General features: G+C 52.4%; 99 protein-coding genes and 2 pseudogenes (1 of these 101 running past the window's edge). 64 read left to right on the top strand and 37 right to left on the bottom strand.

What is annotated here, in order from left to right; all coding sequences use genetic code 11:
* Positions 1 to 491: pseudogene (locus QKW35_RS11035) on the bottom strand (isocitrate lyase); the annotation flags it as partial.
* 199 nt (positions 492 to 690) lie between these two features.
* Between QKW35_RS11035 and QKW35_RS11040 the strand changes: the two are divergent.
* Positions 691 to 1,662: a LysR family transcriptional regulator gene (locus QKW35_RS11040; RefSeq protein WP_282353090.1), complete on the top strand. Its 972-nt coding sequence runs from the start codon at positions 691 to 693 to the stop codon at positions 1,660 to 1,662.
* A gap of 25 nt (positions 1,663 to 1,687) precedes the next feature.
* On the opposite strand, the gene QKW35_RS11045 is transcribed toward QKW35_RS11040, so the two are convergent.
* From QKW35_RS11045 to QKW35_RS11080, 8 genes are all read right to left on the bottom strand, one after another.
* On the bottom strand, positions 1,688 to 2,845 hold the full coding sequence (locus QKW35_RS11045; RefSeq protein ID WP_282353092.1) for a ribosomal protein uL16 3-hydroxylase: 1,158 nt from the start codon (positions 2,843 to 2,845) through the stop codon (positions 1,688 to 1,690).
* Positions 2,845 to 3,114, bottom strand: coding sequence for a hypothetical protein (locus QKW35_RS11050; RefSeq protein WP_282353093.1), 270 nt, complete (start codon positions 3,112 to 3,114; stop codon positions 2,845 to 2,847). The genes QKW35_RS11045 and QKW35_RS11050 overlap by 1 nt, the downstream gene beginning before the upstream one ends.
* 27 nt (positions 3,115 to 3,141) lie before the next feature.
* A complete protein-coding gene (gene trmJ / locus QKW35_RS11055) occupies positions 3,142 to 3,864 on the bottom strand; it encodes a tRNA (cytosine(32)/uridine(32)-2'-O)-methyltransferase TrmJ (protein WP_282353094.1) in 723 nt (240 codons plus the stop codon).
* Between the two features lie 7 nt (positions 3,865 to 3,871).
* Complete coding sequence (locus QKW35_RS11060) at positions 3,872 to 4,714, bottom strand: alpha/beta fold hydrolase (RefSeq protein WP_282353095.1); 843 nt, start codon at positions 4,712 to 4,714, stop codon at positions 3,872 to 3,874.
* An 87-nt stretch (positions 4,715 to 4,801) separates the two neighbouring features.
* Positions 4,802 to 6,166 (bottom strand): adenylosuccinate lyase, encoded by a 1,365-nt coding sequence (purB, locus tag QKW35_RS11065; protein ID WP_282353096.1) that lies wholly within the window; start codon positions 6,164 to 6,166, stop codon positions 4,802 to 4,804.
* Positions 6,167 to 6,244: 78 nt separating this feature from the next.
* Entirely contained in the window at positions 6,245 to 6,916 is a 672-nt protein-coding gene (gene hflD, locus QKW35_RS11070) for a high frequency lysogenization protein HflD (protein ID WP_282353097.1), read from the bottom strand.
* A complete protein-coding gene (mnmA, locus tag QKW35_RS11075; protein WP_282353099.1) occupies positions 6,916 to 8,037 on the bottom strand; it encodes a tRNA 2-thiouridine(34) synthase MnmA in 1,122 nt (373 codons plus the stop codon). The genes hflD and mnmA overlap by 1 nt, the downstream gene beginning before the upstream one ends.
* Positions 8,038 to 8,055: 18 nt before the next feature.
* Positions 8,056 to 8,505: an NUDIX hydrolase gene (locus tag QKW35_RS11080; RefSeq protein ID WP_282353100.1), complete on the bottom strand. Its 450-nt coding sequence runs from the start codon at positions 8,503 to 8,505 to the stop codon at positions 8,056 to 8,058.
* A gap of 122 nt (positions 8,506 to 8,627) precedes the next feature.
* On the opposite strand from QKW35_RS11080, the gene moaE reads away from it, so the two are divergent.
* On the top strand, positions 8,628 to 9,086 hold the full coding sequence (moaE, locus tag QKW35_RS11085) for a molybdopterin synthase catalytic subunit MoaE (protein WP_282353101.1): 459 nt from the start codon (positions 8,628 to 8,630) through the stop codon (positions 9,084 to 9,086).
* 12 nt (positions 9,087 to 9,098) lie between these two features.
* Here the strand turns inward: moaE and QKW35_RS11090 are convergent, their stop codons facing one another.
* The gene (locus QKW35_RS11090) at positions 9,099 to 9,728 is read right to left on the bottom strand and encodes a pseudouridine synthase (protein ID WP_282353103.1); all 630 of its coding nucleotides are present in this window, start codon (positions 9,726 to 9,728) and stop codon (positions 9,099 to 9,101) included.
* 153 nt (positions 9,729 to 9,881) lie between these two features.
* Between QKW35_RS11090 and icd the strand changes: the two genes are divergently transcribed.
* The gene (icd, locus tag QKW35_RS11095; RefSeq protein WP_282353105.1) at positions 9,882 to 11,135 is read left to right on the top strand and encodes an NADP-dependent isocitrate dehydrogenase; all 1,254 of its coding nucleotides are present in this window, start codon (positions 9,882 to 9,884) and stop codon (positions 11,133 to 11,135) included.
* A gap of 248 nt (positions 11,136 to 11,383) precedes the next feature.
* Here icd and QKW35_RS11100 read toward each other — a convergent pair whose 3' ends face one another.
* Positions 11,384 to 11,593 (bottom strand): cold-shock protein, encoded by a 210-nt coding sequence (locus tag QKW35_RS11100; protein ID WP_282353107.1) that lies wholly within the window; start codon positions 11,591 to 11,593, stop codon positions 11,384 to 11,386.
* A 243-nt stretch (positions 11,594 to 11,836) separates the two neighbouring features.
* Between QKW35_RS11100 and clpS the strand changes: the two genes are divergently transcribed.
* On the top strand, positions 11,837 to 12,199 hold the full coding sequence (clpS, locus tag QKW35_RS11105; RefSeq protein WP_282353109.1) for an ATP-dependent Clp protease adapter ClpS: 363 nt from the start codon (positions 11,837 to 11,839) through the stop codon (positions 12,197 to 12,199).
* Between the two features lie 9 nt (positions 12,200 to 12,208).
* Positions 12,209 to 14,464, top strand: coding sequence for an ATP-dependent Clp protease ATP-binding subunit ClpA (clpA, locus tag QKW35_RS11110; RefSeq protein WP_282353112.1), 2,256 nt, complete (start codon positions 12,209 to 12,211; stop codon positions 14,462 to 14,464).
* A 33-nt stretch (positions 14,465 to 14,497) separates the two neighbouring features.
* Here the strand turns inward: clpA and infA are convergent, their stop codons facing one another.
* From infA to trxB, 4 genes are all read right to left on the bottom strand, one after another.
* On the bottom strand, positions 14,498 to 14,716 hold the full coding sequence (gene infA / locus QKW35_RS11115) for a translation initiation factor IF-1 (RefSeq protein ID WP_027853708.1): 219 nt from the start codon (positions 14,714 to 14,716) through the stop codon (positions 14,498 to 14,500).
* 123 nt (positions 14,717 to 14,839) lie between these two features.
* A complete protein-coding gene (locus QKW35_RS11120) occupies positions 14,840 to 15,550 on the bottom strand; it encodes an arginyltransferase (RefSeq protein ID WP_282353117.1) in 711 nt (236 codons plus the stop codon).
* Positions 15,547 to 16,266: a leucyl/phenylalanyl-tRNA--protein transferase gene (aat, locus tag QKW35_RS11125; RefSeq protein ID WP_282353118.1), complete on the bottom strand. Its 720-nt coding sequence runs from the start codon at positions 16,264 to 16,266 to the stop codon at positions 15,547 to 15,549. The genes QKW35_RS11120 and aat overlap by 4 nt, the downstream gene beginning before the upstream one ends.
* A 39-nt stretch (positions 16,267 to 16,305) precedes the next feature.
* Positions 16,306 to 17,262: a thioredoxin-disulfide reductase gene (gene trxB / locus QKW35_RS11130; protein WP_282353120.1), complete on the bottom strand. Its 957-nt coding sequence runs from the start codon at positions 17,260 to 17,262 to the stop codon at positions 16,306 to 16,308.
* A gap of 293 nt (positions 17,263 to 17,555) precedes the next feature.
* Here trxB and QKW35_RS11135 point away from each other — a divergent pair, with 293 nt between their 5' ends.
* From QKW35_RS11135 to serS, 5 genes are read left to right on the top strand one after another with little or no spacing between them, the layout of a single operon-like run.
* Positions 17,556 to 20,282 carry a DNA translocase FtsK gene (locus QKW35_RS11135; protein ID WP_282353122.1) on the top strand — a complete coding sequence of 909 codons (2,727 nt, stop codon included), beginning with the start codon at positions 17,556 to 17,558 and terminating at the stop codon, positions 20,280 to 20,282.
* 14 nt (positions 20,283 to 20,296) lie between these two features.
* The gene (gene lolA / locus QKW35_RS11140) at positions 20,297 to 20,938 is read left to right on the top strand and encodes an outer membrane lipoprotein periplasmic chaperone LolA (protein ID WP_282353123.1); all 642 of its coding nucleotides are present in this window, start codon (positions 20,297 to 20,299) and stop codon (positions 20,936 to 20,938) included.
* Entirely contained in the window at positions 20,938 to 22,281 is a 1,344-nt protein-coding gene (locus QKW35_RS11145; protein WP_282353125.1) for a replication-associated recombination protein A, read from the top strand. Before lolA ends, QKW35_RS11145 begins: the two co-directional genes overlap by 1 nt.
* Before the next feature lie 18 nt (positions 22,282 to 22,299).
* Positions 22,300 to 22,671: a fluoride efflux transporter CrcB gene (gene crcB / locus QKW35_RS11150; RefSeq protein ID WP_282353127.1), complete on the top strand. Its 372-nt coding sequence runs from the start codon at positions 22,300 to 22,302 to the stop codon at positions 22,669 to 22,671.
* 21 nt (positions 22,672 to 22,692) lie between these two features.
* The gene (gene serS / locus QKW35_RS11155) at positions 22,693 to 23,967 is read left to right on the top strand and encodes a serine--tRNA ligase (RefSeq protein WP_282353129.1); all 1,275 of its coding nucleotides are present in this window, start codon (positions 22,693 to 22,695) and stop codon (positions 23,965 to 23,967) included.
* Positions 23,968 to 24,061: 94 nt separating this feature from the next.
* Here the strand turns inward: serS and QKW35_RS11160 are convergent, their stop codons facing one another.
* Positions 24,062 to 26,926 carry an insulinase family protein gene (locus QKW35_RS11160; RefSeq protein WP_282353132.1) on the bottom strand — a complete coding sequence of 955 codons (2,865 nt, stop codon included), beginning with the start codon at positions 26,924 to 26,926 and terminating at the stop codon, positions 24,062 to 24,064.
* A gap of 272 nt (positions 26,927 to 27,198) precedes the next feature.
* Here QKW35_RS11160 and QKW35_RS11165 point away from each other — a divergent pair, with 272 nt between their 5' ends.
* Complete coding sequence (locus QKW35_RS11165; protein WP_282353134.1) at positions 27,199 to 28,422, top strand: UbiH/UbiF/VisC/COQ6 family ubiquinone biosynthesis hydroxylase; 1,224 nt, start codon at positions 27,199 to 27,201, stop codon at positions 28,420 to 28,422.
* 127 nt (positions 28,423 to 28,549) lie between these two features.
* Here QKW35_RS11165 and QKW35_RS11170 read toward each other — a convergent pair whose 3' ends face one another.
* Positions 28,550 to 29,101, bottom strand: coding sequence for a phasin family protein (locus tag QKW35_RS11170; RefSeq protein ID WP_282353136.1), 552 nt, complete (start codon positions 29,099 to 29,101; stop codon positions 28,550 to 28,552).
* 413 nt (positions 29,102 to 29,514) lie between these two features.
* On the opposite strand from QKW35_RS11170, the gene QKW35_RS11175 reads away from it, so the two are divergent.
* The 5 genes from QKW35_RS11175 to QKW35_RS11195 all read left to right on the top strand — a co-directional run bounded on the left by QKW35_RS11175 (position 29,515) and on the right by QKW35_RS11195 (position 38,143).
* Complete coding sequence (locus QKW35_RS11175; protein ID WP_282353138.1) at positions 29,515 to 32,430, top strand: insulinase family protein; 2,916 nt, start codon at positions 29,515 to 29,517, stop codon at positions 32,428 to 32,430.
* A gap of 88 nt (positions 32,431 to 32,518) precedes the next feature.
* Positions 32,519 to 33,397, top strand: a complete 879-nt coding sequence (locus QKW35_RS11180) for a DMT family transporter (RefSeq protein WP_282353140.1) — start codon at positions 32,519 to 32,521, stop codon at positions 33,395 to 33,397.
* A gap of 244 nt (positions 33,398 to 33,641) precedes the next feature.
* The gene (locus QKW35_RS11185) at positions 33,642 to 34,832 is read left to right on the top strand and encodes an FIST signal transduction protein (RefSeq protein ID WP_282353142.1); all 1,191 of its coding nucleotides are present in this window, start codon (positions 33,642 to 33,644) and stop codon (positions 34,830 to 34,832) included.
* Positions 34,819 to 36,252 (top strand): sensor histidine kinase, encoded by a 1,434-nt coding sequence (locus QKW35_RS11190; protein ID WP_282353144.1) that lies wholly within the window; start codon positions 34,819 to 34,821, stop codon positions 36,250 to 36,252. Before QKW35_RS11185 ends, QKW35_RS11190 begins: the two co-directional genes overlap by 14 nt.
* 250 nt (positions 36,253 to 36,502) lie before the next feature.
* The gene (locus QKW35_RS11195) at positions 36,503 to 38,143 is read left to right on the top strand and encodes a methyl-accepting chemotaxis protein (protein ID WP_282353146.1); all 1,641 of its coding nucleotides are present in this window, start codon (positions 36,503 to 36,505) and stop codon (positions 38,141 to 38,143) included.
* A 59-nt stretch (positions 38,144 to 38,202) separates the two neighbouring features.
* Here the strand turns inward: QKW35_RS11195 and folE are convergent, their stop codons facing one another.
* Together folE and QKW35_RS11205 are read right to left on the bottom strand one after the other, a co-directional pair.
* Entirely contained in the window at positions 38,203 to 38,841 is a 639-nt protein-coding gene (gene folE / locus QKW35_RS11200) for a GTP cyclohydrolase I FolE (protein WP_282353148.1), read from the bottom strand.
* A gap of 387 nt (positions 38,842 to 39,228) precedes the next feature.
* Entirely contained in the window at positions 39,229 to 40,275 is a 1,047-nt protein-coding gene (locus QKW35_RS11205) for an NAD(P)/FAD-dependent oxidoreductase (RefSeq protein ID WP_282353150.1), read from the bottom strand.
* Positions 40,276 to 40,665: 390 nt separating this feature from the next.
* On the opposite strand from QKW35_RS11205, the gene QKW35_RS11210 reads away from it, so the two are divergent.
* The 5 genes from QKW35_RS11210 to QKW35_RS11230 all read left to right on the top strand — a co-directional run bounded on the left by QKW35_RS11210 (position 40,666) and on the right by QKW35_RS11230 (position 45,556).
* The gene (locus QKW35_RS11210) at positions 40,666 to 41,232 is read left to right on the top strand and encodes a response regulator (protein ID WP_282353153.1); all 567 of its coding nucleotides are present in this window, start codon (positions 40,666 to 40,668) and stop codon (positions 41,230 to 41,232) included.
* Between the two features lie 38 nt (positions 41,233 to 41,270).
* Positions 41,271 to 42,104 carry a phosphate/phosphite/phosphonate ABC transporter substrate-binding protein gene (locus QKW35_RS11215; RefSeq protein ID WP_282353155.1) on the top strand — a complete coding sequence of 278 codons (834 nt, stop codon included), beginning with the start codon at positions 41,271 to 41,273 and terminating at the stop codon, positions 42,102 to 42,104.
* Between the two features lie 36 nt (positions 42,105 to 42,140).
* Positions 42,141 to 43,763 carry a sensor histidine kinase gene (locus QKW35_RS11220; protein ID WP_282353157.1) on the top strand — a complete coding sequence of 541 codons (1,623 nt, stop codon included), beginning with the start codon at positions 42,141 to 42,143 and terminating at the stop codon, positions 43,761 to 43,763.
* Positions 43,764 to 43,793: 30 nt separating this feature from the next.
* On the top strand, positions 43,794 to 45,074 hold the full coding sequence (nosR, locus tag QKW35_RS11225; protein WP_282353159.1) for a response regulator c-di-GMP phosphodiesterase, NosR family: 1,281 nt from the start codon (positions 43,794 to 43,796) through the stop codon (positions 45,072 to 45,074).
* Between the two features lie 116 nt (positions 45,075 to 45,190).
* Positions 45,191 to 45,556, top strand: a complete 366-nt coding sequence (locus QKW35_RS11230; RefSeq protein ID WP_282353162.1) for an oxygen-binding di-iron domain-containing protein — start codon at positions 45,191 to 45,193, stop codon at positions 45,554 to 45,556.
* Positions 45,557 to 45,598: 42 nt separating this feature from the next.
* Here QKW35_RS11230 and QKW35_RS11235 read toward each other — a convergent pair whose 3' ends face one another.
* Positions 45,599 to 46,708, bottom strand: a complete 1,110-nt coding sequence (locus tag QKW35_RS11235) for an HDOD domain-containing protein (protein WP_282353164.1) — start codon at positions 46,706 to 46,708, stop codon at positions 45,599 to 45,601.
* Between the two features lie 3 nt (positions 46,709 to 46,711).
* The gene (locus QKW35_RS11240; protein ID WP_282353166.1) at positions 46,712 to 48,736 is read right to left on the bottom strand and encodes an EAL domain-containing response regulator; all 2,025 of its coding nucleotides are present in this window, start codon (positions 48,734 to 48,736) and stop codon (positions 46,712 to 46,714) included.
* 495 nt (positions 48,737 to 49,231) lie between these two features.
* On the opposite strand from QKW35_RS11240, the gene nosR (QKW35_RS11245) reads away from it, so the two are divergent.
* The 5 genes from nosR (QKW35_RS11245) to QKW35_RS11265 all read left to right on the top strand — a co-directional run bounded on the left by nosR (QKW35_RS11245) (position 49,232) and on the right by QKW35_RS11265 (position 55,276).
* Positions 49,232 to 50,602, top strand: coding sequence for a response regulator c-di-GMP phosphodiesterase, NosR family (gene nosR / locus QKW35_RS11245; RefSeq protein ID WP_282353167.1), 1,371 nt, complete (start codon positions 49,232 to 49,234; stop codon positions 50,600 to 50,602).
* Between the two features lie 10 nt (positions 50,603 to 50,612).
* On the top strand, positions 50,613 to 51,128 hold the full coding sequence (locus QKW35_RS11250; protein ID WP_282353168.1) for a response regulator: 516 nt from the start codon (positions 50,613 to 50,615) through the stop codon (positions 51,126 to 51,128).
* Between the two features lie 81 nt (positions 51,129 to 51,209).
* A complete protein-coding gene (locus tag QKW35_RS11255) occupies positions 51,210 to 51,755 on the top strand; it encodes a heme NO-binding domain-containing protein (RefSeq protein WP_282353169.1) in 546 nt (181 codons plus the stop codon).
* Positions 51,748 to 52,740 carry a sensor histidine kinase gene (locus tag QKW35_RS11260; RefSeq protein ID WP_282353170.1) on the top strand — a complete coding sequence of 331 codons (993 nt, stop codon included), beginning with the start codon at positions 51,748 to 51,750 and terminating at the stop codon, positions 52,738 to 52,740. The genes QKW35_RS11255 and QKW35_RS11260 overlap by 8 nt, the downstream gene beginning before the upstream one ends.
* 235 nt (positions 52,741 to 52,975) lie before the next feature.
* Positions 52,976 to 55,276: a putative bifunctional diguanylate cyclase/phosphodiesterase gene (locus tag QKW35_RS11265; RefSeq protein ID WP_282353171.1), complete on the top strand. Its 2,301-nt coding sequence runs from the start codon at positions 52,976 to 52,978 to the stop codon at positions 55,274 to 55,276.
* Positions 55,277 to 55,292: 16 nt separating this feature from the next.
* On the opposite strand, the gene QKW35_RS11270 is transcribed toward QKW35_RS11265, so the two are convergent.
* The 3 genes from QKW35_RS11270 to QKW35_RS11280 form a co-directional block, all read right to left on the bottom strand.
* Positions 55,293 to 56,693 (bottom strand): MATE family efflux transporter, encoded by a 1,401-nt coding sequence (locus QKW35_RS11270; RefSeq protein ID WP_282353173.1) that lies wholly within the window; start codon positions 56,691 to 56,693, stop codon positions 55,293 to 55,295.
* Complete coding sequence (locus tag QKW35_RS11275) at positions 56,653 to 57,411, bottom strand: ATP-binding protein (RefSeq protein WP_282353175.1); 759 nt, start codon at positions 57,409 to 57,411, stop codon at positions 56,653 to 56,655. The genes QKW35_RS11270 and QKW35_RS11275 overlap by 41 nt, the downstream gene beginning before the upstream one ends.
* Before the next feature lie 78 nt (positions 57,412 to 57,489).
* Positions 57,490 to 58,221, bottom strand: coding sequence for a hypothetical protein (locus QKW35_RS11280; RefSeq protein ID WP_282353177.1), 732 nt, complete (start codon positions 58,219 to 58,221; stop codon positions 57,490 to 57,492).
* A 161-nt stretch (positions 58,222 to 58,382) separates the two neighbouring features.
* Between QKW35_RS11280 and QKW35_RS11285 the strand changes: the two genes are divergently transcribed.
* Positions 58,383 to 60,689 (top strand): DUF6351 family protein, encoded by a 2,307-nt coding sequence (locus QKW35_RS11285; protein ID WP_282353179.1) that lies wholly within the window; start codon positions 58,383 to 58,385, stop codon positions 60,687 to 60,689.
* Between the two features lie 74 nt (positions 60,690 to 60,763).
* On the opposite strand, the gene QKW35_RS11290 is transcribed toward QKW35_RS11285, so the two are convergent.
* The 3 genes from QKW35_RS11290 to QKW35_RS11300 all read right to left on the bottom strand — a co-directional run bounded on the left by QKW35_RS11290 (position 60,764) and on the right by QKW35_RS11300 (position 64,700).
* Positions 60,764 to 62,506: a PHA/PHB synthase family protein gene (locus QKW35_RS11290; protein ID WP_282353181.1), complete on the bottom strand. Its 1,743-nt coding sequence runs from the start codon at positions 62,504 to 62,506 to the stop codon at positions 60,764 to 60,766.
* A 146-nt stretch (positions 62,507 to 62,652) separates the two neighbouring features.
* Entirely contained in the window at positions 62,653 to 64,164 is a 1,512-nt protein-coding gene (locus QKW35_RS11295) for a methyl-accepting chemotaxis protein (RefSeq protein WP_282353185.1), read from the bottom strand.
* A gap of 11 nt (positions 64,165 to 64,175) precedes the next feature.
* A complete protein-coding gene (locus QKW35_RS11300; RefSeq protein ID WP_282353187.1) occupies positions 64,176 to 64,700 on the bottom strand; it encodes a PAS domain-containing protein in 525 nt (174 codons plus the stop codon).
* A 339-nt stretch (positions 64,701 to 65,039) separates the two neighbouring features.
* On the opposite strand from QKW35_RS11300, the gene QKW35_RS11305 reads away from it, so the two are divergent.
* Positions 65,040 to 65,297: a glutaredoxin family protein gene (locus tag QKW35_RS11305; protein WP_282353189.1), complete on the top strand. Its 258-nt coding sequence runs from the start codon at positions 65,040 to 65,042 to the stop codon at positions 65,295 to 65,297.
* A 21-nt stretch (positions 65,298 to 65,318) separates the two neighbouring features.
* On the opposite strand, the gene QKW35_RS11310 is transcribed toward QKW35_RS11305, so the two are convergent.
* On the bottom strand, positions 65,319 to 66,110 hold the full coding sequence (locus QKW35_RS11310) for a TatD family hydrolase (protein ID WP_282353191.1): 792 nt from the start codon (positions 66,108 to 66,110) through the stop codon (positions 65,319 to 65,321).
* Positions 66,111 to 66,201: 91 nt separating this feature from the next.
* Positions 66,202 to 68,154 carry a transglycosylase SLT domain-containing protein gene (locus QKW35_RS11315; protein WP_282353193.1) on the bottom strand — a complete coding sequence of 651 codons (1,953 nt, stop codon included), beginning with the start codon at positions 68,152 to 68,154 and terminating at the stop codon, positions 66,202 to 66,204.
* Positions 68,155 to 68,428: 274 nt separating this feature from the next.
* Between QKW35_RS11315 and QKW35_RS11320 the strand changes: the two genes are divergently transcribed.
* Positions 68,429 to 70,327, top strand: coding sequence for an ATP-binding cassette domain-containing protein (locus QKW35_RS11320; RefSeq protein ID WP_282353195.1), 1,899 nt, complete (start codon positions 68,429 to 68,431; stop codon positions 70,325 to 70,327).
* Positions 70,328 to 70,381: 54 nt separating this feature from the next.
* Here QKW35_RS11320 and QKW35_RS11325 read toward each other — a convergent pair whose 3' ends face one another.
* Positions 70,382 to 70,822, bottom strand: coding sequence for a universal stress protein (locus tag QKW35_RS11325; RefSeq protein WP_282353197.1), 441 nt, complete (start codon positions 70,820 to 70,822; stop codon positions 70,382 to 70,384).
* Positions 70,823 to 70,918: 96 nt separating this feature from the next.
* On the opposite strand from QKW35_RS11325, the gene QKW35_RS11330 reads away from it, so the two are divergent.
* Both QKW35_RS11330 and QKW35_RS11335 read left to right on the top strand, forming a co-directional pair.
* Positions 70,919 to 71,425: a hypothetical protein gene (locus QKW35_RS11330; protein ID WP_282353199.1), complete on the top strand. Its 507-nt coding sequence runs from the start codon at positions 70,919 to 70,921 to the stop codon at positions 71,423 to 71,425.
* 49 nt (positions 71,426 to 71,474) lie between these two features.
* Positions 71,475 to 71,702, top strand: coding sequence for a DUF1653 domain-containing protein (locus QKW35_RS11335; RefSeq protein ID WP_282353201.1), 228 nt, complete (start codon positions 71,475 to 71,477; stop codon positions 71,700 to 71,702).
* A gap of 13 nt (positions 71,703 to 71,715) precedes the next feature.
* Here QKW35_RS11335 and QKW35_RS11340 read toward each other — a convergent pair whose 3' ends face one another.
* Positions 71,716 to 72,420, bottom strand: a complete 705-nt coding sequence (locus QKW35_RS11340) for a DNA topoisomerase I (RefSeq protein ID WP_282353203.1) — start codon at positions 72,418 to 72,420, stop codon at positions 71,716 to 71,718.
* Positions 72,421 to 72,617: 197 nt separating this feature from the next.
* On the opposite strand from QKW35_RS11340, the gene topA reads away from it, so the two are divergent.
* The 3 genes from topA to QKW35_RS11355 are packed head-to-tail and all read left to right on the top strand — an operon-like array spanning position 72,618 to position 76,099.
* Positions 72,618 to 75,278 (top strand): type I DNA topoisomerase, encoded by a 2,661-nt coding sequence (topA, locus tag QKW35_RS11345; RefSeq protein WP_282353205.1) that lies wholly within the window; start codon positions 72,618 to 72,620, stop codon positions 75,276 to 75,278.
* Positions 75,279 to 75,306: 28 nt separating this feature from the next.
* Positions 75,307 to 75,831, top strand: coding sequence for a DUF6586 family protein (locus QKW35_RS11350; protein WP_282353207.1), 525 nt, complete (start codon positions 75,307 to 75,309; stop codon positions 75,829 to 75,831).
* Positions 75,832 to 75,835: 4 nt separating this feature from the next.
* Positions 75,836 to 76,099, top strand: a complete 264-nt coding sequence (locus tag QKW35_RS11355; RefSeq protein ID WP_282353209.1) for a hypothetical protein — start codon at positions 75,836 to 75,838, stop codon at positions 76,097 to 76,099.
* A 220-nt stretch (positions 76,100 to 76,319) separates the two neighbouring features.
* Here QKW35_RS11355 and QKW35_RS11360 read toward each other — a convergent pair whose 3' ends face one another.
* Complete coding sequence (locus QKW35_RS11360) at positions 76,320 to 76,778, bottom strand: cell division inhibitor SulA (protein ID WP_282353211.1); 459 nt, start codon at positions 76,776 to 76,778, stop codon at positions 76,320 to 76,322.
* A complete protein-coding gene (gene lexA / locus QKW35_RS11365; protein ID WP_282353213.1) occupies positions 76,775 to 77,389 on the bottom strand; it encodes a transcriptional repressor LexA in 615 nt (204 codons plus the stop codon). The genes QKW35_RS11360 and lexA overlap by 4 nt, the downstream gene beginning before the upstream one ends.
* Before the next feature lie 124 nt (positions 77,390 to 77,513).
* Between lexA and dinG the strand changes: the two genes are divergently transcribed.
* The 8 genes and pseudogenes from dinG (at position 77,514) to QKW35_RS11405 (ending at position 86,256) form a co-directional block, all read left to right on the top strand.
* Positions 77,514 to 79,634 carry an ATP-dependent DNA helicase DinG gene (gene dinG, locus QKW35_RS11370; RefSeq protein ID WP_282353215.1) on the top strand — a complete coding sequence of 707 codons (2,121 nt, stop codon included), beginning with the start codon at positions 77,514 to 77,516 and terminating at the stop codon, positions 79,632 to 79,634.
* A 14-nt stretch (positions 79,635 to 79,648) separates the two neighbouring features.
* Positions 79,649 to 80,980: pseudogene (gene rhlB / locus QKW35_RS11375) on the top strand (ATP-dependent RNA helicase RhlB); the annotation flags it as partial.
* A 496-nt stretch (positions 80,981 to 81,476) separates the two neighbouring features.
* Entirely contained in the window at positions 81,477 to 81,698 is a 222-nt protein-coding gene (locus QKW35_RS11380; RefSeq protein WP_282353217.1) for a hypothetical protein, read from the top strand.
* A gap of 227 nt (positions 81,699 to 81,925) precedes the next feature.
* A complete protein-coding gene (locus tag QKW35_RS11385) occupies positions 81,926 to 82,954 on the top strand; it encodes an NAD(P)H-dependent glycerol-3-phosphate dehydrogenase (protein ID WP_282353218.1) in 1,029 nt (342 codons plus the stop codon).
* 11 nt (positions 82,955 to 82,965) lie between these two features.
* Positions 82,966 to 83,394, top strand: coding sequence for a SixA phosphatase family protein (locus QKW35_RS11390; protein ID WP_282353219.1), 429 nt, complete (start codon positions 82,966 to 82,968; stop codon positions 83,392 to 83,394).
* A gap of 97 nt (positions 83,395 to 83,491) precedes the next feature.
* Complete coding sequence (locus QKW35_RS11395; protein WP_282353220.1) at positions 83,492 to 84,346, top strand: alpha/beta hydrolase; 855 nt, start codon at positions 83,492 to 83,494, stop codon at positions 84,344 to 84,346.
* A 106-nt stretch (positions 84,347 to 84,452) separates the two neighbouring features.
* Positions 84,453 to 85,280: a DUF4892 domain-containing protein gene (locus QKW35_RS11400; protein ID WP_282353221.1), complete on the top strand. Its 828-nt coding sequence runs from the start codon at positions 84,453 to 84,455 to the stop codon at positions 85,278 to 85,280.
* Positions 85,281 to 85,290: 10 nt separating this feature from the next.
* Complete coding sequence (locus tag QKW35_RS11405) at positions 85,291 to 86,256, top strand: patatin-like phospholipase family protein (RefSeq protein WP_282353222.1); 966 nt, start codon at positions 85,291 to 85,293, stop codon at positions 86,254 to 86,256.
* A gap of 14 nt (positions 86,257 to 86,270) precedes the next feature.
* On the opposite strand, the gene QKW35_RS11410 is transcribed toward QKW35_RS11405, so the two are convergent.
* Complete coding sequence (locus QKW35_RS11410) at positions 86,271 to 86,834, bottom strand: Smr/MutS family protein (protein ID WP_282353223.1); 564 nt, start codon at positions 86,832 to 86,834, stop codon at positions 86,271 to 86,273.
* A 102-nt stretch (positions 86,835 to 86,936) separates the two neighbouring features.
* Here QKW35_RS11410 and prmB point away from each other — a divergent pair, with 102 nt between their 5' ends.
* The 6 genes from prmB to phaR all read left to right on the top strand — a co-directional run bounded on the left by prmB (position 86,937) and on the right by phaR (position 92,144).
* Complete coding sequence (gene prmB / locus QKW35_RS11415) at positions 86,937 to 87,851, top strand: 50S ribosomal protein L3 N(5)-glutamine methyltransferase (protein WP_282353224.1); 915 nt, start codon at positions 86,937 to 86,939, stop codon at positions 87,849 to 87,851.
* A 71-nt stretch (positions 87,852 to 87,922) separates the two neighbouring features.
* Positions 87,923 to 89,014: a chorismate synthase gene (aroC, locus tag QKW35_RS11420; RefSeq protein ID WP_282353225.1), complete on the top strand. Its 1,092-nt coding sequence runs from the start codon at positions 87,923 to 87,925 to the stop codon at positions 89,012 to 89,014.
* A 167-nt stretch (positions 89,015 to 89,181) separates the two neighbouring features.
* Positions 89,182 to 90,036, top strand: coding sequence for a polyamine aminopropyltransferase (speE, locus tag QKW35_RS11425; protein WP_282353226.1), 855 nt, complete (start codon positions 89,182 to 89,184; stop codon positions 90,034 to 90,036).
* An 83-nt stretch (positions 90,037 to 90,119) separates the two neighbouring features.
* Positions 90,120 to 91,277, top strand: coding sequence for an MFS transporter (locus QKW35_RS11430; protein WP_282353227.1), 1,158 nt, complete (start codon positions 90,120 to 90,122; stop codon positions 91,275 to 91,277).
* Positions 91,278 to 91,350: 73 nt separating this feature from the next.
* Positions 91,351 to 91,605, top strand: a complete 255-nt coding sequence (locus tag QKW35_RS11435; RefSeq protein ID WP_282353228.1) for a DUF6489 family protein — start codon at positions 91,351 to 91,353, stop codon at positions 91,603 to 91,605.
* 47 nt (positions 91,606 to 91,652) lie between these two features.
* Complete coding sequence (gene phaR / locus QKW35_RS11440; RefSeq protein WP_282353229.1) at positions 91,653 to 92,144, top strand: polyhydroxyalkanoate synthesis repressor PhaR; 492 nt, start codon at positions 91,653 to 91,655, stop codon at positions 92,142 to 92,144.
* Between the two features lie 196 nt (positions 92,145 to 92,340).
* Here phaR and phaC read toward each other — a convergent pair whose 3' ends face one another.
* The 3 genes from phaC to QKW35_RS11455 all read right to left on the bottom strand — a co-directional run bounded on the left by phaC (position 92,341) and on the right by QKW35_RS11455 (position 95,432).
* Positions 92,341 to 93,405, bottom strand: a complete 1,065-nt coding sequence (phaC, locus tag QKW35_RS11445) for a class III poly(R)-hydroxyalkanoic acid synthase subunit PhaC (protein ID WP_282353231.1) — start codon at positions 93,403 to 93,405, stop codon at positions 92,341 to 92,343.
* 3 nt (positions 93,406 to 93,408) lie between these two features.
* On the bottom strand, positions 93,409 to 94,401 hold the full coding sequence (locus QKW35_RS11450; protein ID WP_282353233.1) for a poly(R)-hydroxyalkanoic acid synthase subunit PhaE: 993 nt from the start codon (positions 94,399 to 94,401) through the stop codon (positions 93,409 to 93,411).
* Between the two features lie 161 nt (positions 94,402 to 94,562).
* Positions 94,563 to 95,432, bottom strand: a complete 870-nt coding sequence (locus QKW35_RS11455; RefSeq protein WP_282353235.1) for a LysR family transcriptional regulator — start codon at positions 95,430 to 95,432, stop codon at positions 94,563 to 94,565.
* A gap of 177 nt (positions 95,433 to 95,609) precedes the next feature.
* On the opposite strand from QKW35_RS11455, the gene leuC reads away from it, so the two are divergent.
* The 16 genes from leuC to purF form a co-directional block, all read left to right on the top strand.
* On the top strand, positions 95,610 to 97,031 hold the full coding sequence (gene leuC / locus QKW35_RS11460) for a 3-isopropylmalate dehydratase large subunit (RefSeq protein ID WP_282353236.1): 1,422 nt from the start codon (positions 95,610 to 95,612) through the stop codon (positions 97,029 to 97,031).
* Positions 97,032 to 97,047: 16 nt separating this feature from the next.
* Positions 97,048 to 97,695 carry a 3-isopropylmalate dehydratase small subunit gene (gene leuD, locus QKW35_RS11465; RefSeq protein WP_282353237.1) on the top strand — a complete coding sequence of 216 codons (648 nt, stop codon included), beginning with the start codon at positions 97,048 to 97,050 and terminating at the stop codon, positions 97,693 to 97,695.
* Positions 97,696 to 97,780: 85 nt separating this feature from the next.
* Positions 97,781 to 98,863, top strand: coding sequence for a 3-isopropylmalate dehydrogenase (gene leuB / locus QKW35_RS11470; RefSeq protein WP_282353238.1), 1,083 nt, complete (start codon positions 97,781 to 97,783; stop codon positions 98,861 to 98,863).
* Positions 98,864 to 99,015: 152 nt separating this feature from the next.
* Positions 99,016 to 100,131, top strand: coding sequence for an aspartate-semialdehyde dehydrogenase (gene asd / locus QKW35_RS11475; protein ID WP_282353240.1), 1,116 nt, complete (start codon positions 99,016 to 99,018; stop codon positions 100,129 to 100,131).
* Positions 100,132 to 100,240: 109 nt separating this feature from the next.
* A complete protein-coding gene (locus tag QKW35_RS11480) occupies positions 100,241 to 101,266 on the top strand; it encodes an aspartate-semialdehyde dehydrogenase (RefSeq protein WP_282353242.1) in 1,026 nt (341 codons plus the stop codon).
* Positions 101,267 to 101,436: 170 nt separating this feature from the next.
* The gene (locus tag QKW35_RS11485) at positions 101,437 to 103,158 is read left to right on the top strand and encodes a FimV/HubP family polar landmark protein (RefSeq protein ID WP_282353243.1); all 1,722 of its coding nucleotides are present in this window, start codon (positions 101,437 to 101,439) and stop codon (positions 103,156 to 103,158) included.
* Between the two features lie 243 nt (positions 103,159 to 103,401).
* Positions 103,402 to 107,535: a FimV/HubP family polar landmark protein gene (locus tag QKW35_RS11490; RefSeq protein WP_282353245.1), complete on the top strand. Its 4,134-nt coding sequence runs from the start codon at positions 103,402 to 103,404 to the stop codon at positions 107,533 to 107,535.
* 3 nt (positions 107,536 to 107,538) lie between these two features.
* The gene (truA, locus tag QKW35_RS11495) at positions 107,539 to 108,378 is read left to right on the top strand and encodes a tRNA pseudouridine(38-40) synthase TruA (RefSeq protein ID WP_282353246.1); all 840 of its coding nucleotides are present in this window, start codon (positions 107,539 to 107,541) and stop codon (positions 108,376 to 108,378) included.
* Positions 108,379 to 108,457: 79 nt separating this feature from the next.
* Positions 108,458 to 109,087 carry a phosphoribosylanthranilate isomerase gene (locus QKW35_RS11500; RefSeq protein ID WP_282353247.1) on the top strand — a complete coding sequence of 210 codons (630 nt, stop codon included), beginning with the start codon at positions 108,458 to 108,460 and terminating at the stop codon, positions 109,085 to 109,087.
* A gap of 19 nt (positions 109,088 to 109,106) precedes the next feature.
* On the top strand, positions 109,107 to 110,291 hold the full coding sequence (gene trpB / locus QKW35_RS11505) for a tryptophan synthase subunit beta (protein ID WP_282353305.1): 1,185 nt from the start codon (positions 109,107 to 109,109) through the stop codon (positions 110,289 to 110,291).
* Between the two features lie 28 nt (positions 110,292 to 110,319).
* Positions 110,320 to 111,126: a tryptophan synthase subunit alpha gene (trpA, locus tag QKW35_RS11510; protein ID WP_282353248.1), complete on the top strand. Its 807-nt coding sequence runs from the start codon at positions 110,320 to 110,322 to the stop codon at positions 111,124 to 111,126.
* A gap of 38 nt (positions 111,127 to 111,164) precedes the next feature.
* Positions 111,165 to 112,025 (top strand): acetyl-CoA carboxylase, carboxyltransferase subunit beta, encoded by an 861-nt coding sequence (gene accD, locus QKW35_RS11515; RefSeq protein WP_282353249.1) that lies wholly within the window; start codon positions 111,165 to 111,167, stop codon positions 112,023 to 112,025.
* A gap of 103 nt (positions 112,026 to 112,128) precedes the next feature.
* Positions 112,129 to 113,406 (top strand): bifunctional tetrahydrofolate synthase/dihydrofolate synthase, encoded by a 1,278-nt coding sequence (folC, locus tag QKW35_RS11520; RefSeq protein WP_282353250.1) that lies wholly within the window; start codon positions 112,129 to 112,131, stop codon positions 113,404 to 113,406.
* A gap of 2 nt (positions 113,407 to 113,408) precedes the next feature.
* Positions 113,409 to 113,960: an SPOR domain-containing protein gene (locus QKW35_RS11525; RefSeq protein ID WP_282353251.1), complete on the top strand. Its 552-nt coding sequence runs from the start codon at positions 113,409 to 113,411 to the stop codon at positions 113,958 to 113,960.
* Between the two features lie 52 nt (positions 113,961 to 114,012).
* The gene (locus tag QKW35_RS11530; protein WP_282353253.1) at positions 114,013 to 114,507 is read left to right on the top strand and encodes a CvpA family protein; all 495 of its coding nucleotides are present in this window, start codon (positions 114,013 to 114,015) and stop codon (positions 114,505 to 114,507) included.
* 45 nt (positions 114,508 to 114,552) lie between these two features.
* On the top strand, positions 114,553 to 115,343 hold the 5' portion of the coding sequence (gene purF, locus QKW35_RS11535; RefSeq protein ID WP_282353254.1) for an amidophosphoribosyltransferase. 736 nt of this gene lie beyond the right edge of the window; only the first 791 of its 1,527 coding nucleotides appear in the window; it begins with the start codon at positions 114,553 to 114,555; its stop codon lies off the right edge, out of view.

Here is a 115,343-nt window from a genome sequence, read left to right on the forward strand (position 1 = left end):
TCTTTCGCTGCATCGCCTGCTTCGCGTGCTTTATCCAGTTCGCGGAACAGACCGCCCAGTTCACGTGCATCCGCCTGACGCAGGAAGGTGTACAGTTCTTCAACCAGAGATGCTACGGCAGTTTTCTCGTGCATGGACTGGTCTGGCAGAGGACCGAAGTCGGAGCGCAGTGCCGCAACCATCCAACCGGACAGGTACAGGTAGCGACGTTCAGTAGAACCGAAGTGCTTCTTGATGGAGATCAGCTTCTGCTGACCAACAAAACCGTGCCAGCAGCCCAGCGACTGGGTGTACTTGGTTTTGTCTTTGTCGAATTCAGCCATGTCACGGCGCATGATGCCCGCAGTGTATCGAGCGATGTCCAGGCCAGTTTTGAATTTGTTCTGAGCACGCATGCGTGCAGCAGATTCTGGATTGATCGCATCCCAAGGGCTACCTGCTTCGGCCTTCAGCGCAGCGATACTTTCGATATCTTTGTTCAGTGTAGACATGGCAATTCCTTAATTATTATGTGGCGGCCTGTGTTGTGGCTGCTCAATTCGAGAACACGATCCATACTAGTGTGCGAGGCGGCATAAATGAAATAAATGCGCGTTATCTTGGGTATCATTCTTATGAATGTGGTACATTGGTGTAGTGTTTCCAGTTGGTTACGACTGGATGAATGGGTCGTTAAAAAGGGCGTGATGTATGAATCTTGAGCGGGTCGATCTTAATCTGTTGGTGTATCTGGATGTGTTGCTACGCGAGCGCAACGTAACCAAATCAGCCAGCATTCTGGGTATTACCCAGCCCGCAATGAGTAATGGCTTGCGCCGATTGCGCGAAACTTTTGATGATCCGCTGCTGGTGCGTACCAGTGAGGGAATGGTGCCTACGGAGCGTGCACAAGCGTTGCAGCCGATGATCCGTGAGGTCCTGGCGGTAATCGAGCAAGCGGTGGAGCCGAGTACGGAATTTGATGCCGCCTCCAGCGACCGTGTATTCCGTATCATGACGAGTGACTACGGGGAGGCGACTCTGCTGCCAAGACTGTTGGATCGCCTTCACATGGAAGCTCCGGACGTGGTGCTGGATATTCTCACACCCAGTGACATGAGCTTTCTGGAGGTAGAGCGCGGCCAGGTGGATCTGGTCATCAACCGCTTTGATTCCATGCCGCAGTCGTTTCATCAGGTCACCCTGTGGCGTGATAGCTTCTCCTGTCTGCTGAGTGCCGCCAATCCAATCGTTGATGACTTTACCCTGGATAGTTATCTGCAGGGCAATCATGTGTGGGTGAGTAAAACAGGCATGGGCGCGGGGTTGGGGCTTACGCCTAAAGATACCAAACGTCTCGGCTGGGTGGATGAGGCGTTGGCCCGAATCGGGCGTCAGCGGCATATCTCGGTGTTTACCCGCCACTATCAATCGGCGTGTCAGTTGGCCGAGTCAAAATCATTGATCGTGACGATCCCGAGCAAGGCTGCGCTGCAGGCGCAGGAGGGTAATGCGGGTGTTGTGTTGAAAGCACCTCCGTTCGATATACCGCCGTTTGAGCTGAAGATGGCCTGGAGTCCGTTGTTGCAGCGTAACAGTGCTCACAAGTGGCTTAGGAGGACGATTGCTGATGTGGCGAAGGCAGTCGAAGAGGAAGCTGCTGCCGGTGGTGCGAAGAGCTAACACCGGCAGCGCGAGCGAGGCTGGTTTACTCGCAGTAAACGGAACCCTGATTGAACAGGCTCACCAAAATCTGCAGTGCCTGATCTGACCAATCGCCCTGATTGATCACGATATTCACGTTTTGGCACAGGCTGGTAGCCAGTGTGCAGGTGGCGCCTTCACACTCGAAGCTTGTACCATCGGCAAACAGAATCACCTTGTCGTCGGCAAGCTGGTAGTAGGATAAGCGACTGCCTTCGTTACGGGTCAGCAGTAGATCGCCGTCTTCCAGTGCCCCTTGGATTTGCTCCAGCGATATCTCATCTTCAGGCTCCTGATCCAGATCCGGGTATTTTGGATCGGTCACGTACTGGCCCAGCCACGTTGCCAGCTGAGACTCGTCGTTCAGGTAGCGGTTAAAAATATCGCGTACCTGCTGCAGTGCTTCCGGTCCAATCTGCCCCGGATTGTCCTGCAGATCCATGCCCGGATCGGTGTAGCGAGACTCTGAAGTCAACTTCTCGCCCACAAAGTCAGTAAAGCTGCGCAGGATCTCCGCGTGTGACGGTGCACGGAAACCCACAGAGTAAGTCATGCAGTCGTCGCTTTCGCTGACGCCGTTGTGACCGACTTGTGGTGGGATATAGAGCATATCGCCCGGTTCCAGTATCCATGTGTTTTCCGGTTCCCAGTCTGGGATGATCATCACCGGCAGGTCTGGACGGCGTGGAGAGTTCTGATCAAAGAATCCACCCACTTCCCAGCGACGCTTGCCTTGTGTCTGAATCAGAAATACATCGTAGTTATCATAGTGGGGACCAACGCCTCCCCCCTGGCTGGCAAAGCTCACCATCAGATCGTCGTAACGCCAGTTCGGAATAAAACGGAACTGCTCTAAGATCTCATTGGCTTCCGGTACCCAGTGGTCCACCGCCTGCACCAACAGGGTCCAGTTGTTTTCTGGCAATTCGGCAAAAGTCTCTTCGCCGAATGGACCGTGTTTTAGCTCCCAGTTATCCTGGTTCTGAATCACCAGACGGGACTCGACATCTTGCTCGCAGGCCAACCCTGCCAGCTCATCAGGGCCTACAGGGGGTTCCAGATCAGGAAAGGCATTGCGAATAAGCAGTGGCTTCTTCTGCCAGTACTCCTTCAGGAAGGTTTCGACCGAAATGTCGCCAAAAGGGGAGGGTTGCTGTGTCATTAGCTAATAATTCCTGCGAGACGTTCTACGGAGTCTTCCAGTTCGCCCATCACTTTGCGCATGTCGCGTGCGGAGAGGGCGGCCATGCGATTGTTGCCAACCAGGCGAACACATTTCTGGATGCTAGCCATACACTCAGAGATGCTGGCGGCATCATATTCAAGACGACGAGACTGGTCGTGTGCTGCCTGGAGGCCTCCGCGCAGCTGGTCCATATGGGCGCGCAGTTCGTCGGTTTGTTTAAGCAGGGACGCGAGATCTTGATGCATAGCGATTTCCAATACTGTATGAGTCGGTTAAGACTTCTTGTTATCGAGTGTTTCCTCGATGGACGCGAGAATTCCGCGCAGCATATTCAATTCCGTTTTCTCCGGGCGGGAACGGTTGAAATACCGGTGTAGCTTGTCCAGTACTTTGCCCTGATGCTGCGGGATGATGAAATTGGTACGTCTCAGCACCCGTTCGAGGTGATCGTAGAATAACCCCATCTCTTTGTGGAGGGGATATTCCTGCTGCGGATACTGCGTGTCATCGCGTTCCGATTCCATCCATAATTCGTAGCACATCACCTGTGCGGCTTGAGAAATGTTCAGCACAGGATAGTCTGGGTTGGATGGAATAAACACGTGAAAGTTGCACTGTTGCAGTTCGTGATTATGCAGCCCCATCGTCTCGCGGCCAAACACGATGGCTACACTGCCTTGTTGGGCCTCGGCAACGGCTTTTTTCGCACAATGCCGTGCGTCCAGAACCGGCAGGTTAAAAGTGCGGTTGCGTGCGCTAGTGCCGATAACCAATTGGCAATCGCTAATCGCTTCTTCCAAGGAGCCAACGATGGTTGCGGCTTCAAGCACGTCTTGAGCACCCGCTGCGCGGGAGACTGCTTCTTCGCTTGGGTAATCATTGGGTTCTACCAGCCATAGGTCAGTCAGGCCCATGTTTTTCATGGCGCGGGCAACAGCCCCGATATTACCGGGATGGAAGGTGTTGATCAGAACAATTCGGATGTTATTGAGCATAGATGGATCAGGTTTCACTCAAGTGGGTTACAAACTGGCGCACATCATAAACAAATCGCTCCCGGTGCCATAGTTGTGGCGAGTGATCGGAATTTTCGTAGATGTGCAGTTCGGAGTCCTTGATCTGGGTCGCTACCCAGTCAGCCAGTTTTAGCGAGTAGAACTGGCTTTCGTCGCCGTATATAAGCAGGGCAGGGACGTCAATGTTTGGCAGTACATCGCGATAATCCTGTGCGCTCAGGGACTGCCAGCAGTTGGTTAGCATCGGGCCGGGCAATTGTTTCAGGTATTCACGCATCTTCTGGAAACCACGGGAGTTGCGTTCGTAGTTTTCGCGTGAGCGTTTGTTGTTGCCAAACGCGGCCAGCTCCAGAACGCCTTCGGCGAAGTTTTCTGACAGACGTTGTATCAGTTCCTGGTTCTTGTTGCTTGGAAAGTTGCTGTAGATCCCGTGCTGCCAGCTTTCGTCGGTCACCAGCTTAGGCGACTGGTCAACGATACAGACGCCGCTCAGGCGCTCGGTGCCGAACTGGCGAATATATTCCCAGGTTGTCAGCGCGCCCATGGAGTGGCCAATGAGTAAAGCGTCGCTCAGATCATATTTCTCGATAAGCAACTGCAGATCCTGCGCCATGGTCTGAATATGGGTATCGCAGTCTTCCGGATACTCGTGGTCACCATGACCGCGAGCATCCCAGCAGAATATCTGGAACTCATCCGCCAGTTCGGACGCAAAAGGCAGCCATTCGCGGGCGTTTGCGGTCCAGCCGTGCAGAAAGATAAGTGGGCGACCGTGCCCAAGGCTGATATAGCGTATCGGAAGTCCGTCCGCCGCGATCAGTTTTTCCATTATTGAGTCCTTCGCAGTTTCTTGCTCTGAGAGTCAGTCAGAAAAAACGGGGCACTAGGCCCCGTTTTTATTTGGCGTAAAAAGCGCTTAGATCGCTTTCGCCTGATCGATTGCGTTGCCGATGTAGCTCTGAGGTGTCAGGGCTTTCAGTTCGTCTTTCGCTTCCTGAGGCATTTCCAGTGTGTCGATGAACGCCTGGATAGTGGCTTTGTTCATGTCCTGACCACGGGTCAGTGCCTTCAGCTTCTCGTACGGCTCTTCGATGCCGTAGCGACGCATCACAGTCTGGATTGGTTCAGCCAGTACTTCCCAAGCGTTTTCCAGATCCGCGTCCAGAACAGCCGGGTTGATCTCCAGTTTGCTGATACCCTTCAAAGTGGACTGGTATGCGATCAGGCTGTAACCGAAGCCAACACCCATGTTACGCAGAACGGTGGAGTCGGTCAGGTCACGCTGCCAGCGGGAGATTGGCAGTTTAGCTGCCAGGTGCTGCATAACCGCGTTAGCGATGCCCAGGTTGCCTTCGGAGTTTTCGAAGTCGATTGGGTTAACCTTGTGCGGCATAGTGGAGGAGCCCACTTCACCCGCGATGGTTTTCTGTTTGAAGTATGCCTGAGAGATGTAACCCCAGATGTCACGGTCGAAGTCGATCAGGATGGTGTTGAAGCGGCAAACCGCATCGAACAGCTCTGCGATGTAATCGTGTGGCTCGATCTGAGTAGTGTATGGGTTGAAGGTCAGGCCCAGGCTCTCAACAAATTCCTGTGCATTAGCAGCCCAGTCAACGTCCGGATATGCAGACAGGTGAGCGTTGTAGTTACCAACCGCACCGTTGATCTTGCCCAGGATTTCGTTGTTTTTCAGCTGTTTGATCTGACGCTGCATACGGTATGCAACGTTCGCCATCTCTTTACCAACGGTAGTAGGAGACGCGGTCTGACCGTGGGTGCGGGACAGCATCGGCTCGGATGCGTGCTCGCGACCCAGTGCAGCGATCTCGTCGGTAACCTGCTGCATCAGAGGCAGAGCTACGTCCAGGCCTTCTTTCAGCATCAGTGCGTGAGACAGGTTGTTGATGTCTTCAGAAGTGCACGCGAAGTGAACGAATTCGCTCACTGCAGCCAGTTCAGCGTTGTCTGCAATGCGCTCTTTGATCAGGTACTCAACCGCTTTTACGTCGTGGTTGGTGGTGCGTTCGATCTCTTTGACACGTTCTGCTTCAGTCAGGCCGAAGTTGTCGACCAGGTTGTTCAGCAGGGCGTTCGCTTCGTCGCTCAGGGCAGGAACTTCGGTGATCTGCGGGTGAGCAGCCAATTTCTGCAGCCAGCGTACTTCAACAGTTACGCGTGCTTTGATCAGGCCAAATTCACTGAATACTGCGCGCAGGTCAGCTGTTTTGCTGCCGTAGCGACCGTCAACCGGGGATACGGCTGTGAGGGCGGAAAGCTCCATGTTAATCGATCTCTTCGTTCACTGGTGAAAATCAAGGGCGGCATTATAGCGAAAAAACCGCCCTTGCTGTTAGCGATGTTACAGGTTTGCCTGGATTTTTTTCAGGGAAGGGCGCATACGCGATTTGAAGAAGAACAGATGCCAGCGCTTGCCGCCTACCTGACGCCAGAGCATGGCTGCACGAATACCTGCCAGCAACAGGCTGCGGATCTTGGCGGCGTTCTCTGCATTTTGCAGGTGGCGCGGGTCACCGCCCACCTGAATGCGGAAGCTAAAGGTGCTGATTGTTTCCTGATACAAGCTGGCCAGATTAGCGATCACACTGGGATGGCAGAAGGTGGAGGGGTTTTCCATCGGGTCTTCGTTCTCTGGCGAAAAGTAGCGCGCCTGTTCGCGAATCTGTTCCAGGCGGCTACCGACCGACTGCATCATCTCTTTATTGCTGCTGAGTTTGCGTTCCAGGTACATCATGCTCAATGCGTAGCGCACAATATCCTTGTTATGTTCAGAGCGCTTTTTCTCTACCAGATCCTGCATATTGCGCAACCCTAGCTGAAGGTTGTAGGGCAGGTCATGTACGCCGCCGTAAATCTCTTCAGTATTGTGTGGGTTCATCACAAAGGTACTGTAAAGCGATGTTTCCAGACTGTTTTGCGGAACCATACCGCGGGTAGCGATCTGTTCCACGAGCGCTGCCGCCTGGAATAGACCGGCCAAGGCGATGGCTTGTTCGTCGTGCTGACGCGACATCAGGCCTGTTCCTCCGTTTTGTTATTTTTTCCTGTATTTTCTATAACTCCGCCACCCAGGCAAATATCACCATCGTAGAAGACCACGGACTGGCCTGGGGTAATGGCGCGTTGCGGCTCGTCGAAGGCCACGAAATACTCGCCTTTTTCATTGCGGGTTACGGTACAAGCCTGATCATCCTGACGGTAACGGATTTTAGCTTTGCCGGTAAACGGTAGCGTTGGTTCCTCGCCGCTGATCCAGAAGATTTCGGATGCGGTCAACCATTCGGTGAACAGCAGGTCGTTTTGTTTGCCCTGTACGGCGATCAGAACGTTGCGTTTCAGGTCTTTGTCGGCCACAAACCAAGGGGCTTCCGGGTGGTTTTTCAGGCCGCCAATGTGTAGACCCTGACGCTGTCCGATGGTGTAGTACATCAGGCCCGAGTGATCACCGATCACTTCGCCTTCCGGGGTCTCGATCTTGCCCGGCTGTGCTGGCAGGTACTGCTGCAGGAAATCTTTAAAACGACGCTCGCCGATAAAGCAGATGCCGGTACTGTCTTTTTTGTTGTGGGTGATCAGGTCGTGCTCTTCCGCCAGGCGGCGTACTTCCGGTTTCTCCAGTTCACCTACCGGGAATAGTGTCTGAGCCAGTTCATCGGTGCCGACCTGATGCAGGAAGTAGCTTTGGTCCTTGTTCGGGTCCAGGCCTTTTAGCAGTGCCGCCTTGCCATTCACTTCGCCACGGCGGGTGTAGTGACCGGTGGCGATCAAGTCTGCGCCCAATTCCTTAGCGTATTCCAGGAACGCTTTAAACTTGATCTCACGGTTGCACAGGATGTCTGGGTTAGGGGTGCGGCCTGCTTTGTACTCCTCGAGGAAGTGTTCGAATACGTTGTCCCAGTACTCTGCGGCAAAGTTGGCCTTGTGCAGATGGATACCCAACTTGTCACACACCGCTTGCGCATCGGCCAGGTCGTCTTTGGCCGTGCAGTATTCGGTACCGTCGTCTTCATCCCAGTTCTTCATAAACAGGCCTTCGACCTGATAACCCTGTTGCATCAGCAGCAGTGCGGATACGGAGGAATCAACGCCGCCGGACATGCCGACGATTACTTTGGTGTTTGCGGTGTTTGTCATTGAGGGATCGTTCTGTCTTTAATCCAGGTTTTCAAATACAAAATCCATTGGGTAGTTCTTACCCGCCAGATAGTCGTCGATACAGCGCAGTACGGTTGGGCTGCGCAGTCGATCTTTTTCTGCTTCCAGTTCTTCCCGGGTGAGCCACAAGGCGCGGATGATGCCGTCGTCCAGTGGATTGTCGGGATAGTGCTTTACAGCCTCGGCAGCAAAGCATAGTCGATGATACGTTACGTTGCTGTTGGGGGATTTATAGGCATACATTCCCACCAGGTATTTCAGTTCTACTACCCAGCCTGACTCTTCCATGGTCTCGCGCAGGGCCGCATCAGCAAACAGTTCGTTCTCTTCCAGATGACCTGCAGGCTGATTCAGTACAATACGCCCGCTGGATACCTCTTCGATCATCAGGAAACGACCGTCACGCTCAACCACTGTGGCAACGGTTGCATGTGGCGTCCAACACATAGTGCTTCCTTCTACATCTTACAAAGGCGCAAAAGATAACATTAATGGTATTATTTTTCTTGTATGCGGTTTAAGAAGTGAAAGCCGCTATCGTTTTTGTATGATCCAGCAGAGGTATACGGATGTCCGGTACGTTTATAAAGGTACAGACCGAAGATTTTGAGATTGGCCGTTTGTCTGAGCAGGTGCGTGCAGACGACGCGACCAGTGGCGCCATTGTGACCTTTACCGGGATCGTGCGTGAGATGGAAGAGGTGGATGATCACCTGAAGGCGCTTTATCTGGAGCACTACCCGGGTATGACCGAGAAGGCGTTGGAAAAAATCGCAGACCAGGCCCGAGAACGCTGGGATCTCGGGAATATTATCATCGTCCACCGTGTGGGAGAGCTGCCGCTGAACGCAAATATCGTGTTTGTGGGCGTAGGTAGTGCACACCGTGATAACGCGTTTCTTGCTGCGCGCTTCATTATGGATTACCTGAAGCGCGATGCTCCGTTCTGGAAAAAAGAGATTACCGGAGAAGGCGAGCAGTGGGTGGAGCAGAAGTCCACCGATATCAATGCTGCCAACGACTGGTAATTACTGATCTGATTAGCGGCGCGGCCCTGAGCGTCGCTGCTGTTGTGCTCGTTTTCCGGAGCGATTGGCTCCGGATCGGCTGGGGCGCTTGGGGGCAGGTAGATTGATCTGTGCCTTTTTGAATTCACCCTGGTTGATGCCGTCCAGTGTCCACTGGCCGATGGCATAGCGAATCAGACGCAGTGTCGGGAAGCCAACTGCGGCGGTCATACGCCGTACTTGGCGATTACGACCTTCTGAAATTTTGATCTCTACCCAGCTGGTCGATTGGTTTTTACGTTCCCGGATCGGTGGATTGCGGGGCCAGATCTCTGGCTCCGGCATGGCACGGGCCTTAGCCGGGCGAGTCATGCCATCCTTCAGTTCCACCCCCTTGCGAAGCATGTTTAAAGCTTCATCGCTAATCTCCCCTTCAACCTGTACCCAGTAGGTTTTCTCCATCTTGAATTTGGGATGGGCCAACTGGTGTTGCACATTGCCGTCATTGGTAAGCAGTAATAAACCTTCCGAGTCGTAATCCAGGCGTCCGGCTGCATAGACCCCTTTCTCTTTTACATAACTGGCCAGCGTGTCGCGACCTTCGCTATCGGTAAATTGGGATAGAACACGAAACGGTTTGTTGAAAAGAAGAACGTTGGCCATCAATCAGTCTTATGAGAAGTCGGGTGTGGTTGTTGCCAACGGGGTGCTGCTGGCTGTGCTATATATTACACGCTGCAAAGGATTATTCTAAGAACGTAATTGAGCTGTGTTGCAGGGTCTGTAACACAGTTCCGACCGGATACGGAGAAGGCTATGGGTTACCAGAATATTCAGGTTCCAGACGGACAGAAGATCACGGTGAACGAAGATTTCTCGCTAAATGTACCTTTCAATCCAATCATTCCTTACATCGAAGGAGATGGCATCGGAGTCGATGTATCGCCGGTGATGATCGATGTGGTGAATGCGGCTGTCGCTAAGGCATACAACGGTAAGCGCCAGATTGCATGGATGGAGGTCTATGCCGGTGAAAAGGCGACCGAAGTCTATGATCAGGATACCTGGCTGCCCGATGAAACGCTGGCGGCGTTTAAAGAATTTAAGGTGGGTATCAAAGGTCCGCTGACTACGCCGGTAGGTGGGGGGATTCGCTCCTTGAATGTAGCACTGCGCCAGGAGCTGGACCTGTACGTGTGTCAACGTCCGGTCCGTTGGTTCGAGGGTGTGCCAAGCCCCGTGGTAAATCCCGGCGATGTGGACATGGTGATCTACCGAGAAAACTCTGAAGACATTTATGCGGGTGTTGAGTGGAAGGCGGGTTCACCGGAAGCAGATAAGGTGATCAAGTTTCTCAAAGAGGAGATGGGCGTCACCAAGATTCGCTTTGATCGGATGTGTGGTATCGGTGTGAAGCCGGTATCTGAAGAAGGTACTAAACGCCTCGTGCGTCAGGCCTTGCAGTACTGTGTAGACAACGACCGCGAATCCCTTACTCTGGTGCATAAGGGTAACATTATGAAGTTTACCGAGGGGGCGTTTAAAGAGTGGGGCTATGAGTTGGCGCGCGATGAGTTTGGTGCCGAGCTGCTGGATGGTGGTCCCTGGATGAGTTTTCAGAATCCGAGAACGGGTCGCGATATAGTCGTTAAAGATGTAATTGCGGATGCGATGCTGCAGCAGATCTTGCTGCGTCCTGCTGAGTACGACGTGGTGGCTACTTTGAACCTCAATGGGGATTACCTCTCCGATGCGTTGGCCGCTGAGGTGGGCGGTATTGGTATCGCGCCAGGTGCAAACCTGTCGGATGATGTGGCGATCTTTGAGGCGACACACGGCACGGCGCCTAAATACGCCGGTCAGGATAAGGTGAATCCGGGCTCGGTGATTCTGTCAGCCGAGATGATGTTGCGGCATATCGGTTGGATCGAAGCGGCGGATCTGATTATCAAGGGTATGGACGGTGCGATCTCGGCGAAAACAGTGACCTATGACTTCGAGCGGTTGATGGATGGGGCGACCTTGCTGTCCTGTTCCGCGTTTGGTGATGCGATCATCGATAATATGTAGGAGTTGGTCGTTGGTCTGCGAGTGACTGACCCGAAACTAAAAAACCAGCCGGATGGCTGGTTTTTTGTGGTCGAATTGAGGTTCGACGAAGTGCTTGATGACTATGAATCCAGAATTTAACGCTTTCTATGTTCGTATGCCGTTGGTTTTGACCAGGTGTATTGGGTGTTGCCAAGTCGCTTCCAAACCACGATCTATTCTTTGCCTCACAGCATTTGTTGTTATTTGAATCGATACTACCTGAGAAATCAGGTGGTGAGCGGTCGAATGTTTACAGCGTGCAGGCCTTTAGGGCCAGGCTCTGTATCAAATTCCACGGTTTGCCCGGCCTTCAGGCTTTTGTAGCCCTCGGTTTGGATGGCCGAGTAATGCGCAAAGAGATCCTCGTTATGCTCTTCAGAGAGGATGAAGCCATAACCCTTAGCATTGTTGAACCACTTTACTTTCCCTGTCTGCATAGAAAGACTCCTAATATCCAGATCCAGTGATGAAGAAGAATGCGTAAGCAAACCTCAACTGCTGCCCTCGGTGCTGTTAAAATATAGTTTAAGAGGACTGCAAATTCCTTTACGTCTTCGCAGGGACACCAGATACTCATCACTCCTGCTGCGAACAATTATAGCATGCAGAATTCGGTCATGTGGATAGGCGTGCAATTAATGTTCAATTGTTTATTGATTTACCCTAAAAGACAGATTTTCATGGAAAACACAAACTTACTGAATACTATTCGCCTGTCGAATGAGCCTTCAGAGGGCGAAGGCTACCCGGATCATGGGGTAGTCACAGAGGAGACTAAGCCCGAATTAAAGCGGCCTTCGATGTACCGTGTTGTACTGATGAATGACGATTACACACCGATGGATTTTGTTGTGGAGGTGTTGATGGCGTTCTTTAACATGAACGAAGAAAAAGCCACCCAGGTGATGTTGGCTGTACATACACAAGGAAAAGGTGTCTGTGGCGTCTATACTCGTGATGTAGCCGAAACTAAAGCTGCGATGGTGAATCAATATGCAAGAGATAACAAACATCCCTTGCTGTGTGAAATTGAAAGTGTATAGGGGGCCGCTATGCTGAACCGAGAGCTTGAAGATACGCTCAGTGCAGCCTTCAAAGCCGCAAAGGAAAAACGGCATGAATTTATGACGGTCGAGCATTTGCTGTTGGCGTTGCTGGATAATCGTGCCGCCACTGATGTGTTAAATGCGTGTGGAGCTGATGTGGAGAAGCTTCGCCAGACCTTGGCTGATTTTATTGACGAAACAACACCCCTGTTACCTGACGATATTCCAAACATCGAAACGCAGCCTACACTCGGCTTCCAGCGTGTATTGCAGCGAGCGGTGTTTCACGTGCAGTCATCCGGCAAGAGCGAGGTGACCGGCGCAAACGTCCTGGTAGCAATTTTTAGTGAGCAGGAGAGTCAGGCAGTATTCGTACTTCAGCAGCAAGGTGTGGAGCGCATCGATGCTGTGAACTACATCTCACACGGCATATCTCGTGTGTCCGATCATCAACACGATGCCAGTGAAGCCAGTGTAGAGGGTGAGGCGAAGGAAGATGCCGAGAAGAGCCCGCTGGCGAAGTATGCGGTTAACCTTAATGTGGAAGCTTCACAGGGGCGTATCGATCCGTTAGTGGGACGTGACTCCGAGGTTGAGCGTGTTATCCAGATCTTGTCTCGTCGCCGCAAAAACAACCCGCTGTTGGTTGGTGAGGCAGGGGTAGGCAAAACGGCGATTGCTGAAGGTCTGGCTAAGCGGATTGTTGAACAGCAGGTACCGGAAATTATCTCCGAATCTGTCGTTTACTCTCTGGACCTAGGTGCGTTGCTGGCAGGCACTAAATACCGTGGTGACTTTGAGAAGCGATTAAAATCGCTGCTGAGTGAGATTCGTCGTCAGGATCATGCGATTCTGTTTATCGATGAAATTCATACCATCATTGGTGCCGGTGCGGCTTCCGGTGGTTCTATGGATGCTTCGAACCTGTTGAAGCCATTGCTGAGTTCCGGTGCGATCCGTTGTATCGGATCTACTACCTTCCAGGAATTCCGTGGCATCTTCGAAAAAGACCGTGCGCTGGCGCGTCGTTTCCAGAAAGTCGATATTCTGGAGCCGACCGTAGAAGATACCTACCAGATCCTGAAAGGTCTGAAAGGTCGCTTCGAAGAGCATCACGAGATCGAGTATGAGGATGAGGCACTGCGTGCTGCGTCCGAACTCGCAGACCGTTACATCAACGACAAGCATATGCCGGATAAAGCGATTGACGTGATCGACGAGGCGGGTGCCTACCAGCGCCTGTTGCCGCAAGAGCTACGCAAGAAAGTTATCGGTGTTGAGGATGTGGAAACGGTTGTCGCTAAGATTGCGCGTATTCCGCCGAAGAGTGTCTCTGCATCTGATAAGGATCTGCTGGCGAAGCTGGATAAGAACCTGAAAATGGTTGTGCTGGGGCAGGATGAGGCAATTGATACGCTGGCTGCGGCAATCAAGTTGTCCCGTGCGGGTCTGAAAGAGCCTAACAAGCCGGTTGGTAGCTTCCTCTTCTCTGGCCCAACTGGCGTGGGTAAGACCGAAGTAACTACCCAGTTGGCGCGCCTGATGGGTATCGAGCTGGTGCGGTTCGACATGTCCGAGTATATGGAGCGTCACACCGTATCACGCCTGATTGGTGCGCCTCCTGGCTATGTTGGCTACGATCAGGGCGGCCTGCTGACTGAAGCAATTACCAAGTCGCCACATTGTGTGTTGTTGCTCGATGAAATTGAGAAGGCGCATCCCGAAGTCTTCAACCTGCTGCTGCAGGTGATGGATAACGGTACCCTGACCGATAACAACGGGCGTAAGGCTGATTTCCGCAACGTGATTCTGGTGATGACTACGAATGCGGGGGCGGAACAGATGGCACGCAACTCCATCGGGTTCTCCAAGCAGGATCATACCACCGACGGCATGGAAGCAATTCGCAAGCTGTTTACACCGGAATTCCGCAACCGTCTGGATGGTATTATTCAGTTTAAAGCGCTGGATGCAGATATCATCAAGGGTGTGGTTGATAAGTTCCTCACCGAGCTGCAGGTTCAGCTGGATGATAAACGGGTTGTACTGCATATGGATGATGCGGCACGAAGCTGGTTTGCTGAAAATGGCTACGATCAGCAGATGGGGGCGCGACCAATGAAGCGTCTGATCCAGGAAAAACTGAAGAAGCCGCTGGCAGAGATGATTCTGTTTGGCGAACTTGCTGAGGAGGGCGGTGATGTTGCGATTACCGTCGGGCCAGACGGAGAGTTGAGTCTGGAGGTTATGGAGGCAGCCTGATGGCTGCCCCCATTAACTCGGTCGGGCGAAGGATTAACGTGCGCGGTAAACGATACGTCCTTTGCTCAGGTCGTAAGGGGTCAATTCAACCTTAACCTTGTCGCCAGTCAGGATGCGGATGTAGTTTTTACGCATCTTGCCGGAGATGTGCGCTGTAACAACGTGACCGTTTTCCAGCTCCACACGAAACATCGTGTTAGGAAGCGTATCGACCACGGTGCCTTCCATTTCAATGCTATCTTCTTTAGCCATTCAGTAGCTACCTCTTGAGGCTTTGCAGAGCCAAACCCGTTTTTTTAAAGCGCCGTATTGTGCCTGAAATCTTCAGGCATATCAAAGAGATTATAGAAAACGGGAAGGGGAATTTTGTTGCAGTTATGTGATGGAAACCCAGTGGCCATCCAATAACAGTTCAATTGGTCGGAACATGATCTTGTAGTTCATTTTCCGGCACTCACGTACCCAGTAACCCAGATAGACATATTGCAGGTGGCGGCGCTTGGTTTCAGTGATCTGCCAAAGTATGCAATAGGTACCCAGGCTCCGTTTTTCTTCATCGGGTTCGTAAAAAGTGTAGATAGGTGAGAGGCCTTGATCCAGTTCGTCGCAGACTGCGATGGCCATAAGTTTGTTGTCAGGATTGCGAAACTCGAAAAAGATTGTGTCCTGAGCGCCATCCACCAGGAACGAGGTGAACTGATCAATGCTCGGGGGGTACATATCACCGTCTTTGTGACGCAGTGTGATATACCGGGCATACAGATCGTAGTATTCCTGGGTGAACTGTGGTGTTACGGCGCGGAAAGTCAGGTCACGGTTTTTTGCCATAACGCGTTTCTGGCTTTTGCTCGGCGTAAATACGTCTGCTGGGATGCGGACAGAGATGCATGCCTGGCAGTCCTTACAATGTGGCCGGTAGATATGGCCACCGCTACGCCTGAAACCCAAGTCGGATAGCTGGCTGTATGTATCCTTGGTGATGACCGCATGGGGGTCAACAAACAGGGTCTTGGCCTGTCGGTCCTTCAGATAGCTGCAATCGTGCTCTGGTGTTGCGTAAAAGTGCAAGGTCTTCAGGTTTGTCATCTAATAGGAGCCTCCCCGAAGCTAAGTTCTTCCGGATTAAACACCCATTCGTGTCCGGGTGGCAGATCCAGATATTTGTTCAGGTAACGCTTAAACTCCGCCCTGGGAATCTCTTTTGCGCCAAGACTTTTCAGGTGGTTGTTGCTCACCTGGCAGTCGATTAAAGCATAGCCCCAGATTTGCAGTTGTTCGACCATGAGCGTAAACGCAATTTTTGACGCGTCGGTTTCACGGCTGAACATCGATTCGCCAAAAAACATTTTGCCCATGGCGAGGCCGTAGAGGCCACCGACCAGCTTGCCATCGATGCGTAGCTCAACAGAGTGGGCGACACCCTGGCGGAACAGTTCGCAGTAAGCGCCTTTCATGGCTCGGGTGATCCAGGTGCCGTCCCCGTTGGTGCGTGGTTCGGCGCAGGCGTCTACGACCGCTTCGAAATCTGTATCAAAGCTGACTTCATAGTCTCTTTTGCGCATGCGTTTACGCAAGCTGCGTGAAACATGAAGTTGTCCAGGGAATACAACGCAGCGGGGGTCCGGGCTCCACCAAAGAATGGGTTCACCCTGGTTGTACCATGGGAATATGCCCTGTCGGTACGCTTCTTTCAGCCGTGCAGGACTCAGGTCGCCTCCGGCTGCAAGCAGACCGTTAGGCTCCTTGAGTGCGGTATGAATAGCAGGGAAGCTATGTGTTCCGATGTCTAACCAAGCGATCATATTTCGCCAGAAAAGCGGGCGCCGTGCGCCCGCCGTTCCTTACTTCTCCAGACTATCCAGGAAGCGCTCTGCATCCAGAGCCGCCATGCAGCCGAAGCCTGCGGATGTGATCGCCTGACGGTAGATGTGGTCTGCCACGTCACCAGCAGCAAATACACCCTCAACAGACGTCTGGGTTGCGTTGCCTTCAGTACCGCTGTGGATCTTCAGGTAGCCGTCTTTCATGTCCAGCTGGCCTTCGAAGATGTCGGTGTTTGGCTTGTGGCCAATCGCTACGAAGATACCGGACAGTTCCAGCTCCTGAGTCGCATCGCTGTTGGCCTCTTTGATGCGCATGCCAGTAACACCCATCTCGTCACCCAGAACTTCGTCCAGTTGGTGGTTCCAGATGATGTTGATGTTGCCGTTCTCGGCGCGCTCGAACAGTTTGTCCTGCAAGATCTTCTCACAACGCAGGGAGTCGCGGCGGTGGATCAGGGTTACTTCAGCAGCGATGTTGGACAGGTACAACGCTTCTTCTACAGCGGTGTTGCCGCCGCCGATAACCGCAACTTTCTGGCCGCGGTAGAAGAAACCGTCACAGGTCGCACATGCGGATACGCCTTTCCCTTTAAACGCTTCCTCAGATTCCAGGCCCAAGTACTGGGCAGAAGCGCCGGTACAGATGATCAGCGCGTCACAGGTGTATTCACCCATGTCGCCTTTCAGGCGGAATGGGCGGTTGTTCAGGTCGGTTTCGCTGATGTGGTCGAACAGTACCTGGGTGTTGAAGCGTTCGGCGTGAGCCTGCATACGCTGCATCAGTTCAGGGCCCTGAACGCCGTCAACATCACCAGGCCAGTTGTCTACGTCAGTAGTTGTGGTCAGCTGGCCACCAGCCTGCATGCCGGTGATAACGACAGGGTTAAGGTTGGCACGTGCAGCGTATACAGCGGCAGTGTAACCGGCTGGACCGGAGCCCAGAATAATCAAACGGTGATGTTGTACTTCGCTCATGGTCATCCAAAAATCTGAGAGGTTGGGTTATCGCGAAAGGATAGGGGCGAAAAGTAAATTTTCAAGGCTGGACAGCAAATTTATTTCAGATCGATTTCTTTTGAGTTAATAGCCTTTTAAGGAATATGTAAATAATTTGTTCAGTGTTGTGTGTTTGGTGATCAAGGTTGGAAAAACCTTCCCCTTGAACCTACGGCGTAGACTCTTGTCCCACCTGATCGAATTCCCGTAACCGTGCTACTTTATGTTATGGTCTTGTGTTGTTGTAAGAGCTTGAAAGTGGAGTGTTTCTGTTGAATTTGACCGACAAGGATCAGCTGCTTGAATTTCCGTCGTTACTCGCACGTGTATTCAAGGAATCGGCACTGATCGTCATCATCGGTGTCTGCCTGTTTTTGATCCTGGCGTTGTTGGGGTATGACCCGCGTGATCCGGGCTGGTCCCATCTGGGCTATCAGCCCGAAGTCCGTAACTATACGGGCAAAGTGGGGGCGTGGTTGGCAGATCTGTCTTTGTCTGCGGTGGGTATTGCCGCCTATCTGATCCCTGTAGTGATCTGTGTGCCGGCCGTTCGGTTTTTGGTGCGTAAAAACGTCAGCCTGATGGATGCAGTCCCCTATTTTATTTTGCGCTCAGTAGGCGCGCTGCTGTTGCTTGCCTGTGCTGCGGCGATCGCCTCGACTCATTTCGATAATCGGGAGATGCAACTGCCATTCTCTGCAGGCGGATTATTGGGTGAGGCGCTCTCCGATCAGTTTGTCGATCTGTTCAGTGTTGTGGGCAGCTCGGTTCTGTTGTTTACCTTGTTTCTCTTTGGCTGCACGTTGTTTATCGAAGCGTCCTGGGGGCGTGTGCTGGAGTTTATCGGTAAAGGAGTCGTGAACGGCGTAGAGAAAGCACGGGAACGTTCCAGCGCCCTGGCTGCTCGACGAGGCGAAAATGCCGACTATGAAGCATACGAAGAATATGATGAGCACGATGAGGACTGCACCGACGATGTTCGGGCGGAAGCAGAGGTTCCTGTACATCAGCCTTCTGATTCACCTCCGGTAACCATGTCGGGTGCCGTTGCAGAAGATGACCCGTTACTAAGTGCTCATCGTTCAGCTGCCATTGAAAGGCAGGAATCTAAGCGTATCGAGCCGAGTTTTGGCGCGATGGATAAGGCGTCAGCGCCTAACGAAACACCTAAACATCAGGCTGCTCAGGTTCGTCAGCCGGTACGTGAAGCGGTCGCTGTAGTTGAAGACGACGTGCCGTTTGACCCGTCTCCAAACAGCCAGCCTGAATATATCCAACCTGTACAGGAGCGTGCACCTGTGCAGGAAGTGGCAACTGAAGCCGGGGTGGTTGACTCGCCGGTGTCTGATCCTGCTTCAGGCCTGATGAACAAGAACTCCCCGGATGGCCAGAAAAACCTGCGCATCGTGCCGTTGTCTGAAACCCACAAGCCGATGCAGGACAAAGATCTGGGGCTGGAGCCTGAGGCTCAGGGCAGCAGTCGACCTGCACGACCGAAAATGCGTATTCCATCGCTGGATCAGTTGGATCCACCCGCCTTGAACCAGAGTGCAGGCTACTCACCGGAACAGCTGGAGCACATGTCGCGGTTACTGGAAGCGAAGTTGAAAGACTTCAACGTGGTCGCGGAAGTGGTTGAGGTGAATCCGGGCCCGGTAATTACCCGTTTTGAGATCCAGCCTGCACCGGGTGTGAAGGCGAGCAAGATCACCAATCTGGCGAAAGACCTGGCGCGCTCCATGGCGGTGAGCAGCGTACGTGTTGTGGAGGTTATCGCCGGTAAGTCGGTGATGGGTATCGAGATCCCTAACGAAGAGCGCCAGACGGTAAGCCTCAGCGAGGTGCTTAACTCAAAGCCGTATCTGGAAGCGTCGTCGAAACTGACACTGGGTTTGGGTAACGACATTGCCGGTAACCCGGTGGTGGCTAACCTGGCGAAGATGCCTCACCTGTTGGTGGCCGGTACAACCGGCTCCGGTAAGTCGGTGGGTGTAAACGCGATGCTACTGAGTCTGCTGTTCAAGGCGACGCCCGACGAAGTACGCCTGATGATGGTCGATCCAAAGATGCTGGAGTTGTCCATCTATGACGGTATCCCGCACCTGCTGACGCCGGTAATTACCGATATGAAAGATGCCGCGGCAGGTTTGCGCTGGTGCGTGGGAGAGATGGAGGAGCGCTATCGCCTGATGGCGAAGATGGGGGTGCGTAATATTGCGGGCTTTAATGACAAGATCGAAAAAGCCCGTAAAGAGGGTAACCCTCTGACAGATCCGCTTTGGAACCCGGAAGAGTACGGTATGCCTGCCGACTCTCCGGCGCCGGAGCTGAAACCGTTGCCGTACATCGTGGTGGTGGTCGATGAGTTCGCCGACATGATGATGATCGTTGGTAAGAAGGTCGAAGAGTTGATTGCCCGTATCGCGCAGAAAGCACGTGCGGCGGGTATTCACCTGATTTTGGCAACGCAGCGACCATCGGTGGATGTGATCACCGGTCTGATCAAGGCCAACATCCCGACCCGAATTGCATTCCAGGTATCATCCAAAATCGATTCCCGTACCATCCTGGATCAGGCGGGTGCCGAGCACCTGTTGGGCTGGGGTGATATGCTCTACCTGCCTGCCGGTACCAGTATTCCAAACCGTGTTCACGGTGCCTTTGTATCTGATGACGAGGTTCATCGCGTGGTTGAGGCCTGGAAGAAGGTCGGACCGCCGAACTTTGTGGATGAAATTTTGAACGCGGACAGCGGTGACTCAGTCATAACCGGTTCAGGTGGACTGTTCGATGATGAGCAGGATCCACTTTATGATGAAGCGGTGGCGTTTGTGACTGAAACCCGTAAAGCTTCGATCTCCAGTGTGCAGCGTAAGCTGAAAATCGGATACAACCGATCTGCACGTATGATCGAAGCGATGGAAGCGGCAGGTGTGGTTAGCTCGGCGGGTAGCAACGGACAGCGAGAAGTATTGGCGCCACCTCCGGTTAGGGATTAATGATGATAACCTTTTTGAAAAAAGCATGTCTTACCGCCGCTCTGGTTGTGAGCGCGGCGGGTACGGCAACGTTCGCACAGGCGGAAACCGCCAGCGAGAAATTGAAAGCACTGCTGGACGGTTACAGTACCTTCAGTGCGGAGTTTTCACAGATTGCTTCGGCTGACCAAGGCGGTCGTGTGCAGGAGTCCACCGGAAGCCTGCAGGTCGCCAAGCCCAACAAGTTTCGTTGGACCAGCAATGAACCCTATCCGCAGATTATCGTGGGTGACGGGACCTATATATGGGTGCATGATCCGGATCTGGAGCAGGTGACGCGCAAACCGGCGCAGAACGGCACGACCAGCGCGCCAGCACTGATCCTGAACGGCCAGATAGAGGAGCTGGAGCAGCAGTTTAATATCGCCGGTGGTCAAGTGTCTGATCTGGGCGGTCAGTTATTTGAGCTGATACCGTTGACCGAACAGAACACCTTCAAACGCATCCGCCTGTTTTTCGCAGGTGAAAAGATCTCCGAACTGATGTTGGAAGATACGCTGGGGCAGCGCACTACCATCGTATTCCAGAACCAGCAGATCAATCCGGAGTTTTCGGCGAATCAATTTCAGTTTGTGCTGCCGGAAGGGGCTGACCTGATTCTGGATAGTGAAATCTGATGGACGATTTGTTCGGTGCCCCGCAGCAGGTTTATGAGCCACTGGCCGCACGCATGCGCCCGGTGAGCCTCGAAGACTATGCCGGGCAATCACATCTTTTGGCAAAGGGTAAGCCGCTGCGCACTGCGTTGGAGCAGGGCGCTGCACACTCGATGTTGTTCTGGGGGCCGCCAGGGGTGGGTAAAACCACGCTCGCAAAACTGATTGCCCACCACGTCGATGCGCACTTTATGACGCTGTCAGCGGTGCTGTCTGGGGTGAAAGATATCCGGGCCGCCGTAGAGCAGGCCAAGCAGGTACAGATGCAGTCCGGTCGTAAGACCATCCTGTTTGTGGATGAGGTGCATCGTTTTAACAAATCCCAACAGGACGCGTTCCTGCCCTACATTGAAGACGGTACGATTATCTTTGTGGGCGCCACCACGGAAAATCCCTCGTTTGAACTCAATAACGCACTGTTGTCCCGCGCCCGTGTTTACCTCCTGCGTAGTCTCGAAGTTGAGGATATCCGGGGTGTAATTGATCGGGCACTGGCGGATGAGCAGCATGGTCTGGGCGGTCGTGATCTGGTGATTGCCGATGGGCTGCTGGACAAACTTGCCGTTGCGGCGGATGGTGATGCTCGTCGGGCGCTCAATTTGCTTGAGATCGCTTCAGACCTGGCGCAATCCACGGAGCAGGGTGAGGTGGTTGACGATGTCGTGATGGAGGAAGTACTGCGCTCCACCGGTCGTCGTTACGACAAGCAGGGCGATCTCTATTACGACATGATCTCTGCCTTCCACAAATCAGTGCGGGGCTCGTCACCGGATGGTGCCCTGTACTGGTGTTGCCGCATGCTGGATGGCGGCTGTGATCCGCTCTACATTGCCCGCCGCCTGGTGGCGATCGCCTCTGAAGATATCGGTAATGCCGACCCGCGCGCAATGCAGGTGGTACTGTCTGCCTGGGACGCGTTTGAGCGGGTGGGACCGGCTGAAGGGGAGCGAGCGATTGCCCAGGCCGCCGTGTACTGTGCCTGTGCGCCGAAAAGTAATGCGCTCTATATGGCCTACAACCAGTGTCGTGCAGATGTGGCATCGCAACCGGGTTATGATGTGCCGGAACATCTGCGCAACGCGCCAACCTCCCTGATGAAAGATCTGGGGTATGGCGCTGAGTACCGTTATGCCCACAACGAACCGGGTGCGTACGCGGCCGGTGAAAACTACCTGCCTCCGGAACTGGCCGACCAGCGCTGGTACGTACCGGAAGAGCGTGGGTTAGAGATAAAGATCGCTGAAAAGCTGAAATACCTGCGCGGACTGGATGCGGAGAGTCCGCTGCAGCGTTATCAAAAATAGTGTGTAAGGATTGATGCTATGCAAACCCTAATCGCGGTAGCCGTCGGCGGTGCGTTCGGTGCACTGGCGCGTTATGGTATGAGCCTGATGCTCAATAACGTGGAGCACAAAATCCAGTTTGGAACGCTGACGTGTAACGTGATTGGTTCCTTCCTGATGGGTGTCCTGTTTGTGCTGATTCTGGAAAAAGAGCACTGGAATCCGGAGTTACGTCCCCTCTTGATGGTCGGATTTATGGGCGCTTTCACAACTTTTTCTACGTTTTCGCTGGAAACCGTCGCCATGCTTAGCGAAGGGCATGTTATGTGGGCGGCGATTTATATATTATTAAGCGTCATTTTATGTATCACCGCCCTGGCTGGCGGTTTGTGGTTTACACGCTTGTTTTAAAACTAAGGTGCATTGAGTCCCATGCTTGACCCAAAAATCGTACGTTCCAACCCGGAAGAAGTAGCAGAGCTGCTGAAGAAAAAGGGATATGAGTTCCCGGTAGAACAGTTTGTTGCGCTGGAAGATCAGCGTAAGGAACTTCAGGTTCAGACCGAGAACCTGCAGAGTGAACGTAACACCCGATCGAAAAGTATCGGTAAAGCCAAAGCTGCGGGTGAAGATATTCAGCCGCTGTTGGCAGAAGTTGCTGACCTGGGTAGCAAGCTGGACGCAGCTAAAGCTGGGCTGAACGAATGTCAGGCAAACTTGGAAGATCTGCTGGTCGGTGTGCCGAATATCCCAGACAGCTCTGTACCGCAAGGTGAAGACGAAGACGATAACGTCGAAGTACGTACCTGGGGTACACCGCGTGAGTTCGATTTTGAACCAAAAGATCACGTTGCGCTGGGTGAGCAGGATGGTCTGTTGGACTTCGAAACAGCTGCCAAGATTACCGGCTCCCGCTTCTCGCTGCTGAAGGGCAAGCTGGCGCGTCTGCACCGTGCGCTGACACAGATGATGCTGGACACCCAGACCGCAGAGCACGGTTACGAAGAAGTGTACGTGCCGTATATGGTAAACAGTGATTCCCTGCGTGGTACTGGTCAGTTGCCAAAGTTTGAAGAAGACCTGTTCAAGCTGCCGTTTGGTGATCGTCACTACTACCTGATCCCGACCGCTGAAGTGCCGGTAACCAATATTGTTCGCGACGAAATCGTGGATGCGGCGCAACTGCCGATGAAGTTTACCAGCCACACCCCGTGTTTCCGTTCAGAGGCGGGTTCTGCGGGACGCGACACGCGCGGTATGATCCGTCAGCACCAGTTCGAGAAAGTTGAGATGGTACAGATGGTTGAGCCGTCAAAGTCCTGGGATGCGCTGGAAGAGATGACCGGTCACGCTGAAGCAATCCTGCAGAAGCTGCATCTGCCTTACCGTGTCGTAGCGCTGTGTGGTGGCGACCTGGGCTTCAGCGCTGCTAAAACCTACGATCTGGAAGTGTGGCTGCCTGGCCAGCAGAAATACCGTGAGATCTCTTCTGTATCCAACATGACCGACTTCCAGGCGCGCCGTATGCAGGCACGCTGGCGTAACCCGGAAACCGGCAAACCAGAACTGCTGCACACGCTGAATGGTTCCGGTCTAGCGGTGGGACGTACCCTGCTGGCCGTGATGGAGAACTACCAGACTGCAGACGGCAAGATCCAGATTCCAGAAGCGCTGCAGCCTTACATGGGCGGTGTGACCGAGATCTGATCTGCTCGGCGTTAGGTAAAAGAAAAGGGTGTCAACATGACACCCTTTTTTGTGGCTGAAGGCGTTTCGAGGGTTTTCGTTGTTTGAGGGTGGGTCAGGCTTCTACAAAGTCCTGACGTTGTTTCAGCTTACGAATCTCCTTATCACAGCGCTTGTGAACTTCCGCGCTGTTTCCATTCTGTTCTTTGTGTTTCTGGCCAAAACTACGAACGACAAGCTGTCGTGCGGCTAGTCCTTCATAGCAATCTTTCAGGTCTTCCAGCGTAAGCGACGCTACAGCGTTGGCAAGTTCCGTATGGCTGTCGAAATCCAGTGCCTCTTCATCGATATCTTTCCAGAAGCGGTTGGAGCGGGCAGTAAGGTTTTTATCCTTTTTCATTACCTTGCTGATTACGCTGCGTTTCAGTTGTTGTAACTGATCCTCTGACATATTGTCGATATGGCCGCGCAGGTCACCAATAAATTGCTCGATGTGATTCTCCAGCAGCTGTGGTTCGGCCACCGGGCTTTGAACGACAAATGCAACCCCCGGGGTTTTAGCCATAACGACGGGGGTCTGGAATACGATGTATCCCAGCTGTTTTTCGGTGCGCAGTTCGTTGTAGAACGGCGAGGCCATGAGCTCACTGAGTAGCTTGAGCTTGGCGTGGGTTTCAACCTTGGTGTCTTTGCCTTGGTAGTAAACGCTGATTGCTGAATCGTTATGGCGGATGTCGAGCGTTTGTACCAGGGGTTTGCCATCTCCCAGGCGTACGACCGGTGCTGCTACTTCAGGTGTTGTCTGTTGCAGTGGTACGAATTCGCTTTCGACGATATGAGCCATCTCAATTGCATCATCGGTGGTGATGTTACCGTGGGTCATCATGCGGATGTTGCTCTCGGCAAACAGGCTTGGGATGAAACGCTCGACCTGTTCAAGAGTGATGTTATCCAAAGCGGCTACTTTCTCCTCCACGCTCCACTGGGGCATCAGCAAACGGAAAACTTCGCGCATGGTCTGGTTATACGGGCGGTCTTTGTTGCTGTTGAGCAGTTGGCTACGGTACTTGTCTTTCAGCATGCCAAAGCGCTGCTCGTCGAATTTGGCTTCTTTCAATGAGCGGCTGATGATCCCTAGCAACAAAGGCTGCTTATCGCTGAAACCGGAAACGCGGACACTGAAACCACGGATGTGGCTATAAATGCGGCTGGACAGACCGGCCAGCTCTGCGTCGTACAGGGTCTCATTTAAGCGATCAGTTACTAACTGGGTATACAGCGAAGTCATGATCGCCTGCTCGACACTCTGATTGGCGTGAGGCGTGGCGACTGAAAAGTAGGTATCGGCTTTCGGGGTATTAAAGTCTTTATCTTGTAGGTGCCAAAGAGTCATGCCGTTACGCTCGAAGACGACTTCCGGTGCCGTCAGATCGTAGTCACTGGGTATAGGTTTAATATCCAGGTTTTTGGCGATAAATGGGTTCTGGCTTCGTACATCCAGCTCGGCAATCGATCTTGGGCTGCGCCAACGCTCGAGTTCCTGGTCGCTTAATGAGTCGATACGGTAGCCGGTGTTGTACCAGGGGTCGAGGCGGTTGGTTTTGATTTTCGGAGACTGGGTGGTGATCAGCATGTTGTCGGGGGTTAGCTGATCGAGATAGGACTTAATCTTCTCTTTGTCGAAGTGCTCCATTACGAACGGGGCGTCGAACACGTGCTCAATCGGATAGCGCTGCATCATCGCGGCCAGGTGACTGACCTCTTTGATCGGGCTGGTTGCTGGTTGGAACTTGAATGCAACGTCGCGCAGACGTTTCTGTTCATCGTAGAGCGACTGCTGTATGCCCTCATCGCGAATTGTTTCAAGGTAGGCGAAGAATGACTCAATCACCTCGCTTTGATGTTTAAGTCCCTTATCGGTGAGTGTGACATTTACTTTGAAGGCCGCCTGGTCTTTCAGGTCGATGCCAAGGGAGGTGCTCAGTCCGGTGGCGTAACCTTGTTCTTTCAAGTGTGCCAGTAAGCTGCCATGTCCTTCATAACCTACCAGGTCAGAGATATAGGCCAGTGGTTTCTCCTGCCAGGCATCACGAACGCTGTTTACCGGGAACGTCAGGGTAATCGCGTTGTTGTCTTTGATGGTTTTGATGTGCAGATGAGCGGGCAGTGTACCGGCTTCGAACAACGGACGTTTTACACTCACCGGTTGGGTATGATGGTTAGGAATAGCGCTGAACTTCTCCGTTACCATTTTTTTAAGTTCGGCGATCGATTCTTTACCCTCCACAACCAATGTCATCAGGTTGGAAGAGTAGTATTCGTTGTAGAACTCGACAAGGTCGTCCCTCACATCACCGCTCAACGTTTTTAACGTACCCACGCTGAAGTTACTGTACTGGTGTGATGGGTTCATCACTGCTTTGGTGGCGGCGCTGGAACGGCGGTTGTCATCGCGCACCTTGGATTTGAACTCTGAGTGCACTGCGTAGCGTTCCCGCTCTACATATTTTTCATCGAGCAGCGGCGCAATGAAGAACTGCGCAAAGCGATCCAGCGCAGGCTCCAGACTGTCTGATGCGACATCAAAGTAGTAGTTGGTGTTTTCGTGGGCGGTGTAGGCATTGAGCTTACCGCCGTGGGACTGAATAAAGGCTTTGTATCCACCCGCATCCGGATACTTTTGTGTACCCAGAAACAACATGTGTTCCAGGAAATGGGCAAGGCCTTGGCGGCCTTCTGGATCAGCATTGGAGCCTACCGCAATATTTAATGCAGCAGCTGCTTTGTCTGCGTTGGGGTCGGAGATCAGCAGTACCGAGAGGTCATTCGTCAGCTTAAAACTTTGCAGTTCACGATGATCGTTGGGGTTCTTGTGTATGCCGGCATATGCGGCTTTACCCATGAACACAAGTGCGGTCATACCCAATGTATGAAGCACGGAGCTAACCAGCTTTTTTCGGGTCATACCTTTCGGGAACATAATAAACCCCTCGCGAATTCAGGTTAACCGAGAACCCGGATAGAGGCGTCGGGTCCTTGCGCGAGGTGCTATCGATAGGTTGTCGGTGCGGTACGTAGCAAAAAACAGATCATTTTTAAGCTTACTGAAGCTGGATTGATATGTCCAATAAATGATCAGTAGTCATCCTTTGTTGTTTTTGTGCGGTATGGGCGTCGATATCACTTGAACAGCCGCCCGCCGTATTGGGTATACTTGCGCAAAATTTTCGAAAAGAGTGATGGCGGAAGACCATGGACAAACGGTATGACGTTCTGATTGTGGGTGGAGGCATGGTTGGTGCAACCATCGCCTGTGCGCTGGGTGGTAGCGACTTGTCTGTTGGGGTACTGGAATATCAGTATCCAAAGGGTTTTGATCCGGAACAGCCTCATGATCTGCGTGTATCCGCGATCAGCGTTGCCTCGCAGAACGTCATCGACATGGTGGGGGCCTGGGAGGGCATTTTGTCCCGCCGTAGTTGTCCATACCGCCGAATGAAGGTGTGGGAATCGGATGAGCAACGTGCGGCAACCGAGTTTGTCGCTGACGATATCTCTGAACCTTACCTGGGCCATATTGTTGAGAACCGCATTATCCAGCTCGCACTGCTGGAACGGATGGCGGCGTTCGATAATGTGGATCTGGTCTGCCCGGCTAAAACCGTGTCGATCGATTACTCTCCGGGCGCTAGTGTGGTCACTCTAGAGGACGGTACCGAATTGATTGGCCGTTTGCTGGTGGCCGCAGACGGCGGTGAATCACGGGTACGTCAGGCAGCGGGTATTGGCGTGCGCAAATGGGACTATGAGCAGAGCGCACTGGTCGCGTCCGTAATTACCGATTACCCGCAACAGGATATTACATGGCAGCAGTTTACCGCGACGGGGCCGTTGGCCTTTCTGCCGCTGTCGGGGCCGCACGCGTCTCTGGTGTGGTATAACACGCCACAGAACGTCAAGCGCCTGATGTCGCTGCCGGTGAACCAGTTTATGACCGAGCTGACCGAGACGTTTCCTGAATCGCTCGGTAAGATCGATACGCTACTTGAACGTGGTTTCTTCCCGTTGCGCCGACAGCATGCACTGGAGTATGCGAAAGAGGGTGTGGTGCTGGCTGGTGACGCGGCGCATATGATCCACCCTCTGGCGGGTCAGGGCGTGAATATCGGCATGCTGGATGCTGCAGCGCTGGCGGAAACACTTTTGCTTGCGCAGCGCAGTGGTAAGGACATCACCTCACTGGCGGTGCTTAAAGCGTATGAAAGGCAGCGTCGCAACCACAACTTGGTGATGATGCAGACAATGGATCTGTTCTACCGGGTATTCAGCAATGACAACATGCCGCTGAAAGTGATGCGTAACATCGGTTTGGGATTGGCGGAGCGTGTGACGCCTGCGAAGAACAAAGTCATGCGTTTTGCAATGGGATTGGAAGGGCCTCTGCCTGCGCTGGCGAAGATGCAGGATATTCTCTGATTCGCGTATCCCCAAAGGAACGCATAAAAAATCCGGCCACGAAGGCCGGAAAAAGGGATAAAGGCTGTAGTAGCCAGAGTGGAACAAAAGCGGGGGCCAAGGCGGCCCCCAGAGAGCGCATTCGGTATTACTCTGCAGCTTCAGTAGCTTCAGTAGCTTCAGTAGCTTCTTTCTTCGCAGCAGTGCGGCGCGAAGTTTTTGCTGGTGCTTTCTTAGGCGCAGCAGCTTTAGCCGCCGGCTTAGCAGGAGCTGCAGCAACTACTGGCGTTTCAGCTACAGCTTCAGTCGCTTCTGCAACGTACTTGTTTACAGTCTCAGACGCTTCGTTCATGTACTTGGTCATCTCTGCAACGTAATCGTTGTCGCGCAGGTCAGCCAGGCTTTTCTCTACTACTTCGGTGATCTGATCTTTTGCTTCGTTCAGTGCGTCGTACTCTTTCTCAGCCACTTCCGCCAGCTTGGTTTCCAGCTGTTTGAAGTAAGTCATCTGCAGCTCTACAGCTTCAGACGGCTCTTTCACTTCGGTCAGTGCTTTCATCTGAGATACGCAGGAGTTTACGAAGTCGGTAACGTACTCGGACTGCAGTGCAAACAGTTTTTCTGCCGCTTTTTTGTTGATTTCAGCCACATCTACTGCAGGCTGCATTTTTTCCTTCACGTCGTTCATCAGGTCGTACATTGTTATCACCTTGGGTATAAGCTTGTTTGGGAGCTTTTGTGCGTTGCAGCAATTAAGGTCAATATAGTGGCTAAAAAATAACCTGTCAACCGTTAATTTGTGCGCTGCACAAAATCTGTTTTTTGGAATGATCACTACTTAAAAGTTCTTATGAAACAGTATGATGCGCTATCCAGCCTGCAGGGCCATAAAAGCTGTCACCATGTATAACGGTGTTTTGATGCGTTGCAGTGGTTTTCAAACTGCTCCGCATAGGCAGGCTAGAAGTCTTCTAGACTAGGACTTAATTGCAACAGTTTTTTGAAACCTGCAGTTGTACCTTTACAATCAGGCTAATAGTGGCAGTCTAAAGCCATGTCGCTCGCGTAAAGTTGAGCAGATTACTTTGATATCTATATAAGGCTTCAGTTTCTATGCAACAAGTACAGGATTGTTACGCCAGCTTCGTTTTCAACCGTGCCGAAACCATCGCTTCTCTTGGCGTGGAGGTGGCTGAGTACACCCACATCACGACGGGTGCTAAGCACTACCACATTGCAGCGGATAACGATGAAAACGTATTTCTGGTGGCGTTTCGCACTGTCCCAATGGATTCGACCGGTGTAGCGCATATTCTCGAGCACACCGCGTTGTGTGGCAGTGAGCAGTATCCGGTGCGTGATCCATTCTTTATGATGACGCGCCGTTCACTGAATACCTTCATGAATGCATTTACCAGCAGTGACTGGACGGCATACCCGTTTGCGAGTCAGAACGTTAAAGACTTCAATAACTTGCTGGATGTGTATCTGGATGCAGCGTTCTTTTCGCGCCTCGATCCTCTGGATTTTGCCCAGGAAGGTCACCGAATTGAGTTTTCAGAAGCGGGTAACAAGAACTCGCCTCTGGAGTACAAAGGTGTTGTGCTGAATGAGATGAAAGGTGCGATGAGTTCGCCGATCTCCACACTGTGGCAGACACTCAGCAAACATCTGTTCCCAACCACAACATACCACTACAACAGTGGCGGTGATCCGGAGTGCATTACCGATCTGAGCTACGACGAGCTGGTGGCGTTCTACAAAACGCACTACCACCCGAGCAACGCGGTCTTCATGACGTTTGGTAATATGCCTGTGCGAGAACTGCAGCAGCGTTTTGAAGAACGGGCACTGGCCAAGTTCGACAAGCTTGACGTGGAGATTTCCGTCAGCGAAGAGAAACCCTACCACGCACCGGTACGTGTGGAAGAGGCGTACGCATACGAGCAGGACGATATCAGCGGTAAGACCCACCATGTGATGGGCTGGCTGATGGGCCACTCTACCAATCTTGAAGAGCAGCTGAAAGCGCATCTGATCTCCCGTGTGCTGCTGGATAACAGTGCGTCGCCACTGCGTCATGCGCTGGAATCAACCGACCTGGGTACAGCGCCTTCGCCAATGTGTGGTCTGGAAGACTCCAACCGTCAGATGAGCTTTATGTGTGGTATCGAAGGCAGTGAACCGGAACATGCTGCTGCATTTGAGCAGATGGTGCTGGACGTACTGGAGAAAGTGGCGGAAGAGGGTGTGCCACAGGAGATGCTTGAAGCACAGCTGCACCAGCTTGAATTGATCCAGCGCGAAATCAGCGGTGATGGTCACCCGTATGGCCTGAACCTGATTCTGGCGGCGATGCCATCCGCAATTCATCGTGGTGATGCGATTGCGCTGCTGAACCTTGATCCGGTGCTGGAATCCCTGCATGAGCAGATCAAGGAGCCGGATTTTGTTCAGCGTCTGGTGAAAGAGTGGTTGCTCGACAATCCGCACCGTGTGCGCCTGACGTTGCGTCCCGATGCGGAGCTGGCTCAGCGTCGTGATCAGAAAGAAGCTGCAAACCTGGAAGTGATTCGTCAGAAGCTGAGTGATGAAGAAGCCGATGCGCTGATTCAGCAGGCAGCGGATCTGGAAGCACGCCAGATGCAGGAAGACGATGAGAGCATCCTGCCGAAAGTGACCATCGCGGATGTGCCGTCAGAGATGAATATCCCTGAACCGGATGCGTCCGACAGCCGGTTGTCGCTGACCCAGTACAATCAGGGCACGAACGGTTTGGTGTACCAGCAGATCATTATGGATCTGCCCGAGCTGAATGAAGACGAGCTTCAGCTGTTGCCGTTGTACAGTCATCTTCTGACCGAAATGGGTTGTGGTGACCGCGATTACATGGAGAACCAGCAATACCAGGCGCAGGTGACCGGCAGTGTGCACGCATACTCATCCGTGCGTGGTGCGATTGATGATGAGCAGGCGATCAAGGGTTACTTCACCCTGGCGGGTAAAGCACTGGTCTCCAAGCAGCAGGAGATGACAGCGCTGCTGCACGAAACGCTGTTCAAGGCGCGTTTTGATGAACTGGACCGAATTCGCGAGATTGTTGCCCAGCAGCGTACGCGTAAAGAGCAGAGCATTACCGGCAACGGTCACAGCCTGGCGATGATGGCGGCACTGTCCCAGATGAGCCCGGCCGCACAGCTGGCGCACAATTCCCGTGGACTGGCGAGCATCCGCTACCTGAAAGATCTGGATGACCGTCTGAATGATGCAGCCGAACTTCAGCTGCTGTCTGAGAAGCTGGTTGCGATTCACGAAAAGGTAAAAGTGGCGCCGCGTCAGTTCCTGCTGGTCGCAGAAAGCGAGCAGCAGTCCGAGTTGGCGGCAACGCTGGCAGAAACCTGGGGCGATGAAGTGTCCGCTGAAGGTAATCTCTTTACCGCACCGGCAGTGCGTGGTTCTGTCAAACAGCTCTGGACCACCAGCACGCAGGTGAACTTCTGCGCCAAGGCGTACCCGACTGTAACGGTTGAGCATGAAGACTCCGCGGCCCTGACGGTATTAGGCGATTTCCTGCGTAACGGTTACCTACACCGTGCGATTCGAGAGCAGGGTGGTGCTTACGGATCAGGTGCGGGCCAGGATTCCGCTGATGCGGCGTTCCGTTTCTTCTCCTATCGTGACCCACGCCTGACCGAAACATTGGACGATTTCGACAAGTCAGTGCAGTGGTTGCTGGACACCGAGCATGATCCGCAGAAGTTGGAAGAGGCGATTCTGGGGGTGGTGAGTTCCATCGACCGTCCTGGATCACCGGCTGGCGAAGCAAAACAGGCCTTCCACAGTTCACTGTTTGGCCGCACACCAGAACAGCGTAAGCGTTTTCGTGCGCGTATCCTGCAAGTAACCCTTGATGATCTGAAACGTGTTGCGCAGACCTATCTGGACCCGTCCAAAGCAAGCGTCGCTGTTGTAACCAGCGAGGCGGCGGCGAAAGAAACGGCTGGCGATTTCGAAGTGATCAGCGTATAAAGCCCACGTTCTGGTCTTATACCAGCCAGGAGTTCCCCTTTCCGTCGGGCGGGGGAGTCCCTGGCTTTATTGTTTCTGAAGGGATGCAATGGGCGTGTTTCAATCCTCACCTGTCTATCAGGGTGCTTTACTCATCGTACTGTCGGAGTTCTTTCTGGTCTGCTCCGGTATGGTTATCAAGCAATTGTCCGGCGAAGTGCCAACCGAGGTGATTGTATTTGCGCGCAATGCGTTTGGATTGATCCTGCTGCTGCCCTGGATTGCCAGGGCGGGCCTTGGCGCCGTCAAAACCGAAAAAATCCATCTGCACTTTCTGCGGGCAGGCGTAGGGGTGACCGCTATGACCTGTCTATTTTATTCTTGGGGTCACTTGCCGTTGGCGCAAGCTGCGCTCTTAAAACAGACAGGCCCATTCTTTATGCCGATCCTAGCCTTTTGGTGGCTGGGTGAGCGCATCTCCGCAATGGTGAAATGGGCAATTCTTGTGGGCTTTGTCGGCGTGATGCTGATTCTGAATCCAACTGAAGGCACGTTAAATGTTGCCGTCCTGATTGCGCTGTTTGGTGCGATGCTGGGTGGATTCGCCAAAATTGTAGTACGAAAGATGACCACAACGGAGCCCGCCAAACGGATCGTATTCTACTTTGCGCTCTTTGCCGCGATCATATCCTCTGTGCCTGCGGCGCTGGCCTGGGTCACACCAACACCTGTACAGATCGCCTGGTTATTCCTGATGGCCGGTACCTCAACACTTGCTCAGCTGTTGTTGAGTAAAGGATACAGTTATGCGCCTGCTGGCCAGTTAGGGCCATTTACATATTCCTCGGTTGCATTGGCGGCGTTGTTTGGTTGGTTGCTTTGGAGTGAGGCGATGTCGCTGATGACCTGGGCAGGTATTGTCGTAGTCACTTTAGCGGGGCTGATGTCTATGAAGGGCAAAGCAACCGTGGGAAGTTCATCGCAGTAACTTAATACCGATTAAGCTTACCAATTTCAATGCAATTTATTGTATTGGATTACCGGCTCTCAATATTCTCTTATCCGTAATTTGCGGTAAATGTGACATTTGTGACAAAGGATGTTTACATTGCCTGAGCGCGCCTTTAGATTGTCTGGGTATAGCGTAATTCGATAATCGCAACTAGCGCACCTTGCAGCTTGCATCGGTCTTGTGCCGTACCGTGGAGGAGGTGCTCTTCGGGAATAGGCTCATGCAGATCATCACGAAAAGTACACTCCAACCGGAGCCGGACAGGGCGGTGGATGAGTTATTGTCCGCTTTGCCTGAGGGGGCTGCACCCGGTCTGGCAATTCTCTCAGGAAACTACACCCAGTTTGACAAATACGCATTGGCAAAACTCTCTGATCGGTGCCCAACATTGTTGGCGGGTAGTTCCTGTCTCGGTGTTATGACGCAAACCGGAATGGCGCAAGGCGAAGAGAGAGGTCTCGGTCTGTTTGCGTTGTATGACGATGATGGTGCTTACGGAATAGGCTCTGCGCCAGTTGACGAAGACCCTCGTCAGGCGGGGTATGCCGCATTGGCATCCGCTCTTTCAGATGTTAATCGCGCTTGGGAAACACCTGATCTGGTCTGGTGCATTATGCCTCCCGGTAATGAAGAGGAGGTTGTTGCCGGGATGGTTGATCTTATAGGGGCTTCGGTACCCATCATTGGAGGGAGCGTAGCCGATAACCAGATTAGCGGTGACTGGGTACAATACATCGACGGTGAGCTGTACCAAGACCGCGTTGTCGTTGCTGCGTTGTTTCCGTCAGGCAGCATCGGATACAGCTTCTCCAGCGGCTATATGCCGGATGAACGAAGTGCGGTGGTAACCCGTGCAGAGGGGCGCCACCTTTTGGAGCTGGATGGAGAACCTGCAGCGGACGTATACAACCGTTGGACGCAGGGGGTGTTGGATGGTGTGGCGCCCGGCAGCAGTATTCTCATGTATAGCACTGTTAATCCATTGGGGCGTTTAGTGAATGTAGCGGGTGGATATTCCGAATATCTCCTTAGCCATCCCGCGGAGTTGAGCGCTACGCGGGGTCTTCAGCTTTTTACTGAGATTAAGAAAGGGGAGCGTCTTTACCTGATGCAAGGGAGTATGGATAGCCTGATCTCCCGAGCCGGGCGTGTTGCGGATACAGCGCGTCAACTACTAGAAGAGGGGCATCATCCGGTTGGTGCTTTGCTGGTGTATTGTGCCGGTTGTATGCTGACGGTGGCGGATCGGATGCCGGAAGTGGTGAAGAGCATTAATGAGGAATTCAGATATCCCTACCTTGGGTCATTTACCTTTGGGGAGCAGGGGTGTTTTCTCGACAGAACCAACCGTCATGGCAATCTGATGATTTCGGCGGTTGTATTTGGGGCAGACGAGTATGGAAACAATTGAGCAACTGCGTGAATCATTACAGGAAACAACCCGTCTTAAGGCGCAGGCTGAACGCTATCGTCTGGAGAGTGAGTTGTTGCTCGGGAGCATGGAGGCGGTTCTAAAGACCGATGCACCCGGCGATATGTTCGCTCAGATGTTTGATGTTTTTCGACAGCTGCTGCCGTGCAACGTTTGCTTTGTGCTGGAGCCGTCAAAGCCAGGTGAGATGCGCTGCACTGCATGCTCAGAAAGCATGTTTATCGGCAGCACCTGGAGTGTTGATGCGCTGTTCAAAAAAATATTGGAAGGAAATACCCTCTCTACTTTCCGTTTGGATAAGATCCCTGAATGGCAGCAGCAACCGGAGTCCTTGCGCAATATGGCAGCGTCAGCCCTCTATAGCCCGGTGGCTCTGGAAGATAATATGGCGATTCTGGTGCTAACCAGCGCCGATGTCGGTGGCTTTAGTAAAAGTGACGAGAAGCTTGTTGCGCGATTCTCTGCGCTGGTTGCGCAAACCATGGCCAATGTGGCCGCAAAACTACTTCAGTCGGAAAACCAGCAGTTACGTGTCGCTAAGGAGAAAGCTGAGGCAGACCTGATCCATGCGGAGAAAATGGCTTCGATAGGCCAGCTCGCGGCGGGTGTGGCGCATGAAATCAACAACCCCATGGGTTTTATTTTCAGTAACTCGTCAACGTTGCGTCAGTACGTCGACGATATCAGCGTACTGCTTTCAATGATGAGCCGTTGGGTCGATAGTGAAGAAGAACCAAGCGCGGATCAGCTGCGTGAATGCTTGTCCGAGTTCCGCCGCTTATGGCGGGAGTTGGATGTGGAGTTCTTGCGTGAAGATATGGCGAGTTTACTGCAGGACAATGAAGCAGGTCTGGAGAGAATCCGAGATATTGTTCTGGCTTTACGGTCTTTTTCACGACAGGATAAAGGTACTTGGGAGCCTGCCGATATAAACTCTGGACTAGAGCTCACCCTGAAAATGGTGATGAATGAACTGAAATACAAAGCCGAGATCGTAACGGATCTTCAGCCGTTACCTCAGATTCAATGCCAGGCGGGGCGTCTCAATCAGGTTTGGATGAATATGTTGGTGAACGCCGGTCAGGCGATAGACTCTTACGGCACGATTACGCTTAAAACCAAGTCCGTAGATGGAGGGATCGAGGTCTCCATTACAGATACCGGCTGCGGTATTTCGAAAGAGGACCTAGCGCGTATATTCGAGCCGTTTTATACCACCAAGGAAGTCGGTACAGGGACTGGGTTGGGACTGTCCATCTCCTATAGCATCATCGAACAGCATGGTGGTCGTATCGAGGTAGACAGCCAACTCAATCGCGGAACAAGCTTCCGTATCTTTTTACCGCAACGAATGCCGCAGGCATCAGGCAGGGAAGGGGAGGCTATAGCTGTTAGCTGAGCGCCCTGGCAGGTTAGGGACAGCGTGTCGCTGTTACAATTGTAGGCCGGGTAACCGGATAATCTCGACGTGGAACAGATGTGGCAGCTGTGCTGCTGCAAACACTTAAACTCTAAAAATAACTATATAGGCTCCGACGCAGGAAGCGCAGTCGCGACGGGCAGTAGCTTAGATACCTCTCGTATGTGATCCGTTACCGAGGTAACGGTGTAGGGATGCAGTGCCATAACTGAATCATTGGATATTCCCTATGTTGATCAGTAACCTCTCTATCCGCACTAAACTCCTCTTAACTTCTATTTTGCCTGTGCTTGGTGTGCTGGTGTTGCTAGTAATGGCCGTCACTCAGCTGAAGGTCGCGAACGATGGTATAAACCGAATCTACAATCAGCGCGTGGTTCCCCTAGAGAACTTAAAGATCATTGCCGATGACTATGCTGTATTGGTAATCGATGCCGTAAACAAAGCCAATGCTGGATTAGTGACCTCTACTGAGGCGCTGAACGGAATTCGTCAGGCACGACGTGAAATAGAACAAAAATGGCAGGACTACCGCGCTCTGGATCTTCAGGGGGAAGAGCTTAAGCTGGCAAGCGAAGCAGAAGCGTTGTTTGATAAAGCGAACGAGGGCATCGACCGGGTCGTTAAGAAGCTGGAGATGCTCAGTAAGATCAGCCCTAAGGTGACGTCGCGTCTGAGCGACTATGACGGCCCGCTGTACAAAGATATCGATCCGATCAGTGACAAGATAGCACAGCTGGTGAACCTGCAGTTGCGTATGGTGGAGCAGGAGCGCAACAGTCTGGCAGATGCTTACGAGAGAGAACTGTTGCTTCTGAGCGGAAACGCTCTAACGATTATCGTTATTCTCAGCTTGCTCAGTTTTGCGGTTTATAGCTCTGTACGCAAGCCGCTGGATAATCTGCGAGCGTCGATGGATCACATCGTCAAGAATGCCGATTTAACCACTGAAGTTAAGGTGGAGCGTGAAGATGAAATTGGCAGCATGGCAAAAAGCTTCAACATCACCGTCAAGTCCATGCGCGACCTGATTCACCAGTTGAGTAACGCAACGGCTACGTTGGCCGCTGCGGCAGATCAGCTCACTACCATTAGTACCCAAGCGACTCAAAGCATCAGTGCCCAGCGCCTCGAAATTGAGCAGGTCGCCAGTGCCATGAACGAGATGGTGTCCTCGGCACAGGAAGTCGCTACGCAGGCGGAGGGAGCCAATCGTGAAGCGCACAAGACCACGCAACAGGCGACCAGCGGTAACCAGGTCGTGGATGATGCGATGAATACCACTAACACGCTGGTGGATGAAGTGCGTCAGGTGTCGGAGCGTATCCGTACCCTGGATAGTGACAGTGAAAGTATCGGCTCGGTTGTTGATGTGATTACCGATATTGCCGAGCAAACCAACTTGCTGGCGTTGAACGCGGCGATCGAAGCGGCCCGTGCTGGCGAACAAGGACGCGGCTTTGCGGTGGTTGCTGATGAGGTGCGCACGCTGGCGCAGCGTACGCGTGCATCCACGGAAGAGATACGTGTGGCCATTGAGCATCTGCAAACAGGGTCTCGCCACGCCATGTCGGCCATGGAAGAGAGTACGGCCCAGGCCGAAAGTGCAGGTGAAAAAGCGTCGCAGGCCGGTGGTGTGTTGGTTGAGATTGCCGGTGCGGTCGAGCGTATCACCAGTATGAACCTGCAGATTGCATCCGCTTCCGAGGAGCAAACCAGCGTTGCTGAAGAGATCAATCGCTCCCTTGTTGCGATCAACGAAGTTTCTCAGGACACTGATAGTGGCGCGCAGCAGATTGCCCAGTCAAGTCGTGAGTTGGCGGAATTGTCCAACGAGCTACAGGCACTGCTCAGCAAATATAAAGTGTGAGGAATAGGGAATCAAAAAGGCCGCAATGTGCGGCCTTTTTTTCGCCTGAATGCCAGCTGTTATGCAAGAAACTCGGCGCGTGTGCGGTCGTTGGTCTTAAAAATGCCGCCCAGTGCGGTGGTGGAGGTGGATGAGTTCACGTCCATCACGCCGCGGGACTTCACGCAGTAGTGTGTAGCTTCGATGCTGACCGCAACGTTTTCAGTTTCAAGCAGCGTTTGCAGGGCAATCAGAATCTGCTGGGTCAGTCGTTCCTGAACCTGTGGGCGTTGCGCAAAGAAGCGCACCAGGCGATTGATCTTGGACAGACCAATGATCTTGTCACCCGGAATATAGGCTACTTTTGCGACGCCATCGATGGTTACGAAGTGGTGTTCGCAAGAACTGGTCAGACCGATGTCGCGGACCTTTACCATCTCCTCTACACGCATCTTGTTATCGATCAGGCACATAGCTGGAAAGTTTTCGTAATCCAGGCCGGAAAAGATCTCATGAACATACATCTTGGCGATGCGGTGTGGCGTTTCAGTCAGGCTGTCATCGCTGAGGTCCAGACCCAGAGTGCCAATTACTTCCGTCATCAGTCCTTTGATGCGATCGTATTTCTGTTCGCTGGTAAAACCTGTTTCGATAAGCGGTGTTTCCAGACCTTCTTCGATCAGTTTGTTGCGTACCGCTTCTGCTTCTGGAGAAATCATTTCTAATCCTGTCTTGCGATGTTTCCGGCTTCTACGTGTGCTATCGGGGATTGGATTCTCAATACTGAATGCGTCTGTATGTAAACGACAACTTATGTGCTGAGCCCATAGTACAGCCATGGGTTGACGGTGAATCTCCCTACACAGCGCCGGGCTTTCATGACCGTTTTATTTCCGATAGCGGAAACCGAGCATTATACCTATGTTTGATCCTGCGTATGCAAATGCTGCGGCATAAATTATTCATTTTTCGCCGTTCTTGGGGTGAGCTTCCGCCTTAACCGGATAGTAAGTAACGTTTTCGGCGCTTTTAGCGACCTATTGCCGTACTGTTTATAGGTAATTGGAGCGAGCTGGAGAGGCTGACAGGAGCGGTAGGGTTGCTCCTCAGGGGGCGCAACTCACGATGTTATTGGGTGAGAGCTGTCTGCAGTTCCCGCCAATGAGGTGATCAGCGAGTGCATTTGCGCTACGCCAAGCGCTTTCGCTGTCGGCGATAGTCAGCTCGCCTGTACCGTGCAGCCAGTCACCACATACACCAATACCGGTCATGTCACTCCATAAGTGGGTATTGTTGGTGTCCGACCGCTGGCGGGCATAGAGCCACCGGTGTATCCGGGTTTCGGCGACCTCAAGTGGTGTGTCCGTCAATGCCTGGAATGCACCTGTAAGTGTTTTGCTCACTGTACCGGGATCGCTGTCTATATTCAGTTCGCTCCATTCCGAATTTGCCTCGAGGGCCCAGACTTCGGCGCGCTGGCTAACATATCGAGCCGGTTTGGCGCTGTCTTTAATTGCGCGGGCAAGAACAGGGTGTTTACCTTGAAGCACATCCGCGGCCAGGCCGGATGGTTGGTTCAGCGTGATGATCAGTATCCAGGATGCCCGTGTCTGTACGGATGCAGCCTTGCGGGCGAAACTTGGATTGGCTTCCAGCAATGGTGCCGCTTGCGGAGCGGGTGTTGCGACAATCACTTTGCTAAAGTGGCCCATCACCTTGCCCTCTTCATCGCGCACAATAACTCCGTCAGCTTCAGGCCAAATGTCTTTAATCCGCGTTGAGGTGACCAGAGTAGCGCCGCGAAGAAGTGAGCGTGTCAGTGCGCTTTGGCTTGGTGTGGCGGTGTACAAGCGCAGGCTTTCTGCAGCTAGGCCGTCGAAGTCAGTGATTACGGCTTGCCAGTCAGTCAGTTCCGGTTGCGCACTAAGCCAGGCACGAAATTCAGGGGCTGCGGTATCAAAGTAGGGGGAGCCCAGGTCTGCGCTGTTGTTACCGATTCGACTGCTAGCGTGTCGACCTCCGGTACCACGGCTTTTATCGAAGACCGTCACGTTGTAACCGCTAGATAGCAAGCGGTGGGTAAACACGGCGCCTGCCAGACCAGCACCGATGACAGCGATATTTCGACCCCTGGTGTTATCCGTAGAATGCATTTGATCCTCAGTTTATTTCACGTTGTTACAACCTTCATAATCCATGTGGAGACGAAAGGTAACAGGGTTGTTTAACCTAATTTAAACGACCAGGCTCATTAACGTGGTTGTTCAGGTTTATCTAATGGGGCTGTTACGATAATTATTGAGTGACAGATCAATGATCTAAGTTATTGTATGAAAAACGGGGCAGCATCTAATATGGGGGTGGTTGTGGGTTAATGAACAGATACCGGTTGTTTCAATGATTCTGGTCTTCTCAGACGTTGAAGGCCGCTTAACATGGGTGGTGTGTTCACCGTTTATTAAAATTATGTCTTAAATGTCGCATATGTCGCTTGAGTGGTCTAAGATGATTCTTAATTAGTTCAGGCGATGCTGGGAAATACGATGAAAACACTAACAACCGGAGATATCGCGAAATATTGTGATGTGAATCAGCGCACGGTGATCCGCTGGTTGGATAAGGGGGCACTTAAGGGCTTCAAGCTGCCAGGGAGGGGAAATAACCGGGTTAAGTTGGATGATTTCATCTCTTTCCTCAAGAAGAACGGTATGCCTGTGCCAGAGGAGCTTGCCCGGGAGGGTATGCCAAAGGTTCTGGTGGTTGATGATGAGCTTCCGGTTGCCAATGCGATTCGTAGGACGCTGAAACCGCTGGAGTTAAGTGTTGAAATTGCCAATGGTGGTTTTGAAGCGGGCAGTCAGTTGATGATTCAGAAACCGGATCTAATGACGCTCGACCTCAGTATGCCGGGGATGAACGGTTTTGACGTTATCAAGTTTGTACGGAATACCCCGGAAATTGCACATACACGCATTCTGGTGATCTCAGCCCTGAACGAAGATGAACTGAATCGAGCCATTGAAATGGGAGCGAATGCAGCGCTTTCAAAACCCTTTGAGAACGAAGTGTTGCGCAGTGCAGTAGCCAAGCTTTTGGCGCTTCCTGCTTGACGATCGGACAATATACCACCTGACGACGGGATGAACTCATGAACTTCACACGCAAGATCTACCCAGTTGCTTTATGTGGCGCACTGGCACTGGTGTCTCTGCCTGCCCTTGCTGAGACGCTTTCTTTTGGCGTTGTGCCGCAACAGTCTGCGAAGAAACTGGCGAAGCTTTGGACACCAATCTTTAAGCATCTCAGTGAAAAGACTGGGACTAGCATTCGCTTTGCAACGGCGAACAATATACCAACGTTTGAAAAGCGTGTTCGAAGCGGTGAGTACGATATCGCCTACATGAATCCGTATCACTACACCGTGTTCAGTCAAAAGCCCGGTTATCAAGCGATAGCCCGTCAGAAAAATAAGCGTATCAAAGGCATTATCGTTGTTCAGAAAGACAGTGAGATAAAATCGCTGGAAGAGCTGGATAAACAAAAGCTTGCCTTTCCATCACCGGCGGCCTTTGCTGCCAGTGTTTTACCGCGTGCCAAGATGGAGCAGGACGGATTGCAGATTGAGCCGAAATACGTCAGCTCCCATGATTCAGTATATCTGAGTGTTTCAAAAGGCTTCTTTGTTGCCGGCGGCGGTGTGATGCGTACCTTTAACAACACCGCACCTGAAGTCCGGGACAAGCTGCGTGTTCTGTGGACGACACCGACCTACACGCCGCACGCGATAGCGGTGCATCCGCGCGTGAAGCCGGAAACGATTGCAAAACTTAAACAGGCTTTGTTGGAGATGAACTCTGACCCGGAAGGGCAGGAGTTGCTGAAGACTATTAACTTTAAGGGAATTGAGTTGGCACAGAACTCAGATTGGGATGATGTGCGTGGACTGAATATCCGTTTGTTAGACCATCTGATTGAACAGTAAACCGCCGCGAGGGATTCGCATAATGGGAGAAGCAACGTGTCATTGCGCCTGAAGACCATATTGGGGGTGGCCTTTATTGAGGCCATTCTGCTCGTGCTTTTGGTGTCGATGACGCTGGATTACCTGCGTAGCACCAACTACGAGGGTATGGTCAAGCGTGCCTCCACCACCGCTACCTTGTTTGCTACAACCACCAAAGATGCGGTGCTTTCCTATGACCTGGCGTCGTTGGATGCGTTTGTAAACGAAGTCATGCGTAATCCTGATCTTGTCTACGCTCGGGTGCTTGGTCCTGATCAGGAGCTTTTCGCCCAAGCGGGGGAAGAGGCGTTGCTCGCCCGTCCATTTATTGCCGATACGGATGTAAGCACTGTAACCGACGGCATCTTTGATACCTTTGCACTTATCGTTGAGGGAGGTGAGGAGTATGGACAGGTCCAGCTTGGTCTGGATATCAGCAGCTTGAATGCCAAAATTGAGGAAGCACAACGCTGGAGTGCTGCATTAGCGGCAATTGAGATGGGTCTTGTGGCTTTGTTCTCCTTTTTGCTAGGGGCATATCTGACCAAGCAGCTTGGCGTGTTGCAGGGCGCGGCGCGCGATATTGCTGATGGAAAGTTGGATATAGAGCTTCCTGTGCGGGGCAAAGACGAGATTGCTGAAGTGGCACTGGCATTCAACACCATGGTCCATAACCTGCGCGAGGCCGGGCGGCGTAGGGATGAGTATGAAGCTCAGCTCAACCAGTTGAACAAATCGTTGGAACAGCGAGTTGAGCAGCGAACACAGGATCTTGAACGCAAGAACCTGGATCTGGAACAGGCTAACCAGGCGATCAAAGAAACACAGGCCAAGCTGATGCACTCAGAAAAGATGGCCTCTGTGGGTGTGTTGGCGGCAGGTGTGGCGCATGAGATTAACAACCCGATTGGTTTCGTCCTGAGTAATGTGCGCACGCTTGATGAGTATGTGAAGATCTACCACACGTTACTATCCATGTACGAAGCGTTGCTTGATATTCAGGACCCGGTTTCTCGTGAAGCTAAACAAGCTGAACTTGAACAATATGCTAAAGAGCAGGATATCGATTTTGTCCGTGAGGATATCGAAGACTTGCTCAAAGATGCTATTGACGGAGCACAGCGCGTTGGTGACATCGTTCGTAACTTGAAGAGCTTCTCCCATGCCGAGCAAGAGACAGAGTTTAAACCCCATGACCTTAATGAGTGTATCCGTACAACGCTCAAAATGGCGGATAATCAGCTGAAGTATCATTGCAAGGTAATGACGGATCTTGGGGATCTCCCGGACACCTACTGCTCACCGGGCCAGATCAATCAGGTGTTGCTGAACCTGCTGGTTAATGCCGGGCAGGCAATTGAAGGCAGTGGTGCGATCAAAGTCACATCTCGATACGATGGGGAGAATATCGAGATTCGTGTCACAGATACCGGTAAAGGTATAGAACAAGAGGCGATCAAGAAGTTGTTTGATCCGTTCTATACGACTAAGCCAGTCGGTGAGGGAACGGGATTAGGGTTATCGATATCCTACGGAATTATTAAAGAGCATCAGGGAGAAATACTGGTGCAGAGTAAGGTCGGCGCAGGTACATCATTTACGTTGGTGTTGCCGCATCTGATCCATGCGCCAGCCTGACAACCAGCCGTAAGGCTGTATGGAGCTGATATGGACTATTCAGGCTTTACGGTGATGCTGGTGGATGACGAGGAAGCCGTCCTGAAATCTTTGGCCCGCGTTCTGCGGCCATTGCAATGTGATGTGGTTGCTTTTTCATCCCCTGTGTCAGCGATTGAATCGATGGACGGCAGTCAGGCCGATCTGGTAATCAGCGATATGCGGATGCCGGAGATGGGCGGTGAAGTTTTCCTGGAAACAGTAGCAGGTCGTTGGCCGGATACAGAACGGATTGTCATGACCGGATATGCTGACGTACAGGCCTCCATCGACGCGATCAACCGTGGTAAGGTTAGCCGTTTTCTAACTAAGCCCTGGGATGACGATGAGCTGCTTCAAGTGGTACGTAAGGGCTTCGAGTTGGCAAAACTGCGTCGCGAAAATGCCGAACTCCAGGTGCTCACTGAGCGCAAGAACCGTGAGCTAGAGCAGCTTAATGCGTCGCTTGAGCAAAAGGTTCGGGAACGCACCGTTCAGCTACGTGCCGCCAACGAAGGGCTAAAGTCCAGCTACCGCGCCATCGTTCGCATGTTTTCGACGCTTACCGCACGGCGCATGGGGGTGCGGGCGTCAGAACAAAACCAGATCCTGAATTTGCTTCTGCTGGGCGTCGCCAAGGCCTGCAAGGTTGAAGGCAATCAGCTAAAGCAACTCTACTATGCCTGGCAACTGCGTCACATCGGCAAACTAAGTCTCAGCGATGATCTCCTCAATCAACCCTATGTAGAACTGTCTGCTGAGCAGCAGCGCCAATTCCAAAACCATCCGCTTCTTGCGCAGGCTGCCACTCTGTTGGTTAAGCCACTGCATGGGGCTGGAAAGATTATCGTGCAGCATAAAGAGTATCTGGACGGTACCGGTTACCCGAGGGGGCTGAAGGGGGAAAGTATCCATCGCCTGGCGCGAATCCTATGTGTGGTCAATGACTATATCGAGCTGACTACCGGAACCTATCAAGAGCGTGCATTCAGCACCATAGAAGCGATCGACTACCTGAAAAACTACGCCACTGAAAGGTATGACGATGACGTGGTGGTCGCACTTGAAGGTGTTGTTAATTCACTCTCCAAATCCGATGGCTTGACTAAAGATAACTCGGTTGTCAGCCAGGAATTGAATGCAGGCATGAAACTGAGTCGTGACCTGATCAGTGGGCAGGGGATATTGCTGTTGAGTGCGGGTCAACAGTTAGATGACGCGACCATTGAGCGCGTTAGGGAGATTGAGTTTAACCTTGGTGAGACGTTTAGTATCTATGTGCAGAAGACGTAGAATCAGGCATGTCGGTTAAATCTGAATTACTACAAATTGGGAAAGCTTTATTCGCCACTTCGGCATGCAGAACATCAACTGCAACGCGAGACTGGATGAAGGTGGTCGCCTCGTGATTGATTGATGTAACGCTGGAATTTGTACCAGCACACTATCTGCACTCGTCCGGCAACTTTAATGTATTTGATCCGCAGACGGGTATCCTGATGTCGGGTGGTATCGGCGCGGCGATGGACGTAGATGATGTGCCGAAGTTTGTCGATGATTTTGAGTCTCACATTCCGCGTATGAAGCTATTTCATCAGCGCTGGATGCCTTCAAATGAAGCCAAGCGAGATTGGGTCGAGCGTGTACGGAAACTGAATGTGAAAATGATCTGTCCACAGCGCGGGCGTATTTTCAAGGATGATAACGTCGAGCGTTTCCTGAATTGGTGTGATGCTCTGGAGGTGGGTCTCACGGGGCAGAAGCTGCGCGCCTAATCTGCCCCTTCCCTTGATAGGAATGGTCCGAGAACGAACCGGTTAGGCGAGTTGTGGATTCAGAAGCGCTTCTATTGCAGGCAGTATCCCCGTCTCTGTCAGTAGTTTCTTATCCAGGCCGGAGTCCTCGGCCAATGGATCTTTTCCTGAGTGGTGGCAGCGATACAGGGTGGTTGCCGCATGCAGGCGCAGCATCAGTGGCGTAATCTGAGGGCTGCGTTTGGGGTTGGCGTAATGCAGGACGGCCCGCACGGTTTCTGAATCAAAGCCCCATAGCTTCAACAGATAGCCGCTGATCAATGCATTACGGGAATACTCTCCCAGCTCACCTGAAATAAGGCCTCCAACGTTGTGGAGCATGCCAATGATAAAGTGGATGTCCGCCTCTGGCGGCGGCAGGCGCATAATATTGGCCAGCGCAACCATGATACCGCACACCTCCTCAGCTTGAGCACAGAGGGCGCTATGCAGGCTCTCATTGGCCTCTTCTTTAAAAATACCTGCGACCAGTACAAGATTCTTGATCATAGTGTGACCGAGGCGAACCACTGCGTCCGTAGCGCTGGAGGCGGGTGATGCAAAGCCGAAGTAAGCCGAATTCGACATCTGCAGGATTTTGCTCAGGATGGCCATGTCGTGGCTGATTATCTGTGCAATACGACTGTTTTCTGGTTCCCGCGTACTGTCCAGATACTGAACCAGTTCGGTATACACAGAGGGCAATACCGGCAAGCTGGAGATGCAGCCGATCTCCTCGCGTACTTCAAATGGGACCGGCAGTTCGTGCAGGCTGCGCGCTGCTTGCAATGCACTGATCAGGTCGTCCATATTGAATGGCTTCGGTAGCATGAGATGTGCTACGCCAAATGCCGGTAATGAGTCTGACGTAATGGTTTCGCCGCTGATCATCACGCGCACTGCAAGTGGTGCCTGTTGGCGCACCCGAGTTAGCAGCTCCACTCCATCCATGCCTGGCATGCGTTTGTCGCTGATCACAATCCAGGGCTGTTTTGTCTTCAGCTGTTTTAATGCAGATTCTGCTGACTCTTCGAGTATCAATTCCCAGTCGCGGAAGTGTCTGCGCAGCCCGCGGTGCAGCGAACGTAACACGCTAGCTTCGTCATCGACAATGAGCGCAATTGGTTGTGTCATGAATCAGGATTCCATAGTCTCTGGTGCGAGTGTTACAAAGTCTGTGCCGATCAGTGGCTGGTTTTCCAACAGTTCCCTGAATTTGTCGGCTGGTACGGGTGGGCTGATGTAGTATCCCTGTACCTCATCACATTGGATCTGGGCCAACAGGTCGAACTGTGCCTTGGTTTCTACACCCTCTGCCACTACTTCCATTCCCAGATCATGGGACATACGAATGACATTCCGTACCAGATTTAGTCTCTCCTGGCTGTTTTCCAAGTCTGTCACGAAAGATCGGTCGATTTTCAGGGTGTCGACGGGCAAGCGGCTCAGGTAGTTGAGTGACGAGTAGCCAGTGCCAAAATCATCCAGAGCCAGTCGAATACCCAGTGACTTCAATTCTTTAAGGAGCTGCAAGCTATGTTCTATGTCCTGCATCATAAAGGTTTCGGTTACTTCCAGTTCAAGCTGGTCTGGATCCATGCCGGTGTTGGTCAGAATCTTTTTAACTGCATCTAACAAGCCTTCTTCCTGAAGCTGGCGTCCGGATAGGTTTACCGCCAAACGAAATGGAGGTAGGCCGTCCATTTGCCAGATTTTGCTTTGGGTTGCGGAAGTGGCAAGAACCCATTCGCCAATCGTCTCTATTAATCCGTTATCCTCGGCTAGTGGGATGAAGGTGGCTGGGGATATGAAACCTAATGTGTCGTGTTTCCAGCGTAACAGACTCTCTGCGCCCAGTATGCGCCCTGTTTTTAGTGAAACTTTTGGTTGGTACACAACTGAGAACTGATTTTTTTCCAGTGCGCGATAGAGATCGCTCTGGATGGTCAGCAGTTCGTCTGTATGCTCGTTCATCGCAGACTTGTATCGCGGATGGGCAAATCGGCTGCGCCGCTTGGAATACGCAACTGCCGATTTTGCGTTGCGCAGAATCTCTTCCGGACAGCCTCCATCTTCGGGAGCCAGGGCGTAGGCCGCGCTAAACGAGACATGTACATTGTGTTCTGCACATGTAATGGGGGTTTCAAATGGCTTCAGCAATCTGTTAATAATTTCGCGAGTTTCTTCGTCGCTCTGTACCGTGGGCAAAATGAAGACAAATTCATCACCGGTCATGCGGCCAACCATGGCATTAGCTGGCTTGTTTGCGATTAATATGCCGGCAATCTCTGCCAGGAGTCGATCGGCTTCCTGATAGCCAAGGCTGTCGTTAAATGTCTGGAAGCGGTTTACGTCCATATAGATGACACTTGCACGCGGTGTCACGTCAGAGTCATCATTTTGTTTTGGAGACATCAAGTCTTCCAGACGGCGTAAGATCTCGCTACGGTGTAACAGGTTCTTTACGCCAAGGCCGTTGCTGCGTGATTTTTTTCGCGCGCTCAGTATCCACCGATCTTCGTCTGAAGGATGGCAAGTAAACTCATACAGACTGTCACCGTCAACCAGTTCTGCCAGGTTTTCAGGCCCGGAGCAAAGTAACTCCAGTTGCTGAGGGGAAAGGGCATAGACGAAATCGGTGATTTTGTTGTTCAGGATGTCACTTTCGTTGGCTGTACAGAGTTCCGACGCAGCAGGATTTAGATTACAAACGATTCCCTTGCTATCAATTTCAAACAGGGCTTCGTCACTTTCCATGACCATGCGGGTCAGGCCGCTTTGCTTATTTAGTTCATTCCAGTGTTTAAAAGCCCATTCAATCTGGCTAAGTAGTTCGCTGTCGTCCCAAGGTTTGTGCAAAAATTTACTGGCACTGCCGTCGTTCAGAATCTTTGTGACAGACTCGATATCGGCATAACCGCTCAGTACTAAGCCTACAATGTTTTGGTGCTCTGCTTTTACTTTGGCAAGAAGTTCTCCACCAGACATTTGTGGCATGCGGAAGTCGGAAAGAACAACCTGGATGTTTTCGCGCTGCAGCACTTCGAGCGCTTCCTGGCCGGAGTTAGCGGTAAAAACCGTGAAGCCGGCACGCCGCAACAGACGATTAAGAGCACGGAGTATGGCGGCTTCATCGTCAACTAACAAAATGGTTTTCTGCATTGTTCAAACCCTGAACTGAATCGATATCTCTGGTGAATGCCGGATCGGCTCCGTATACAAACAAGCAGCAAGGTGTAGCACTAGATCAATGCTTGTAGACCACATCACGAATGCTGCAAATGCCTATAAGGGCATGTAATGGCTGCTTTTTCAATGCCTCTTTGGCTACGCAGAGTGCGAATCCCTAAATCCTAATTAGCCTTGTGGGTGAATTCGCTTGTTTACGCAATTTACTTGATCCAAAGCAATCCCAATCCTGATGTTTGTCAAGCCATGGTTTTTGTTTTGTCTGTTTGAAAATGTATTTTAACTTTGATTCATGGTCCTTTTATACGGTGGTTTTAAGATTATTTTCAAAATTATATATGTTTGAAAGCTTGAGCTTTAGGAAATAATAGATTAAATTCTCGGTTAATGCGACATATGTGACAAAAGCGTCTTTTGGGGCGTTTGTTTCGGTCTTTTACGGATGGAGCAGATAGACGCGCAGTAACCATGAAATCACTTACAAAGGATGTTGCGGTGATGACAGATGCAGAGCTCAAAGATCAGGCGGTTCGTACGGGGGAGGAGACGGGTCGATTGCGAATCCTTTGCGTAGATGATGAGTCCAGCGTGCTAAAGTCGTTGCAGCGGCTGCTGCGTGGCAATAACTTCATTTTTTTTCCAGCGAGTTGTGCCAAGGACGGCCTTTTTTTTCTGGAAAGTAATGCTGTAGATGTCATCATTTCGGACATGCGTATGCCTGAGATGAGCGGCGCTGAGTTTCTGGCTGAAGTAGCCAGGCTATACCCTGATACCGTTCGAATTCTACTTACGGGCTATTCCGACCTCGAATCAATTGTTGATGCCGTGAACGGCGGGCGCATTCACCGTTACCTGCGGAAACCCTGGAGTAATGACGAGCTGGTGCTGGTGCTGAAAGAGGTGTCTGAGCGCCTGCATTTGGAGCGGGAGAATAGGCTTCTGGTTGCGCAGGTTGAAGCGCAAAATCTTCAGCTTAAAGATATGAATGAGCGGCTTGAAGAGAAGGTTCAGCAGCGCACCAAGCAGATGCTTCAGGCGTTAAGTCAATTACGCAGTGCGAATATGAAGGTAAGCGAAAATCTTCGGTCGACGATTAAAGTCTTTTACAACCTGATTAGTCTTAATCCTCATCTTGGCGGCAAAACTGCTGTTGAGATTGGGGAGCTGTGTCGATTGTTGGCCGTTGCGTTTGAGCTGGATAAAAAAGCGGTTCGTGACATCCAGCTCGCGGGGCTTCTATTTGAGTTGGGTTTGGCTGGACAGCACGATGTCTGCTTGGAAAAAGCGATTTACGATATGAATGCAGATGAGCTTGCCGTCTATCGCCAGCACCCCGTACGTGCGCATTTGGCTCTGGCACCTGCGGGAGGATTGCAGGGTGTCGCGACGATTATAAAACACCAGTATGAGTACTTTGACGGTTCCGGTAGCCCCGGCCGGTTGAGCGCCTCGGAGATACCGATGGGATCGCGTATTCTGGCGGTGGCCCGGGACTACGTGCTGGCTGTAAGGGGTAAACTGCAGAAGGTTCGCCTTAGCAAAAAGGGCGCGCTCAGGCTACTGGAAATGAACTCGAACAGGGAATATGACGCGTGCATTCTTAGTCGTTTGCCTGACGTTTTACCTGATTTGGAGCAGGAAACTCTTGCTGCGGATGAGCGTGTTGTATCTACGCGGCAGCTTGGCGTGGGTATGATGCTGTCGAGAAACCTTTATAATCAGAAGGATATATTGCTGTTGCCAGAGGGACACCGGTTCACGCACGAGACTGTGAATCGTTTAAGGTCCTTTGAGGAAGTGGATAAGCAGCTATTGGAAATCTATGTTCTGACCAAATAGGGGATTCAACGTGATCAAAACAGCGATGATACTGGATGACGAGGCTCCGGTTGTTTCTTCTTTGCGTCGTTTATTGAAACGCCACGGCTGGCATGTTGTTACCTATACCGATCCGGTGGAAGCGTTTAATCACCTGCGTTACAGTTTCGTACCGGTGATAATCACGGATTTTAATATGCCGCGTTTAAACGGGACGCAATTTTTACAACTGGTTGAGAAAATCCAGCCTGCGACCTACAAAATCATGTTAAGCGCGCATGCTGAGCGTGGTGATATTGTGAAAACGCTGTCATCTGCGGGTATCCATCGCTTTATGTCAAAGCCCTGGGACAATAATCTCCTGATGGAAGAGATGGATGCGGGTCTGGAGTATTTTCGTCTTCAGTTGAAAGCGGAGTACGAGCAGAACAAAGCGATTCTAAACGCCGATGACTTTAAGGCATGGTATGACGATCTGCTCTTACGTATGCAGAGTACTGGGTCTCAGAGACAGCGTGATAAAGAAGCGTGGCTGGGCATCGGTTAAAGCAGTTTTTATGATTCGGGCCAGGCCGCACTGTAATCAGAACATGGACACAGACCGTCTCCAGGGCGGCAGGAGCAGTTAATGAAAGGTATTATTTTCAATGTATTGGAAGATCTGGTCATTAAACAGTGCGGTATTCAGGGTTGGAATGAGGTGTTGTCTGAAAACCCTGAGGCAACGGGTATCTACACCGCGAGTGAGAGTTACCCGGATGAAGAGCTGTTTGGCCTGGTGGGCTCAGTTGCGCGAAAACTGGAGATGCCAGTAGCGGGCGTTGTGGAAACCTTCGGGATTTTTCTTTTTCACCAACTAGCGGAACGTTACCCGATGTTTGTGGAGCAGCCGGAAAACCTGCGAGAGTTCCTGCTGAGTATTGAGTCCGTCATCCATATTGAAGTTCGTAAGCTGTACGACAGTCCGAACCTGCCCAATTTTACCTACGACGAAAGTTCTCAGGATCAACTGGTTATGCACTACCAGTCTCCGCGTAAGCTCTGTATTCTGGCGGAAGGTTTGGTTCGGGGCGCTGCAGAGTACTACAACACGCCGATTACAATTGAGCATCCAGTTTGTATGCATCAGGGTGCAAATCATTGTGACCTGATAATCAGGTTCGGGAATGTCTGATACGGAAAATCCATTCGAAATTGCTTATGCGCGTGAAAGACAGGCTCGTCTTAAGGCCGAGCAGCTGCTTGAGGATAAGTCTCGCGAGCTTTATCTGAAAAACCAGAAGCTAGAAGAAAGTTACAACAGGCTGCAGCAGCAGCAAGCGGTTGCCATGCAAAACGAAAAGCTGGCGACCTTGGGGACGCTCTCTGCCGGTGTGGCGCATGAAATCAACAATCCCCTTGCATTCGTTCTAAGCAATCTGGAGAGTTTACCAATCTACAAGCAGGCTCTTTTACGTCTGTTGGAACTCAATCAGAAATACCTGAAAGATCCGGGTGTCCCCGAGAACTACCGCAACGAGATCGCTGATCTGATCGAGAAAGAAGACCTCGATTTTATCGGTGAGGATATGCACGGTTTGATCGATGATACGATCGAGGGCATTCAGCGTGTTAAAGAGATTGTGCTGAATCTGCGTAGCTTCGCGCGAACTCAGAACTGTGATCGCGTTGAAGCGGATCTGTGTGCGGGCATCAACAGTACATTGAAGCTGCTGACGTCGGAACTTAAGACCGGCGTCACGTTAAAACTCGATCTTCAGCCGTTGCCAGGGATTGTGTGTAATCCCAATCAGCTGAATCAGGTGTTCCTGAACCTCATTATGAATGCCAAGCAGGCGGTTGAGGGCAGGGAAAACCCGACCATCACGATTAAAGCGTGTTGTGATGATGACGCTGTACGCATTCAAATAGCAGATAACGGGTGTGGTATGCCACCTGAGGTACAAAAGGAGATCTTTGTGCCATTCTATACCACCAAGCCAATAGGCCAGGGTACCGGGATGGGGCTCGCCATTGCCTACGGTATAATCAAGGATCATGGTGGTAAAATCTCGGTGAAGAGCGCCGTGGATCAAGGCACTGTTTTTGTTATTAGCTTACCGTTGTGGGGACGGGCAGAGGGTGCTGAAACAGGTGTCGCAGAAGCGGTTTCCGATTAGAGGAAACCTTAAACCGCTTTATAGTCTGGTGCTCTAAAATCGCGTCTGCGCTCTCCTTCCTTCCTGCCTCACCGTGACTCCGACGCTGGCAATCTGCAGGTAATCTGAAAGCCGGTATTTCCGGTAATTAGTTGTACGCACACTACATTTTTCGGATGGTTCGTGTTACACACAAATATAGTTTTCGCGTTACCGATCCGGAGCTGATTTCCTGATCGGATTGGGACAAGGTTCGATGGATTCAGTCAGTTTTTCTGCACTTCTGAACAACGTTATTCTTCTTCTGGGACTCGGTGTTATCTACGACACGCTGGGCCTGTATAACTTTAAAAACAAGCGCCTGCGTGACCTTGTTTCCGGTGTATTGGTTGGAGGGATTGCCATTGCAGTGATGGCGACGCCCTGGGAGCTTGAAAAGGGTATCTTTTTTGATACGCGTTGGATTCTGCTTAGTCTCTGTGGTTTGTTTTTTGGGCTGCGCACAACCCTCATTGCAGTGATGATGGCGGTCGCCTTTAGGGTTTATCAGGGGGGTGGTGGCGCGGTTGTGGGGTCGATTGTCATTGTCTCAACGGCGTCGATTGGCTTGATCTGGCGTTATGTTTCGAAGTTCGTGAAAGTACCGATTGACTGGCGATACCTCTATGTTTTCGGGCTGATCGTCCAGCTCGACGTGGCAGCGTGCATGTTGTTGATGCCGGTCGAAATGCATCAGATTCTCTTTAGCAAAGTGATCCCGCCAATTGTGCTGCTATTCCCGTTTGTCACCATGGTTATGGGATTAATTTTGCATCGCCAGAAAGATCGCCGGGCCGCTGAACGGGAGTTGCGCGACAGTCAGGCAATGCTCAATCGGGAGCGAGGTCTGTTGCGTGGGTTGATAGATGCGATCCCCGATCTGGTATTTGTAAAAAACACGGATAGAGAATATATCACTTGTAACAAGGCGTTTGAGCAGTTTACAGAATCGGCCGAGGCAGAGGTTCTCGCCAAAAACGACAAGGCGTTGTTTAAACCTGAGGTTGCCGAACTGGTGCGTGAAAAAGACCTGGAAGTGATGAACTCCGGTTTTGCTCAGGCTTACGAGTGCGAGGCATATTATCCCGACGGGCGAAAGGTGATTCTGGATGTTTATAAGGCGCCGTTTTATGGTCTCGATGGCACATTGCACGGTGTGATGGGGATAAGTCGTGATATTACCGAAAAGCGAGCTGCAGATGAGTTGATATGGAAACAGGCCAACTACGATGCGCTGACGGAGTTACCCAACCGCAATATGATGCGGGACCGCATGGAGCAGGAGATGAAGAAGGCCGCACGTAGTGGCCGTAATATAGTGCTGATGTTTCTGGATCTTGATCGCTTTAAAGAGGTGAACGACACGCTGGGGCACGATATGGGGGATACGTTGCTGGTAGCGGCGGCAGAACGTATTCAGGGCGCCGTACGTGATTCCGATACCGTAGCACGGCAGGGCGGAGATGAATTTACGGTGATCCTCAGCGATCTCGACGATATGACCTGTGTCGAACGTATCGCCAACAGTATTCTTGCCAGACTTGCCGAGCCTTTTGATCTGTCAGGTGATAAAGCGTATATCACTGGAAGTATCGGTATTACCTTCTTTCCGGAGGATGCAGATAGCGTTGATCAACTGGTGAAAAATGCGGATCAGGCAATGTATGCCGCGAAGAGCCTTGGACGTAACCGGTTTGCGTATTTTACGCCTTCGATGCATCAGGCTGCTCTGGAGCGTATCCATCTCGCCAAGGATCTCCGTACTGCCCGCGAAGATAATCAGTTCAGCCTTTGCTATCAGCCGATAGTTGATCTGCGCAATGGATTGGTGTGTAAGGCGGAAGCGTTAATCCGTTGGCATCATCCTGAACGAGGGTTCGTATCGCCCTTGGAATTTATACCGGTGGCTGAGGAAACCGGGCATATCCTGGAGATCGGTGATTGGGTGTTTAGTCAGGCAATCCGGCAGGTGCGTGAGTGGCGCCAAAACTTCCATCCTGACTTTCAGGTTTCGATCAATACCTCTCCGCTGCAGTTTATGGATGAGAGCAGCAAGCCTGAGGTGTGGCTGCGCGCACTGGAAAAACAAGAGCTGCCGGGCGACGCTCTGACCGTGGAGATTACCGAGGGGTTGTTGATGGAGAGCTCTACGGAGATTTCAGAGAAGCTTACAGTATTCCGTCAAGGGGGAGTACAGATCGCTCTCGATGACTTCGGGACCGGTTATTCTTCGTTGGCCTATCTGCGACGCTTCGATATCGATTACCTGAAAATTGATAAGGCGTTCGTGCAGAACCTGACAGCCGACTCTGATGATATGGCGCTATGCGAGGCGATCATCGTGATGGCTCATAAGCTCGGACTTTATGTTGTTGCCGAAGGCATCGAAACCCAGGAGCAGTGTGATCTGTTGGCAGGCGTAGGATGTGACTACGGACAAGGTTATTACTTCGCTCGTCCGATGCCTGCTGAACAGTTTGCTGAATACTGGCAAGAGCGGGTTGAGAAAGCGGGTTGAGAAAGCGGGTTGATTCTCAGTGTATGCAGAGGCTGCCGCTTTTCCAGGTCAGGCGTTTCGCTAGCAAAGCGCCGGAAATCGTCAGGCCGATAACTAAGGCCACCCAGAATCCCTGTGGACCCATGGCAGGCACGATCATGTCGGTACGCGCTAACGTATAGCCCAGCGGCAGACCTACCACCCAAAATGAAATGAAGACGATCAGCAGCGGTACGTTGGTATCTTTGTAGCCTCGCAGTGCGCCCGCGCAGGCCACCTGTATGGCATCAGAGAATTGGAACAGTGCAGCGATACTGATCAGGCTTGCCGCGATGGCGATAATCTCAGGGTTCCCGGTATAGAGCGAGGCGATATCCGGTGCGAGCAGTACCATGGTTGTGGCGCTCACTACGGCAAAACAGATTGTGATGATAGTGCCGGTCGATGCGCTGAAGCGGGCGCCTTCAGGGTTTTTCGCTCCCAGCTGATGGCCGATACGGATGGTCAGTGCCATCGAGATGCTAAGCGGAACCATAAACACCAAACCGGTGAAGCTGATAGTGATCTGGTGTGCACCGACAATAATCTCGCCAAGGTCTGCCAGGAGCAGGGCGATGATGGCAAACATGCTCACTTCAATTAACAGAGCCATACCAATCGGCAAGCCCAGTTTCAGGAAGCGCCCCAGGGCCAGGGCCCTCGGTAAACGGTTGCCGTGGAAAACATCCACCTCGCAAAAGTTGGGGCTACGGAGAAGGTAGAGCATGCCCGCTGCAAACGTCAGCCACATCACTATAGCTGTGGCCCAGCCGCAACCTACACCTCCCAATTCGGGCAGTCCGAGCTTGCCGTATATAAGGATGTAGTTAAGCGGAATATTGGCGATCAGGCCTAGTATGGCGATCTTCATGATCGGCCGGGTCTTACCAAACCCTTCTGAGTAGCTGCGTATTACCTGATACAGCAAGATTGCTGGAAAACCCCAGGAGATTGCGCGCAGGTACCCGTCCGTTTTCGCGGCGAGATCCGGAGCTACCTGCATCCAGTGCAGCAGTGGTGCACTGTTATGCATGATAACGACAGACAGTAGTCCGAGTATCAGAGCGATAAGCCAGCCTTGCGCGAGAATCGAGTTTGTTTTTTTAACACGGTTTGCCCCAACAAGATGGGCAACAAGCGGGGTTGTGGCCATCAGCACGCCGGACGAGGCAAGGAATATAGGCAGCCAAATGCTGGAGCCGACCGCGATTGCTGCTAGGTCTTGTGCGCCATAATGACCAGACATCAGGGTATCAACAAAGCCCATACCGGTTTGTGATATCTGGGCGACAATGATTGGCCAGCCAATGATAAACAACTGCCGGACTTCGGCCCAGCGGCTACTGTCTGCTGCCATATCAGATGTAATGGTTGTAGAACTGTTTGGCTGTGCGGCCACTGCGTATTCCTTTACTCTGCGCAAATCGGATCGCTTCCTGATGCAAGGTTGTCGTATCCCCGATCCAGTTGCGGAAATAGTAATCGATGATCGTCAGGTACTCAGGCTGTGAAATAGGATAGAAGGAGAGCCAGAGGCCGAAACGATCGGACAGCGAGATTTTCTCCTCGATAGCGTCTCCGTAATGCACCTCGGTATTCACTACTTTGGACGCTTCATTATCGGACATCTTCTCTGGCACTAAGTGGCGGCGGTTGGAACTCGCATAGATCAATACGTTCTCTGGTGGGAGTTCAAGCGAGCCTTCCAGTACGCTCTTCAGTGCCTTGTAGCCATATTCTCCCTCTTCGAAGGACAGGTCGTCACAGAAGATAATAAAGCGTTGTGGCAAGTCGCGAATATCGTCCACGATGTCAGGTAGGTTGTGCAGATCTTCCTTTTCGATCTCGATCATACGCAAACCGTCCTGGGAGAATGTATTGAGCAGTGCTTTGATCAGAGACGATTTGCCGGTACCGCGAGAACCCCAGAGTAGGGCGTTGTTGGCGGGTTTGCCCTGTAAGAAGCGTTCGGTGTTTCTGACCAGCAACGATTTCTGGCGCTCAACGCCTAGCAAGCTGTCCAGTTGAATTGGATCGAGATGACGTATAGGGCGCAGATATTGCTTTTTTGCGCGCCAGACTGCAGCCTGTGTGTGATTCCAGTCGATAGTACCCACGTCCGTAGCTCCCGTTTCGTTAGCCACGAAGCATAGAGACAGTGACGCCCGAGTGCAACGGTCTCGGGCGTCTCGGTATCATTGGGCAGGCGTGTTTTGTGACAGCTGATCAATGGTCTCGGAAGGTGATGGAAGCAATGCAATCAAGTTGCGTGCGGATGCTTCGACCACAGTGGTGAAGTTAATCACCTTTTCGCTATGTGTTTCTTCCGCAAGGATCAGTTCTTCAACGCCTTCCCAGGCAATCAGGCCGGTTGATGCGTCCCAGATCTGGATGAACATACGTATATTGGCATGTTTCGTTTGGAACAAGCGATAGCCCAGAAGGCTGAATCGCCCTTGGCTGCCTTGGTTGAAGCTGGCGAGATTTACCTGGATGAGATACCGGGCGTTCACCGCATCGCCAATGTTGACGAGTGTGTTGCGACTAAAAATGCCCGTTGTTTGGTAATCAACGACCATCTGTTTGTAGTCGGGTGCCAAGCCTGCATTGTTGATTGCACCCAGTGCTTGAGGCAAAGAGACCTGCCTGATATCCGGGCGTTCCTTCAGGAGCACCTGGGCGACGATAAATGCCAGTGCCTGCTTGTCTTCTTCACGTCCGGTAACGGTTGAAGGGCTAACGAAGGCCACTCCATATTTAGGCAGAGCGTTTGGTGCAAGATCAATCGCTTGGTGTTGGGCTGTGGAGTGATTCTGCTGAGTAGAGCAAGCTGAAATCAGTCCGAACATCAGGGTGACGGCGAAAAGACGCAAAATCCGGACGCCCGCTTCCGGAAGATGGTGTCGCCTCTGGCTACGTCTGTCCATCGGGTTGCTCCTTTTGTGAATAGAAGGGCTTACCTGTTGTCATAGATAAACAGGTGTTAACAAAAAGTGTAGTTCCTTTATCGCTAATTGAGCAATTGGTGCACAGTTGTTGTAACAGTCGCTATATTGATCTTAGTGCAGATTTATAAAGTGAGGCGGTTATGCTTCATCGTGACAGGTTGTGGCGTTTGGTGGGCAAGGCTATGGCTTTGTTGCTGGCGTTGGTGGCTATAGCAATGCTCGCGGGTTATGGACTGTTGAGTTTGTTGTTGGATCGACCCGTTGTGAGTAATCCGGTTGAAGGCATCCCGCCAAGCAATAAGCCGTTGATAAATCTGGCGCCTTATAGCGGTGCCCATCCTCGTTTATTGGACAGAGTTGAGGACCCCTACGAGTATCCAATACCCGTCGGAGAAATTGGGCCTCACGATCATCTATATGCTGGCCCGCCCCAATATCCTTTCTATTGCCGAACTGAAGATTCCCATCTGGGGCAACCTGTTGTTGATAATCAGCACAGGATCGGAATCCCTGTTTACAAAGAGGTGAACGGGCGCAAGACCGCGCAGGTGGTTGGCTATAGCAAAGATTGCCTTATCCCTACACAAGTCACCTATTACTATCTGCCTGAGGGCTCGGATGGGTTTAAGCCGTTCACAGGAATGCGTGCAGATATCGCCAACGCCTCTGTCAACGGCAGGAAAGTGCCCTTTATCGTGCGCGTGGAAACCGGATCAATTAACCGCTTCATATACGCCATAGCGGCACTCGCACCTGCTGAGGAGTTTATGGCGGGTGTTGTTGAACGGCCTGATCATGAATTGTGGAACCGGCGCTTAATCTATCAATTCCGGGGCGGTGTCGGGATTGGGAAAGTACAGGGGCGGTTGTCGGTGGAGGGGTTGCTCAAACGAAGAAAGGCGCAGCTGAGAGGCGGCTACGCCATCGCCTATTCAACGGCGAATCAAACGTCAAACCACTATAACATTTGGCTGGCAGAAGAAACTGCTGCACGGGTGAAGCGACAGTTCATAGCGCGTTATGGTGAGCCGGAATATACGGTTGGAATAGGTGGGTCGGGCGGCGCGATTCAACAGTATCTTATTGCGCAGAACCTGCCTGGACTGTTGGATGCGGCGATTCCTCTTTATTCCTATCCCGATATGATCAGCCAAACCAACTATGTATTCGATTGCGAGTTACTTGAGTACTACTTTGATGTGCTGGCAAGCAATAACCCCGCCTGGCGTGACTGGGCGATGCGTCAACGGATTGCGGGTATGAATTCTGCAGAGACCGAATTTACGATGCGTGACGTGCTGTATGACCTGGCATTGCTCATTCGTCAAAAGTCACCACATCTGGCTTCCGGTAGTAATGAGTGTGTTAAAGCATGGCGGGGGCTGACCTCGCTGGTGAACAATCCCCGTTATCTTTATCACGCCGGACGATACAGTCGAGGCGTACTGGAAAAACAGCATTGGACCTACTGGGATGATATGAAATACGTATTAGGTACTGATCAGTACGGTTTTGCACATCAAACCTGGGACAACGTGGGCGTCCAATATGGGTTGGAGGCTTTAAAGGTTGGCGATATTAATGCCAAAGAGTTCCTGCACCTGAATGCAAACATTGGTAGCTGGAAGCCACCGCAGCAGATGGCACCGGAGCGTTATTGGAAGCTGGGCGGTATTGGCGGAATGGCAGGGTTGATCAATTTCTCCCCGTGGGGGCAGCACAATATGCGGCTGAGCCCAGATAAAGGGCAAACCCCTGCGCCGCGCAGTGAGGCTTATCTTCCTGCGATTCAAGCGGCTTACCGCTCTGGTCAGGTGTTTGTGGGCTATGCCGATATTCCGATCATCGATCTTCGACACTACTTGGACGATGAATTGGATATGCATCACAGTTTCGCCTCCCTATCGACCCGGCTGCGCCTGCTCGAAGGGCAGGGAGACGCGTCTAATCAATTGATCTGGATGACGCGCCGTCCACACGAGCCGGTGGTAGAGGCTTTTGACCTTATCGATCGCTGGCTGATGAACATTGGAAAATACCCGGATAGGAGTGTTGCCGAGAATCGTCCTGCGGATGCGCAGGATCGTTGCTTTGATAGCAAAGGGGCAGTGATTGCGGACGGTGTATCTGTATGGGACGGGGACTGGAATGGTAAGCCGGCTGGAGTATGCACTCAGCACTACCCGTTTTATCGAGAATCCAGAATGGTTGCCGGTGCGCCGGTTACGGGTTCTGTCTTTAAGTGCCATCTGCAGACGATTGAGAACGCGCTGGATCGGGGTGTCTACGGTAGGGTCGATATGCGGCCATACAGGCAGGACCTAAAGCGAATCTTTCCTCAAGGGGTGTGCAATTACGAGCATGGGGACATAGGTCGTCCTGCCGGTTTGATGCGTGATAAAAGCGTCACCCGGCCATTGGGGCGCGAGGAGCACAAACGGGGTTAGAAAATTAAGGGTTGCTAAAGAATAAAAAACCGGAGGCTAAGCTCCGGTTTTTTGTATGCATTCAAGAGATATGATTAGCACTCACGTGCTTTTACATAACGACCAGGAGCCGGTTCGATCTCTTTGTATTCAGCATTGCCCAGCGTTACTGGTGCTTCTACCTTCTTGCCTGCGCGACGCTTCAGCCACTCAGACCAGTGAGGCCACCAGGACCCATCCTGCTTCTCGGCTGTTTCCAACCAGTGCTCTGCCCCCTGGCCCAGTTCGCCCTTGGTCCAGTAGTTGCGTCGGTTTTTAGACGCAGGGTTGATAACGCCTGCCACGTGACCGCTTGCACCCAGTACGAATTCAATGTTGCCTTTGAACAGTTCGGTGCCCACGAAAGTGCCTTTCCAAGGTGCGATGTGGTCTTCGATTGTGGATAGGAAGTACACAGGGATCTTCACTTTACCCAGATCTACTTTCTCACCACAGATGGTCAGGCCATCTTTCTCTGCCAGTTTGTTTTCCAGGTACATCTTATTGATGTAGAACGTGTACATATTGGCTGGCAGGTTGGTGGAGTCGCTGTTCCAGTAGAGGATGTCGAACGGCGGAGGTGTCTGGCCTTTGAGGTAGTTGTTGACTACGTAAGACCAGATCAGGTCGTTGGAGCGTAGCATGTTGAAAGAGGTTGCCAGCTCGCGGCCGTTCAGGACGCCGTTGCTGTTCACCTTGTCTTCCAGACGCTTAACCTGCTGTTTGTCGATGAAGACGCACAGATCACCCGGATCCTGGAAGTCAGTCAGGGTGGTCAGGAAGGTTGCGGATGCTACGGAGGTGTCCTTGCGTGCAGCCATTACTGCCAGCGAGGACGCCAGAAGTGTACCGCCGATACACCAAGCAACGGCGTTCAGCTTGTCCGTACCTGCGACGCTGTTTACGACTTCAATCGCTTTCAGGACACCGTCACCTACGTAGTCATCCCAGCTGATATCACTTTGTTCCGGTGTTGGGTTCAGCCAGGACACCAGGAACGTGTTCTGGCCCTGATCAACACAGTACTTCACGAAAGAGTTGTGTGGCTGCAGGTCCAGAATATAGAACTTGTTGATGCAAGGCGGAACTATCAGTGTTGGGCGCTCGAAAACCTGTTCGCCGCTTGGCTTGTAGTGCAGCAGCTGGAACATGTCGTTTTCAAAGACCACTGAGCCTTCTGTCGTCGCCAGGTTTTCACCTAGGGTGAACGCGCTCTCATCGGTCATTGAGATGCGGCCTTTGTCCAGATCGCCCAGCAGGTTTTTCAGGCCGTTAACCAGGCTCTCACCTTTGGTTTCCATTGCCTGCTGCAGGACTTCCGGGTTGGTCAACGCGAAGTTGGTAGGGGACATCGCGTCGATGTACTGCTGCGTGTAGAACTCCAGCTGTTTCTGCTGGCTGTTATCCAGATTGGCGTTGGAAGCCATTTCATTCAGCAGATTGGAAGTCAGCAGGTAGGACTGTTTGATGTAGTCAAAAACAGGATTCTGAGACCACTCATCAGCCTGGAAGCGGCGGTCGCCACGGGCAGGTTCTGCGACTGGATTCTGAGCAGCGCTGCCAGAAAGCAGATTCTTCCACAGGTTCATCTGGCTGGTCTGGTACTCGGTGATTGCGCGTACCCAAACGGAAGGGTCTTCCCAGGAGCGGGTTGCCAGGTCCGTCCAGGACTTGGTGAAGGAACTCATGATGTCGTCGCCGCCGGTAGCGGAGAACATTTCCAGAACCTTCTGCGTCTCCTTGTTAACGTAGTCGATAAACTCTTGCGGGTTGGAGAGCATGCTGCTTTTGTTTTCCATAAATACGCCTTTTTTAGTGCCTATCCGCCTCTCTGTAGCGCGGTACACAACAGATAGAACTGATGGACTTAGTCCACGTCATTCCCGAGACAGAGCTGGAAAGAAATTAACCCGTTACTACATGGGTGACGCCATTCAGTGCTGAATCAGCGCTGGCCAGATCCATCTATCGAATGACGTTCCTCAATCATGTCATCGATATATTGCAGTATTTTGTAACTTTCTTCTTCTGCATTGCGCATGGCATCAACGATCTTTTCGCGAATTTCGGTGTGTTTCTGCCAATTTTCGTCGCGTAAAGATACAGCCTGCTGTACTGCATGGTGCACTGCCGCATGAGGAAGTTCAAGTGCATTGTAACTAGACGTATGTCGAAACTGCTCTTGTCCAAGGCCCTCGTAATACCATTGGCCAAGACGACATTCGGTATGTGGCGTGGAAATCGCGGTGATTTCCTGGTCGCGATTTTCACGGGTATCAAGCGCCAGATAGCCGTTCTGCTTGAAGATCACATGATCGGCTTTGGCCAGTGAGCCGAAAGTCCGATCCTTGGCGTAAGAGACGTAACGTTTTGTATCTTCAGCAGAAGTGGCGATCTCATTGAACTGCTGGCGGAAATCCTCAATCTGCCCCGTTACCTGAGTGGCTGCCTGGGTGGACGATTCGGATTGTTCAACCATTTCCTGCACACGCTGGCTGAAGCTTTCGATCGTATGTGTAACGTCGATCGCGGCTTCCTTGGTACGGTTGGAAAGCGCTTTCACTTCATCAGCTACTACGGCAAAACCGCGGCCCTGTTCACCGGCGCGTGCGGCTTCTATCGCCGCGTTGAGTGCCAGCAGACTGGTTTGGTCGGCGATATCGGTGATGATAGAGAGAGACTGGGTTACGCGCTGGCTGTCCTCTTCCAGTTGGTGGCTCACCTCGCTGACCGACTGGATGTTGTGCATGATCCCTTTTAGGGAGGTTGCCATACCATCAACTGCGCCTTGGCTGCCCACCGCCACTTCACCGTTTCTGTACGCGATGTCTTCGACCTGTGCCATCTCGTCAGAGATTTTAACCAGGTCATCCTGGGTCAGTTTCAGGTTTTTGATCAGGTGCTGGGTGTTCAGGTTGTGGAGTTCAGAGTGCAAGGCGTTGGCTGCAAGGAACTCCTGGCCTGCCTGCATTCTAGCAAGTGATTCATTAATTCGGATGAGGGACTGACGTAGCTGTCCGGGTAGACCTTTGTACAGCGCCAGACGGTCGTAGTTGCCCTCTGAAACGTGCTTGAAGCAGGAATCCACTTCGCGCAGGTAGGATTCCACCCGATCTAGCAGATCGTTAAGCTCCCAAGCCACCATGCCGACTTCGCCAAGGCCAGCCATACGGGTGATGCGTCCGCTGAGGTTTCCTTTGTTGGCATCTTTCAGTGTGGAAAAGATACGTTCCAGGCCATCCACTGCGTGGTTTTGGCTGATGTATGCATAGGTGCCCAGGCCGATGGCAAATCCCATGGGTACAATCTGCCACCATTGAAAGCCAGAGGTGAATGTAACAGCCAGTAAGGTGCATAGCGTCAGCAACGGGATCGTGACGGCGATAATGCGGTTGCGGGTACGCAGCATCGGAATACCCTGACTGGTGCCGTTCTGATAATTCTTATGTTTGTTCATAGATGCAGTGCTTATTTGTCCAGACTCATGACCAGGTCGTTGTACGAGGTGCCCAAGGATTCCAGTTTCTCTTGCAGCAGGCGAATTGACGCATCGGGGGCGTCTTTGGGTCCGACCTGCTTTTCCAGGGCTAGCATCTCCTGATAAATGGGAGCGATAGCCGCGATGGCTGCATCACTGGGTTTGCGGCGTACCGAGTAATAACCTACGATTTTGCCATTTGAATCGTAGTCTGGAGTGACGTTGGCGAAGACCCAGTAGTAGGCGCCGCTTTTACACATGTTTTTTACGTAACCGAAAAACTCCTCTCCATCCTGCAGGGTTTGCCAGAGAAAGCGGAAAACGCCTCGGGGCATATCGGGGTGACGTACGATGTTGTGCTGGGTGCCAAGCAGTTCTGCTTCGCTGTAACCTGCTATATGCATAAAAACGCGGTTACAGTAGGTGATGATGCCTTTAGTGTCTGTTTTGCTGACGATGAACTCGTCCTCGCCCAGACGAATCTCCCGTTCTATCGGCGTAATACTCGGTTTCATGTTTTCCTTCCGCTCAACCGTTTGCACGGCTACTTTTCTGGCTTCGGAGCCAACCTTTCACGAATTGTAAGCGTTATCGTGGGGGTTTTGTATCCTGTAGGCTCGTACGTGTCGGGCTTAGTCAGGTTTTGCCATTGGAGGGAATGGCGTGTTCTATGCCAAAGTGGCACGGTATTCGACACGGTTTAGGGCGTCGTTGGTGTTTTGTTGGCGACGAGTGATGGTGAAACTTGATCGTTGTTTAAGTCATTCCCTGAGGATCAGGGCTGGTTAATCTAGCCTAAAGTCCTTAGGATCATCGCTTATTATGTTTTCTCGGCGTTGGGACGGAATTTATTGATGAGAGAGATGTTGTTGATGAGCACTCTGGGTTGTCACCTGTGTGACGTGGCAGCCGAGATTCTGGTTCAACATATGGACCCAAGCCGTTTTGTGGTGGATGTTGTTGATATTGCAGAAGATGATCGCTTGGTAGATCAGTATGGTGTTCGTATCCCTGTACTGGTGGATGAAGCGTCCGGTAAAGAGCTGGGGTGGCCATTTGATGAGAATCAGCTACGGGCGTTTCTGGCATCCCTGCCCGCTGATGCCGGGTAGGGGGCTGTGCCTTGGGCTGGCTTAAATACCAAAAAAGCGTCGTGTATTTTGCAGGGTCTCTTTGCTCAGTTGCTCAACCGGTTTGTTAACCAGTGATGCAACTTTCTGGGCGATATGCGGCAGATGCAGCGGTTCGTTCCGGCGGGACTTAGGTTTTGGTTTGAGGTCGCGTGGGAGCAAATAGGGAGCATCCGTTTCCAGCATCAGGCGATCTGCGGGGATGTCCTTCAGCAACGGGTGGAGGTGGCTGCCGCGGCGCTCATCGCAGACCCAGCCCGTTATGCCAATGTGCAGGTCGAGGTCCAGATAACCGTACAGTGCTTCCTTTTCGCCGGTAAAGCAGTGGGCGACCGCATTTGAGATCTGATCCCTGTAGCTCTTAAGCATCTCGACCTGCGTTTTGAATGCATCACGCTCATGCAGAAAGAGTGGTAAGCCACATTCTGCTGCCAGTTCCAGTTGAATCTCAAACGCTTTGATCTGCTGTTCCGGTGTCGAGAAGTTGCGGTTGAAATCCAGGCCGGTTTCACCAACGGCTACCACTGAGGGGTCTTTGTAGAGGTCACGCAGGACTTTCTCTGTCTCCAGGGTGAATTCGCTGGCATAGTGCGGGTGTACACCGGCGGTGCAACGCAATACTTCAGGATATTTCGAGCACAGTGCTACCGCTTGTTCGCTCTCATCCGCTGTCGTGCCGGTCACGACCATCTGTGTTACGCCGTTTTCGATGGCGCGCTCCAGTACCTCTTCCAGGTCTTTGTTAAACGCTGAATCGGTCAGATTAACACCGATATCGATCCACTGTTGAGACATAACCACCGTTCCGCAGGAAATAAAAACCGGCTGGATTATACGGAAGCCAGCTTGGGCTGGCTATCCGTATAGAATTGCAGGGTTTGCCTGCTTAGAGGGCGTTGGAATCGCCAGTTTTGGCGTTAAGCGCGAGCAGTTTTTCCTCTTGATCGCTTAACAGATTGCCACTGTGACCAGACATCCGGTCATAGATAACGCGGAACGCCAGCACGTTTTGCACGTAGCGACGGGTTTCCTTAAACGGAATTGTCTCAATCCAGATATCCAGTGGTAAATGGCCACGGTCATCCAGCCATTTCTTAACGCGGTGTGGGCCTGCATTGTAGGCTGCGGTTGCGTATGCCTTGTTATTGTCGAACAGGTTGTACATCTCGCCGAGGTAGGCGGTGCCCAAAGCGATGTTGGTTTGTGGCTGAGTGAGCTGGCTCAGGCGTTTGTACGGAATCTTGTGCTTCCTGGCGGTACGTTTAGCGGTAGTTGGCATCAGTTGCATCAGGCCGCGGGCGCCGGCATGGGACTTGGCGTTTTTGAGAAATGCGCTCTCCTGGCGGGCAATTGCCAGTGGCCAGGTCAGATCAATTTTGCGTAGGCGCGCGTTTTTCTCGAACAGCTGCTTATGCGGTGACGGGAAGCGGATGCTTAACTCGTCCCATTGGTGGGTTGATATGGCCGCATTGATTGCTCGGTTGTGCCAGCCCCAGCTGAGTGCGAGGTAACCAGCCATCAGTTTCTGGTCTTTGCTAAGACTTTTTTCAACACGCCTCCATTCACGGTTTGCGTCCGTAATCATGTTCATTTGATGCAGTTCGCGTGCGCGAATCAGGCCTGGAATCGACTCCAATTTTCCCATTACCGGTTTCTGAAGTGGTATTGATTGCTTATTCAGTGCGAATGGCTGGTTATTCAGCTCTGCGGCCAGAAAACCATAGAAACTGCGTTCCTGAGAAACTGCGGCTAGTTTTTTGTTCGCGGGCACGCTCTTATCAAGCTGGCTTTCAGCGATCGCTTTCCAGTACATCCATCGATCGTTTTTCTGCTCTTCTGGGGGGAGCTTGCTGATCGTATGAGATACGTCCTTCCAATCCTGGTTACTCAACGCAACCCGTATACGCCACTCCGTGAGATCTTTGATCTGATAATCAGGATCGAGCTTTGCAATCAGCGCGGTAGCCTTTGCGTCATAGTTGGTGGCGAGGCGCAAGCCAAGGGTGCGGTCCAAGCCCCTGCGGTAGCTTTGTTCAGCTTTACTCAGCTTCTCACGTTGTTTGAGCCATGAGGTGGTCGCCGCAACACGGTCTTTGAGCGACCATCGCTTGTAGGCATAAGTGAGTGCGATTGCCCGGGCATTTCCGGTGATCAGCTTTTTGCTGAGTTTTTCTATTTGTGAAGGATCCTTGCTGATTTTCCAGAAAACAGCAGTCTGAGCCTTGTGTGCTTTATTGGTAATCGAGCGCTCAATGAAGCGAGCCAGGCGGATATTGCCTTTTTCGGTTGCCAGCCAAAAACGTTTTAGAGCCAACGACGATGTTGGTTTCCCGATCTTTTTCCAGGCTGCAAAGAGTGGATCACAGGCATCATGCTGAGAGTGTGGCACCAGCCACAAAGACTCGGCTGCTGTTAGTGCCTGTTTTTCAGCGCCACTGTTGAGGCGGGCCACTTGTAAGCGGCAGCTATATAGGTCGTTTTGTACCGGATGGTGCTTGTATGCGGTTCGGTAATCTTCCCAACGCTTGTTTTTAAAGAGATACGATAGCCATGCGCGATTGAGCTGCCACGGAAGGGGGGTGTCGGCATAGCGGTTAATGAAGCTGTTAACCTGTGCTTGATTGGTGTTGCTAAGGTTTTTCTTGGTGAGTTCAAATTCCAGATACGGGTAGAGTGCGTACTCCTGTAGGGCGTCGGGCGCTTTCTGCAAAGCGGTGAGTTCGCCGCGTTTGACAAGTTCGTAACTGGTTTTGAACTGCACACGCTGTTGGTCAAGAGTCGTCGCCTGGCTGAATGGAGCGGTAATGGCCAGGGCTAGGCAAAGCGCAAAGCGTCGCATAGAGGGCATCCTTTTGCTGCATCATTGCTGCATCGTGTTCCGCATTACTCATGAGTATAACCATATCCGGCAACATTGCGGCCTATCCCGGAACTCGTTGAGGCTTGATAAGGATCTTAGTATCCCCTCAGCCAGGTAAGTTCAAAAAGCGATGGGCCGAGGTTATACGTATTTATACGGCAGGAGAGCGCGGGAATTAAATGGTTTTTGCCCTTGATGAGTGTTTTTCAAGTAGAATATGCGCTCCCAAATTGTGGTTGCACCCGAGAGTACTATGCCCCTAATTCGTCTAGACAAAGTTTCTGTAGCATTTGGCGCTAAGCCATTGATGGATCATTTGGACTTCCAGATCGATCCGGGTGAGCGCGTGGCGCTGGTCGGACTGAACGGTGCCGGCAAGTCTACCCTGCTGAAAGTGATAGGTAGCAAGCAGGCAACGGACAGCGGCGAATTCTGGTGTGATCCGGCCTGTCGTATTGCGGAACTGCCGCAGGCGATGCCCGCCGCAGATGAGCGCAGCGTACGTGAAGTGGTGAGTGAAGGTTTAGCGGACATCGTAGCGCTGCGTGAAGCCTACGATGAGTTGGCTGCCAAGGCCGATGGCGTAGACCTTTCTGAACTGGAGCAGCTGCAGCATAAAATTGAAGCGCTTGACGGTTGGCATCTGGAACAGCGCGTACAGAAAATTTTGGATCGCCTGAACCTGCCGGGCGACAAGCTGATGTCCCAATTGTCAGGGGGCTGGCGCCGTCGTGCAGCGTTGGGGGCTGCGTTGGTACAGGAGCCGCAGTTGCTGTTGCTGGACGAGCCAACCAACCATCTGGATATCGAAACCATCGAGTGGCTGGAGCAGCAGTTGCTGAGCTTTAACGGTGGCTTGCTGTTTATTTCGCATGACCGTGCACTGGTCGAAAAACTGGCCACCCGCATTGTAGAGCTGGACCGTGGCATTCTGACCTCCTTCCCGGGGTCTTACACCACCTATCTTGAGCAGAAAGAGAAACTGTTGGAAGAGGAAGAGCGTAACAATGCGCTGTTCGACAAGCGTCTGGCCCAGGAAGAAGCCTGGATTCGCCAGGGTATCAAGGCACGCCGTACCCGTAACGAAGGCCGTGTACGTGCGCTGAAGGCGATGCGTAACGACCGCGCAGATCGCCGCAATCGTCAGGGTAAAGCCAAATTCAATATGGAAGAGGCGCAGAAGAGCGGTAAGCTCGTAGCCGAGCTGACTATGGTGTCTCATTCTTACGATGGTCGCAGTCTCATTTCCAATCTGGATTTCCTGCTACAGCGTGGCGACCGCGTTGGCCTGATCGGGCCGAACGGTGCCGGTAAGAGTACGCTGCTGAATATCATTCTGGGTAAGCTCACCCCGGAACGTGGAGAGGTCCGCGTAGGTACAAACCTGAAAGTTGCTTACTTCGATCAGCTGCGCAGCCAGTTGGATATGGAGAAGAGCATTATCGATAACATTGCCCAGGGGCGTGAAAGCATCGAGCTGAATGGCCGTAAACGCCATGTAATTAGCTACCTAAGTGATTTCCTGTTCTCGCCAGAGCGTTCCCGTACACCGGTGAAGGCATTGTCAGGAGGGGAGTGTAACCGTGTCATGTTGGCGAAACTGTTTAGCCAACCAGCCAATATCCTGGTGCTCGACGAACCAACCAACGACCTGGATATTGAAACCCTGGAACTGCTGGAAGAGATTCTGCTGGATTTCGACGGTACCGTATTGTTGGTGAGCCACGACCGCTCATTCCTCGACAACGTAGTGACCAGTACCCTTGCGTTTGAGGGCAACGGTCGGGTACGTGAATACGTGGGTGGATACAACGATTGGTTGCGTCAGCGCCCGGAACCGGTTGCAGAGGTTAAACCTAAATCCCAGCCGAAAGCTGTAGAGAAGCCTAAAGCGGTAGAGGCGGCACCCAAAACCAAGAAAAAGCTGAGCTACAAGCTGCAGCGTGAGCTAGATAGTCTGCCGGAACTGCTGGAAGCGGCGGAAACCGCCCTGGCCGCACTGCAGGAAGAAACGGCAGCGCCTGATTTTTACCAGAAGGATCACCAGCTGGTATCCGACAAGCTTGCGGAGCTGCAGGCCCAGGAAGAGAAAGTGGAATCTCTCATGGAGCGCTGGGTGGAGCTTGAGGCGATGCAGGACGCCGACGGCTAAGTACAAAAGGGGCAGTCGAAAGACTGCCTCTTTTGTATCTGTCAGATTGTTGCTTTACTTTTCTTCGTGCACGCGCACAGCCAGTACATCGCAGGTCGCACCGTGAAGTACGCTGTTGGCAGTGGAACCCAGCAAAAGCGCTAAACCATGACGGCCATGGCTGCCGACAACGATGAGATCAATTGCTTTTTCCTTAGCCAGTCGGTGGATTTCGGTTTCGGTATGACCAGTAATTACCATCTGTTCTTTGACTGGGTAGCCTATCTTTTCAGCGTATTTATTCAGGCGGCTGTGTGCATGTTCATCCAGCTGCTCCTGAATGGTGGTCAGGTCCATCGGTACGTCGCCACCATAGGCAAAACTGAGGGGTTCAATCACATGGAGCAGGTACAGCTCAGCTGAGTTTGCGGAAGCGATCTCCCGGGCTTTATTGATTAATTGATCGCATTCGGCGGAGAGGTCTAGGGCTAGGAGAATTTTTCCGTACAGGCTCATATCGCATTCCTTCTGTTTGACTCACTTAGAGAGTAGCATAGGGAGCCGCCGCCGGCGTGGCGAGGCTTTGATCACCATCAACATCGGAGAGTTTATATGAAATGGGCAATCATCATCGTGGTTGTGTTGTCTTTGGTTGGTTCGATTATGTGGGTAATGCCTACGCCAAGACAGCGATTCCAAGCCCAGTTGCGCGCAAAAGCCAAGCCTATGGGGTTCCAGGTGCAGATGGTGCGATTGACAGCGCCAAGGGCGGCAGGAGAGGTCGAGGCAGAAAAATATTCTGTGATGGCCTATCGCCTCTATCGTCACAATATGGATAAAAAAACGGCTTCACAGTTACAGCCCTGGCATGCCTTTCGTGTTGACTCGATTGCCAATGAAGGTCTGCCAGACGGGTGGAGCTGGGGATTCGGTGAAGGCGTACTGTCCGAGATGAGCCTGCAATTGTTGAAAGAGGTGATCGATGCGCTGCCAGCGGGTGTGTCTTCTATTGAATCTACCCCGATACACGTCACTGCGCACTGGGATGAAGAGGGGACGTTTGACGATTTGGAACTGATCAAAAAGCAACTGGACCGTATTGTTGAGGCGAAAGTTTGATCACCATTAGTTAACGGCCTTTTACGTACACGTCATAGAAGGAAACAGTATGATCTCGACCGATTTGCCGCAACCGGGCCGGTATAAGCATTACAAAGGGGCTGAGTACGAAGTGCTACACTGTGCGCGGCATTCTGAAACGGAAGAATGGCTGGTGGTTTACAAGCAGTGTTATGGTGATGAGGGTGTTTGGGTGCGGCCTCTCAAGATGTTTTGTGAAACCGTTTCTGTTGACGGTGGGGAGTCTGTTCCGCGATTCAAGATGATTACATCCTGAATCGCAGACCTTGTTACATCAGCTTGTCGATACTATCGGCAAGTGTTCCACGACCATGGTCGCGGCGCGGCTGAATTTTTTCGATCTCATGGTTAACACGTTCCAGGCGGTCAACGCGGTCATGATGCGAGATGGTGCCTTTAAGCAAAATCGCTTTTGCGTGCTTGAAGTGTGAAAGCGCAGTATTTTTGTCACCTTGGGCCAACAGGTTGCTACCTTGGTTGATGTGGGCGTCAGCAACTACAGTAATTTTTAGTAGGTGAAGATCGCGACGGTAACTTTTCGCCAGGGCTGGGCTGACTTTGCCCGCGTAGGCCATCTGCAGGATCAGTTTTTCAACAAAGTTGATATAGATCTGCACGCGTTTTAATGCGCGGTCACTATCCAGCACATGTTCGGCTGGCAGTGCTTGGTCTGCGGTCTCTTTTAGCTGGGTCATACTCGCCAGCAAATCTGAGTCTGGGGCCAGCATAGCGAGCTCATCGTAAAGCGCCATCGCGTGCACATTCAGCTTGTCGATGATCTCAGGGTTGCAGTCCACTTCGCGCAGGACGCGCAGCGCTGCAAACACCGTCTCACACTGCTGTTTCAGCCATTTTAGGCGGTTCTCCTTGGCTTCGGCTTGCTGCTCACGTGTGGAGACCAGATAGTTGACTGTGATGGCAATTATCCCAACGACACAGATTAAAATGACGTACAGCAGGTTGTCTTGCAGCATAAGATTTTCTTACTAAACACCCATTAATTTAAGATAAAAAAGCAGCCGAATTGTCCCTTTAATAACGTGTCCGGTAAAGTGTATTAGTCTAATAAAGAGAAGGAAAAAACCAATTCTTTCTTGACCGAAGCATTTTCAGTACTTATATAATGCACCGAAATTTAGTTTAAGTCGTTCTCCTGAAGGATCATGCCCGCATGGGAAAGTCACTGGTAATAGTAGAGTCACCAGCCAAAGCCAAGACCATTAATAAATATCTTGGTAATCAGTACGTTGTTAAATCAAGTGTAGGTCATATTCGTGATCTGCCTACGAGTGGCAGTGGGCCCAAAAGTGATCCCAAAGAGCGGGCGAAGCAGGCAGCGCTGACCCGGAAAATGTCTCCGGAAGAAAAAGCCGTATATAAAAAACGCAAAGCCAAAGAGCAGCTGATTACCCGAATGGGGGTAAATCCGGAAAATAATTGGGAAGCCAATTACGACATCCTTCCGGGGAAGGAAAAGGTGGTTGAAGAGCTGCGCCGCCTTGCCAAGTCCGCTGATCAAATCTATCTCGCGACCGATTTGGACCGCGAGGGGGAAGCAATTGCGTGGCACCTGCGTGAAGCGATTGGCGGTGACGAATCACGATACAGTCGCGTGGTGTTCAACGAAATCACAAAGAAAGCGATCCAGAGCGCGTTTGAGGCGCCATCCGCTTTGGATATGGATCGTGTTAACGCGCAGCAGGCGCGTCGCTTCCTGGACCGGGTAGTGGGTTACATGGTTTCTCCACTGTTGTGGGAGAAAATCGCCCGTGGTCTGTCTGCCGGTCGCGTACAATCTGTTGCGGTACGTCTGGTCGTAGAACGCGAACGTGAGATCCGTGCCTTTATCCCGGAAGAGTTCTGGGAAGTACACGCTGACACCGCAACCGATGCGGGTGAGCCGCTGCGCCTGCAGGTGGTTAAGCAGGGTGATAAAGAGTTTCGTCCGGGTTCTGAAGCGGAGACGCAGCAGCACCTTGACGCTTTGCGTGCAAGCACCTTCAGTGTTCTGAAGCGCGAAGACCGCCCTACAACCAGTAAACCATCTGCTCCTTTTATTACCTCAACGCTGCAGCAGGCTGCGAGCACGCGCATGGGCTTTGGGGTGAAGAAGACCATGATGCTGGCTCAGCGTTTGTATGAAGCCGGTTACATCACCTACATGCGTACCGACTCCACCAACCTGAGTGAAGAGGCGGTTACCGCGTGCCGTGAGTATATTGGCAAGCACTACGGCGACGATTACCTGCCGGGTGACCCAAACCGTTACTCCAGTAAAGAGGGCGCGCAGGAAGCGCACGAAGCGATCCGTCCTTCCGACGTGACTGTGCCACCAACCTCGCTGATGGGTATGGACCGTGACGCTGAGCGTCTGTACGACCTGATCCGTTGCCAGTTCATTGCGTGCCAGATGACGCCCGCGCAGTACACCAGCTCACGTATCATCGTAAATGCAGGTGGCTTCGAACTGCGTACCAAGGGTCGCATTCTGCGCTTTGACGGTTATACCCGTGTATTGCCGTCCCGCGGTAAGGGCGATGAAGATGTAATTCTGCCGGATGTACAGACTGGTGAAGTGCTGAAACTGGCCGAACTGAATCCGAAGCAGCACTTTACAAAACCGACTGCCCGTTACACAGAAGCGAGTCTGGTTAAAGAGCTTGAGAAGCGGGGTATTGGTCGTCCGTCTACTTATGCATCAATCATATCCACCATCCAGGACCGTGGTTACGTAGAGGTCCAGAACCGCCGTTTTTATGCGCAGAAGATGGGGGATATCGTTACCGATCGTCTGACTGAGAACTTCAGCGATTTGATGGACTACAGCTTTACGGCGCGTATGGAGGAGTCACTCGATGATATCGCTGGCGGTGAAGCGGATTGGATTCAGCTGCTGAATCGTTTCTACGAAGGTTTCGTGCGTCGTCTGGATGAGGCGCAGAATCCGGAAGGGGGGATGCGTCCAAACGATCCGACCGAAACGGATATCGCATGCCCGGACTGTGGTCGAAACATGATGATCCGTACCGCCAGTACCGGTGTATTCCTGGGGTGCTCAGGGTACAGCCTGCCGCCGAAAGAGCGTTGTAAGTGCACCATCAACCTGGTGCCCGGTGATGAAGTCGTCAGCGTAGATGGCGACGACGAGGAAGAATCTCGTATTTTGCGTAACAAACATCGCTGTAAGCTGTGTGACTCGGCGATGGATTCTTATCTGATCGATGCGGGGCGTAAACTGCATGTATGTGGTAACAACCCGGATTGTTCCGGTTTTGAGGTGGAAGCCGGTGAGTACCGTCTGAAAGGCTACGACGGTCCAAGTATCGAGTGTGACAAGTGTGGCAGCGAGATGCAGCTGAAGACGGGGCGCTTCGGTAAGTTCTTTGGTTGTACCAATACGGAGTGTAAGAACACCCGTAAGCTGCTGAAAAACGGCGAACCAGCGCCACCGAAAATGGATCCGGTGCCGATGCCTGAACTGCAGTGTGAGAAGGTGGACGATACCTATATCCTGCGTGACGGAGCCAGTGGTTTGTTCCTGGCGGCCAGTCAGTTCCCGAAAAATCGCGAAACACGTGCGCCTAAAGTGTCCGAGATCATTCCTCATAAGAGCGAAATTGATCCAAAATACGAATTCCTTTTCTCTGCGCCTCAGCAGGATGCTGAGGGTAATCCGGCTATTATCCGATACAGCCGGAAAACCAAAGAGCAGTATGTTATGACAGAGGTCGACGGCAAGGCGACCGGTTGGAAGGCATATTTCGTTGACGGTAAGTGGGTTGAGGAGCAGCCTAAGCCGAAGAAGACGGCGAAGAAAACCACGAAAAAGTAACAAACCTGTATAGGTTTAGGGGACGTTGATGAGCGGTATCTATCTGGCAAGGACAAACCAGAAACTCAATTTTGCCCGCATCCATATCGGTGCGTTGAAAGAGGCACAGAATTCGACGGGTTGGAGTAAGCATGCGCTGATCGAATCCTACAACGAGTCAGTCTTGTTTCATCTGGCGTCCGCTTACGACTCCTTTTTGCGTGAGGTTGCGGAGCTGTACCGTATCGATACCGAACACTTCGTGGGTTATCGAGCACTGATGGAGCAGTTTGAAAAGGCGGGCTTCGAAGGTGCTGAGCTGAAAGAGCTGGGGCAGCTGGAAAAAAATCATACCAGCTGGCTGCACAAAATGTTGGCGGCCTACGAGGCGTGCTGGCATGGCAGTGATAAGCGTGCTGCTGTGACTGAGTCCAGCAGTGTGTCCGAGATCCACGTGGTGCAGGTGAATCCTGATCATGCCGAAGACGGGCAGATCATCAATGAATATGAAAGCTGGCTGGGCGAGATGCGTACTCTGATAGAGCGCCTGCGTGCCGGTATGCAGGAGTGGTAAGTTAGTGTCAGTGGATTCGAAGTTGGAAACGCTGCTGGAAATAGTTGAACTGGAGAATGGTGATCTGGCTATCCGTCGTGCTGAAGAAGACGGAGAGCCTTTAATGGTCGTAGCATTCTCGGACGAATTGCGCGACACGCTGGATGAGAAGTACGTGGATGTGGGTCGCATGATGCTGACCGCAGGCGTGCAGATGGTTGCAGAGTCTGGTTACAGTCTCTCCCCGGCGGGTGATGTGTCGGCAGAGCCTCAGCCAACAATTCATTAGGTTCAGAAGCAACGACTTGCGAGCACTGGATAAGCGTTTGGCAATGTAAAAATCGTTTGTTTGGTAGGTGTTGCTGGAAGTCGGATAAAACCGGGAAAAGCAATGTGCTGAGTGGGCGATTTTTAGTTTGTAGTGCGTCGTTTTTCTCTCATGCCAATCAGGTCCCTCTGTTGGCTGAAAAAATCCCTTTATCGAGAGCTTGGTCTGTGATCGTTACTCGTTATGCGTTGTGGCGACCACGAATTACGATTCCGTGGCTAGCACCTTCACGTGCGGCATCCTCCAGGTCGTTTAGTTCTTCCTCGGAAAGATAGCCAGGCCAAGTGATCACTGCATGGCAGGTGCCTGCTTTCAGAGCTTGACGGGACAGGTCGTATACGGAGTGGTTCTCGTCCGGTTTGAGTAAGATAACCTTGCTCAGGTCGATCCCTGCATCGGCGAGTAGTGCTTTAGGCAGTACCACCGGCGGAGCAACCCAAACGAACCAGCGATCGTCGCGGCTGAGCTGTGCCAGGAGTGGCATCAGCATCGGCATATTGCTGAGTTCGTCGTCTCGCATGATGATCTCAGTGACCTTGCCGGAGTTGCTGGTGCCCTGTTGTGCCGGTGCAACCACCTGTTTGTGCACGGTTGCGGCTGGACGAATCAATTTAGGTGCTGCAGATTGGTAGCCGATCATAAGTCATTTCCTCTCCTTATAACGCCAACGCTCAGTCCTTCTATCGCCAGGTTTTGCTCTCGAAGGTCTACCTCAATCGGGTCAAACTCTTCGTTTTCAGCGATCAGGTAAACCATATGGCCTTCCTGCTGGAAGCGTTTTACCGTGACTTCATCTTCAATACGGGCAACAACGATCTGTCCGTTACGTACGTCCTGGCACTGATGAACGGCCAGTAGATCGCCGTCCAGAATACCGATGTTTTTCATGCTCATGCCGCGTACACGCAGCAGATAATCCGCCTTCGGGTGGAAAAAGTCGGAAGAGATTGTGCAGTGATCTTCTATATGTTCCTGTGCCAGGATCGGAGAGCCTGCTGCAACCTGACCAATGACTGGCAGGCCTTCGTTTTTTTCCTCCTCCAGGGACGGGACCCGAATACCACGAGAGGTGCCTGGGATAATCTCAATCGCGCCTTTACGCGCCAAGGCTTTCATATGTTCTTCGGCTGCATTGGCAGACCGGAAGCCCAGCTCGCGTGCAATGTCGGCACGGGTCGGCGGGTAGCCGGTGGTTACGATATAGTGCTTGATGCAGTCCAGAACTTCCGTTTGTCTTTTAGTCAGCTTCATAATCGTATCTGTTTTTTTATACAGTATCTGTGATTATATACAGTATCCGGATTCTGTAAAGCAACTTCTGTTTATATATCCAGTGTTTTGATAAGATTGCGCAAAACCTAGTTGGACTACGGCGTTGCTCGATAAAAATCTTAAATCTGAAATTCAGTCTGCTTACAGCGCCTTTTTGCAAAACCGCGGACTGAAGCCTCGTGTGAGCCAGAAACAGATGGTCGCACACATCGCCCGCACCCTCGGTGGTATCAAGCAAACCTCAGAAGGGGAACGCGACGGCGAAAGTCATATCTGCGTGGTAGAAGCGGGAACGGGTACCGGTAAGACGCTGGCCTATCTGCTCTCTGCGGTGCCTATTGCGAAGTCCCGCAAGAAAAAAGTAGTGGTCGCTACAGCAACGGTTGCGTTGCAGGAGCAGCTCGTACTAAAAGACCTGCCCCAGCTAATCTCGGATGCGGGCTTGGTGGTGCGTTACTCTCTAGCGAAAGGGCGTGGTCGTTATTTCTGTCTTTCGCAAGCTGAACGGCATCTGGAAGACCAGGGCGAGCTTGGTCAGATGGCGTTATATGAAGACGAGATCGCGCGGAAGCTCGAGCCTGAAGTGGTGGAGCAGTACCGCACTTTGCTGGATGAGTTTGCGTCCGGGCGCTGGGACGGAGATCGTGACTCATTGAAAGATGCGATTGCTGACGATGTTTGGCAGCCGTTGACCAGCGATCATCTGCAATGTACCAATAGGCGTTGTCCGCATTTCAGTATCTGCCCGTTCTTTCAGGCGCGCCAGGCACTGGATAGTGTCGACCTGATCGTTGCAAACCATGACCTGGTATTGGCTGATCTTTCGCTGGGTGGTGGCGCAATCCTGCCGGACCCGGCGGATACGGTGTACATTTTCGACGAAGGTCATCATCTCGGTGACAAAACCACGGGGCACTTTGCCTACAGTATGCGTGTGCGCGGTTCGCAGCGGTGGTTGAGTAAAACCACGCGGACGCTAAACAAGATGCTGCAGGATTGCGGTGGGCACATTGTGCTGACTGACTATGTACAAAAGCTCTCGACGCCGTTCGCCGATCTGGAAACGGGCCTGGAGCAGATGCAGCTGATTCTTGATGGTATGTTCCGGGAGCGTATTGGCAAGGGTGAAAAGCGTTTTCGTTTTGCGCAGGGTGTATTGCCACCTGAAATACGCGATGTGTGTTCTGGTATCGCCGCGTCCTCCGAGAAAGTGGTGCTGAAATTCGAACAGATCGTGGATCTGTTGAAGGAATCCATGGATGGGGAGATTGCGGATATCCAGAAGGATATCGCTGAGCGCTGGTATCCGCAGGTAGGTGTGTTGCTGTCGCGAGCACAAGCTGTTTACTGGCTGGCGCGTTCATACGCCAAGCCGGATCCAGAAGGGAAGTCACCCACGGCGCGCTGGATCAGTGCGGTAGAAACCGCAGATGGCGATGATATGGAGTGTCGCAGCAGCCCGGTCTCTGCAGCGGATACATTGCGTGAGCATCTTTGGCAGGCCTGTTACGGCGCGGTCTTAACGTCGGCGACACTTACCGCGTTGGGTACGTTCTCCCGTGTGAGTAACGATCTGGGATTGCCGGATGGGACCACGTACGAGCGTTTGGCGAGTCCGTTCGACTTCTATAGTTGCGGTGAACTGTACGTACCCGCGATGCGTACTGATCCGAAAACCCCGGATGAGCACACCGAAGAAGTGGCTGAATACCTGGATAAGCAGCTGCCGAATGTAAAAGCGGCACTTGTATTGTTTAGTTCCTGGCGTCAGATGTTCACAGTGCTTGAACGATTGCCCGATTCCATTAAGAATAGCGTCCTTGTGCAGGGGGATCTGGCGAAACATGAGATTATCTCCCGCCACAAGAAACAGATTGATAACGATGAAGCCAGTATCATTTTTGGTCTGGCTTCGTTTGCAGAGGGTGTGGATCTGCCCGGGCAATATTTGACCGAAGTGATCATAACAAAACTGCCTTTTGGCGTGCCGGATGATCCGGTAGATGCGACAATGGCAGAATGGATTGAGACGCAGGGCGGTAATGCCTTTGAAGAATGGGCTGTACCTATGGTATCGATGCGTCTCACTCAGGCTACCGGGCGTCTGCTGCGAACAGAGCAGGACCGTGGCACTATAACCCTATTGGATCGTCGTGTGGTCAGTCGTCGTTACGGACGCAAGTTGTTGGACGCACTGCCACCTTATCGACGCAATTTTGCTTAAGACGGATATATACCTTGAGTACTGAAGAGAAACAGATCGACACATCCTCCGCAGTTAAGGCTGCCAAATCTGATTCAGATAAGCCAAAACAGCGTCGCCGCCGTCGTAGCAGCAACTCGCGCGGCAACAAGCGTCGTGATGATAAGAAGGTTTCCTGGAGCCCTTCCCAGTACGCAGTACCTGAAGTTGAGGGTAAGGTACGCTTTATGGATTTCAACCTGCCAGACGATGTCTTGCACGCAGTTGCTGATCTGGGTTTTGAATACGCGACGGCTATCCAGGCGGAAACCATTCCGGCTGCGCTGGAAGGTAAAGACATCATCGGTAAGGCGCAAACAGGTACGGGTAAAACAGCTGCATTCCTGTTGGGTATCATCACCGATCTGATCGATTATCCAATTGAAGAGCGCCGTCGTCTGGCGGAGCCGCGTGCGCTGATCGTGGCGCCAACCCGCGAACTGGCGATGCAGATCGCGGCCGATGCAGAAGGTCTGGCTAAGTACACCGACCTGCACGTTGTTTCTCTTGTTGGAGGCATGGACTACGACAAGCAGCGTCAGCTGCTGAAGAAGAAACCGGTTGATATTCTGGTGGCAACGCCGGGTCGTCTGTTGGACTTCGTCAACAACAAAGAAGTTGATTTGTGGAACGTGGAAGTGCTGGTGCTCGATGAAGCCGACCGTATGCTTTCCATGGGTTTTATCCCGGATGTGCGTTCTATTATTCGCGCGACGCCGCGTAAAGGTCAGGATCGCCAAACCCTGCTGTACAGTGCGACCTTTACGGATGACATCATGAATCTGGCGCAGCAGTGGACGCTGGATGCGGTACAGATCGAGATTGAACCGGAGCAAAAAACCTCCGAGAACGTGGCGCAGAAGGTGTTCCTGGTTTCCGCCAAAGAAAAATACAAACTGCTGCGTAACTACATTCGCATCAATAACATCGAAAAGGTGATTGTGTTTGGTAATCGCCGTCACGAGACCCGTTCCCTGTGTGAGCGTCTGCAGAAAGATGGCGTGAGTGCTGCGTTGATGTCTGGTGAGATTACCCAGCAGAAGCGTATCCGCACGCTGGAAGATTTCCGCAGCGGCAAGATCGAAGTGCTGGTCGCTACCGATGTGGCCGGTCGTGGTATCCATATCGATGGTGTGACCCACGTAATCAACTACCAGTTGCCGGATGACCCGGATGATTACGTTCACCGCATTGGCCGCACCGGTCGTGCAGGTGCAACCGGTACGTCTATCTGTTTCGCATGTGAGAATGACTCCTTCATGATTCCAGAAGTGGAAGCAGAAGCGGGCATTAAGCTTGAGTGTATTCACCCAGGACCTGAATTGTTGGCCGATCTGGATAAGCCTGCGAAGAAGGGTGTTCAGCAGAAGACTGAATCGAAAGCTGACGAAGAGCCTGTGGTGAGTGAGCAAGAAGCTCCGGTTGAAACGGTTGCAGAAGAAAGCGTTGAGGTTACAGAGGTGGCTGAGGCTGCTACACCGGAAGCGCCTAAATCCACTGGCGACAGCGAAGATGCGCCTGCGGCGGAGAGCGCTGAAGTTGCCGAAGCGGTTGTTGCTGAAGTGACGGAAAAGCCTGAAGAAAAAGGCCGGGACGAAGCAGAAGCTGAGACCCAGGAAGCACCAGCGCCTGTGGAGGTAACTAAAGCGGCTGAGGAAAATCTGGACCTGTTTGTTGACACGGGTGTTGAGAAGTCCGAAGGCGCGCCTGCTGGGGATTTGGTTGAATCTGCATCTGTCAGCGAAGAGGCGGCGGAAGAGTCATCGCAAGAGCCGACAGACAAGGTGGATGATGACGAAACCAAAGCAGGTGAGGGGCGCCGCGGTGGCTGAAGACAGGCATAACACGTCCCGCTTGAGTAACATCATCGCGATCGTTGTAAGTGCATTTTTCGCTGCGATTGCAGTGGCGGGGTACCAGCGCACGAACGACATCCAGCAATTGATGCTGTTTATGGGATTGGCTGTGCTTGCATTTGGTATCGTTAAGGTGGCGTTTGTCGGGATCAATAAATTGCTCGACAGCGTTGATAACGATAAACCGTAAGAAAATTATCACGTCGCCGTAAAGCTGGTTCTACAGGGTGGTCATAACCGCCTCATAAACTGCGGTGTGGTTAGGTCATAAAGGCAGTACTTGCAGAGGTTCAATCTGTGGTGCTGCCTTTTTGTTATCTGAGATCAAAGATAAGATAGACACAGTGAGTTGTTTGCCGGCCCAATGGATATAATCGTGGCCGGGTTTAGCTGTGTTCAGAGTACAAGGGGCAATGCATGTCTGAAGTAACAAAGGTTGCAGTACTGGGGGGCGGAAGCTTCGGTACGATTATCGCAAATATGGTGGCTGAGAACGGATTTCAGGTTAGTCACTGGATGCGAGACCCGCAGCGCGTTGATGAGATCATTGCCACTAGGGAAAACTCTCGCTACCTGCCGGGCTATAAGCTTGCTGAGAACCTGGTGCCTACCACAGATATGCAGTGTGCACTGGATGGTGCGCAGATGGTGGTCGTTTCGATCCCCAGCCACTCTTTCCGCAAGGTGGTTAAGCAGGCCAGTGAATGGTTGCAACCGTCCCAGATGCTGATCAGTACCACCAAAGGTATTGAAGCGGATACCTTTAGCCTGATGAGTGAGATTCTGCGGGATGAGCTACCACAGGGGCGCATAGGCGTATTAAGCGGCCCCAATCTGGCGAAAGAGGTTGCCCAGCGTCAGCTGACGGCGACAGTAATCGCCAGTGAAGATGTGGAATTGCGTGAGCAGGCGCAAAAGGTCCTGCACAGTGCTTATTTCCGCGTTTACGCAAGTTCTGATACCTACGGCGTCGAGCTGGGTGGCACGCTGAAGAATATCTACGCTATCGCTGCTGGCTTAAGTGCAGCGATGGGTATGGGTGAAAACACCAAAAGCATGTTGATGACACGAAGCTTGGCGGAGATGAGTCGTTTTGCTGTGTGCATGGGCGCGAACCCGATGACCTTTATAGGTCTTGCCGGTGTGGGTGATCTGATTGTTACCTGCATGTCGCCGCTTAGTCGCAACTACCGTGTGGGGTATGCGCTGGGTGAGGGCAAAACGCTGGATCAGGCGGTGGAAGCGCTGGGCCAGGTGGCAGAGGGTGTGAATACGCTGAAACAGGTTAAAACCAAAGCTCAGGAGATGGACGTGTACATGCCGTTGGTGTGGGGGCTGTATGAAGTTGTCTTTAATCATGCCCCGGTTGCAGAGGTGGTGAAAACACTGATGCTGAACGAGCAAAGTACGGACGTCGAGTTTGTCCTGCCGAGGGATGAGGTGTGAGGATCTATTTTATGCGTCACGGCGAGGCCTCCTGGCAGGCTTCCTGTGATGCGGAACGTCCGCTTACTGATAATGGGCGGGTGCGACTTTTTGCAACGCTACGTGAAAACGCTGCGCGTATGCAGGATGTTCAGCATATTCTGCACAGTCCTTACCTGCGTGCGGTCCAAACTGCGCAGATCGCGGGCGAAGTGCTTGGTGTTGATTCCTACTCGGACGATGCGCTGTGGACGCCAGACAACGATCCGCAGCAAGCTATCGAAACGTTAGATGCCTTTACCGACCAAACCATACTGGTGGTTACCCATAACCCTCTGGTGAGTCGATTGGTGGGTGGTTTCTGTGGTGCAGGTATCGAGCCCTTTGATACCGGAACCATCACCTGTGTGGATGCTGACTGGCCCGCAATGGGGCTGGGGTCTCTTATCTGGAAGGCATAACGCCGTTTACGCTTGCATATCTTGCTTTGCGCTATTCCCTGACGCTCCCTGATTTTTACGTTATGCTTTTCAAATCAGTTAATTGCAGGGATTTTGCGTGTCTTATTCTGAAGAACTTCGCTTCGAAGTAAACGGCCATGTCATTGCCGCGATGGCCAGTGGTAAGCCGGATGACCCGGTTGTGCTTGGCCTTCATGGCTGGCTGGACAATGCCGCCACCTATAATCAAATCGGTCCGTTGCTTAAGGGCGTTAGATTTATTGCTCTGGATCTGATGGGGCATGGTTTTTCTGATCATCGCCCCGCCTCAATGCCGTATTACATCTGGGATAACGTTGCTGATGTGATCGCTGTGGCAGATGAACTCAAACTCGACAAGCTGCGGATCGTGGGTCACTCCATGGGTGCGAGCATTGCCAGTTTGCTGGCGGGCTCTTTTCCGGAACGGGCTGAAAAACTCTGGCTGATTGAAGGTGTGGCACCGCTGGTTTATGAGGCTGAGCGCTTGCCGGAGTTGATGTGGGAGGCGCTGAATAAACGTGGCAAGATGCGCAATAAACGGCTCAAGCCGTATCCCTCCCTGGAGGAGGCAGTTCAGGCGCGTATCAATGGACGCTTCCCTGTGAGTGAGCAGGCATCGCGTTGGCTGGTAAGCCGCGGCGCGGTGCATGGTGAGGATGGTGTTTACTGGCGCAATGATCCGAGTCTGGTGTTGCCGTCTATACTGCGCATGACAGAAGATCAGGTTCAGGCTTTTCTGCGTAGAATTTCAGCAGAGGTGGATCTGGTGCTGGGCGAAGAAGGGTTGGAGCTGGATCGTATGGAAGAGCGTGCGGCCTGTATTGCGCAGATGGTCATCCATCGATTTCCCGGAAATCACCACCTCCACCTGGAGCCTGAAGCCGCCAAGTTGATTGCAGATCTGATCAATGGTTGGTTTGAGGAGAAATGATCTGATCTCAGTGGTCACAACGAAGGTGAGTCCAGGTCTTTACAGGCCCGTCTTTGGGGTCTTGTTCGTACTTTTCGGAAGGTTGTCGAGTTGCATGGAGGTTTCAATGTTACGTTGGTTGCCCGCAATATTCGTACTTGTGGCTATTACGGCTCAAGCCCAGAGTGATCGCCGCGGATCGGCTGATCACCCAGCTGTGGAGCGATTCCCGCTCTCCTATATCGTTGACTATCGACAGCGTGAAGTGCCGGAATACCGCCTTATTCTTGGAGGGTTGGAGAAGGTGGACGGTGTGATCCGCCCAGAGAGTGAGCAGCGGCTTAAAGGGGATATGACTCGTATCACCTATCGGATGCCCGCCGGACATTCTTCCACCGAGCCGTTTCACTACATGCGCGACCAGTTGCTTAAAAAAGGCGCACAGGTGATGTTTGAATGTCAGGGCAGGGATTGTGGTAGCAGTAACTACTGGGCGAACTCCATATTTCATATTTCCCGGCTATACGGTGTTGATCAGACTCAACATTACCTGGCGGCGCAGTTGGGGCAGGACTACTTCGTTCTCTATACTGTAATTCGTGGCAACAAACGTGTTTACGCGCATCTGGAGGTGCTTAGCTCCGAGAATGGGGGGCTGAGCCACGCCTTGGAAACTCAAGGTTATGCCCGGCTTGAAACGGGCGGAGAGTTGCCCGCTACGCTGTTCGAATATCTGGAGGCTAACCCTGAAGTGACAATATGGGTGGTTGGGGTAGACCGGAGTGTTAATGGTTTTGATGCTGCGCTGGAGCAGTCAAAACAAAAGGCGGATGCCATTGCACAGCTAATGCGACAAAGACTAGATACGTCACGGGTGCGGGTTTATGGTCTGGGGCCATTAGCGCCGCTGATGATTGGTGAAGGTGAAGCGGGAGTGTATTTAATCCGCGAGTAAGGAGGCAGGGATGGCAACAGTCTCACTGGTTCTTGGAAGTGGGGGTGCCCGGGGTTACGCGCATATCGGAGTAATTGAAGAGATTGAGCGACGCGGGTATGAAATCGTATGTATTGCCGGCAGTTCAATGGGGGCGCTGGTGGGCGGCGTATACGCTGCTGGAGGGCTGTCTGAATACCGGGACTGGGTTAAGGGATTAACCAAGTTTGAAATTTTCCGGTTGTTGGACATCGCATTTACGCGTGGCACTATTCGGGGTGAGCGGTTATTTCAGCGCCTGGACGAGATAATTGGTAATCCTTTAATTCAAAGCTTGCCGATTGATTATACGGCGGTGGCTACCGATATCGTTCGCCAAAAAGAGGTCTGGTTTCAAGCTGGGCCTTTGCAAACAGCAATGCGTGCGTCGGTCGCTGTGCCGGGTTTTTTTACGCCTTATGTTCATGAGCACCGTATCCTTGTGGATGGCGGTGTTCTCAATCCATTGCCCATTATTCCCACTGTAGCGTCTCATGCGGACCTCATTATCGCAGTTGATCTCAACGCTCGGGACCCGCGCCATGATGTGTTGGATCTACCCGATAATGCTTATCTCAATCGCAGTGGTATTTCCGATAGTTGGAGTCTTGGATCTACACAAAACGGTAACGGCAACGGTAGCGGAAATGGTAATGGCAGCGGAGGTGATGGAAATGGAAGAGGCAGTAATGGTTGTGCCTCGCGGGACGGATGCAGTGTCAAAAAAGGACCACCACGGGTGGGTGGGCGAATCGACGTGTTGCTGGATTCGGTCGAGGTGATGCAGGGTAGTCTGGCGCAGTACAAAATTGCGGGTTACCCGCCAGATCTGGTTATTTCGATCCCCCATGACCTTTGCCATTTCTTCGAATTCTATCGTGCGACCGAAGTTATCGAGGTTGGACGGCAGGTTGCACGTGAGCGGCTTGAAGCGCTCGAGCAGGGCATGTTGAACTGAGTGGAGCGCTGGGATTACCGGTTGTTTCCCTTTTTCAGCAAAACGTACAGCGCGCCAGTGCCGCCATCTCTATCCTGGGCTGACGTAAAAGCCAGGACGCCAGGCATGCGGCGCAGCCACTCGTTGACATAGGATTTCAGCAGGGGTTGCTTGCCCGCCTGGCTGTATGCTTTTCCGTGAACCACAATTACGCAACGCATGTTGCGGGCACGGGCCGTACGGATAAAGCGACTCAACTCATCGCGTGCGTTATCAACCGTGTAACCGTGCAGATCCAGACCTTCTTCCCACGGAATGTGCCCCTGTTTAAGGCGCCTCAGGACCCGCAGTTGTACGCCGGGGGAGGCAAACAGCAGCTCTTCACTGGATTCCACCAGGTCAACTGCTTCGCTGGAGAGGTTGTCGATTACCTTCTCCTCTTCGACGGTCGCGGCCGCACGTTTGGCATCCAGATTGATGTCTTTGTGGCGTGCAGGTTTCAAATCAGCTTTGTCGTGGCAGTGCCGGGTCACCCCCTGCATTGCATCAGCAAAGGAGAAATCTTCGTCGTTGTTGTCAGGTTTGGTGCGGTCTGACATGGCTTTTCAACCTAAATTTCATTAACATAGCGGCCCTTCCGGGGAGGCTGCAAGCATACTTCCTAGGACCCTTAGAGGGGCGATATTATCCGGTGAGTAACGATGAACTATCAAGACCAGATTAAACAGGAACTGCATACAATCCGCGATTACATCCGCTGGTGTATGAGTAACTTCGGTGAGTACGATGTGTTTTTCGGACATGGCACCGATAATGCTTGGGACGAAGCTGTTCATCTGGTGTTGAGTGCGTTGCACTTGCCTTGGGATGCAGACAGCACTGTTCTGGATGCGCGTCTGACCGGGACTGAGAAGGATCGTGTGCTGTTGTTCATCGAACAGCGTGTGCATGCGCGTATGCCGCTGCCGTATTTGACCAACGAAGCCTGGTTCGCGGGCATACCGTTCTACGTGGACGAACGGGTCTTGGTGCCGCGTTCTCCCATTGCTGAGTTGATTGATAATCACTTTGCGCCAATGCTACGTGAAGGACCCGTTCACCGTATTCTGGATCTCTGCACCGGTAGCGGTTGTATCGGTATCGCCTGTGCCTACGCGTTCCCTGAATCCGATGTGGATTTGGCAGATCTGTCCGAGGATGCGTTGGATGTGGCGAGCATTAACGTGGCGCGTCATGGCTTGGAATCCCGCGTGATTCCGCGCCACAGTGATCTGTTCGATGCATTGCAGGGCGAAAAATATGATCTGATCGTCTCCAATCCGCCGTATGTGGATGCTGAAGATCTGGCGTCCATGCCAGAGGAATACGGTCATGAGCCTGAGATGGCGCTGGGTTCTGGTCCTGATGGTCTGGATATCACCAAGCGTATTTTGCGCGAAGCCAACGACTATTTGGCCGACGATGGTTTGCTGATCGTTGAGGTGGGCAATAGCGAAGTGCATCTGGCAGAGCAGTATCCGCAGTTACCGCTGATCTGGCTGGAGCTGGAACAGGGTGGTAACGGCGTATTTGCGATCTCTGCCGCAGATCTGAAAGCGCACCGGGAAGAAATTTGAGCGAGGCAAGAAAAGCCTCTGTTAAACTGATGCGATGTATCAGTTGGTATTAAGTTAAGTGGATAAGAACGATGTCAGGAAATAGCTTCGGAAAACTCTTTACAGTGACCACCTTCGGTGAGAGTCACGGCCCGGCACTGGGTTGTATTGTTGATGGTTGCCCTCCTGGCATCGAGCTGAGTGTCGAGGATCTGCAGGTCGATCTGGACCGTCGTAAGCCGGGCACCTCCCGTCATACCACGCAGCGCCGCGAAGACGATATTGTTGAAATCCTGTCCGGCGTTTTTGAAGGTAAAACTACCGGTACCTCCATCGGTTTGTTGATCAAGAATACCGATCAGCGCTCCAAGGATTATTCCAATATTGCCGAGACCTTTCGTCCGGCCCACGCGGACTACGTGTACTCGCACAAATACGGCTTCCGTGATTACCGTGGCGGTGGCCGTTCCTCTGCCCGTGAAACCGCAATGCGTGTGGCGGCAGGTGCAATTGCAAAGAAATTCCTGGCGTCCAAGGGTGTTGAGGTACGCGGTTACCTGTCCCAGCTTGGGCCGGTGGCGATCGATATGGAAAACTTCGATTGGAGCGAAGTGAACAACAACCCATTCTTCTCGCCGGATGCGAAGAAAGCGGAAGAGATGGCGGAATACATGGATGCCCTGCGTAAAGAGGGTAACTCTGTGGGTGCGAAGATCTCCGTTGTCGCCAGTGGTGCTCCGGTGGGGCTGGGTGAGCCGATCTTTGATCGCCTGGATGCGGATCTGGCGCATGCGCTGATGAGCATTAACGCCGTTAAGGGTGTTGAGATCGGTGATGGTTTTGACGTTGTTGCGCAGAAGGGTACTGAGCACCGCGACGAAATGACGCCGGAAGGCTTTCAGTCTAACCATGCGGGTGGCATTCTTGGTGGTATCTCCACCGGTCAGGACATCATTGCACACATTGCACTGAAGCCTACCTCCAGCCTGCGTCTGCCAGGTCGAAGCATTAATGCCCGGGGTGAAGAGATTGAAGTGGTGACCAAAGGGCGTCACGATCCATGTGTAGGCATTCGTGCCACGCCGATCGCTGAAGCGATGATGGCGATTGTTCTGATGGATCACTATCTGCGCAACCGTGGTCAAAACGCCGATGTAGACTCTGATCTGCCGGTAATCAGATAAATAGATTCTTACTTAGGTAAGTTCTGTAGCCTTTTGCTACAGTCCAGATATGCCCGGCTTTATAGTCGGGCATATTGCGTATTTAAGGTGGGCCACAATCGTGGTCTGAACGCTTTTTTTGTGCAGCTGTGATCCAGCTGGTGCACGAAGATGGTGAATATAAGACGATGACAACTTTGTACACTGAAAAACTATACGATGGTTACGGCCAGAGCTTTGAGATTGATGAAGTCCTGTTTGAGCAGCAGACGGATTCCTGGCACCTGATTATCTTCCGTAACCGCTTTTTCGGTACGGTCATGGCGCTGGATGGCATCATTCAGACAACAGAAAAAGATGAGTTCGTTTACCACGAGATGCTGACGCACGTGCCGCTGTTTGCACACGGCAATGCGAAAAAGGTGCTGATCATTGGGGGTGGTGACGGCGGTATCCTGCGTGAAGTGCTGAAACACCCGGAAGTGGAGCAGGTAACCCAAGTAGAGATCGATCAGGCTGTTATTGATATGTGCAAAGAGTACCTACCGGGGCACTCTGCGGGCGCATTCGATGATCCGCGTGCGAAGATCGTGATTGCTGACGGTATGGACTACGTACAGCAGGACGGTGAAAAGTACGACGTGATCATCTCGGACTGTACCGATCCTGTGGGGCCAGGCGAAGTCCTGTTTTCCAGCGATTTCTATCAAGGCTGTAAAAACCGCCTGAACGACGGTGGTATCTTTGTTGCGCAGAATGGTGTTGCGTACATGCAGGTGGATGAGGTGGTAACTACTCGCCGTCGTCTGAGCCCGTACTTTGCAGATCAGACGTTCTACGCTGCAGCGGTACCAACGTACGTGGGTGGTGTGATGACCCTGGCGTGGGGTTCCGATAACGATGCACTGCGACAGGTTCCAGTCGACGTGCTGCAGGAGCGTTTTGCGGCAAGTGGTATGAAAACCCGTTACTATAATCCAGCTGTTCATGCGGGTGCCTTTGCGCTGCCGCAGTTTGTGCTGGATGCTCTGGAAGACGCCTGACAAGGTGATCCTCTGTTACGAAAAGCCGGCATTATGCCGGCTTTTTTGCGGGTGTCTGTTACCGGTTTTGTTTGGAGTCGTGTGTGGGTCTGCCGTACGTCCGGTTATCCGGGTTCTACTTTTTTTATTTTGCATTGTTGGGTGCACTGGTTCCCTACTGGAGCTTGTATCTCAAATCTTACGGCTTTGGCGCAGAGACCATCGGCATATTGATGGGGTTACTGCATGGCACACGCATCGTTGCGCCTAACATCTGGGGCTGGCTGGCAGACAGAACCGGACAGCGTCTGCGAATTGTGCAGATGGGATCGTTGGTTACCTGTCTGGTATTTGTGCTGATCTTCTGGCAGGAAGATGCGCTGGGGATCGGTTTGGTTATGTTGGGCTTCAGCTTTTTCTGGAACGCGGTGTTGCCCCAGTTTGAGGTCATCACGCTTGGGCATCTGGGGGAGGAAAGAGACCGCTACAGTCGAATCCGGCTGTGGGGTTCCATCGGGTTTATCGCCGCGGTGTTGCTGGTGGGATGGTTGTTTGACTGGGTCAGTGTGCGGTGGTTGCCTGCGATCATGCTGGCCATCATGGTGATGATCTGGCTGAACGCGTTGTTTGTTCCAGTGCCCGAACAAGAGGCGGTACAGCGCGATAACGGTGATGGTTTTATAACGCTTTTGCTGCGGCCGCAGGTGGTGGCGTTTTTTGCCATCTGCTTTCTTGTGCAGTTTAGTCACGGTGTCTATTACACCTTCTACAGCGTACTGATGGAGTCCGTCGGGTACGCGCGCAGGGAGATTGGTATTCTCTGGTCGATCGGTGTGGTGGCGGAGGTGGTGATCTTTGTTTTCATGCATAGCCTGATTCAGCGCTTTGGTTTACGCATTATCATGATTGTGAGTTTGATGTTGTGTGTCCTGCGCTGGCTCATGATCGGGATATGGCCCGATCACTTGGTCTTAATGTTGGCTGCGCAAACGCTCCATGCTGCAACCTTCGGGACATTGCATGCCGTTGGTATTGCGCTCGTGCACCATTACTTTAACGATCGAACCCATGGGCAGGGTCAGGCGCTTTTCTCCAGTTTTGGCTTTGGTGCTGGTGGCGCATTAGGTGCGGTTGTCAGTGGTTTTCTTTGGGAAGAGATTGGTAGCACATCTACGTTTGCAATTTCGGCCTTTGCAGCGGCAATTGCAATTGTGTTGGCATGGGTCTGGATCAGGCCGGAAAAAGTGCAGCAAAGTCCGTAATTGAGTTGTTTTGCAGTGCAGTTTGTATAGTATTAGAAGTGATAACAAATAAAAGTGGCATCAAGGAGTCGGGATGAAATTCAAGATTGATATCGATATGTCACCCGAAGAGCTGCGTAAGGTTCTCGGTCTGCCAGATGTTGAAGGATTTCATGAGGATATGATAAATCGGATTCGCGAGCAGATGGACGCTGGCGTTGACGGTTATGATCCTCTGACATTGTTCAAGCCATACCTTTCAAGTGGTGTCGGCTCCATGGAAGCGCTGCAAAAAATGATGCTGAGCATGATGACTAGTCCGTACAGCGGCGGGAAAAATTCCGAATAGTCTTATGCCTCAGGGATCGGGTGGTCTACGGAAGAGAGAGAACTGCTTTGCGTATCTTAAGAAAGTATACAAACCGTCGTCTTTATGACACGTCACGTAGCTGTTACGTCACACTGGAAGATGTGAAGCAGCTGGTGCTCAACGGCGAAGCCTTTCAGGTTCAGGACTCCAAAACGGGTGCTGACCTGACGCGTAATATTTTATTGCAGATCATCAGTGAGCAGGAAGCTCAAGGGCATGGAACCCTGCTGACCAATCAGGTACTGCAGCAACTGATCCGTTTCTACGGTGACAGTATGCAAGGCATGATGAGTCAGTACCTTGAACAGAGTATTGCTGCGTTCCTGGAACATCAGGAGCGTATCCGTGAGCAGATGCAGACCATGATGGGTGCTGCAAACCCGCTCACCATGATGAACCGGATCGCTGATCAGAATATGGCGATGTGGGGCGGTATGTTCACACCGGAAAAGGGGGGTGAAACGCCTCCAGCTCCTCCAGGTGCTAATCCTGAGCCTGAAAAAGAACAGGATAAGTAACCAGCTTAGAGAAGGAAGCTCGGCAGTAAAAAGCTTCGAATCTCTATGATCTCTAACGCGTCCGGAAGCTTGGCTTTAATCATTTCAGCCAGTCTTCACAGGGCGCGTTTCTGTATCTGTCTGTTGTGATTAAGTCTGCGGGTGCATGTGCGCCCAATCTCTATGGGATGTGTGGTGGCCTTATTCTGGCTAAAGCTCAATCGTGGGCGCTAAGCCACTTGACGATCTTGGGCGCAACGACTGTCTGTGCCTTGCCGGAGACAAATACGCCGATATGCCCGCCGCGCACTTCCAACTCTTCGTAATCGTCGCTACTGACATTATCTTTCAGTGCGATTGAGGAGGCTGGTGGCACCAGGTGATCGAAGCTGCCATAAATATTCAGAATGGGGTGGGTGATTCGGTTCAGATTGACCTGCAGTCCGCCGATGAGTGCCTCGCCTTTAATCAGTTTGTTCTCTTGAAAGAACTGCTTCACAAACTGGCGGAAAGCTTCACCCGCCTGATCGGGACTGTCGTAGATCCATTTCTCCATACGCAGGAAGCTCAAAGCGCTCTCTTCGTTTTCAAGCTGATTGGGCATTCCTAAGTTTTTCTGTACGCCAAGACGCATTGGCATCAAAGAGTTATAGGAATCGTTGAGCATGCTGCCTGGAATGTTGCCGTAGGTTTCGACGGCCAGATCGGTATCGACTGACTTGGCTAGATGGGTCAACAGGTTGTCCGGGGTGTGGAAGTCAACCGGAGTTACCATGGTGATCAGGTTTTTGATTTTTTCCGGATTCAACGCGGTGTAGCAGAGGCTGAAGGTGCCACCCTGGCAGATGCCAAGCAGGTTGATCTGATCTTGGTTGCTGAGCTCGCGTACGCGATCTACACAGTTGTTGAGGTATTCGTTGATGTAGTCGTCAAGGTCCAGGTAGCGGTCTGCGGCATCAGGGTAGCCCCAGTCGATAACGTAGACTTCCTGTCCTTGCTCAAGCAAGCGGAGCAGGATAGAGCGATCAGGCTCCAGGTCGATCATATAAGGACGGTTGACCAGTGCGTAACAGATCAGAAGGGGGGTGGTGTTGGCAGGTGCTCCAATCGGTGCGTAGCGGTAAAGACGGAGTTTATCCTCCCGGTACACCTCTTCCTTGGGTGTCTGGCCGACATCCACCTCTTTCAGTTTTTGTAGTGTGGTGTAGCTTTTCAGGAGTTTGTGGTTGAACTCAAGCAGCTCCTCGGCAACTTTGCCAGGTTTTAGGTGCAGTGTGTCCATCATTTACTCCTTCGTTTTCTTTTTCAGGGCGGCGACCTCTTTTTTAAGCGAGGTGATTTCGCTGCGCATATCCTGGATCAGGTCGAACAGTGCCTGATTATGTATCTCGGCAACACTGTCATTGAGCGCACTTATCTGGCGGCGGGTTTGTCGCATCTCTTTGCGTAGCTGCTGTTGTCGCTGAAGTGCGGTATCCAGTCCTTTGCGTGTTGCCAGGCCGACCGACTGAAAATAAATGTCACGTATGTTTTGCGAAAAGTTGCGCAATGACATCAGGGCGTTGCTGATGCGGCCGTGAGCTTTTTGGTAGTCGTCGGTAAATACCGTGTCGGAGTAGGCTGACTCGTAACATTCCACCCATGCATTGTGCAGTTGCTGCAGAGTGTCGATTTCGCCATCGCGCTCTGCCAGTTGGTGGGTCATGCGGCGACCGGCTTCCTGATTAATTTCACTGTAGTGGCGAATGTAGTCTGACAGCGCTTCCTGGTATTCGAGTAGTAGACGGATCGCCTCGCGACTGTTTGCTTGCAGCTCTGGATTAGAACCAACTACCGGTGTTTCGAGCAGGCTTTTAACGCCACTGATAAACGGATTCTCGAACAACAGGTCGTCGTGGAAACTGTGGGTTTTGAAAAGTGCTGCAACGTGCTCTGGTAGTTGCCACTGTCGCATTAACAGGTCAGTGGTCTGTTTCTGCATATATTTCTGGAACTCGGAAACCGCTGACTCTATCTGTTGCTCGGAGCCGCTGTTGCGAAAGTGTCGAATCAGTTCTTCGCCGTACTCGTTAAAGTTGTGGGATTGTGCGCTGAGTACATCCATCAGTTGGGAAAATTGCAGTGGCAGGGCTTCGCCGGCGGTGGACTGATAGCGTTTAATAAACTCCTGCCAGCCTTCCGGGTTTTTCAGCTCTTCTGCACTTTCGCCCAGTGCCTGCCAGTAGGCTTTCTGGGCTTCAAGCCAGTCATTCATCTGTTGATTCAGGTTGTCTGACACGGCTGTGGTCTCCTTCGATGGTGCCATCGCTCGCGCGCTGGGCGAGTCGGCAATTCGCTTGTCGCTGATTAAAGCTACTGATCCCTATAATCAGCAAAGCCTAACAAACATTAGAAATACTATTACAACTGAACTGTAACTTACACCTGTCTGCCCATGCGCTATTTTGCGACAGGAAGCATTTCAACAAGATGTCGTGCAGCGTTGGATAGCGTTCGATCGCGGTGGTGAATTACACCAAGTTGACGTTGCACGGGCTCTGCATCGACGGGTAGTGCTTTTAGGTCATCTCTGACCAGGGATTCGGGCAGTAGGCTCCAGCCCAAACCGATCGTCACCATCATGCGGATTGTATCCAGATAATTGGTCGACATGCCTGCATTTAGTTGCAGGCCGTGACGCGCAAAGAGCTGCTCGACCAGCTCGCGGGTAAAGGTGTTTTGATCCGGCAGTATCGCTGTGTACTGGGTCAGCTCCGCGAGACTTACCTGGTCCTTATCCGCTAGTGGGTGGTCACGGGACACTACGTAGCACAAAACATCCTGCCAGATTGGAATTGATTTGATGCTTTTGTCCGGCGATAGGGAAAGCGTAATCAGGGCCAGTTCAAGATCGCCACGCAGAACGCCTTCGTAGGCGACTTCAGATTCATCAAATCGAAGATCCAATTGCACCTTTGGGTAGCGTGCGCTGAATGCGCGCAGCACAGGTGGTAGTCGGTGCAGGCTGATGTGATGACTCGCCGCGAGCGACAGGGTGCCGGTCACCTCGCCTGACAAGTTGCTGATAGCGCGGCGTGCGTCTTCCAGTTCCATAAGGATCTGGTGCGCGCGAGGTAGCAAAGCTTGACCGGCCTCAGTGAGTGAAACGCGGCGGCCGATACGGTCAAACAGACGGCTATCCAGTTGGTCTTCCAGTAGAGCCACTCGTTTACTGATAGCGGACTGGGTTAGGAAAAGTTGGTTGGCGGCCTTGGAAAATGACTCGGTATTGGCGACGGCTACAAAGGCCTGCAGGGTGTTGGTATCCATCAAAATTCCTCCAGAGATATCTCCATTGTTTTCTATTCCTATATGGAATTCAATGAATAAAAAATATGAATTTGTGTTGTTTGAAAGGGTGTTCTAGGATGGATTCATCAAATGGAGAGACGCCCATAAACGTGAGCCGGGGCGGCTGTCTGAAATAAGAAAAGTGAGGAATTCACAATGGCTGGCAAGACCCTTTACGACAAACTCTTCGAGGCGCATTTGGTGCGTCAGAACGATGACGGTAGCTCTTTGATTTACATCGACCGTCAGGTACTGCACGAGGTAACTTCTCCGCAGGCGTTTGAAGGTCTGCGACTGGCGGGTCGTCAGCCTTGGCGTATCGATGCGAACATCGCAACGCCAGATCACAACGTGCCTACCACTGAACGCTCCGGCGGCGTTGATGAGATCAAAGACCCGGTTTCCAAGATTCAGGTAAAAACACTGGATGCGAACTGTGATGAGTTCGGCATCCTGGAGTTCAAGATGAACGATCAGCGTCAGGGTATCGTTCACGTGATGGCGCCAGAGCAGGGGGCAATCCTGCCGGGCGTAACTGCCGTATGTGGTGATTCCCACACCGCGACTCTGGGTGCGCTGGGTGCATTGGCACACGGCGTAGGTACCTCCGAGGTTGAGCACGTACTGGCAACCCAGTGTCTGATCACCAAGAAGATGAAGAACATGCTGGTGCGTGTTGATGGTGAGCTGGGCCCAGGTGTCACCCCTAAAGATGTAGTGCTGCATGTTATCGGCTTGATCGGTACGGCTGGTGGTACCGGTTACGCGATCGAGTTCGGCGGCGATGTATTCCGCAACATGTCGATGGAAGGTCGTATGACCGTCTGCAACATGGCGATCGAAGCGGGTGCGCGTGTTGGTCTGGTATCAGTTGACCAGATTACGCTGGATTACGTAAACGGTCGTACATACGCACCTAAGGGTGAACAGTGGGATCAGGCGGTTGAAGCGTGGAAAAATCTGGTATCCGACGACGATGCAGAGTTCGATGAAGTCGTTGTGATCAACGGTGCCGACATCGAACCGCAGGTAACCTGGGGTACATCTCCAGAGATGGTGGTAAGCGTTAATGATACTGTGCCAAACCCGGCAAACGAATCCGATCAGGTTAAGGTGGACGGTATTAACCGTGCTTTGGCGTACATGGGCTTGAGCGCAGATCAGAAGATCACCGATATCAAGCTGGATCGTGTGTTTATAGGCTCCTGCACCAACTCCCGTATCGAAGACCTGCGCTCTGCGGCGGAAGTTGTGAAAGGCCGCAAGGTTGCGGATACCATCATCCAAGCCCTGGTGGTGCCGGGTTCCGGTCTGGTGAAAGAGCAGGCGGAAGCGGAAGGTTTGGACAAGATCTTTACCGAAGCGGGCCTGGAATGGCGTGAGCCGGGGTGCTCCATGTGTCTGGCAATGAACCCGGACAAGCTGGGTGCGGGTGAGCACTGTGCATCTACCTCCAACCGTAACTTCGAAGGTCGTCAGGGCTTTGGTGGTCGTACTCACCTGGTGAGCCCGGCGATGGCGGCAGCGGCGGCAATTGCAGGTCACTTCGTTGACGTGCGCGAATTTGTTAAGCAGTAAGGACTGGAGAGCGATAATGAAAAAATTTACCAAAATGACCGGTATCGCGGCTCCTCTGGATCGCGCCAACGTTGATACTGATATGATCATCCCTAAGCAGTTTTTGAAGTCGATCAAGCGTTCAGGCTTTGGCCCGAACCTGTTTGATGAGCTGCGTTACCTGGATGAAGGTCAGCCGGATCAGGATTGCAGCGGTCGTCCATTGAATGAAGAGTTTGTGCTGAACAAGCCGCGCTACAACGGCACCAGCATTCTGTTGGCGCGTGAAAACTTTGGCTGTGGTTCCAGTCGTGAGCACGCACCTTGGGCGTTGGAAGACTTCGGTATTCGCGTGGTTATCGCACCAAGCTTTGCTGAGATCTTCTTCAATAACTGTTTCAAAAACGGCTTGCTGCCGATCGTGCTGAGTGATGAGCAGGTGGATCAGCTGTTCAAGGAAGTGGAAGCGAATGAAGGTTATGAGCTGACTGTCGACCTGGAAAGTCAGGTTGTAGTGACACCGTCCGGTGCCGAGATGGCGTTCGAGGTGGATGAATTCCGCAAGCACTGTCTGCTGAATGGTCTGGACGATATCGGTCTTACGCTGCAATATGCTGATGAGATAAAGGCGTACGAAGCGAAAGCTCGCCAGCAGTCTCCATGGCTGTTTGACGCAATCAAATAAAATTCCGGCTCCCGTCCCTGTGGTGGGAGTCTTGCCGAATTAACGCCCCGGGATGAACGGCTCGGGGTTAGGGAAAGGTTTACAAATGTCTAAGAACGTATTGATTCTGCCAGGTGATGGCATCGGTCCTGAGATTGTTGCTGAAGCACGTCGCGTGCTGGAGCTGGTTAATGAGCAGGACAGCCTGGGTCTGGAGCTGAACGAAGCGCTGGTAGGTGGTGCTGCAATCGATGCAGACGGTGTGCCGCTGCCTGAAGCAACCCTGGATGCAGCAAAAGCGGCTGATGCGATCTTGCTGGGTGCGGTAGGTGGTCCTAAGTGGGATACCAACCCTGATTTCCAGATCCGTCCTGAGAAGGGGTTGCTGGGTATTCGCTCTAACCTGGGTCTGTTCGGCAACCTGCGTCCTGCAATCCTGTACCCGCAGCTGGCGGACGCGTCTACCCTGAAACCTGAAGTCGTAGCTGGTCTGGATATCCTGATCGTGCGTGAACTGACCGGTGGTATCTACTTCGGTCAGCCGCGTGGTGTGCGTGAGAAAGAGGGCGGCATTCGCGAGGGCTACAACACCTACGTTTACGATGAGAAAGAAATCCGTCGTATCGGTCGTGTAGCATTCGAGGCTGCGATGGCCCGCGGTAAGCGTCTGTGTTCCGTCGATAAAGCCAACGTACTGGAAGTAACCGTGCTGTGGCGTGAAATTATGGATGATCTGGCGAAAGAATATCCTGAAGTTGAGCTGAGCCACATGTACGTGGACAACGCGGCGATGCAGCTGGTGCGCGCACCTAAGCAGTTCGACGTAATGGTAACCGGCAACATGTTCGGTGATATTTTGTCTGACGCTGCTGCAATGCTGACTGGTTCGATTGGTATGCTGCCATCTGCGTCTCTGGACGAAGACGGTAAAGGTATGTACGAGCCGTGCCACGGTTCTGCGCCAGATATCGCAGGTCAGGGTATCGCTAACCCGCTGGCAACCATTCTGTCTGCTGCAATGATGCTGCGTTACTCCCTGAATGCAGGTGAGACTGCGGATCGTATCGAAGCGGCAGTAAGCTCCGTACTGGATCAGAACCTGCGTACTGCAGATATCTGGTCTGAAGGTATGCAGAAAGTCAGCACATCCGAAATGGGTGATGCTGTAGTTGCTGCGCTTAAGGCCTGATTTATCAGGGATTGCGCAGAAAGACGGATAGCCTGAAAGCGCTATTTGTTGCATAATGATGCGCTGCTTTAAACGGCAGTATCTATCGGCCTCTGCAGGTAGCAGGGGCCGATTTGTTATTTTGAGAACAATCCGAGTTTTTGGTGAAACAGATGAAACGTGTAGGTTTTGTTGGCTGGCGTGGAATGGTGGGTTCCGTGCTGATGCAACGCATGATGGAAGAGCGTGATTTCGATCATATCGAAGAACCGGTCTTCTTCACCACATCCCAGGTAGGGCAGGCTGGACCGGATATTGGTAAAGATATTCCAGCACTGAAAGATGCGACATCCATTGAAGAGCTGAAACAGATGGATGCCATTATTTCCTGTCAGGGTGGTGACTACACAAAACAGGTTTACGGCGCACTGCGTGAAGCGGGTTGGAACGGCTACTGGATCGATGCGGCATCTTCCCTGCGTATGGATGATGAAGCGATCATCGTTCTGGATCCGGTAAACATGAATGTCATCAAAGACGGGCTGTCCAGCGGTATCAAGACTTACGTTGGTGGTAACTGCACTGTTTCCCTGATGCTGATGGGCCTGGGTGGTCTATTCAATGCAGGTCACATCGAATGGATGACCTCCATGACGTATCAGGCGGCTTCCGGTGGCGGTGCGCGTCACATGCGTGAGCTGATCTCCCAGATGGGCATCATTCGAGACTCCGTTGCTGACGATCTGGCAAACCCGGCGTCCGCTATTCTGGATATCGACCGACAGGTTGCAGAAACTATCCGTAGTGATGCGATGCCGGTTGATAACTTTGGCGTACCGCTGGCGGGTTCCCTGATCCCTTGGATCGATACCAAGCTGGACAACGGTCAGAGCCGTGAAGAGTGGAAAGCGTTTGCTGAAACCAACAAGATTCTGGGTCTGGGTGATAGCCCAATCCCAATCGACGGTACCTGCGTGCGTATCGGCGCGATGCGTTGTCACAGCCAGGCGTTTACCATCAAGCTGAAGCAGAACCTGCCTATGGACGAGATTGAAGGCATGATCGCTGAAGCGAACGACTGGGTTAAGGTGATCCCGAACGATCGTGATATTACTGCTGCTGAGCTGACGCCTGCAAAAGTGACCGGTACTCTGAGCATCCCTGTCGGTCGTCTGCGTAAGATGAACCTGGGTGACGAGTTCCTGAATGCGTTCAGCGTAGGTGACCAGCTGTTGTGGGGCGCTGCAGAGCCTCTGCGTCGTATGCTGCGAATCCTGCTGGAAGACTGATGCGCACGCATAAAAAATAGAAGGCTGGTGTTCGCGCCAGTCTTTACTAATATACAGCCCGACATTGTTCGGGCTGATTTGTTTCTGGGCTGATTTTTCGGGGTTAGAAGTGGAAAGAACATTTAACGTTGCGATTGTTGGTGCTACCGGGCTGGTGGGCGAAGCGATGCTGGAGATACTAGAACAGCGTGATTTTCCGGTAGGCGAGCTGTTTCTGTTGGCAGGCGAGCGTTCTGCGGGTAAGTCTCTGCAATTTCGTGACAAGTCACATAAAGTCGGGTTGCTGGAGAACTTTGATTTTTCCCAGGTAGAGATCGTTCTGTTTTCTGCCGGTAGTGATGTCTCTATGCAATACGCGCCGATCGCTGCCGATGCGGGCTGTGTTGTGATCGATAATACTTCCTGCTTCCGTTACGACCCGGATATCCCTCTGGTGATCCCGGAAGTAAACCCGGAGATGGTGGGGGAGTACCGTAACCGCGGTATTATAGCGAACCCTAACTGTTCAACCATTCAGATGCTGATGGCGCTGGCACCGATTCACCGTCAGGTGGGCATTGATCGAATCAATGTTTCTACCTATCAGGCTGTTTCCGGTTCTGGGCGTAAGGCGGTAGAAGAGTTGGCAGGTCAGACGGCGCGCCTGCTGAACGGATTAAGTATTGATCCTGACGTTTATCCTAAACAGATTACGTTCAACGTATTGCCCCAGATCGACGCGATGCAGGATAACGGTTATACCCGCGAAGAGATGAAGATGGTGCTGGAAACCCAGAAGATTCTGGGTGATGAAAGTGTTCGTGTGAATCCGACCTGTGTGCGTGTGCCGGTCTTCTTTGGTCACTCGGAGTCGCTGCATGTGGAAACCCGTGAGCCAATTTCGGCGCAGGATGTGCGAGAGCTGCTGGAGGTAATGCCGGGTGTCGAGGTCGTTGATGAACCGGAAGATGAGGGCGGTTTTGCTACACCGGTGACCGACGGTGTTGGTAAGGATGACGTTTTTGTCAGCCGCATTCGTGAAGATATCTCTTCCCCAAGTGGGATCAATATGTGGGTTGTGTCCGACAATGTGCGAAAAGGTGCAGCGCTAAACAGCATTCAGATTGCAGAACTCTTGATCCAGCAATATCTCTAGAGCAAAAACATCAAGTGATTTCTGGGAGTCTGGTGGTCTCTAGTGGCTGCTTGGGTTAGGATTGGAGGCAATTCAGGAGCAAATCAAACTCCCGTTTTAATTTTATGGATCACACAGGAAGGACGAGTTTGCGCAAGCTGGTTACCAGTCTTGTATGTGCAGGAAGTTTAGTGGCTTCCCCTGCTCAGGCATTGGACCTGGGGGCATTGCATGTATATTCCGAAGCAGGTCAGCCGTTAGATGCAGAGATTCAGCTGTTAGATGTTGAAGGGCTCAGCGCTGATGAAATCCGGCCGCGGTTTGCAGGCGTGGATGATTTGGCGCTTTCCGGGCTCGACAATAAGCGCTACCTCTCCGGCGTCCGTTTCTTTGTGGCGATCGAGAAAGATAAGTCCGCAACGCTACGTCTAGTATCTGATCAGCCGATCAATCAATCTTTTCTGAGCTTCCTGTTGGAAGTTAACTGGCCCCAGGGCAGGCTGTTGCGCGAATACACCGCACTGTTAAAAGGTGAGGTGAAATCTACGCCGGTAGCTGCATCAAACCTAAAGGCTCTAGAATCGGTGGTAGTTGAAACGGCATCTGCGGTAGCGCCAGTCTATGTTCCGCAAGGGGAGCAAGTTGCCGCCTCGCCGGTTCCGGAAGAAAAACCAGTGTTGCAAGCGATGCAGAGTGCGCCGGTTGGTGCTGAGCGTCCATTGGCGCTGGCGGAGCGTAAGCCAGTCAAGCCAGTTGTTCAGGATGTTGTACCTGAGGCTGTGGTAGATACGCCTTCTTTGGATGCGCAGGCGGAAGATCACTCGACAGACGTGGTTGAGCACTCTCACCCCATTGAAATGACCAAGCCGGTTCTGGTGCGTGATTCGGAGCGTGTGTACGTTAACGAAGAAACACCCGAAGAAATCGTGACCGCGGTGATGCAGCCTCTCGCCGATAAGGAAACACAGCTGTCGCAAAAAGCGGCGAAGCCTGCGACAGTTGCGCCAGCGTCTGACAATAGCCCTTCTGTGGCATCTGGAGCTGTCGTGGTGAGCAGCAAACAAACATTGTGGGATATTGCGAACCGCCACCGTCCGCAAGGTGATTTCAGCAATCAGCAGATGATGCTTGCCCTGTATGAAAAAAATCCGCAAGCCTTTGTGAGTGGTGACATCAATCGAATAAAAGGGCATGCGGTACTTAGTTTGCCGACTGTCGCCGAGCTGGAACGTTATGATCGCTCTGCAGCGCTTGGTGAGGTTCGCCAGAAGCTCAATGAGTCCAGTGAAATGGCATCGAGAGACATCGGTGTTGCTTCGCGTACCCCGGAAGTGGTTGTTGGACCGAAAGAGACGCTGTGGGATATTGCGGTCAAGTACCGTACTGGACCTGAGGTGAATACGCGCCAGATGATGTTGGCGATTGTGAAGAGCAATCCACATGCTTTTGTTGATGGCAATATCAACCGGATGCTCAAAGGGGTGGTGCTGACGATGCCGACAGCGAAAGATCTTCGTCAATGGAGCAAGGAAGATGCTTCTGCAGAGGTGCGTCGTCAGATATCTGATTGGCAGGCCGGGGGCGTGTCAGAGTCGCCAGCTGCGGCTAAATCTGATTCCCTCGGATCTACAAAACGCTTACCTGAGTCTGTAACCACTGTAGCTAAGGTAAAACTTCAGGCCAGTGGGGCGGCAGAAGGGCCTAAGCGGCTGGTTGTGGGTAAAAAAGAGACACTCTGGACCATTGCGCTGAACCACCTGCCGGACGCGTCGGTTACAGCCGGCCAGATGATCAAAGCAATTATTAAGAAAAATCCGCATGCATTTGTGAACGGTAATATGAACGAAATGCGTGTGGGAGAAGTGTTAGAGATGCCAACACTCGCAGAAATTCGCGAGTTAAACGGCAGTTGATGTTAACTCCCTGAAAAGTCGGCCGATAAAAGGATGTTAGTGGTTGGTCGTTTGTAGGGTTCAATAGTGTAACGTTGTAGCATGGCGGCTGCTGATTCCCGAGTTTTGGGAGTAAGCAGGCCGTTTGTGTTGAGTCACTTGACCCGGCTACACCATATAAATAATACTTTCTCGATGTTCTCGGGTCTGCAACTGTATGATTTTTACGAGAATTTCAGAGAATAAGTAACAAGGAAACTGATGATGCTGCGCAAACTCGCTGTAAGCCTTGCTCTGGCAGGGATACTGAGCACGTCGAATGCTTATGCGCTGGGCCTTGGAGAGATCAAGATCAACTCGGCTTTGAACGAGCCGCTTGATGCTGAGATAGAGTTGCTGGACGCCAGGAAGCTCAATCCCCTTCAGATTCAGCCGCGGATGGCAGATATCGATGAATACGCGCTTGCGGGCATTGATAAGCAGCGTTACCTGTCTGATGTAAATTTTAAAGTCTTTGTTGGACCTGACGGGAAGGGGCGTATCCGCCTTACGAGCCCAGGCCCGATCAAAGAGCCTTTCCTGAACTTTCTGGTCGAGCTGAACTGGCCGAACGGTCGTCTGGTCCGCGAGTACACATTGCTCCTGGATCCGCCGGTCTACAACCCGGTACGCCAGCGTCTTGCTGCTCAGCCTGTTATCCCGGCGCAGCCGCGCGCGACCGTTCCTGTAACTCCCGTGAAGCCTGTCGCGCCGGTCCAGAATATCCGCACCGAGATGGATCGTAAGACCCAGGTATTTGTGGATGTGCACGATTCGCTGTGGAGTATTGCGGATAAATACCGCCCCGATGACTCGGTTACCAAAAGTCAGATGGCGCTGGCTCTGCTGAAGAAGAATCCAGATGCGTTTGTTGGCGGCAATATTAACCGCATGAAGGCGGGTGTGGTGCTTGATCTGCCAACCTTGGCTGAGATCAATGCCCTGACGCCGCAGCAAGCGTCTGCAGAAGTACAGCGGCAAAACCGTGCATGGAAAAATCGCAATAAGCCGGTTTCCACGTCGGAGCAGCCGGCGAAACCGCTTGTCGCAACAGTAAAGGCCAAACCGACAGTAGAGAAGCCCCCTCAAGCTGATAAGCCTGCAGTGGTTGAAGCAGATAAGCCGTTGATCGTTGCGCAAAAGCCTGAAGGCGATGTTGCACCGGAGCAGGTTGGCGTAGACCAGGAAGCGCTGCAGGAACTTGAGGATGCGCGCGTCGCACTAGAGCAGGAACTGGAAGAGACTAACACCGAGCTTGCTGACCAGCGTGCACAGTATGAAATGCTGAACGACCGCCTGGCGATGATGCAGGAGCAGTTGTCTACTGTTCAAAACTCGCAGGTAAGTAAAGACCGTACCATTGAGGCGCTCGAACAACGGATCAGTGAGCAGCAGGCCCAGTTGGCGGAACGAGAGAAGGGTTTCATTGCGAAGTTGATGGAAGATCCGATTCTGCTGGCAAGTATTGGCGGTGGTTTGGTTGCTCTTCTGGCAGCTGTGTTGGTTATCTTGTTCCTGCGCCGTCGTAAGGCGAAGAAAGCAGCTGAAGAAGATAGCGATGAAAATATTGGTGAACTGGCCGCCGCTGCCACCGCGGGTGCAGCGGCTGCGGTAGCCGCTGATGCGGTTGCCGCAGAGGAAGAAACGTCCGTAGCAGAGGGGGCTGATGCCACCGGCGACATCTCCGAGGTATCGGTTGATGACGATATGGAAGACCTCACCGATCTTGATCTTGATCTGGACATGGATCTGGATCTGGATGCGGCTGTATCTGACGAGGTGGTGGAAGAAACCGATGAAGACCTCAATGCGCTGCTGGAAGATGACGAGTTTGATCTGGGTCTGGATGAGACTGAGATTGAAGGTGATGTGGCTGATACTGCAACCACAGATGTCATCGAAGAAGACGTAAACGACGCCGAGCTGGAGCAACTGCTGGCAGAAGATCTGGGCGACGATCTGGTGGGCAGCTCATTGGATCTGGAATCCGACTTCGATGGGGCAGAGCTGGAGTTTGCGCCTGAAGCAGGTGCGGCCGCAAGCTCAGACGCTGATGATCTGGATGCCATCCTTTCGGGTAACGATGATCTTGAATTCACGCCACCGTCAGCGGGCGGTGATGATTCTTTGCTGGCAGATCTGGGGCTGGATGATATCGGACTGGATGATCTGGATGCGCAATCCGCAGACGACGATGCACTGGACTTCAATGTGGGTGGTTCGGCAGATCAGGCTGATACGACAGATGATGTGGATGCTGACGATATTGACGCATTGCTGGCGCAGGCTTCGGGTGACTTGGATGCTGCATCTGAAGTAGATGAAGATCTGGATGTCGATGATATTGATGCGCTGCTGGCACAGGCATCTGGCGATCTGGAAGCGGTTGCGAATGATGTGGTTGAGGCTGGTTCAGATCTGGATGAATCTGTTCTGGATGCAGATCTGGAAGCATTGCTGGCCGAAACCGAACAGGTCGCAGATGAAACTGAACAGCAGTCTGAAGAAGGTATTGATGATCTGCTCGAAAGCTTCTCCATTGAAAGTGGATCAGCGGTAGCGCAGGAAGAAGCATCCGGTACATTGGCGCAAGAAGACGCTGCTCAGGGCGAGGATGATCTCGATCTGGAGCTGGATGCAGATCTCACCGCCGGTAGCATTGATGATCTGCTGGCGGAGGTGGCCGCTGGTGAGTTTGCCGATGAGGGCGCTGCAAACGAGACAGCTGCTGATTCGATCGACGATATTCTTGCTGAGATCGATACAGCTGAAGGGGTGTCTGAAGCAGGTGCTGATGCACTGGTACAGGATCTTTCCGATCTTGCGCTCGATGAGGATCTGCCAGCTGAAGCCGCTGATGGTGATCTGGACGCGTTGCTTTCTCAGGCCCAGGAAGAGGTTGCTCAGGCACCTGAAGAGTCTGCGCTGGCACCGGAAGATGATATTGAGACTTTGCTGGCAGAGGTGGCGGGTGAAGAACCTGTTCTGGATCTGTCGGGTGATGAAGAAGAGATAACAGAAAGTGCTGCTGAGCCAGAGGAGTCTGCGGACCATATCCTGGCCAGTCTTGAGCTGGATGATGACGATCTGCTGGCAGATCTGAACCTCGCTGAGGAGGACGCTGCTGGTGAGCGGTCTGAAGTCGGGGAGGATGAGCTGGATGCGCTACTGGAAGCTGGAACTCTTGCAGAACACGCCACTGAGCACCTGGAAGCGCTGACTGAAGAGCAGGACGAAACCGCATTTGATGCCGAGGTTGAGGCCCTCCTCAATGAGGTTAGTGAAAAGAGTGCACCAGAGGCGGTGCCTGCAGCTGAGATTGAAGGTCCAGAGCCGGAATCTGCAGCAGAACCAGAAATTGAACTTGATCCGGCGTTTGATGTTGAGGATGCGCTGGAAGAGATCACACAACAGCCTGAAGCGGAAAGTGATGCGCTGGATGATGTGTTGGCAGAACTGGGTCTGGATGCGAAACCAGAGATCGATGCGGTAGGTCTGGAGGATATTGATCTGGATGCGCTCGATCTGGATGCGCCTGCCACTGAAGAGGTGCAGGACACAGCAGACATTGAGGCTTCCGAAGAGCAGGTACCAGTTACCGCGGATGAAGCCGATCTGGCCGATGCCGTTGCTGAGCTGGAGGCGCCGCTGGAGGTAGAAAACCTCGATGACGTAGATCTGGATCTGGGTGATATGGACCTCGCGGACCTGCTGGATGAAGTTGCTACCGCTGATACAGAAACAGTAGATAGCGACCTTGAGTTGGATTTCGCTGTCCCAGTATCGGTTGAGCCGGAAGTTGAGCTGCCAGCTGAGGAGTCTGCCCCTGCAGTACAGGATCCTGCTGAAGTAGAGTCTGCGCTGGAAGGTCTGGAGGATCTGGACGACCTGGATTTGGCTGAAATGATGGCCGGTCTTGAAGACGGATCTTCAGAAGCGCTGGATCTGCCAGATGTTGGTACGGACCTGGATGCAGACCTGGCCGCTCTGGATCGCTCTCTGGATGAGTTGGGTGGTAAGGCTGTGCCAGCCAACCCGGTTGAGGAGGAGCTGACCGCCAACATCGCGCATGACCTGGATGCAGAGCTGGATAGCGAGCTACAGTCTCTGCTGGACGGCAGTGACAGTGATATCGAGCTGGAAGAGACCGGTGCGGATGAGGAAGATCTGACCGAAGTTGATGGCTGGTCTCTACTGGAAAGTGCCGATGAGGTTGAAACTAAGCTGGATCTGGCGCGTGCCTACATGGATATGGAAGATGGAGAAGGTGCGCGGGAGATCCTTGCTGAGATCGTTCGCGACGGCAGTGATAAGCAGAAGCAGGAGGCGTCCGCCTTGCTGGAGAGTATTAAGCAGTAATCTATGTCTCAAGTTTCTCAGGAACCAACAGGGGCGATTTCGATCGCCCCTTATCGTTACGCCCTTTGTATCGAATACCAGGGTACCAACTATCGTGGCTGGCAGATTCAAAAAGGGGTTGTCAGCATTCAGGAAACTCTGGAGAAAGCACTTTCAAAGGTTGCTAATGAACCGGTGCATGTCGTGTGTGCGGGGCGCACCGATGCATGTGTGAATGCGACCTACCAGGTCATCCATTTCGAAAGCCACGCCAAGCGTACGCCGCGTGCCTGGGTGATGGGTACCAATACCAAGCTGCCGGATGATATTGCCGTTAAATGGGCGGTTGAGGTACCGGAAAGCTTCCATGCGCGATTCTCGGCGCAGCAGCGTCGGTATCGCTATGTCATCCTGAGCGCGCCGGTGAAGCCGGCATTGTTGGCGAAAGGTGTTACCTGGACCTACAAATCGCTTGATGTCGATCGCATGAATGCAGGTGCGGCTTACTTGGTCGGCGAGCACAACTTCAACTCCTACCGTGCTGTTAACTGCCAGGCACACAGTCCCATTCGTGAAGTACGTGAGCTGAAGGTTTACCGAAGCGGTGGCTTGATCGTCATCGATGTGGCGGCCAACGCATTCTTGCATCACATGGTGCGAAATATCGCTGGTGTACTGATGAAGATCGGCTGTGGTGAAGCTGAACCGATCTGGGCGAAAGAGGTGTTGGACGCGCAGGATCGACGCCAGGGTGGGGTGACTGCGCCACCGTATGGCCTCTATTTTGTCGATGTTAAATACCCCGACGAATTCGAGTTGCCAAAATCCGAGCTGGGGCCTTATTTCCTTACTGCCCTGGACTAGTGTTATCCGCTAGCCGTAAGCCGTAACCATCTGATAGTATATTGGGTTTTCCGGACGGGCCTTTGGTGAGCACTACACCGTGAATAGAACGCGTATCAAAATTTGCGGTATCACGCGCCAAGCGGATGCCGACATTGCCGTGGCAGCAGGAGCTGATGCGCTGGGGTTTGTTTTTTACGATCCAAGCCCACGAAACGTAAGTGTTGAGCAGGCCGCAGACATTATTCGTGGGCTACCTGCCTTCGTTACCAGTACGGCACTATTTGTGAATGCCGAGCCTACGTTTGTGCAGCAAGTGATCGACGAGACTGGCATCGATCTGTTGCAGTTTCACGGCAATGAAGATGTAGCGTACTGCGAACAGTTTTCCCGTCCTTATATGAAAGCGATCCGGATGAAACCGGATGTTGATGTTGCTGCGGAGTGTCAGCGTTACACCGGTGCTGCAGCCGTTTTGTTAGATGCCTACCGTCCCGGGGTGCCCGGCGGAACAGGCGAATCCTTTGACTGGGAGCGAATCCCGGCAGAGCTAAGAGGTTCGATTGTGTTGGCGGGTGGTCTGAACCCGGACAACATTCGTAGAGCGGTCGAAACCGTGCGTCCCTTTGCCGTTGATGTCAGCGGTGGCGTAGAAGCCAGCAAAGGGATTAAAGATAAAGAAAAAGTAGAGAAGTTTACTCAAGAGGTTAACCGTGCCTATCAAGACTGATCTTTCCACAATTGCGCAGATGCCCGACGAACGTGGGCACTTTGGTCCCTATGGTGGTCGTTTTGTTTCCGAGACCCTGATGGCTGCCCTCCAGCAGCTGGAGGAGACCTATGAGCGCTTGTGGCGAGACCCAGACTTCCAGGCTGAGTTTGACCGCGATCTGGCGCACTATGTTGGTCGTCCATCCCCGCTGTACCATGCGGTTCACCTGACTGAACTCTGTGGCGGCGCGCAGATCTATCTGAAGCGTGAAGACCTGAACCACACGGGTGCTCACAAGGTGAATAACACCATTGGTCAGGCGCTGTTGGCTAAATACACCGGCAAGCCACGTGTGATAGCTGAAACCGGTGCAGGTCAGCACGGCGTTGCTTCTGCTACCGTAGCTGCACGACTGGGCCTTAAGTGCCAGGTATACATGGGCGCTGAAGACGTACAGCGTCAGGCCCTGAACGTATACCGCATGAAGTTGCTGGGTGCCGAGGTGATCTCTGTTGAATCCGGTACCCGTACCCTGAAAGATGCCATGAACGAAGCGATGCGTGACTGGGTAACCAACGTCGACGATACCTTCTACATCATCGGTACTGCGGCAGGTCCTCACCCGTATCCGAAGCTGGTACGTGACTTCCAGTCCGTGATTGGACGTGAGGCGCGTGCCCAGTGTCTGGAGCAGGCGGGGCGCTTGCCGGATGTGCTGGTTGCATGTGTCGGTGGTGGTTCTAACGCTATCGGTCTGTTCCATCCGTTCATCGAAGATGCCGATGTACGTATGGTCGGTGTCGAGGCGGGTGGTTTTGGTGTTGAATCTGGTCAGCACGCGGCACCACTTACTGCCGGTCGTCCGGGTGTTCTGCATGGTAACCGTACGTACCTGATGGAAGACGACGCGGGTCAGATCCTGGGAACTCACTCCGTTTCTGCGGGTCTGGATTACCCAGGTGTCGGACCGGAGCACTCTTACCTGAAAGATGTGGGGCGTGCCGAGTACGTGGCGATCAACGACGATGAAGCGATGGATGCGTTCCGTACGCTGACCCGCGTTGAAGGTATCATGCCAGCTATCGAGTCCAGTCATGCTGTCGCGCATGCGATGAAGATGGCGAAAGAGATGGATAAAGACCAGATCATCGTAGTTAACCTGTCTGGTCGTGGTGACAAAGATATTCATACCGTCGCTCAGATCGACGGTATCCAGGTCTGATTTTCGGACCTTAAGGACGGTAAAGAACATGAATCGAATTGCAGCGTGTTTTGAACGCCTGAAAGAGCAGGGCCGTCAGGCCCTGATTCCTTACATCACTGCTGGCGACCCGGCTCCAGCCGCGACTGTACCAACCATGCACGCCATGGTTGAAGCGGGTGCGGATATCATTGAGCTGGGTATCCCGTTTTCCGATCCGATGGCTGACGGCCCGACCATTCAGCTGGCGTGTGAGCGCTCCCTGATGCACGGTACCCGCTTGCTGGACGTTCTGGAGATGGTGAAAACCTTCCGCGAGAAAGATCAGGAAACCCCTGTGGTCCTGATGGGGTACCTGAACCCGGTAGAGGTGTTGGGTTACAAATCCTTTGCTGAGCAAGCTGCCGCTGCCGGTGTTGATGGTGCCCTGATCGTCGATCTGCCGCCGGAAGAGGCTGAAGGTGAGTTTGATCAGGTGATGAAGGCAAACGGCCTGGATACCATCTATCTGCTGGCGCCAACCACCGAAGAGAGCCGCGTCGAGAAGGTTTGTAAGGCAGGTAGTGGCTACCTGTATTACGTATCTGTGAAAGGGGTGACCGGTTCTGCAGCGCTGGATGTTCAGGCGGTTGCGGATAAGCTGGACGTTGTACGTAGATATACGGATCTGCCGATCGGTGTGGGCTTTGGTATCAAAGATGCTGAGTCTGCCAAGGCGGTATCCGGCGTTGCTGACGGTGTAATCGTGGGTAGCGTACTGGTAAACAAGATTGCATCGCTGGTTGCTCAGCAGGACGAGATCCCTGCACAGGTCTCTGCCATCGTGGCTGAGCTGCGCACTGCGATGGACGCGTGAAAGAACTGACGCTTAAGTAAAGATTTGGAAAAACATACATGAGTAACTGGCTGGAAAAAATCGTTCCCTCTTTGGTTCGCAACGAAACCAAGCGTTCCAACATTCCAGAAGGGCTGTGGAAGAAGTGTCCTAAATGTGACGCACCACTGTACCGCCCGGAACTGGAAAAGAACCTGAGCGTTTGTCCTAAATGCGACCACCATATGCGCCTGAACGCGCGTAAGCGTCTGGAACTGTTCCTGGATGAGCAGAACCGTACCGAGCTTGCGACAGAGGTGGAGCCGGTCGATCGCCTGAAGTTTAAGGACTCCAAAAAGTATAAAGACCGTCTGGTTGCGGCGCAGAAAGCCACCGAAGAGAAAGACGCACTGATCGCAATGCGCGGTGAGCTGAACGGTCAGCCAATCGTTGCAGTAGCGTTCGAGTTCCAGTTCATGGGCGGTTCCATGGGCGCTGTTGTAGGTGAGCGTTTTGTCCGCGCGGCCAAAGTGAGTCTTGAAGAGAAGATTCCTCTGGTATGCTTCTCCGCATCCGGTGGCGCACGTATGCAGGAAGCACTGTTCTCGCTGATGCAGATGGCGAAAACCAGTGCGGTGCTGGAAAAACTGAAAGCGCAGGGTATCCCTTACATCTCTGTTCTGACTGACCCTGTTTATGGCGGTGTGTCTGCGAGTCTGGCGATGCTGGGTGACCTGAATATCGGTGAACCTAAAGCGCTGGTTGGTTTTGCAGGACCGCGTGTAATCGAGCAGACTGTACGCGAAAAGTTGCCGGAAGGTTTCCAGCGCAGTGAATTCCTGCTGGAGCACGGTCAGGTGGATATGATCATTCACCGTCATGAGATGCGTGAGCGTCTGGATTCTATCCTGCGCAAGCTGACCCGTCAGCCAGCGGCCTGATCCGGAAGCGATCGTTCATTGGATTGCATAACAAACATGCATTAAAAAATAGCCGGCAGTGGCATTACGCTGCCGGCTTTTCTGTTTCTTGTAGTAGGTATTTATGACGCAGGTAACCGACGGTTTTTCCCTTGACGAATGGCTCTCCTGGATCGAAGCCTGTCACCCCGCCGAGATTGAGCTGGGCTTGGAACGTGTCAGCCAGGTGGCTGATGCCATGGGTGTGCGCTCTCCAAAATCCAAGGTGATCACTATTGCCGGCACGAACGGTAAGGGTTCAACCGTGACCTATCTGGAGACCATTCTGGGTAAAGCGGGTTACAGCGTTGGCTGCTACACATCTCCGCATTTTCGTAAGTACAACGAGCGTGTTCGTCTGAACGGCCGGAACATCTCCGATGAGGAGCTGTGCCAGGCGTTCCGGACAATTACTGAAGCACGTAAAGATATTCCGATGACGTACTTCGAGTACGGCACCCTGGCCGCACTTGAAATTTTTGGTCGCAAAGAGCCGGATGTAATCCTGCTGGAAGTCGGTCTGGGTGGTCGTCTGGACGCGGTAAATATCGTGGATGCAGATATTTCTATTGTGACCAGTATTGCTATCGACCACGTGGATTGGTTGGGTGACGATCGAGAAGTGATCGGTCGCGAAAAATCCGGCATCTTCCGTAAAAACTGTCCTGCTGTATGTGGTGAGGCTGATCCTACTGCATCGGTCGCAGAGGTTGCGGCTGAAACCGGAGCGGTGTTGTACCAGGTGGGCAAGCAGTTTAATTACCAGATAGACGGTCAGAAATGGAACTGGCAGGGTGTTTGTCCGGTCGGAGAAACACTGCGGTTGGAAAGCCTGCCGCTGCCAACGCTGCCATTGCCTAACGCAGCAACCGCGCTACAGGTGCTTGCAGTCGCGGGTCTTGATGTATCCGTCGACGCGATCCGGGCAGGGCTTGAAGAGGCAACGATGACCGGCCGCATGCAGTGTGTGGAACTGGCGAACGGTACGGCGTGGCTGGATGTGGCGCACAACCCTGAAGCGGCGGAACTTTTGGCAGCACGCCTGGCAGCAAAGGGTCAGCAAGTTCATATGGTGCTGGGTATGCTGGGCGATAAGGATTTTGCGTCAGTTATCGAGATTTTGCGCCCACAAGTGTCATACTGGTACCTGGCCGACCTCAATGTACCCCGAGGTCAGAAGGCGGAGGTACTGGCGACACACCTAACCATTGAAATGGATGCCGGACGGTGTGCTTGCTTTGGTACGGTGGCTGAGGCGTTGGATGCTGCGCAGGATAAGTTGAGCAAGGAAAATAGTTTGCTGGTCGCGGGTTCATTTTTTACAGTGAGCGATGCTCTCGATCATCTTGGAGTGGATGAGTAACTATGCAAGAGAAGCTGAAATACAGGTTGATTGGTCTGGTGGTTATTGTGGTATCAGCCGGTATTCTGTTTCCCCTGTTGTTTAATGGCGAGGGCTATCGGGAGCGCCATCTGGAGTCCGCAATCCCGGCTGTGCCGCCATTGCCTGAAGTGGTTAAGATCGAACCGCAGTCTAAAACGCTGCCGGATACCAGTGAGGTGGCCGCGCCGGAACCTCCTGCACCGGCGCCGAAAAAGTCGGCCGAGCTGGTGAAAAAGATCGAAACTAAAAAGCCAGTGATCAGTGTTGATGAAGAGAAACCAACACTCGATAAGCAGGGGGTGCCGGTCGCATGGACATTGCAGTTAGCCACCTTCAGTGACGAAGGCAATGCGAAGGAACTGCGTGGCCAACTGATCGATGCTGGGCATAAAGTGTATACCCGAAAAAACGGTAATTTGGTCAAGGTGTATGTTGGCCCTGATTTTCAGCGTTCAAAACTTGAAGCACTTAAAACCAAGCTCAAGAAAGATCTGAATCTGGATGGCATTATCGTGCGTTTCTCTACTCGCTGAAGATAAAGGCCTCTGGTAGAATGCGCGCATCTTTCTAGGGTAGTTACAGAAAATGAATTGGGCTGACTGGGCTATCGTGGCGATCATCGCCATTTCCTGTTTATTTAGTGTTCGTCGCGGATTTGTAAAAGAGGCGCTTTCTCTGGTTACCTGGGTTGCGGCCTTTATGGTGGCTCGTACCTTTGTGACGCCGATGACGGAAATTCTGCAGCCCTACATCGACACCCCTTCTCTCCGTGTTGCCGCGGCCTTTGCTAGTCTGTTTATTGTCACCCTTATTGTCGGTGCCCTGATTGGGCAGCTATTTGGCATGCTGGTGGAAGCAACCGGCCTCAGCGCAACCGACCGTATGCTGGGTATCGCTTTTGGCGCTGCACGCGGCGGTTTGATCGTGGTCGTGCTGGTTATGCTGGCAGGCGAGACGCCTGCGGCACAAGATTCCTGGTGGCGTGAGTCCCAGTTGATTCCCCACTTTGCGTTAATGGAAGCCTGGACCAGGGATGTGGCAGGTGAAGTTGCAGATTTGATCTGGAACGCAGGACGCTAAGAATAAAATTTTTGAGATTACCATTTCCCTTCGAGGTGAGTTCGGATGTGCGGTATTGTAGGCATTGTTGCCAAATCCTATGTTAATCAGACTATTTTTGATGCCCTGACGGTGCTGCAGCACCGTGGCCAGGATGCGGCAGGTATGGTGACCTGTGAAAGTGATCGTTTCTTCCTGCGTAAAGACAACGGTCTGGTGAACGAAGTGTTCCGCACCCGTCACATGAAACGCCTGGGCGGTAACATGGGTATCGGTCACGTGCGTTACCCAACTGCCGGCTCCTCCAGCTCCGCTGAAGCACAGCCGTTCTACGTGAACTCTCCGTACGGTATTGCGCTGGCGCACAACGGTAACCTGACCAACGCAGAAGAACTGGCCGAGAAGATGTTCCGTGCTGACCTGCGTCACATCAACACGACGTCTGACTCTGAAGTGTTGCTGAACGTGTTTGCACACGAATTGCAGCGTCAGGGTAAACTGGTACCAGAATCCTCTGACATCTTTGCCGCGGTAGAACGTGTTCATGAGCGTGTTAAAGGTGGCTACGCCGTTGTAGCTGTTATCACCGGCTACGGTATTCTCGCATTCCGCGACCCGAACGGCATCCGCCCACTGGTATACGGCAAACGTGTTCTGGAAAACGGTGAAGAGGAGTTCATGGTTGCGTCCGAAAGTGTCGCGCTGGACGTGGCCGGTTTTGAACTGGTTCGCGATATCGAGCCGGGCGAAGCGATCTTCATTACTATGGACGGCAAAGTTGAGACACAGCAGTGTGCGAAAGACAGCCGTCTGACACCATGCCTCTTCGAATACGTCTACCTGGCGCGTCCGGACTC

It is taken from the genome of Pontibacterium granulatum (assembly GCF_029961155.1).
Taxonomy (GTDB): domain Bacteria; phylum Pseudomonadota; class Gammaproteobacteria; order Pseudomonadales; family Balneatricaceae; genus Pontibacterium; species Pontibacterium granulatum.

Excerpts from the sequence above, each read along its gene's own strand:
- QKW35_RS11260 (WP_282353170.1), top strand. The coding sequence starts at position 51,748 with ATGTCTGATACGGAAAATCCATTCGAAATTGCTTATGCGCGTGAAAGA.
- hflD (WP_282353097.1), bottom strand. The coding sequence starts at position 6,916 with ATGTCGCGTCAGCACGACGAACAAGCCATCGCCTTGGCCGGTCTATTC.
- QKW35_RS11080 (WP_282353100.1), bottom strand. The coding sequence starts at position 8,505 with ATGTGTTGGACGCCACATGCAACCGTTGCCACAGTGGTTGAGCGTGAC.
- QKW35_RS11295 (WP_282353185.1), bottom strand. The coding sequence starts at position 64,164 with ATGAACAAACATAAGAATTATCAGAACGGCACCAGTCAGGGTATTCCG.
- QKW35_RS11490 (WP_282353245.1), top strand. The coding sequence starts at position 103,402 with ATGCTGCGCAAACTCGCTGTAAGCCTTGCTCTGGCAGGGATACTGAGC.
- QKW35_RS11165 (WP_282353134.1), top strand. The coding sequence starts at position 27,199 with ATGGACAAACGGTATGACGTTCTGATTGTGGGTGGAGGCATGGTTGGT.
- QKW35_RS11340 (WP_282353203.1), bottom strand. The coding sequence starts at position 72,420 with ATGCTGCAAGACAACCTGCTGTACGTCATTTTAATCTGTGTCGTTGGG.
- QKW35_RS11310 (WP_282353191.1), bottom strand. The coding sequence starts at position 66,110 with ATGTCTCAACAGTGGATCGATATCGGTGTTAATCTGACCGATTCAGCG.
- QKW35_RS11060 (WP_282353095.1), bottom strand. The coding sequence starts at position 4,714 with ATGGAAAAACTGATCGCGGCGGACGGACTTCCGATACGCTATATCAGC.
- QKW35_RS11040 (WP_282353090.1), top strand. The coding sequence starts at position 691 with ATGAATCTTGAGCGGGTCGATCTTAATCTGTTGGTGTATCTGGATGTG.
- QKW35_RS11180 (WP_282353140.1), top strand. The coding sequence starts at position 32,519 with ATGGGCGTGTTTCAATCCTCACCTGTCTATCAGGGTGCTTTACTCATC.
- trpA (WP_282353248.1), top strand. The coding sequence starts at position 110,320 with ATGAATCGAATTGCAGCGTGTTTTGAACGCCTGAAAGAGCAGGGCCGT.
- QKW35_RS11330 (WP_282353199.1), top strand. The coding sequence starts at position 70,919 with ATGAAATGGGCAATCATCATCGTGGTTGTGTTGTCTTTGGTTGGTTCG.
- QKW35_RS11160 (WP_282353132.1), bottom strand. The coding sequence starts at position 26,926 with ATGTTCCCGAAAGGTATGACCCGAAAAAAGCTGGTTAGCTCCGTGCTT.
- clpA (WP_282353112.1), top strand. The coding sequence starts at position 12,209 with ATGCTGAACCGAGAGCTTGAAGATACGCTCAGTGCAGCCTTCAAAGCC.
- QKW35_RS11120 (WP_282353117.1), bottom strand. The coding sequence starts at position 15,550 with ATGACAAACCTGAAGACCTTGCACTTTTACGCAACACCAGAGCACGAT.
- QKW35_RS11285 (WP_282353179.1), top strand. The coding sequence starts at position 58,383 with ATGCTTCATCGTGACAGGTTGTGGCGTTTGGTGGGCAAGGCTATGGCT.
- QKW35_RS11210 (WP_282353153.1), top strand. The coding sequence starts at position 40,666 with ATGAAAACACTAACAACCGGAGATATCGCGAAATATTGTGATGTGAAT.
- QKW35_RS11400 (WP_282353221.1), top strand. The coding sequence starts at position 84,453 with ATGTTACGTTGGTTGCCCGCAATATTCGTACTTGTGGCTATTACGGCT.
- QKW35_RS11190 (WP_282353144.1), top strand. The coding sequence starts at position 34,819 with ATGGAAACAATTGAGCAACTGCGTGAATCATTACAGGAAACAACCCGT.
- phaC (WP_282353231.1), bottom strand. The coding sequence starts at position 93,405 with ATGGACACACTGCACCTAAAACCTGGCAAAGTTGCCGAGGAGCTGCTT.
- leuD (WP_282353237.1), top strand. The coding sequence starts at position 97,048 with ATGAAAAAATTTACCAAAATGACCGGTATCGCGGCTCCTCTGGATCGC.
- QKW35_RS11050 (WP_282353093.1), bottom strand. The coding sequence starts at position 3,114 with ATGCATCAAGATCTCGCGTCCCTGCTTAAACAAACCGACGAACTGCGC.
- asd (WP_282353240.1), top strand. The coding sequence starts at position 99,016 with ATGAAACGTGTAGGTTTTGTTGGCTGGCGTGGAATGGTGGGTTCCGTG.
- icd (WP_282353105.1), top strand. The coding sequence starts at position 9,882 with ATGGGTTACCAGAATATTCAGGTTCCAGACGGACAGAAGATCACGGTG.
- QKW35_RS11325 (WP_282353197.1), bottom strand. The coding sequence starts at position 70,822 with ATGAGCCTGTACGGAAAAATTCTCCTAGCCCTAGACCTCTCCGCCGAA.
- purB (WP_282353096.1), bottom strand. The coding sequence starts at position 6,166 with ATGGAGCTTTCCGCCCTCACAGCCGTATCCCCGGTTGACGGTCGCTAC.
- QKW35_RS11170 (WP_282353136.1), bottom strand. The coding sequence starts at position 29,101 with ATGTACGACCTGATGAACGACGTGAAGGAAAAAATGCAGCCTGCAGTA.
- QKW35_RS11385 (WP_282353218.1), top strand. The coding sequence starts at position 81,926 with ATGTCTGAAGTAACAAAGGTTGCAGTACTGGGGGGCGGAAGCTTCGGT.
- aat (WP_282353118.1), bottom strand. The coding sequence starts at position 16,266 with ATGATCGCTTGGTTAGACATCGGAACACATAGCTTCCCTGCTATTCAT.
- QKW35_RS11045 (WP_282353092.1), bottom strand. The coding sequence starts at position 2,845 with ATGACACAGCAACCCTCCCCTTTTGGCGACATTTCGGTCGAAACCTTC.
- QKW35_RS11305 (WP_282353189.1), top strand. The coding sequence starts at position 65,040 with ATGAGAGAGATGTTGTTGATGAGCACTCTGGGTTGTCACCTGTGTGAC.
- aroC (WP_282353225.1), top strand. The coding sequence starts at position 87,923 with ATGTCAGGAAATAGCTTCGGAAAACTCTTTACAGTGACCACCTTCGGT.
- QKW35_RS11255 (WP_282353169.1), top strand. The coding sequence starts at position 51,210 with ATGAAAGGTATTATTTTCAATGTATTGGAAGATCTGGTCATTAAACAG.
- QKW35_RS11315 (WP_282353193.1), bottom strand. The coding sequence starts at position 68,154 with ATGCGACGCTTTGCGCTTTGCCTAGCCCTGGCCATTACCGCTCCATTC.
- speE (WP_282353226.1), top strand. The coding sequence starts at position 89,182 with ATGACAACTTTGTACACTGAAAAACTATACGATGGTTACGGCCAGAGC.
- lexA (WP_282353213.1), bottom strand. The coding sequence starts at position 77,389 with ATGAAGCTGACTAAAAGACAAACGGAAGTTCTGGACTGCATCAAGCAC.
- folE (WP_282353148.1), bottom strand. The coding sequence starts at position 38,841 with ATGATTTCTCCAGAAGCAGAAGCGGTACGCAACAAACTGATCGAAGAA.
- folC (WP_282353250.1), top strand. The coding sequence starts at position 112,129 with ATGACGCAGGTAACCGACGGTTTTTCCCTTGACGAATGGCTCTCCTGG.
- QKW35_RS11280 (WP_282353177.1), bottom strand. The coding sequence starts at position 58,221 with ATGGACAGACGTAGCCAGAGGCGACACCATCTTCCGGAAGCGGGCGTC.
- QKW35_RS11090 (WP_282353103.1), bottom strand. The coding sequence starts at position 9,728 with ATGGCCAACGTTCTTCTTTTCAACAAACCGTTTCGTGTTCTATCCCAA.
- QKW35_RS11525 (WP_282353251.1), top strand. The coding sequence starts at position 113,409 with ATGCAAGAGAAGCTGAAATACAGGTTGATTGGTCTGGTGGTTATTGTG.
- QKW35_RS11435 (WP_282353228.1), top strand. The coding sequence starts at position 91,351 with ATGAAATTCAAGATTGATATCGATATGTCACCCGAAGAGCTGCGTAAG.
- nosR (WP_282353167.1), top strand. The coding sequence starts at position 49,232 with ATGAAATCACTTACAAAGGATGTTGCGGTGATGACAGATGCAGAGCTC.
- QKW35_RS11335 (WP_282353201.1), top strand. The coding sequence starts at position 71,475 with ATGATCTCGACCGATTTGCCGCAACCGGGCCGGTATAAGCATTACAAA.
- leuC (WP_282353236.1), top strand. The coding sequence starts at position 95,610 with ATGGCTGGCAAGACCCTTTACGACAAACTCTTCGAGGCGCATTTGGTG.
- QKW35_RS11405 (WP_282353222.1), top strand. The coding sequence starts at position 85,291 with ATGGCAACAGTCTCACTGGTTCTTGGAAGTGGGGGTGCCCGGGGTTAC.
- QKW35_RS11265 (WP_282353171.1), top strand. The coding sequence starts at position 52,976 with ATGGATTCAGTCAGTTTTTCTGCACTTCTGAACAACGTTATTCTTCTT.
- infA (WP_027853708.1), bottom strand. The coding sequence starts at position 14,716 with ATGGCTAAAGAAGATAGCATTGAAATGGAAGGCACCGTGGTCGATACG.
- QKW35_RS11455 (WP_282353235.1), bottom strand. The coding sequence starts at position 95,432 with ATGGATACCAACACCCTGCAGGCCTTTGTAGCCGTCGCCAATACCGAG.
- QKW35_RS11350 (WP_282353207.1), top strand. The coding sequence starts at position 75,307 with ATGAGCGGTATCTATCTGGCAAGGACAAACCAGAAACTCAATTTTGCC.
- nosR (WP_282353159.1), top strand. The coding sequence starts at position 43,794 with ATGGACTATTCAGGCTTTACGGTGATGCTGGTGGATGACGAGGAAGCC.
- trmJ (WP_282353094.1), bottom strand. The coding sequence starts at position 3,864 with ATGCTCAATAACATCCGAATTGTTCTGATCAACACCTTCCATCCCGGT.
- QKW35_RS11175 (WP_282353138.1), top strand. The coding sequence starts at position 29,515 with ATGCAACAAGTACAGGATTGTTACGCCAGCTTCGTTTTCAACCGTGCC.
- QKW35_RS11240 (WP_282353166.1), bottom strand. The coding sequence starts at position 48,736 with ATGCAGAAAACCATTTTGTTAGTTGACGATGAAGCCGCCATACTCCGT.
- leuB (WP_282353238.1), top strand. The coding sequence starts at position 97,781 with ATGTCTAAGAACGTATTGATTCTGCCAGGTGATGGCATCGGTCCTGAG.
- QKW35_RS11410 (WP_282353223.1), bottom strand. The coding sequence starts at position 86,834 with ATGTCAGACCGCACCAAACCTGACAACAACGACGAAGATTTCTCCTTT.
- QKW35_RS11320 (WP_282353195.1), top strand. The coding sequence starts at position 68,429 with ATGCCCCTAATTCGTCTAGACAAAGTTTCTGTAGCATTTGGCGCTAAG.
- QKW35_RS11215 (WP_282353155.1), top strand. The coding sequence starts at position 41,271 with ATGAACTTCACACGCAAGATCTACCCAGTTGCTTTATGTGGCGCACTG.
- QKW35_RS11185 (WP_282353142.1), top strand. The coding sequence starts at position 33,642 with ATGCAGATCATCACGAAAAGTACACTCCAACCGGAGCCGGACAGGGCG.
- topA (WP_282353205.1), top strand. The coding sequence starts at position 72,618 with ATGGGAAAGTCACTGGTAATAGTAGAGTCACCAGCCAAAGCCAAGACC.
- QKW35_RS11205 (WP_282353150.1), bottom strand. The coding sequence starts at position 40,275 with ATGCATTCTACGGATAACACCAGGGGTCGAAATATCGCTGTCATCGGT.
- crcB (WP_282353127.1), top strand. The coding sequence starts at position 22,300 with ATGCAAACCCTAATCGCGGTAGCCGTCGGCGGTGCGTTCGGTGCACTG.
- moaE (WP_282353101.1), top strand. The coding sequence starts at position 8,628 with ATGTCCGGTACGTTTATAAAGGTACAGACCGAAGATTTTGAGATTGGC.
- clpS (WP_282353109.1), top strand. The coding sequence starts at position 11,837 with ATGGAAAACACAAACTTACTGAATACTATTCGCCTGTCGAATGAGCCT.
- QKW35_RS11530 (WP_282353253.1), top strand. The coding sequence starts at position 114,013 with ATGAATTGGGCTGACTGGGCTATCGTGGCGATCATCGCCATTTCCTGT.
- QKW35_RS11360 (WP_282353211.1), bottom strand. The coding sequence starts at position 76,778 with ATGATCGGCTACCAATCTGCAGCACCTAAATTGATTCGTCCAGCCGCA.
- QKW35_RS11195 (WP_282353146.1), top strand. The coding sequence starts at position 36,503 with ATGTTGATCAGTAACCTCTCTATCCGCACTAAACTCCTCTTAACTTCT.
- serS (WP_282353129.1), top strand. The coding sequence starts at position 22,693 with ATGCTTGACCCAAAAATCGTACGTTCCAACCCGGAAGAAGTAGCAGAG.
- truA (WP_282353246.1), top strand. The coding sequence starts at position 107,539 with ATGTCTCAAGTTTCTCAGGAACCAACAGGGGCGATTTCGATCGCCCCT.
- QKW35_RS11145 (WP_282353125.1), top strand. The coding sequence starts at position 20,938 with ATGGACGATTTGTTCGGTGCCCCGCAGCAGGTTTATGAGCCACTGGCC.
- mnmA (WP_282353099.1), bottom strand. The coding sequence starts at position 8,037 with ATGACAAACACCGCAAACACCAAAGTAATCGTCGGCATGTCCGGCGGC.
- QKW35_RS11235 (WP_282353164.1), bottom strand. The coding sequence starts at position 46,708 with ATGACACAACCAATTGCGCTCATTGTCGATGACGAAGCTAGCGTGTTA.
- QKW35_RS11100 (WP_282353107.1), bottom strand. The coding sequence starts at position 11,593 with ATGCAGACAGGGAAAGTAAAGTGGTTCAACAATGCTAAGGGTTATGGC.
- trxB (WP_282353120.1), bottom strand. The coding sequence starts at position 17,262 with ATGAGCGAAGTACAACATCACCGTTTGATTATTCTGGGCTCCGGTCCA.
- QKW35_RS11290 (WP_282353181.1), bottom strand. The coding sequence starts at position 62,506 with ATGGAAAACAAAAGCAGCATGCTCTCCAACCCGCAAGAGTTTATCGAC.
- trpB (WP_282353305.1), top strand. The coding sequence starts at position 109,107 with ATGCCCGACGAACGTGGGCACTTTGGTCCCTATGGTGGTCGTTTTGTT.
- QKW35_RS11390 (WP_282353219.1), top strand. The coding sequence starts at position 82,966 with ATGCGTCACGGCGAGGCCTCCTGGCAGGCTTCCTGTGATGCGGAACGT.
- accD (WP_282353249.1), top strand. The coding sequence starts at position 111,165 with ATGAGTAACTGGCTGGAAAAAATCGTTCCCTCTTTGGTTCGCAACGAA.
- QKW35_RS11300 (WP_282353187.1), bottom strand. The coding sequence starts at position 64,700 with ATGAAACCGAGTATTACGCCGATAGAACGGGAGATTCGTCTGGGCGAG.
- prmB (WP_282353224.1), top strand. The coding sequence starts at position 86,937 with ATGAACTATCAAGACCAGATTAAACAGGAACTGCATACAATCCGCGAT.